This is a genomic window from Streptomyces sp. NPDC104814 (assembly GCF_055583185.1).
In genome coordinates this window covers 351,534-443,998 of record NZ_JBVJOL010000007.1, presented here as the reverse complement: position 1 = coordinate 443,998, position 92,465 = coordinate 351,534, and the positions used below count along the sequence as shown (strand labels likewise).

General features: G+C 73.1%; 92 protein-coding genes. 53 read left to right on the top strand and 39 right to left on the bottom strand.

What is annotated here, in order from left to right:
- Positions 1-226 precede the first annotated feature (226 nt).
- Positions 227-1,201 carry an MASE1 domain-containing protein gene (locus tag ACZ64A_RS24865; protein WP_469813212.1) on the top strand — a complete coding sequence of 325 codons (975 nt, stop codon included), beginning with the start codon at positions 227-229 and terminating at the stop codon, positions 1,199-1,201.
- A 99-nt stretch (positions 1,202-1,300) separates the two neighbouring features.
- Positions 1,301-2,941, top strand: a complete 1,641-nt coding sequence (gene pgm / locus ACZ64A_RS24860; RefSeq protein ID WP_469813210.1) for a phosphoglucomutase (alpha-D-glucose-1,6-bisphosphate-dependent) — start codon at positions 1,301-1,303, stop codon at positions 2,939-2,941.
- Positions 2,942-2,999: 58 nt separating this feature from the next.
- Here pgm and ACZ64A_RS24855 read toward each other — a convergent pair whose 3' ends face one another.
- The 3 genes from ACZ64A_RS24855 to ACZ64A_RS24845 are packed head-to-tail and all read right to left on the bottom strand — an operon-like array spanning position 3,000 to position 6,137.
- The gene (locus tag ACZ64A_RS24855) at positions 3,000-3,698 is read right to left on the bottom strand and encodes an alpha/beta fold hydrolase (RefSeq protein ID WP_469813208.1); all 699 of its coding nucleotides are present in this window, start codon (positions 3,696-3,698) and stop codon (positions 3,000-3,002) included.
- A gap of 59 nt (positions 3,699-3,757) precedes the next feature.
- A complete protein-coding gene (locus ACZ64A_RS24850; RefSeq protein ID WP_469813206.1) occupies positions 3,758-4,840 on the bottom strand; it encodes a 5'/3'-nucleotidase SurE in 1,083 nt (360 codons plus the stop codon).
- A 52-nt stretch (positions 4,841-4,892) separates the two neighbouring features.
- Positions 4,893-6,137, bottom strand: coding sequence for an MFS transporter (locus tag ACZ64A_RS24845; RefSeq protein ID WP_469813204.1), 1,245 nt, complete (start codon positions 6,135-6,137; stop codon positions 4,893-4,895).
- Positions 6,138-6,408: 271 nt separating this feature from the next.
- Between ACZ64A_RS24845 and ACZ64A_RS24840 the strand changes: the two genes are divergently transcribed.
- The 3 genes from ACZ64A_RS24840 to ACZ64A_RS24830 all read left to right on the top strand — a co-directional run bounded on the left by ACZ64A_RS24840 (position 6,409) and on the right by ACZ64A_RS24830 (position 10,413).
- Positions 6,409-7,470 carry a YihY/virulence factor BrkB family protein gene (locus ACZ64A_RS24840; protein ID WP_469813202.1) on the top strand — a complete coding sequence of 354 codons (1,062 nt, stop codon included), beginning with the start codon at positions 6,409-6,411 and terminating at the stop codon, positions 7,468-7,470.
- Positions 7,471-7,715: 245 nt separating this feature from the next.
- Positions 7,716-10,043, top strand: a complete 2,328-nt coding sequence (locus ACZ64A_RS24835) for an ATP-binding protein (protein WP_469813200.1) — start codon at positions 7,716-7,718, stop codon at positions 10,041-10,043.
- Positions 10,044-10,074: 31 nt separating this feature from the next.
- Entirely contained in the window at positions 10,075-10,413 is a 339-nt protein-coding gene (locus tag ACZ64A_RS24830; RefSeq protein WP_469813236.1) for a transglycosylase family protein, read from the top strand.
- Positions 10,414-10,417: 4 nt separating this feature from the next.
- Here the strand turns inward: ACZ64A_RS24830 and ACZ64A_RS24825 are convergent, their stop codons facing one another.
- Both ACZ64A_RS24825 and ACZ64A_RS24820 read right to left on the bottom strand, forming a co-directional pair.
- Entirely contained in the window at positions 10,418-11,053 is a 636-nt protein-coding gene (locus ACZ64A_RS24825; protein ID WP_469813198.1) for a response regulator, read from the bottom strand.
- Complete coding sequence (locus ACZ64A_RS24820; RefSeq protein WP_469813197.1) at positions 11,050-12,273, bottom strand: sensor histidine kinase; 1,224 nt, start codon at positions 12,271-12,273, stop codon at positions 11,050-11,052. Before ACZ64A_RS24820 ends, ACZ64A_RS24825 begins: the two co-directional genes overlap by 4 nt.
- Positions 12,274-12,489: 216 nt before the next feature.
- Between ACZ64A_RS24820 and ACZ64A_RS24815 the strand changes: the two genes are divergently transcribed.
- From ACZ64A_RS24815 to ACZ64A_RS24800, 4 genes are all read left to right on the top strand, one after another.
- Positions 12,490-13,575, top strand: coding sequence for an ABC transporter permease (locus ACZ64A_RS24815; protein ID WP_469813195.1), 1,086 nt, complete (start codon positions 12,490-12,492; stop codon positions 13,573-13,575).
- Positions 13,572-14,252, top strand: a complete 681-nt coding sequence (locus ACZ64A_RS24810; protein ID WP_469813193.1) for an ABC transporter ATP-binding protein — start codon at positions 13,572-13,574, stop codon at positions 14,250-14,252. Before ACZ64A_RS24815 ends, ACZ64A_RS24810 begins: the two co-directional genes overlap by 4 nt.
- Positions 14,253-14,335: 83 nt before the next feature.
- Positions 14,336-14,812, top strand: a complete 477-nt coding sequence (locus ACZ64A_RS24805; protein ID WP_469813192.1) for a MarR family winged helix-turn-helix transcriptional regulator — start codon at positions 14,336-14,338, stop codon at positions 14,810-14,812.
- Between the two features lie 246 nt (positions 14,813-15,058).
- Positions 15,059-16,651 (top strand): MFS transporter, encoded by a 1,593-nt coding sequence (locus tag ACZ64A_RS24800; protein WP_469813190.1) that lies wholly within the window; start codon positions 15,059-15,061, stop codon positions 16,649-16,651.
- Positions 16,652-16,772: 121 nt separating this feature from the next.
- Here the strand turns inward: ACZ64A_RS24800 and ACZ64A_RS24795 are convergent, their stop codons facing one another.
- From ACZ64A_RS24795 to ACZ64A_RS24765, 7 genes are all read right to left on the bottom strand, one after another.
- Positions 16,773-17,228: a tellurite resistance TerB family protein gene (locus tag ACZ64A_RS24795; protein ID WP_469813189.1), complete on the bottom strand. Its 456-nt coding sequence runs from the start codon at positions 17,226-17,228 to the stop codon at positions 16,773-16,775.
- A 149-nt stretch (positions 17,229-17,377) separates the two neighbouring features.
- A complete protein-coding gene (locus tag ACZ64A_RS24790; protein ID WP_469813187.1) occupies positions 17,378-18,355 on the bottom strand; it encodes a sporulation protein in 978 nt (325 codons plus the stop codon).
- A gap of 189 nt (positions 18,356-18,544) precedes the next feature.
- Complete coding sequence (locus ACZ64A_RS24785) at positions 18,545-19,204, bottom strand: hypothetical protein (RefSeq protein WP_469813185.1); 660 nt, start codon at positions 19,202-19,204, stop codon at positions 18,545-18,547.
- Between the two features lie 174 nt (positions 19,205-19,378).
- Entirely contained in the window at positions 19,379-19,903 is a 525-nt protein-coding gene (locus ACZ64A_RS24780; RefSeq protein ID WP_469813184.1) for a DUF6114 domain-containing protein, read from the bottom strand.
- Positions 19,894-20,514 (bottom strand): DUF6230 family protein, encoded by a 621-nt coding sequence (locus ACZ64A_RS24775; protein WP_469813182.1) that lies wholly within the window; start codon positions 20,512-20,514, stop codon positions 19,894-19,896. Before ACZ64A_RS24775 ends, ACZ64A_RS24780 begins: the two co-directional genes overlap by 10 nt.
- Positions 20,515-20,820: 306 nt before the next feature.
- Positions 20,821-22,419 (bottom strand): glycerol-3-phosphate dehydrogenase/oxidase, encoded by a 1,599-nt coding sequence (locus tag ACZ64A_RS24770; protein ID WP_469813180.1) that lies wholly within the window; start codon positions 22,417-22,419, stop codon positions 20,821-20,823.
- Positions 22,416-23,015: a TetR/AcrR family transcriptional regulator gene (locus ACZ64A_RS24765; RefSeq protein ID WP_469813179.1), complete on the bottom strand. Its 600-nt coding sequence runs from the start codon at positions 23,013-23,015 to the stop codon at positions 22,416-22,418. Before ACZ64A_RS24765 ends, ACZ64A_RS24770 begins: the two co-directional genes overlap by 4 nt.
- 162 nt (positions 23,016-23,177) lie before the next feature.
- Here ACZ64A_RS24765 and ACZ64A_RS24760 point away from each other — a divergent pair, with 162 nt between their 5' ends.
- From ACZ64A_RS24760 to ACZ64A_RS24740, 5 genes are all read left to right on the top strand, one after another.
- Positions 23,178-24,776 (top strand): FAD-binding oxidoreductase, encoded by a 1,599-nt coding sequence (locus ACZ64A_RS24760; RefSeq protein WP_469813234.1) that lies wholly within the window; start codon positions 23,178-23,180, stop codon positions 24,774-24,776.
- Positions 24,777-24,845: 69 nt separating this feature from the next.
- On the top strand, positions 24,846-25,727 hold the full coding sequence (locus tag ACZ64A_RS24755) for a YegS/Rv2252/BmrU family lipid kinase (protein ID WP_469813177.1): 882 nt from the start codon (positions 24,846-24,848) through the stop codon (positions 25,725-25,727).
- Positions 25,728-25,805: 78 nt separating this feature from the next.
- Positions 25,806-26,501 (top strand): hypothetical protein, encoded by a 696-nt coding sequence (locus tag ACZ64A_RS24750; protein ID WP_469813176.1) that lies wholly within the window; start codon positions 25,806-25,808, stop codon positions 26,499-26,501.
- A gap of 34 nt (positions 26,502-26,535) precedes the next feature.
- Complete coding sequence (locus ACZ64A_RS24745) at positions 26,536-27,024, top strand: SRPBCC family protein (RefSeq protein ID WP_469813175.1); 489 nt, start codon at positions 26,536-26,538, stop codon at positions 27,022-27,024.
- Between the two features lie 97 nt (positions 27,025-27,121).
- Positions 27,122-27,625 carry a hypothetical protein gene (locus ACZ64A_RS24740; protein ID WP_469813233.1) on the top strand — a complete coding sequence of 168 codons (504 nt, stop codon included), beginning with the start codon at positions 27,122-27,124 and terminating at the stop codon, positions 27,623-27,625.
- Between the two features lie 90 nt (positions 27,626-27,715).
- Here ACZ64A_RS24740 and ACZ64A_RS24735 read toward each other — a convergent pair whose 3' ends face one another.
- Positions 27,716-29,110: an MFS transporter gene (locus tag ACZ64A_RS24735; RefSeq protein ID WP_469813174.1), complete on the bottom strand. Its 1,395-nt coding sequence runs from the start codon at positions 29,108-29,110 to the stop codon at positions 27,716-27,718.
- Between the two features lie 332 nt (positions 29,111-29,442).
- Here ACZ64A_RS24735 and ACZ64A_RS24730 point away from each other — a divergent pair, with 332 nt between their 5' ends.
- From ACZ64A_RS24730 to ACZ64A_RS24680, 11 genes are read left to right on the top strand one after another with little or no spacing between them, the layout of a single operon-like run.
- On the top strand, positions 29,443-30,930 hold the full coding sequence (locus ACZ64A_RS24730) for an aldehyde dehydrogenase (RefSeq protein ID WP_469813172.1): 1,488 nt from the start codon (positions 29,443-29,445) through the stop codon (positions 30,928-30,930).
- A gap of 16 nt (positions 30,931-30,946) precedes the next feature.
- Positions 30,947-31,987, top strand: coding sequence for a VOC family protein (locus ACZ64A_RS24725; protein WP_469813171.1), 1,041 nt, complete (start codon positions 30,947-30,949; stop codon positions 31,985-31,987).
- Entirely contained in the window at positions 31,984-32,787 is an 804-nt protein-coding gene (locus ACZ64A_RS24720; RefSeq protein WP_469813169.1) for an aspartate dehydrogenase domain-containing protein, read from the top strand. Before ACZ64A_RS24725 ends, ACZ64A_RS24720 begins: the two co-directional genes overlap by 4 nt.
- Positions 32,784-33,575: an alpha/beta fold hydrolase gene (locus ACZ64A_RS24715; protein ID WP_469813167.1), complete on the top strand. Its 792-nt coding sequence runs from the start codon at positions 32,784-32,786 to the stop codon at positions 33,573-33,575. The genes ACZ64A_RS24720 and ACZ64A_RS24715 overlap by 4 nt, the downstream gene beginning before the upstream one ends.
- A gap of 6 nt (positions 33,576-33,581) precedes the next feature.
- On the top strand, positions 33,582-34,103 hold the full coding sequence (locus ACZ64A_RS24710; protein ID WP_469813166.1) for a cupin domain-containing protein: 522 nt from the start codon (positions 33,582-33,584) through the stop codon (positions 34,101-34,103).
- Positions 34,096-34,839, top strand: a complete 744-nt coding sequence (locus ACZ64A_RS24705) for an SDR family oxidoreductase (RefSeq protein ID WP_469813164.1) — start codon at positions 34,096-34,098, stop codon at positions 34,837-34,839. Before ACZ64A_RS24710 ends, ACZ64A_RS24705 begins: the two co-directional genes overlap by 8 nt.
- A 24-nt stretch (positions 34,840-34,863) precedes the next feature.
- Positions 34,864-35,649 (top strand): SDR family oxidoreductase, encoded by a 786-nt coding sequence (locus ACZ64A_RS24700; protein WP_469813162.1) that lies wholly within the window; start codon positions 34,864-34,866, stop codon positions 35,647-35,649.
- Positions 35,650-35,677: 28 nt separating this feature from the next.
- Positions 35,678-37,303 carry a thiamine pyrophosphate-binding protein gene (locus ACZ64A_RS24695; RefSeq protein WP_469813161.1) on the top strand — a complete coding sequence of 542 codons (1,626 nt, stop codon included), beginning with the start codon at positions 35,678-35,680 and terminating at the stop codon, positions 37,301-37,303.
- Between the two features lie 12 nt (positions 37,304-37,315).
- The gene (locus tag ACZ64A_RS24690) at positions 37,316-38,263 is read left to right on the top strand and encodes a PDR/VanB family oxidoreductase (protein ID WP_469813159.1); all 948 of its coding nucleotides are present in this window, start codon (positions 37,316-37,318) and stop codon (positions 38,261-38,263) included.
- A 32-nt stretch (positions 38,264-38,295) separates the two neighbouring features.
- On the top strand, positions 38,296-38,523 hold the full coding sequence (locus ACZ64A_RS24685) for a recombinase-like helix-turn-helix domain-containing protein (RefSeq protein ID WP_469813157.1): 228 nt from the start codon (positions 38,296-38,298) through the stop codon (positions 38,521-38,523).
- 1 nt (position 38,524) lies between these two features.
- The gene (locus ACZ64A_RS24680) at positions 38,525-39,535 is read left to right on the top strand and encodes a Rieske 2Fe-2S domain-containing protein (protein ID WP_469813156.1); all 1,011 of its coding nucleotides are present in this window, start codon (positions 38,525-38,527) and stop codon (positions 39,533-39,535) included.
- Positions 39,536-39,553: 18 nt separating this feature from the next.
- Here the strand turns inward: ACZ64A_RS24680 and ACZ64A_RS24675 are convergent, their stop codons facing one another.
- A complete protein-coding gene (locus tag ACZ64A_RS24675; protein ID WP_469813155.1) occupies positions 39,554-40,102 on the bottom strand; it encodes a MarR family winged helix-turn-helix transcriptional regulator in 549 nt (182 codons plus the stop codon).
- Between the two features lie 144 nt (positions 40,103-40,246).
- Between ACZ64A_RS24675 and ACZ64A_RS24670 the strand changes: the two genes are divergently transcribed.
- Positions 40,247-40,876 (top strand): PadR family transcriptional regulator, encoded by a 630-nt coding sequence (locus tag ACZ64A_RS24670; protein WP_469813154.1) that lies wholly within the window; start codon positions 40,247-40,249, stop codon positions 40,874-40,876.
- A gap of 101 nt (positions 40,877-40,977) precedes the next feature.
- On the opposite strand, the gene ACZ64A_RS24665 is transcribed toward ACZ64A_RS24670, so the two are convergent.
- From ACZ64A_RS24665 to ACZ64A_RS24645, 5 genes are all read right to left on the bottom strand, one after another.
- A complete protein-coding gene (locus ACZ64A_RS24665; RefSeq protein WP_469813153.1) occupies positions 40,978-41,514 on the bottom strand; it encodes a flavin reductase family protein in 537 nt (178 codons plus the stop codon).
- 92 nt (positions 41,515-41,606) lie between these two features.
- Positions 41,607-42,674 carry an acyl-CoA dehydrogenase family protein gene (locus tag ACZ64A_RS24660; RefSeq protein WP_469813151.1) on the bottom strand — a complete coding sequence of 356 codons (1,068 nt, stop codon included), beginning with the start codon at positions 42,672-42,674 and terminating at the stop codon, positions 41,607-41,609.
- Complete coding sequence (locus ACZ64A_RS24655; protein WP_469813150.1) at positions 42,671-43,681, bottom strand: acyl-CoA dehydrogenase family protein; 1,011 nt, start codon at positions 43,679-43,681, stop codon at positions 42,671-42,673. The genes ACZ64A_RS24660 and ACZ64A_RS24655 overlap by 4 nt, the downstream gene beginning before the upstream one ends.
- Positions 43,681-44,850, bottom strand: a complete 1,170-nt coding sequence (locus tag ACZ64A_RS24650) for an acyl-CoA dehydrogenase family protein (protein WP_469813148.1) — start codon at positions 44,848-44,850, stop codon at positions 43,681-43,683. The genes ACZ64A_RS24655 and ACZ64A_RS24650 overlap by 1 nt, the downstream gene beginning before the upstream one ends.
- Entirely contained in the window at positions 44,850-45,707 is an 858-nt protein-coding gene (locus ACZ64A_RS24645; protein ID WP_469813146.1) for an enoyl-CoA hydratase, read from the bottom strand. The genes ACZ64A_RS24650 and ACZ64A_RS24645 overlap by 1 nt, the downstream gene beginning before the upstream one ends.
- A gap of 79 nt (positions 45,708-45,786) precedes the next feature.
- On the opposite strand from ACZ64A_RS24645, the gene ACZ64A_RS24640 reads away from it, so the two are divergent.
- From ACZ64A_RS24640 to ACZ64A_RS24625, 4 genes are read left to right on the top strand one after another with little or no spacing between them, the layout of a single operon-like run.
- Entirely contained in the window at positions 45,787-46,953 is a 1,167-nt protein-coding gene (locus ACZ64A_RS24640; protein ID WP_469813145.1) for an acyl-CoA dehydrogenase family protein, read from the top strand.
- The gene (locus tag ACZ64A_RS24635) at positions 46,950-47,732 is read left to right on the top strand and encodes an SDR family oxidoreductase (RefSeq protein WP_469813144.1); all 783 of its coding nucleotides are present in this window, start codon (positions 46,950-46,952) and stop codon (positions 47,730-47,732) included. Before ACZ64A_RS24640 ends, ACZ64A_RS24635 begins: the two co-directional genes overlap by 4 nt.
- 39 nt (positions 47,733-47,771) lie before the next feature.
- Positions 47,772-48,398, top strand: a complete 627-nt coding sequence (locus ACZ64A_RS24630; protein WP_469813142.1) for a TetR/AcrR family transcriptional regulator — start codon at positions 47,772-47,774, stop codon at positions 48,396-48,398.
- A gap of 2 nt (positions 48,399-48,400) precedes the next feature.
- A complete protein-coding gene (locus ACZ64A_RS24625; RefSeq protein ID WP_469813141.1) occupies positions 48,401-49,558 on the top strand; it encodes an acetyl-CoA C-acetyltransferase in 1,158 nt (385 codons plus the stop codon).
- A 62-nt stretch (positions 49,559-49,620) separates the two neighbouring features.
- On the opposite strand, the gene ACZ64A_RS24620 is transcribed toward ACZ64A_RS24625, so the two are convergent.
- Genes ACZ64A_RS24620 through ACZ64A_RS24585 form a run of 8 tightly spaced genes read right to left on the bottom strand, consistent with a single transcriptional unit; the run spans position 49,621 to position 55,926 of the window.
- Positions 49,621-50,217 (bottom strand): Dabb family protein, encoded by a 597-nt coding sequence (locus ACZ64A_RS24620; protein ID WP_469813140.1) that lies wholly within the window; start codon positions 50,215-50,217, stop codon positions 49,621-49,623.
- Entirely contained in the window at positions 50,214-50,546 is a 333-nt protein-coding gene (locus tag ACZ64A_RS24615; protein WP_469813139.1) for an NIPSNAP family protein, read from the bottom strand. The genes ACZ64A_RS24620 and ACZ64A_RS24615 overlap by 4 nt, the downstream gene beginning before the upstream one ends.
- Positions 50,543-51,460 (bottom strand): LLM class F420-dependent oxidoreductase, encoded by a 918-nt coding sequence (locus ACZ64A_RS24610; protein WP_469813137.1) that lies wholly within the window; start codon positions 51,458-51,460, stop codon positions 50,543-50,545. Before ACZ64A_RS24610 ends, ACZ64A_RS24615 begins: the two co-directional genes overlap by 4 nt.
- Positions 51,461-51,470: 10 nt before the next feature.
- Positions 51,471-52,385: a tyrosine-protein phosphatase gene (locus ACZ64A_RS24605; RefSeq protein WP_469813136.1), complete on the bottom strand. Its 915-nt coding sequence runs from the start codon at positions 52,383-52,385 to the stop codon at positions 51,471-51,473.
- A gap of 45 nt (positions 52,386-52,430) precedes the next feature.
- Positions 52,431-53,537 (bottom strand): NAD(P)H-dependent flavin oxidoreductase, encoded by a 1,107-nt coding sequence (locus ACZ64A_RS24600; protein WP_469813135.1) that lies wholly within the window; start codon positions 53,535-53,537, stop codon positions 52,431-52,433.
- A complete protein-coding gene (locus ACZ64A_RS24595) occupies positions 53,534-54,289 on the bottom strand; it encodes a CoA-transferase subunit beta (protein ID WP_469813134.1) in 756 nt (251 codons plus the stop codon). Before ACZ64A_RS24595 ends, ACZ64A_RS24600 begins: the two co-directional genes overlap by 4 nt.
- Positions 54,286-55,137 carry a CoA transferase subunit A gene (locus tag ACZ64A_RS24590; RefSeq protein WP_469813232.1) on the bottom strand — a complete coding sequence of 284 codons (852 nt, stop codon included), beginning with the start codon at positions 55,135-55,137 and terminating at the stop codon, positions 54,286-54,288. Before ACZ64A_RS24590 ends, ACZ64A_RS24595 begins: the two co-directional genes overlap by 4 nt.
- 18 nt (positions 55,138-55,155) lie before the next feature.
- Positions 55,156-55,926 (bottom strand): enoyl-CoA hydratase family protein, encoded by a 771-nt coding sequence (locus tag ACZ64A_RS24585; RefSeq protein ID WP_469813133.1) that lies wholly within the window; start codon positions 55,924-55,926, stop codon positions 55,156-55,158.
- A gap of 80 nt (positions 55,927-56,006) precedes the next feature.
- On the opposite strand from ACZ64A_RS24585, the gene ACZ64A_RS24580 reads away from it, so the two are divergent.
- From ACZ64A_RS24580 to ACZ64A_RS24540, 9 genes are all read left to right on the top strand, one after another.
- Positions 56,007-56,789, top strand: a complete 783-nt coding sequence (locus ACZ64A_RS24580; protein ID WP_469813132.1) for an SDR family oxidoreductase — start codon at positions 56,007-56,009, stop codon at positions 56,787-56,789.
- 13 nt (positions 56,790-56,802) lie between these two features.
- Positions 56,803-57,717 (top strand): SDR family oxidoreductase, encoded by a 915-nt coding sequence (locus tag ACZ64A_RS24575; protein WP_469813131.1) that lies wholly within the window; start codon positions 56,803-56,805, stop codon positions 57,715-57,717.
- A gap of 236 nt (positions 57,718-57,953) precedes the next feature.
- Entirely contained in the window at positions 57,954-58,754 is an 801-nt protein-coding gene (locus ACZ64A_RS24570; RefSeq protein WP_469813130.1) for a 2-keto-4-pentenoate hydratase, read from the top strand.
- Positions 58,751-59,656 (top strand): acetaldehyde dehydrogenase (acetylating), encoded by a 906-nt coding sequence (locus tag ACZ64A_RS24565; protein WP_469813128.1) that lies wholly within the window; start codon positions 58,751-58,753, stop codon positions 59,654-59,656. Before ACZ64A_RS24570 ends, ACZ64A_RS24565 begins: the two co-directional genes overlap by 4 nt.
- The gene (dmpG, locus tag ACZ64A_RS24560) at positions 59,653-60,678 is read left to right on the top strand and encodes a 4-hydroxy-2-oxovalerate aldolase (protein WP_469813126.1); all 1,026 of its coding nucleotides are present in this window, start codon (positions 59,653-59,655) and stop codon (positions 60,676-60,678) included. The genes ACZ64A_RS24565 and dmpG overlap by 4 nt, the downstream gene beginning before the upstream one ends.
- Before the next feature lie 32 nt (positions 60,679-60,710).
- Entirely contained in the window at positions 60,711-61,868 is a 1,158-nt protein-coding gene (locus ACZ64A_RS24555) for a Rieske 2Fe-2S domain-containing protein (protein WP_469813124.1), read from the top strand.
- Position 61,869: 1 nt separating this feature from the next.
- A complete protein-coding gene (locus ACZ64A_RS24550) occupies positions 61,870-62,097 on the top strand; it encodes a hypothetical protein (protein WP_469813122.1) in 228 nt (75 codons plus the stop codon).
- Positions 62,090-63,151 carry a 2Fe-2S iron-sulfur cluster-binding protein gene (locus ACZ64A_RS24545; RefSeq protein WP_469813121.1) on the top strand — a complete coding sequence of 354 codons (1,062 nt, stop codon included), beginning with the start codon at positions 62,090-62,092 and terminating at the stop codon, positions 63,149-63,151. The genes ACZ64A_RS24550 and ACZ64A_RS24545 overlap by 8 nt, the downstream gene beginning before the upstream one ends.
- 30 nt (positions 63,152-63,181) lie before the next feature.
- Positions 63,182-63,973 (top strand): SDR family oxidoreductase, encoded by a 792-nt coding sequence (locus tag ACZ64A_RS24540; protein ID WP_469813120.1) that lies wholly within the window; start codon positions 63,182-63,184, stop codon positions 63,971-63,973.
- 270 nt (positions 63,974-64,243) lie between these two features.
- On the opposite strand, the gene ACZ64A_RS24535 is transcribed toward ACZ64A_RS24540, so the two are convergent.
- Positions 64,244-65,104, bottom strand: coding sequence for an IclR family transcriptional regulator (locus ACZ64A_RS24535; protein ID WP_469813119.1), 861 nt, complete (start codon positions 65,102-65,104; stop codon positions 64,244-64,246).
- 176 nt (positions 65,105-65,280) lie between these two features.
- Between ACZ64A_RS24535 and hsaA (ACZ64A_RS24530) the strand changes: the two genes are divergently transcribed.
- The 3 genes from hsaA (ACZ64A_RS24530) to ACZ64A_RS24520 all read left to right on the top strand — a co-directional run bounded on the left by hsaA (ACZ64A_RS24530) (position 65,281) and on the right by ACZ64A_RS24520 (position 70,007).
- Entirely contained in the window at positions 65,281-66,447 is a 1,167-nt protein-coding gene (hsaA, locus tag ACZ64A_RS24530) for a 3-hydroxy-9,10-secoandrosta-1,3,5(10)-triene-9,17-dione monooxygenase oxygenase subunit (protein WP_469813118.1), read from the top strand.
- Positions 66,448-66,600: 153 nt separating this feature from the next.
- A complete protein-coding gene (locus ACZ64A_RS24525; RefSeq protein WP_469813116.1) occupies positions 66,601-68,220 on the top strand; it encodes a FadD3 family acyl-CoA ligase in 1,620 nt (539 codons plus the stop codon).
- A gap of 227 nt (positions 68,221-68,447) precedes the next feature.
- A complete protein-coding gene (locus ACZ64A_RS24520; protein ID WP_469813115.1) occupies positions 68,448-70,007 on the top strand; it encodes an FAD-dependent oxidoreductase in 1,560 nt (519 codons plus the stop codon).
- Positions 70,008-70,148: 141 nt separating this feature from the next.
- Here the strand turns inward: ACZ64A_RS24520 and ACZ64A_RS24515 are convergent, their stop codons facing one another.
- Entirely contained in the window at positions 70,149-71,603 is a 1,455-nt protein-coding gene (locus tag ACZ64A_RS24515) for an FAD-dependent oxidoreductase (RefSeq protein ID WP_469813114.1), read from the bottom strand.
- A 227-nt stretch (positions 71,604-71,830) separates the two neighbouring features.
- Between ACZ64A_RS24515 and hsaA (ACZ64A_RS24510) the strand changes: the two genes are divergently transcribed.
- The 6 genes from hsaA (ACZ64A_RS24510) to ACZ64A_RS24485 all read left to right on the top strand — a co-directional run bounded on the left by hsaA (ACZ64A_RS24510) (position 71,831) and on the right by ACZ64A_RS24485 (position 77,918).
- Positions 71,831-72,997, top strand: a complete 1,167-nt coding sequence (hsaA, locus tag ACZ64A_RS24510; RefSeq protein WP_469813112.1) for a 3-hydroxy-9,10-secoandrosta-1,3,5(10)-triene-9,17-dione monooxygenase oxygenase subunit — start codon at positions 71,831-71,833, stop codon at positions 72,995-72,997.
- A gap of 14 nt (positions 72,998-73,011) precedes the next feature.
- Positions 73,012-73,872, top strand: coding sequence for a 4,5:9,10-diseco-3-hydroxy-5,9,17-trioxoandrosta-1(10),2-diene-4-oate hydrolase (gene hsaD, locus ACZ64A_RS24505; RefSeq protein WP_469813110.1), 861 nt, complete (start codon positions 73,012-73,014; stop codon positions 73,870-73,872).
- A gap of 30 nt (positions 73,873-73,902) precedes the next feature.
- The gene (locus ACZ64A_RS24500) at positions 73,903-74,796 is read left to right on the top strand and encodes a VOC family protein (RefSeq protein ID WP_469813108.1); all 894 of its coding nucleotides are present in this window, start codon (positions 73,903-73,905) and stop codon (positions 74,794-74,796) included.
- Positions 74,784-75,284 carry a flavin reductase family protein gene (locus ACZ64A_RS24495; RefSeq protein ID WP_469813106.1) on the top strand — a complete coding sequence of 167 codons (501 nt, stop codon included), beginning with the start codon at positions 74,784-74,786 and terminating at the stop codon, positions 75,282-75,284. Before ACZ64A_RS24500 ends, ACZ64A_RS24495 begins: the two co-directional genes overlap by 13 nt.
- Before the next feature lie 62 nt (positions 75,285-75,346).
- On the top strand, positions 75,347-76,216 hold the full coding sequence (locus ACZ64A_RS24490) for a MaoC/PaaZ C-terminal domain-containing protein (RefSeq protein WP_469813104.1): 870 nt from the start codon (positions 75,347-75,349) through the stop codon (positions 76,214-76,216).
- A 25-nt stretch (positions 76,217-76,241) separates the two neighbouring features.
- On the top strand, positions 76,242-77,918 hold the full coding sequence (locus tag ACZ64A_RS24485) for an FAD-dependent oxidoreductase (RefSeq protein WP_469813102.1): 1,677 nt from the start codon (positions 76,242-76,244) through the stop codon (positions 77,916-77,918).
- Here ACZ64A_RS24485 and ACZ64A_RS24480 read toward each other — a convergent pair.
- The 4 genes from ACZ64A_RS24480 to ACZ64A_RS24465 all read right to left on the bottom strand — a co-directional run bounded on the left by ACZ64A_RS24480 (position 77,866) and on the right by ACZ64A_RS24465 (position 81,715).
- Positions 77,866-78,858 (bottom strand): alpha/beta hydrolase, encoded by a 993-nt coding sequence (locus ACZ64A_RS24480; protein WP_469813100.1) that lies wholly within the window; start codon positions 78,856-78,858, stop codon positions 77,866-77,868. The genes ACZ64A_RS24485 and ACZ64A_RS24480 overlap by 53 nt on opposite strands.
- Complete coding sequence (locus ACZ64A_RS24475) at positions 78,855-79,601, bottom strand: glucose 1-dehydrogenase (protein ID WP_469813098.1); 747 nt, start codon at positions 79,599-79,601, stop codon at positions 78,855-78,857. Before ACZ64A_RS24475 ends, ACZ64A_RS24480 begins: the two co-directional genes overlap by 4 nt.
- Entirely contained in the window at positions 79,601-80,731 is a 1,131-nt protein-coding gene (locus ACZ64A_RS24470; RefSeq protein WP_469813096.1) for an LLM class flavin-dependent oxidoreductase, read from the bottom strand. Before ACZ64A_RS24470 ends, ACZ64A_RS24475 begins: the two co-directional genes overlap by 1 nt.
- Before the next feature lie 222 nt (positions 80,732-80,953).
- Positions 80,954-81,715: a glucose 1-dehydrogenase gene (locus ACZ64A_RS24465; protein WP_469813094.1), complete on the bottom strand. Its 762-nt coding sequence runs from the start codon at positions 81,713-81,715 to the stop codon at positions 80,954-80,956.
- A gap of 252 nt (positions 81,716-81,967) precedes the next feature.
- On the opposite strand from ACZ64A_RS24465, the gene ACZ64A_RS24460 reads away from it, so the two are divergent.
- Positions 81,968-82,675, top strand: a complete 708-nt coding sequence (locus tag ACZ64A_RS24460) for a TetR family transcriptional regulator (protein WP_469813092.1) — start codon at positions 81,968-81,970, stop codon at positions 82,673-82,675.
- A 182-nt stretch (positions 82,676-82,857) separates the two neighbouring features.
- Here the strand turns inward: ACZ64A_RS24460 and ACZ64A_RS24455 are convergent, their stop codons facing one another.
- The 4 genes from ACZ64A_RS24455 to ACZ64A_RS24440 all read right to left on the bottom strand — a co-directional run bounded on the left by ACZ64A_RS24455 (position 82,858) and on the right by ACZ64A_RS24440 (position 85,426).
- Positions 82,858-83,529 carry a hypothetical protein gene (locus ACZ64A_RS24455; protein ID WP_469813090.1) on the bottom strand — a complete coding sequence of 224 codons (672 nt, stop codon included), beginning with the start codon at positions 83,527-83,529 and terminating at the stop codon, positions 82,858-82,860.
- 209 nt (positions 83,530-83,738) lie between these two features.
- Positions 83,739-84,290 carry a hypothetical protein gene (locus tag ACZ64A_RS24450; protein ID WP_469813088.1) on the bottom strand — a complete coding sequence of 184 codons (552 nt, stop codon included), beginning with the start codon at positions 84,288-84,290 and terminating at the stop codon, positions 83,739-83,741.
- A gap of 206 nt (positions 84,291-84,496) precedes the next feature.
- Positions 84,497-84,868: a thioesterase family protein gene (locus ACZ64A_RS24445; protein WP_469813087.1), complete on the bottom strand. Its 372-nt coding sequence runs from the start codon at positions 84,866-84,868 to the stop codon at positions 84,497-84,499.
- A 168-nt stretch (positions 84,869-85,036) separates the two neighbouring features.
- On the bottom strand, positions 85,037-85,426 hold the full coding sequence (locus tag ACZ64A_RS24440; protein ID WP_469813086.1) for a winged helix-turn-helix transcriptional regulator: 390 nt from the start codon (positions 85,424-85,426) through the stop codon (positions 85,037-85,039).
- Between the two features lie 81 nt (positions 85,427-85,507).
- Here ACZ64A_RS24440 and ACZ64A_RS24435 point away from each other — a divergent pair, with 81 nt between their 5' ends.
- The 3 genes from ACZ64A_RS24435 (at position 85,508) to fdhD (ending at position 90,319) form a co-directional block, all read left to right on the top strand.
- The gene (locus tag ACZ64A_RS24435; protein WP_469813084.1) at positions 85,508-86,974 is read left to right on the top strand and encodes an MFS transporter; all 1,467 of its coding nucleotides are present in this window, start codon (positions 85,508-85,510) and stop codon (positions 86,972-86,974) included.
- 196 nt (positions 86,975-87,170) lie between these two features.
- Positions 87,171-89,498 carry an FdhF/YdeP family oxidoreductase gene (locus ACZ64A_RS24430; RefSeq protein WP_469813082.1) on the top strand — a complete coding sequence of 776 codons (2,328 nt, stop codon included), beginning with the start codon at positions 87,171-87,173 and terminating at the stop codon, positions 89,496-89,498.
- Entirely contained in the window at positions 89,486-90,319 is an 834-nt protein-coding gene (gene fdhD, locus ACZ64A_RS24425; RefSeq protein WP_469813081.1) for a formate dehydrogenase accessory sulfurtransferase FdhD, read from the top strand. The genes ACZ64A_RS24430 and fdhD overlap by 13 nt, the downstream gene beginning before the upstream one ends.
- On the opposite strand, the gene ACZ64A_RS24420 is transcribed toward fdhD, so the two are convergent.
- Entirely contained in the window at positions 90,314-91,243 is a 930-nt protein-coding gene (locus tag ACZ64A_RS24420) for a LysR family transcriptional regulator (RefSeq protein ID WP_469813079.1), read from the bottom strand. The genes fdhD and ACZ64A_RS24420 overlap by 6 nt on opposite strands.
- A gap of 182 nt (positions 91,244-91,425) precedes the next feature.
- Between ACZ64A_RS24420 and ACZ64A_RS24415 the strand changes: the two genes are divergently transcribed.
- On the top strand, positions 91,426-91,521 hold the full coding sequence (locus ACZ64A_RS24415) for a hypothetical protein (protein ID WP_469813077.1): 96 nt from the start codon (positions 91,426-91,428) through the stop codon (positions 91,519-91,521).
- A 7-nt stretch (positions 91,522-91,528) separates the two neighbouring features.
- Here the strand turns inward: ACZ64A_RS24415 and ACZ64A_RS24410 are convergent, their stop codons facing one another.
- Positions 91,529-92,281, bottom strand: a complete 753-nt coding sequence (locus ACZ64A_RS24410; RefSeq protein WP_469813076.1) for a hypothetical protein — start codon at positions 92,279-92,281, stop codon at positions 91,529-91,531.
- Positions 92,282-92,465 lie beyond the last annotated feature (184 nt).

The window sequence follows — 92,465 nt, the reverse complement described above, 5'->3', positions numbered from 1 at the left end:
CGTCCTCGGTCCGGCCCGCCGTTTCCGACGAGGGCGCCGTTGGTCGGTGCCGGACGCTGCGGGCGGACACCCCCCACCCCGGCCCCTCACCGCCGTGCGCGGCTGCACCTGCGCCGTGGCGAGCTGTGGGTGCGGCGGCGGGGTGTGTGGGGCTGCGCTCCGCCATAGGGCGGGGTTTCGGCGCGTCTGGTCTTGTCCGGTCGGGGTGGCGGTGTCTCATGGCGGTGTGGTGGCTTCCCGGGACCTGCGGCGACCGGCCGTGATCGTGCTTCAGTCGCTGGCCGTCGCCGCTTGTTACTACGCGGCCGGCCGGCTCGGTCTGATGCGCCAGCTCGTGGTCGAGAGCGCGGTCGTCACCCCTATCTTTCCCGCCTCCGGCGTCGCCGTGGCCGCGCTGCTGATCCTCGGTCTGCGGGTCTGGCCCGGGGTCGCCGTGGGCACGCTGCTGCTCATCGCGTCCATCGCCCCCGTCCAGATGGACGTGCTCGGCACCGTCGCCGGGAACACGCTCGCCCCTGTCTGCGCCTGCCTGCTGCTGCGCCGTGCCGGTTTCCGGCTCAGTCTGAGCCGGTTACGTGACGGGCTCCAGCTGGTCTTCCTCGGGGCCCTGACCGCCATGCTGGTCAGTTCCTTCGCGGGCGTCGGGCTGCTCGTCGCCACCGGCAAGCTGCCAGCCGGGGACTTCTGGCCGGTGTGGCTGGCCTGGTGGGTCGGCGACGCCATGGGCGTCCTGATCGTCACCCCGCTGCTGCTGATGCTGTACACGCTGCGGGAGCGGCCTCCCCTCACCCGGTGGAAGGAGGCCCTCCTTCTCGCCGTCATCGCGTGTGCCCTGATCCCGCTGGCCACGCACTCCACCCTGAGCGTGCTCTTCCTGGTGTATCCGCTGCTGATCTGGGCCGCCCTGCGTTTCCGCCTCGCCGGCAGCATGCTGTGCGCGCTGCTCACGTCGGTTCTGGCCACCGTCGCCGCCACCGATCGCGTCGGTCCCTTCGAACAGCTCAGCCGTATCGAGGTGATGGTCAAACTCCAGGCGTTCAACGGCTCCATGGCCCTGACCGCCCTCCTGCTGTCGGCGCTGATCACCGAGCAGCTCAACACCCGGCGTTCGGTCGAGAAGGCCTGCCAGGAACTCGTCGAGGTCCTCGAACACCTGACCGCCGGTGAGCCACCGCCGCCACGCGACCACGCCGACGGCTGACGCGTGCCCACCCTCGCGGGATCCGCGTACGACCTGGAAAGATGAGCAGGGCAGGAACGATCTACCAGGGACCGAACCCAACCGGAGGAGCGGGCACACATGCAGCACGAGCGAGCGGGCAAGCAGGCCGGACCCGAGGACCTCGTCGACGTCGCCCGGCTGGTCACCGCCTACTACACACTGCACCCGGACCCGGCCGACCCGGGCCAGCGCGTGGCGTTCGGCACGTCCGGCCACCGCGGCTCGTCCCTGGCGACGGCCTTCAACGAGGACCACATCGCCGCCACCAGCCAGGCCATCTGCGAGTACCGCCAGGCCCAGGGCATCGACGGGCCGCTCTTCCTCGGCGCCGACACCCACGCGCTGTCCGAGCCCGCCAAGGCCACCGCGCTGGAGGTGTTCGCCGCCAACGACGTCACCGTGCTCATCGACAGCGCGGACGGCTACACCCCCACCCCGGCGCTGTCGCACGCCATCCTCGCCCACAACCGCGGCCGCACGTCCGGCCTCGCCGACGGCGTCGTCGTCACCCCGTCGCACAACCCGCCCGCCGACGGCGGCTTCAAGTACAACCCGCCCAGCGGCGGCCCCGCCGGTTCGGAGGCCACCTCCTGGATCCAGGACCGTGCCAACGACCTCATCCGCGACGGCCTGAAGGACGTCCGCCGCATCCCGTACACGCGGGCCCTGGCCGCCGCGACCACGGGGCGCTACGACTACCTGGGCACCTATGTCGCCGACCTGCCCAGCGTCCTCGACCTGGACGCCGTCCGCTCGGCCGGGGTCCGTATCGGCGCCGACCCGCTCGGCGGGGCGTCCGTGGCGTACTGGGGACGCATCGCCGAACAGCACGGCATCGACCTGACCGTGGTCAACCCGCTCACCGACCCCACCTGGCGGTTCATGACGCTGGACTGGGACGGCAAGATCCGCATGGACTGCTCCTCGCCCAACGCCATGGCCTCGCTCATCGCCCAGCGCGACCGCTTCCAGATCGCCACCGGCAACGACGCGGACGCCGACCGGCACGGCATCGTCACCCCGGACGCCGGGCTGATGAACCCCAACCACTACCTCGCCGTCGCCATCGACTACCTCTACCGGCACCGCGAGCAGTGGCCCGCCGACGCCGGTGTCGGCAAGACCCTGGTGTCCTCGGCGATGATCGACCGGGTCGCCGAGGGCCTCGGCCGCCGGCTGGTCGAAGTACCCGTCGGCTTCAAGTGGTTCGTCGACGGGCTGCTCGACGGCTCGCTCGGCTTCGGTGGCGAGGAGTCGGCCGGCGCGTCCTTCCTGCGCCGCGACGGCTCGGTGTGGACCACCGACAAGGACGGCATCCTGCTCGCCCTGCTGGCCTCGGAGATCACCGCCGTCACCGGACGGACCCCCTCGCAGCACTACGCCGACCTGACCGCCCGTCACGGCGAGCCCGCCTACGCGCGGACCGACGCGCCCGCGACCCGCGAGGAGAAGGCGCTGCTCGGCAAGTTGTCACCGGCGCAGGTCGGCGCCGACACCCTGGCAGGCGAGGCCGTCACCGGAGTCCTCACGGAGGCCCCGGGCAACGGCGCTGCCATCGGCGGCATCAAGGTGAGCACCGCCAACGCCTGGTTCGCGGCCCGCCCCTCCGGCACCGAGGACGTGTACAAGATCTACGCCGAGTCCTTCCTCGGCGCCGACCACCTCGGCCGGGTCCAGGAGGAGGCCAAGGGCGTGGTGCTGGCGGCCCTCGGCGGCTGACGCGGCGGGTCCGGCCGGCCGGCGTGGGTGATGCCCGCCGGCCGGCCGGACGCTGCGATCAGATCCAGCCGTCGAGCGCCTTGAGGAACCCCTCCAGATCGTCACGGTGGAGCGTGTGCCCGGCGCCCGGCACGGTCCGCACCTCGAAACCCCGGCCGCGCAGCAGCTCCGCGTCGGCCGGGCCGACCAGGAAACTCGGTTCGGCGAGCGCCACCAGCGACGGGACCTCCGCGTGCCGCGGCAGGAACCCCCGCAGGAGCGCGCCGCCGAGGAAGTGCGCGGTCCGCGGGTCCCAGTCGGCGAGAGTGGCCAGCTCGACGTCCACGTCCTCGTCGGCCCAGGCCGGGTTGAGCGCGGTGATCTGCTCGCGGCCGGCGTTCTTGAAGCCGGCGAACACCGTCGGGTCCACGGCCGCCTGCGGGTCGGCGGTGGACCAGGCGGGGTCGGCGTACACCGCGCGGCCGGGCCGCAGCCGGTCCACGGCGAGCAGGAGCGACAGGCCGCCGAGCGAGTGCCCGATGGCGAGGTCGGCGCCCGCCGGGAGGGTGTCGACCAGGTCGTCGGCGAACAACTCGGGGGAGTACTCGGGGGCATGCGGCGAGCCGCCGTGCCCCCGCAGATCGACGGCGATCACGCGGTAACCGCGGTCGGCGAGCAGCGGGCCGACCCGGTGCCAGGTGCGCGCGTCGGACATGATGCCGTGGACCAGCAGAGCGGTCCGCTCGCCGGTACCCCATTCACGGGTGTTGAGCAGCACGGTCGTGTTTCTTCCCTTCGTGTGTGCCCGCTCGCGCGGGCGGCTTGTGGCGCGATGAGTCAGTGGTGGCGTCCGGCGACGTACGCCCGCAGCCGGGTGGTGTCCTCGTCGGTGGGCGCGGTCCGGTCGGGCGTGAGGGCGCTCAGGGAGACGTAACCCGCGGCGACCGCAGCGCTGTCGGCGTCCTCACGCGTCTCGGTACGGCACCCGGGGGCGTCCGGGCACAGCGCGCCGCCCACGGTGAAGGTGCCGTCGGCTGCCCGCCGGTAGGTGTGCACGGCCACCGTGCCGTCCCCGACCCGGGTCCAGCGCTCACCCTTGGGTCTCGAACCCCCTGTCGGGTCCGGGTAGTTGACGTTCAGCACATCGGCGGGGGAGAGCAGGCGGTGCGCGCGCAGCCGGGCCAGCAGAGCGGCGCCGTAGCGGGCCGCCGCCTGGTAGGTCCTGTCGCTCGGCAGTGTCGAGCCGTCCGCGATCCAGGCGCTGAACGCCACCGCCGGTACCCGCTCGTCGACGGCGGCCAGCGCGGCCCCGGCGGTGCCCGAGTCGTTCACCTGTGAGCTGACGTTCGGGCCGGAGTTGACGCCGGTGACCACCGCGTCCGGCGCCGCCGTCCAGCCGGTCAGCGCCCGCAGTCCGCCGCGCAGGGCGAACCGGACGGTGTCCGCGGGCGTCGCGCTCGATGAGGCGGCCGTGCACGACGGTGTGCCGGTGGCGTGGCAGAGGCCGAACACCGCGCCCCCGGTGGGCGCATCGGAGCAGTCTCCGGCGTAGCGGGCGGGCAGCCGCGTACGGCGCTGCGCCGCGAAGGTCCCGCTGTTGGTGACGCTCGTGCCGGCGCCACTCATGTACTGCCACGGCGCGAGGACCACCACGTCGGCCCCGGCCGCGCACAGCGCCTTGCGTATCTCGTACAGGCCGCGCCCGTCGGCGCCGTCGGCCCGGGCGGCCTGCATGGAGTCGTCGTTGCTCAGCAGCACCCGCATGCCGGTGAGCGCAGGCCGCTCGCCGTGCGGGATGGGGGCGGCGGGGACCGTGGCCGCGCCCAGGAGCAGCGCGGAGCCGAGGGCGGCCGTCACGGTGAGGGCGCGTGCGCCGCGACGGCGGCCGGCCGCTGGCCAGGGGCGGTGGTTCGTCTGCATGGGTGAGTGTCCGTTCTTGTTCGTACGGCTGGTTCCGGGACCGCGAGGCCGGTCACCGCACGCTGCGGATCGGGCGCACCGACAGTGCCCCGGCGACGGAGAGGACGGCCGCGGCCACGAAGAGGGTGGTGTAGCCGCCGGTGACGGTGACGATCACCGAGGCGACGAAGGGCGCCATGATCTGCGGGCCCGCGTTGGCGATGTTCAGCACGCCCATGTCCCGGGCGGCGTCCTCGGCGCTCGGCAGGACGAGCGTGACCAGCGCGGTGTCCACCGCCATGAAGCAGCCGAAGCCGAGGCCGACGACACCAGCGAAGACCAGCACGGCCGGCCAGGTGGGGGACAGGGCCGGGACCAGCAGGCCCAGCGCGGACAGCAGTGCCGAGGCGCCGACGAAGAGTTTGCGCCGGTCGAGCCGGTCGGAGAGGTAGCCGCCGAGGACGGTGGAGAGCATCATCGCGACGCTGGTCACCGGCGTCACCACGGCCACCGCCTCGGCCGGTTCCATCCCGGCGGGCAGGTCGATGTGGTCCTGCAGGATGTAGACCAGATAGGTGTTGACCAGGAAGTAGCCCAGGACCAGCAGGGCCCGGCCGATGAACGCCCAGCGGAAGTCGGCCACTTTCAGCGCCCCGGCGAACGCCTTGACCTGCGCCGACACCGGCGTGGACGGCCGCACGGGCAGCCGCTGTTCCCGCGTACAAGCGGTGAACACGACGGCCGTCACCGCCACGAGCGCTCCGAAGAGGAGGTAGCCGGTGCGGTAGCGGTCGGTGAAGGCGGCCGCCACCAGTGCGCCGCCGATGCTGCCCAGCGGCAGGCCGAGACCCACGGCGGCCGACGCCCGGCCGCGGCTCTCCAGCGGTATCCGGTCGGGGACGACCGAGGTCAGGGCGGCCTGGTAGACGTTCATCACGGCCTGCACCAGACACCAGCCGATGGTGATGAGCAGGACGGTGTGCACGCTGCCGAGCAGGAACACCGCGGGCAGCGCGAGCAGCCCGCCGCCCAGGATCCACGGGTTGCGGCGCCGGGTGCGGTCCGACAGGGACCCGGCGAGCGGGTTGAAGACGGTCGCGAAGACCGCCGCGATCCCGGTGACGAGCCCCAGGTCGGCCTCCTTGTGGGCCGGGTCGACGTGCTCCACCTGGAGGGCGAGCAGGACGCCGGCGACGCCGATGTAGAGCGCGTACATCGCGGTGTTGCCGAGCAGCAGCAGCGGCATCAGGCCGCGTGCGGGACGGGCGGGGCCGTCGGGGCTGCCGGCGGTGGTGGCGGCGGGGGACGAAAGGGCCACGGTGCCCTCCTCGATCGTCGTGGGCAGGCGCACCCGGGGCGGTGACGGCAGGCGTGAGGCCGTGACGGACCAGGGAACGGCGGATGAGGGGATTGAACGAGTGACACGTGTCAGTAACTCGTGTGGCTTCATTTCTTAACAGTCGTGGGGTGACCTGAAAAGACCCCCTGCACCGAAAAGATCCGAACGGAATCCAACAGAATCCGAGGTCGCCGGGGGTGCGGGAGCAACATGGCGGCATGAGGGCGCCCGCGGGGGTTACCCGGCGGGCATGGCGAAGCTGCATCTTCCGGGACGGAAGGAACACGGCGACGGCGAGGCGGAACGCGCGCCCGCACCGGAGCCCGAGGACATGGGTCCCGGGCCCGATGTGGAGCGCCGGGCGCCGGACACTCCGACGAAACTTCCGAAGGGGGCGTGGCGGCGGATCCTCAAAGGGAGCCTGCGGGAGTTCAAGGACGACGAACTGACCGACCGTGCGGCCGCCCTGACGTACTACGGCGTGCTGGCCCTCTTCCCGGCGCTGCTGGTGCTGGTGTCCATCCTCGGCCTCACCGGACGCTCGACCACGGACAAGGTGCTGGAGAACATCCGCAAGCTCGCCCCCGGTTCGGCGCGCGACATCCTCACCCGGGCCGTCGAGCAGTTGCAGGGAAGCGCCGGCATCGGCTCCCTGATGGCGGTCGTCGGCGTGGTCGTCGCGCTGTGGTCCGCTTCCGGCTATGTGGCCGCGTTCATGCGGGCGGCGAACGCCGTCTACGACATGCCGGAGGGCCGGCCCGTATGGAAGATCCTCCCGGTGCGACTCGGTGTCACGGCCGTGCTGATGGTGCTGGCCGTGGTGAGTGCGCTCATCGTGGTCTTCACCGGAGGCATCGCGCGCAAGGCCGGTGACGCCCTCGGCCTCGGCGACACCGCCCTGACGGTGTGGTCCATCGCCAAGTGGCCGGTCCTGGTGCTCCTGGTCACGGTGATGATCGCCCTGCTGTACTGGGCGGCGCCCAACGCCAAGGTCAAGGGGTTCCGGTGGATCACCCCCGGCAGCTTCCTCGCCCTGCTGATCTGGCTGATCGCCTCCGGCGGTTTCGCGGTCTACGTCGCCAACTTCGCGTCGTACAACAAGACCTACGGCACCATGGCCGGCGTCATCGTCTTCCTGGTGTGGCTGTGGATCGGCAACCTCGCGGTGCTGCTGGGACTGGAGTTCGACGCGGAGACCGTGCGGCAGCGGGCCATCGCCGGCGGGCTGCCGGCCGACGCCGAACCGTACACGCAGCCCCGGGACACCCGGGCCTGGGACGAGGAGGACCTGCGCCGCCTCGGCGAATCCTGACACCGCGGCGTTCGGGCGCCTCGTGCGACGGGGCCGCCGTCCGGAACCGACGGACGGCGGCCCCGTCGTACGCGCGTCCACCCGCTCACCGTCCGGTGTGGTCCGCCGCGCCCCCGCGCCACCGGTGGTGGCCACGGCCCGTTGGGTAGCCGTGGCGCCGCTGCAGTGACGGTTCTGCACCCGGGGCGGCCGACCCCCGGACCGCGGCGCCGACGCTCGCCCATGCCGTACGACGACGGGGAGTCATGCACGTGTGGACAAGTGCCGGGGCGCCGGAGCCGCCGCCCGCGCCCCTGGTCGGCCGCAGCCGCGACGTCGCCCGGCTCACGGGCCTGCTGACCCGCCACCGTCTGGTGACCGTCACCGGCACCGCCGGCCTGGGCAAGAGCCGGCTGGCCGCCACCGCGGTGGCCCGGATCGCCGACGCCCCCTGGGAACAGACCGTCACCGTGCGCGTCCAGGGCTGCGCACCGGCCGCGCCCGGCACACTGACGGCGGCGGTCATGCAGGCCCTGACCGCCCGAGCCCGCCCGCCCGCTCCGGGCCCGCCCGCGGCCCCCGTGGCCCAGGCAGGGACAGGACGTCGGCCCGCGCCCCCGTCCGCTACGCCCGCGGTCGCGGCAGACCAGGCCACGACCGGCCGTTGCCCTTCATCCGTGTCCGGTGCGCCGACGGTCTCGGCAGACCGGACCGGAACCGGACACCAGCCGGCGCCCGCGTCCGGTGCGCCGGTGGTCTCGGCGGGGCAAGCGACGACCGGACGCCGACCGGTACCCGTGTCCGGTGCGCCGACGGTTCCGGCGGGGCAGGCCACGGCCGGGCGTCGGCCCGCGCCCCGTGCCGGGAAGCCGGAGGCCGGGGGAGCTCCGGAGGGCTCGGGCGGACACGCGGCCACACCCCGTGGTCTCGCCGCTTCCCTGCCCGCCTTCCCGCTCCTGCTGCTCCTCGACGACGTCGACCCGGCCCACACCGAGTGCACCGGTCTCGTGCAGCGGCTGCTCATGGCCGCGCCCGCTCTGCGTGTGCTCGTGACCTCGCGCCGGCCCCTGGGGCTCGGGGACGAACGCGTCCTGCGCCTCGCACCCCTGCGCACCGAGACCCGCGACCACGCCCCGGCCCCGGCGGTCCGGCTCTTCCTCGACCGCGCCCGGCGCGCCGCACCGGAGTTCGCCCCCGCGGACGGCGACCTGACCGCCATCGGCGCCATCTGCGGCCACCTGGAAGGCAATCCGCTGGCCATCGAGCTCGCCGCGGCCCAGGTCGCCCACCACCCCCTGCGCCGGCTCGCCGCCCTCACCGCGCGCCGCCAGGGCTGGCTGTCCGACACCGAAGCCACCCTGCGGCGGCACCGCTCGCTGCGCGCGGCCGTCGGCGCCGACTACGTGCTGTGCGACCGGGACCTGCGGATGGTGTGGGGCCGGGCCGGCGTCTTCGCGGGGTCGTTCGCCGAGTCGACGGCGGTGTTCCTGTGCGCGGGCGGCGGCGTCACACCCGACCGGGTCCCCTCCTGCCTCGCCCGGCTGGCCACCGCCGGCATCCTCACCCCGGTCACCGACCCCGGCGGCGTCGTGCCCGTCCGCTACCGGATGACCCGCGCCGCCCGCGAGTTCGGCACCGAACGGCTGCGCGAGGCGGGGGAGTACCCCGTCGCCACGGAACGCCGGGCGATCCACTGCCGCCGCGTCGCCGCCGTCGCCGCGGAGCTGTGGCACAGCGGCAGCCAGCGCCAGGCGGTGGAACTCGCGCGCGACGAGCACGCCGACCTCACCGCCGCCGTCCGGCACGCCCTCACCGAGCCCGGACAGGCCGGGACGGCCCTGGAGACGGTGCTCGACCTGTGGTTCTGGTGGGGCGTGTACGACCACGCCGAGGAAGGCGGCGACCATCTCGCGCGGCTGCTCCCGCTGTACGACCCCGACGGCCCCCTCACGGTCCGGGCCCTGTGGCTGGCGGCCTGGCTGCGGGCCGGCACCCGCCCACGGCAGGCCGGCGAACTGCTCGCCCGGGCCTGGCCGGCGGCCGTGCGGGCCGGTGACGACGCCACCGTGGGCCGGATCGCCCACGCCCAGGGCGTCCTCGCACTGCACCGGCACGATCTGCGGGCAGCCGCCGGGCACTTCGAGGACGCCGCGCGGACCATTCCGCCGGGAGCGCCCGGCGGCCCGTCGGCGACGGTCGCCCTGTCCGCCCTGGCCATCGCCCAGGCGGCCTTCGCACCGGGCGCCGCGCGGCACAGCGCCCGCCGGGCCCTGACCCGGCCCGAGACCCGCGACGACGCCTGGGCGTGCGCGGTCGCCCGCTACGCCCGGGCCTTCGTCGACCAGCACCAGGGCCGCACCGCCCGCGCCTGGCGCCGGGCCGGCCGGGCCCTCGCGGACCTGGACGGTCGGCCCCAGCCGCTCGGCGCCGCCGCACTGCGCCGACTGCTGACCGAGCTCGAGACCGGCGACCGGGACACGCCCCGCGCGCCCGTACCGCGCCCCGCGGGTGCGACGCCCGGGCCTCGCCCGAATGCAGGCGACATGACACGGCGGGCCGCGGAGATACCCGCTTCATATCGTCACATGATGTAACAGTACGGTCATGAAATCGCTGCAGAGAGTGATGCCCCGTGCCGCTGCCCACCCGTCCCGCCGTGCGCGGACGGCACTGGTGCTCGTAACGACCCTGGCCGCGCTGAGCACGGCCGCGACGACCGCCGAGGCCCAGCCGAGGTACGGAACCGACTGGGACGCCATCGCGGCCTGCGAGTCCGGCGGCAACTGGAGGGCCAACACCGGCAACGGCTACTACGGCGGCCTGCAGTTCAGCCGATCCAGTTGGCGGGCGGCCGGCGGGCTCAGATATGCGCCGCGCGCCGACCTCGCCACCCGGCACCAGCAGATCAAGGTCGCCCGGCGGCTGGCCGCCCAGCAGGGCATGTCCGCCTGGGGCTGCGCCTGACCCGTCAGCGGCGGATCAGGCCGAGGTCCGTGGCGACCGCCACCGCCGCGGTGCGCGAGTCCACGCCGAGCTTGGCGTACACCCGCGCCAGATGCGACTTCACGGTCCCCTCGGTGAGGTGCAGCCGCCCGGCCACGGCCTGGTTCGACAACCCGTCGGCCACCAGGCCAAGCACCTCCGTCTCGCGCCGCGTCAACGACGTCCCTGGCGTGCGCAGCCGGTGCAGCAGCCGGTCCGCGACCGCCGGGGCCAGCGCCGTACGGCCGGCCGCGGCGGTGCGCACGGCCGCCGCGAGCTCCTCCGGTCGCGCGTCCTTCAGCAGGTAGCCGGTGGCCCCGGCCTCGATGGCGGGCAGGGTGTCCGCGTCGGAGTCGTAGGTGGTGACGATGACGACCCGCGGCGCGCCCGGTCGCGCGGTGATCGCGGCCGTGGCCTCGGCGCCGTTCATACCGCCCCTGAACTGCAGATCCATGAGCACCACGTCGATGTCCCCGCCGGCCGCCCGGACGACGGCCTCCTCGGCGGTGGCGGCTTCGGCCACCACCGCCAGACCGGGTTCCGTCTCCAGGACGGCGCGCAGTCCGGCCCGCACCACGGGGTGGTCGTCGGCCAGCAGCAGGCGGATGGGGACGTCGGTCACGGGCGGGCCTCGGGCTCGGAGTCGGTGGACGGGGGCAGCGGCAGCCGCACGCTCAGGGCGGTGCCCCGCCCCGGCGCGGACGTGAGGGCGAAGGTGCCGCCGAGGTCCTGCACGCGCGCCCGCACGGCCGCGAGACCGAACCCGCCGCCCTCGGGGCCGGGGAGCGGCAGCAGCTCGTGGTCGAAACCGCTGCCGTCGTCGACGACGTCCAGGGTCACCTCCGCGCCGAGGTGGCCGAGCGTGATGTCGACACGGGTGGCGCGGGCGTGGCGCACGGTGTTGGACACCGCGGACTGGGCGATCCGCAGCAGCGCCACCTCGTGCCCGGTGGGCAGCGGCACCGGCGTGCCGGTGCGGTGCAGGCGCGCGGTGAGCGGATGGCGCGCGGACGTGGTGACGCACAGCCGTTCCAGGGCGTCGGCGAGCGTGCTGCCGTCCAGCGCGGGCGGGGCGAGCGCGACGACGAAACGCCGGGCCTCGGCGAGGTTGTCCGCCGCGGCCTGCCGTGCCTGCTCGACGTGGCCTGCCGCGGTGTCGGGGGCGCCGGGCAGCGCCCGCCCGGCCGCGGTCAGCAGCAGCTGGATGCTGGACAGCCCCTGGGCGAGCGTGTCGTGGATCTCGCGGGCCAGCCGCTCCCGCTCGGCCAGCACCCCGGCCGTGTGCTCGGCGGCGGCCAGACCGGCCCGCGTCGCGGTCAGCTCCTCGATCAGCCTGCGCCGCTGCTCGCTCTCCCGGTACAGGGCCTGATAGCCCCACACCACGGCCACCGCCACGGCCGCGCCGAGCGCCGGACCGATCGCCATCGCGGGGCCGAACGCGCCCTGGTGTGCGGCGAACCCGGCGATCGCGGCCGCCGCGGTCGCCGCGACGGCGGCCAGACCCGCCCGCCGGGGCAGCAGGTGCAGCTGCAGGAAGTACAGCGGGAACGCCACCCACACCCCGTCGGCGGTCAGCGCCAGCAACCCCAGCCATACGACCCCGACGGCGCCCAGCCAGACCGCGGCCGCCCGGCGCGAGACGCGCACACGGGGCAGCAGCGGACCGGCCGCGTAGACGAGCCCGCAGAGCGCGGCGACGGCGGCGACCGCCGCGGGACGGGGCCCGCCGGAGGCGACGGCCCGGACGGCGGCCAGCGCGAGCAGCCCGACGACCAGCAGATGCAGGCACCAGGTCAGGACCCGGGTCGTCGGAGTGGTCAGGGGTGGGGTGGTGGCGGTCACGGGCCTTGCTGGAATGGTCACGGTGCTCACGGATCAGGGAGGTCTCCGGGCCACCTTACGGTCCGCCCGCCGGCCGCCGCCTCTGTCGAAAGGTGCAAGCCCGCGCCCGACTTTCGGCCCGAGAAGTGCACTCCCCGGCCGGATGCCCGCGCACCGGGCCGGGCGAGAAGGTGGGGCCGTTCCCCTGCATCCTCATGGAAAGGCCTGGCCACAGCCGTGTTCGTCGCCTGGCGGGACCTCCGCTTCGCCAAGGGGCGGTTCGCCCTCATGGGCACCGTCATCGTGCTGATCACCCTGTTGGTCGGCCTGCTGTCCGGACTGACAGCGGGCCTGAGCCGGCAGAGCACCTCAGCGATCACCTCTCTTCCCGTCGACCGGGTCGCCTTCGACGCCCCGGCCGACGGCCGCGACCTGTCGTACACCGACTCCACCGTCACCGCGGACCAGTGGCGGCGCTGGGCCGCCACGCCCGGCGTCACCCGGGCCGAACCGCTCGGCATCACCCCGGCCAAGGCCACCGCCGGGACGCGCAGCGCCGGGGTGTCCGTCTTCGGTGTGCTGCCCGGCTCCGCCCTCGCACCGGCCGGTGACCGCATCGACGACCGCTCAGCGGTGCTGTCGACCGGGGCCGCCGACGACCTCGGTGTCGCGGCCGGTGACACGCTCACCCTCGCCGGGCACCGGCTGACGGTGGCCGCCGTACGAGGAGAGGCGTCGTTCAGTCACACGCCGGTCGTGTGGACCGGCCTCACCACCTGGCGCGGCACCGCACCCCCCAGCGGCGGCGCGGGTGCCACGGCCACGGTGATCGCCCTGACCACGGCCCCCGGCACCGATCTGACGGCCGCCGACGCCCGGGCCCACACCCGGACCGTGTCCAAGGACGACTCCCTGGCCGCGATCGGCTCCTACACCTCCGAGAACGGCTCCCTGCAGTTGATGCGTGCCTTCCTGTTCGGGATCTCCGCCCTGGTCGTCGGCGCCTTCTTCACCGTGTGGACCATCCAGCGCAGCGGTGACATCGCCGTCCTCAAGGCCCTCGGCGCCTCCACCGGCACGCTGCTGAAGGACGCGCTGGGGCAGGCCGTCGCCGTGCTGAGCGGCGGCACCCTCGTCGGCACCGCCCTCGCCGTCGCGGTGGGCGCCCTGGTCGCCGGGCGCGCCGTGCCGTTCGTCCTCACCCCGGCGACGGTCCTCGTGCCCGCCGGTGTCCTCGTCCTGCTCGGTGCGCTCGGCGCCGCGCTGGCCGTCCGCCGTATCACCTCCGTCGACCCGCTGACCGCCCTGGGGAACGCCCGATGAGCCTGCATCTCGCCGACATCACCCTCACCTACCCCGACGGCGAGCGCCGCCTGACCGCTCTGGACCGTGTCACCCTCACCGTGCCGAAGGGCAGCCTGACCGCCGTGGTCGGCCCCTCCGGCTCCGGAAAGTCCAGCCTGCTGGCCGTCGCCGCCACCCTCCTGACCCCGGACCACGGGACGGTCACCGTCGACGGCACCGCCACCACCGGCCTGTCCCGGGCGGAGCTGACCGGGCTGCGCCGGCGGCGGATCGGTCTGGTGTTCCAGCAGCCCAGTCTGCTGCCCTCCCTGACCGCCGCGGAACAGCTCCAGGTCATGGCGCACCTCGCCGGCCGCCGTCCCGGCGCGGCACGTGGGAAGGCCCTGGAACTGCTGGACGCCGTCGGTCTGTCCGGGCAGGCCGCGCGGCGCCCCCACCAGCTCTCCGGCGGTCAGCGCCAACGGGTCGCCATCGCCCGCGCGTTGATGAACGAGCCGACGGTCCTGCTCGTCGACGAGCCGACCAGCGCGCTGGACCGGGCCCGCGGGGCCGCCGTGATCGACCTGCTCACCCGTCTGACGCACGAACGGGGCACGGCCACCGTCCTGGTCACCCACGACCCCACGCATCTGGCCCACGCCGACCAGGTCGTGGAGGTCCGGGACGGGCGGCTGCGGGACACCACGCGCACGTGAGCGTGCGCTGCCGACAACCACGGCCGTCAGCGCCATTCAAGCTATGTTGACATAGGTATCTCATCATACGTACAGTCCTCGCCATGTCCCCGCACAGCGCGTCCGCCCAGGACCTCGACCACGTGGCCGCCGGCCTCGTGGCGTGCCTGCCCGCGCTGTCCCGGGCCATCGAGCGGCACGTCGACCGGGAGTTCCCGCACCCCAAGCCGCCCGAGGCCCAGCTGGCGCTGCTGCGTCATGTCGGGGTCCACGAGGGCGTCACCGTGCGACAGGCCGCCGAGGCGCTGCTGATGAAGCCGAACAACGTCAGCGCACTGGTGACGCAGCTGACCGAGCAGGGGCTGCTCGAACGCCGTCCGGACCCCGCCGACAAGCGCGTCGCGCACCTGCATCTCACGCAGATCGCGCGAGAGCGCATCACCGAGGTCGACGCCCTGATGGGCGCTCACCTCGCTCGCGCGCTGCGCAACCTCACCGACGGGGAGATGGACGCCCTCGGCTCCGCGCTGGGCGCGCTCAACGCGCTGGGCCGGCAGCTGCACGGCGCCACCACCGCCTGACCCGCGCCGCCCGCGTTCCCTGCGGCCGGGCGGGCCGGCCCCGCGCCCGGCGCGCCTCGGGTGACGCCGTGGCTCGCGGACGCCGTGGCTCGTGGCTCCCGGACGGCGTGGCTCGTGACTCGCGGTCGCCGCGCATGGGTGCGCGCCGTACCGCCGTACGCCGTCTCCGTAGTCGGGCCGTCGGCCGTGCGCGACACCCGACGCTTCTCCCTGTCTTCCGGTCTTCCTGAAGGACTTCACCTCGTCATGCCCTCGGACACGCTCCGTTCTGCCGCACCACCGGCACCTGCCACAACCGCCGACGCACCCCGCGGCGTGCGCGCCAACCCCTGGCTGACCCTCGTCGCCGTCGCCTTCGGCCTGTTCATGGTCGGGCTCGACGGCTCGGTCGTCTCGATCGCCAACCCCGAGATCGGCCGCGACCTCAACGCCTCGACCGCCGACCTGCAGTGGGTCACCAACTCCTATCTGCTGGCCCTCGCCGCCGCGCTGATCCTCGGCGGCAAGCTCGGCGACCGCTACGGGCGCCGCACCTTCTACCTCGTCGGCGTGGCCGGATTCACCGCCGCTTCCGTCGCGATCGGTCTGTCCGGCTCCATCGCGGGCGTCGTCGCCTTCCGCGCCTGCCAGGGCTTCTTCGGCGCGCTGCTCATGCCGAACACGCTCGGCATGCTGCGCGCGGTCTTCCCACCGCGGAAGTTCGGCATGGCGGTCGGCATCTGGGCGATGGTCTCCTCGGTCTCCACCGCCCTCGGCCCCATCGTCGGCGGCCTGCTCGTGGAACACGTCGACTGGCAGTCCGTCTTCTACATCAACGCACCGATCGGTGTCCTGGCCCTCGTCTTCAGTGCGCTCGTCCTGCCGCAGAGCAAGAACGCCGACGCCGCACACGAGAAGTTCGACGTCGTGGGTGTCGTCCTGCTGGCCCTCGGCCTGCTCGCCGTGGTGTTCGGCGTGGTCAAGGGCGAGACGTGGGGCTGGACTTCGGGCGGCACCCTGGGTGCCGTCGCGGCCGGGATCGTGCTCCTGCTGGTCTTCGGCCTGGTCGAGACCCGCGTGGCCTCCCCGCTGCTGCCCATGCGGCTGTTCCGCAGCCCCGCGCTGGCCATCGGCACGGTCATCACGGCGCTGAACTTCTTCGTCCTGCTCGGCGTGATCTTCTTCGTCATGCTGTATCTGCAGAACGTCCGTGGCTTCACCCCCGTGGAGGCCGGGGTGCGCACCCTGCCGCTGAGCCTCACCTCGGTCGTGGCCTCGCCGCTCGGCGCGGCGCTCACCGACCGCTTCGGCCCCCGGTTCACGATGCCGCTCGGCATGGCCCTGCAGGCCGTCGCCTGTTTCGCGGTGCTCGGCTGGAGCGCCCATTCCTCCTACGGCGCGCTGTGGCCGCCGTTCGTCGCGCTCGGACTCGGCGTGGGCATGGTGATGTCATCGTCCTCCGACGCGATCGTGGGCAACGCCCCGGTGCGGGACGGCGGAGTGGCGGGCGGGTTGCAGGCCACCGCGCTGCAGATCGGCGGGGCGCTCGGCACGTCCGTGCTGGTGTCGCTCATCGGCAGCCGGGTCGGGGCCACCCTCACCGGGGAGCTGGCCGCGGCCGGCGTGCCCGCGCCGACGGCGGCCGCGCTGAGCGAGGCGAAGGACGCGGTGGCCATGGGCGTGGCCCCGGTCGCCGCGCAGATGCCGGCCGGCCTGAAGGCGGCCGTGGCGGAGGGCAGCCACCAGGCCTTCATGAACGGCGTGCACACCGCCGTCCTGGTCGCCGGCGTGCTCTGCCTCGTCGGCGCCGTACTCGCGGCGGCCGGAGTGCGCCGCAACCCCGAGACGGGCGGGCACTGAGGGACGCCGGGCCCGGCCCCCGCCGCGCGAGCGGCGCCGCGGGGGCCACCGCCGGGCCGGGCGGTACGGACGTCGGGTGCGGGCCGCCCACCGCGAGGCCGGCGATGGCGCCCCAGGGCGGTCAGAGGTCGAACTCGTGCGGCGGCAGGTCCAGCGTGAAGCACGCCTCGCGGACCACGGCCTGCTCGTCCTTGTCGAAGTCCCCGTCGGCGCCACCGATGACGATGCCGATCTGGATGACGGCGCGCGCCTCCGCGGGCTTCTTCTTCGCCTTGGCGACCTCCTGAAGGACGCTGACCTTGCCGAAGGCGAAGTCGGCGGTCAGCTTGTTCAGGTTGTCCTCGAACCGGCGGCGCAGGTCGTCCGCCGGAAAGTTCTGCAGCACCTCGTTGGTGGCGATGAGCTGCGCCACCCGCTGGCGCTCGGAGGGATCGACGGTGCCGTCGGCGGCAGCGACGAGCGCGCACATCGCCATGCTGGCGTCGCGGAACGCGCCGCTCTTCAGGTCGTTCTTCTTCGCCACCAGCTGCGTCTGCATCTGCGACGCCGAGTCCTTGATGCGGTCCCACAGGGCCATGCCGACTCCATACGAGTAGTGAGCTCCGGCCGGGAGCCGACCGGAGCCCGTGAACTTCTACAGCACTGTAGAAACTATCAGGAGGGAAAGGGGCGGGTCGCGCCGCTTCCCCTCCGTCATACGAACGGCGGCCCCGCGTCGTTCCGGCGTCAGTCCTCGCCGTCGTCGCCCTCGTCATCGTCCTCGAAGAAGTCCCCGATCTCGTCGACGACTTCGGCCGCGACCATGCCGCCCACGACACCGACCGCGAGACCGGCGGCCCCCGCGGCGACGGCGGTGCCGATGCCGGGGCCCGAGTGGTGGGTGTCGTGGTGCGCGTCGTACCCGCCCGGGTGGTACCCCGCGGGTGAGCCGTGCGCGGGCCGCTGCTCGACGAGCCGGCGGATCCAGCCGTCGACCTCCGCGTTCCAGTCCCGCACGTCGTGGTGGCCGACGGTGTACCGGACGAGCGCGTCGTGGCCCGAGGAGAACAGCCCGCCGCGCCGGTCGGCCTCCAGGACGACGTCCACCCCGGCCGGACCGGCCAGGAAGGTCACCTCGATCTCGTTCACCGCATGGGCGTACTGCGGCGCCGGTGTCAACTCGATCTCCTGGTAGAAGGGAAGTTGCTGCCCGGTGCCGCCGAGGTGCCCCCGTTCGAGGTCGGCCGAGCGGAAACCGAACCCGAGTCGGCCGAAGGCCTCCAGGATCGCCTCTTGGACGGGCAGCGGGGCGACAGTGAGCGGGTCCAGGTCACCCTTGTCCCGTGCCCCGGCCACCGCCAGCTCGGTGCGGACGCCGAGGACGATCCCCAGCCCCTGACCGTGCAGCTCGGTGACCGGCGTCTCCCACGGCAGCACCAGGGTGAACGGCACGCTGCGCACCTCCTGCGCGCCGAGCCGGAAGCCGCCCCCGACGGTGAAGCGCTCGAAGACGACCATGCCCTCGCTCTCGCCGTCGGCGTGTTCGGTCTCGACCCGGGCCACCAGCTCCAGGGTGATGTGCTCGACGGTGAACTCGGCGCTGCCGCCCCGCAGATGGACCTGCCCGGACAGGGCCGAGCCGGGCCGGACCGGCCCGGGGTCGAGAACGGTGTCGACCGTGGGGCCACCCACCCCGAGCGAACCGAGCAGTCGCTTGAACACCATTGTGGCGTCCACTCCTTCTTGTGCGGCCGTGCGTTTTCCGCCGGCAACTTCTACAGGCGAGTAGAAGAATACGGCGCGTGGGACCGCGTACGGACGCTGCCTGAGGGTGCGTCATGCGAACGGCTGGGAAGCGACCAGAACGCCGAAAGGTGCGCAGGACGGAGCCTGCGCACCCCAGGGCCGGCCGGGTCAGGCGCCGACGGTGATCTGCTGGGCGGGATCGGTCGTGTCGGCCACGGAGTAGGCCAGGTTGACGGTGGAGGTCGTGGCGCTGGTCGGGCAGCCGAACGTGCCGGTCACGGTCACGGGTACGACGGCGTTGGCGAAGGCGAGGCTGGAGGGTGCGCCGTTGGTCCAGCTGCCCGAGATGGGGGCCGGGCCGCTCGGTGCGGAGGTGATCGTGCAGGTGGCCAAACCACTCGTCTTGACGACCAGACCGCCCTGGGGAACGGTCAGGGTCGCGGTGCTCGGCGCGCCGTTCTGCACGGAGATGCCCCACGTGCCGCTGGTGGTGACCGTGGGGGTGACACCCGGCAGGCTGGAGGTGCAGGAGCTGAACGTGGGAGCGGCGAGGGTGGAGGACACCGCTCCGGCGTCGTTGTGGTTGGCGGGTGCGGCGGGGACCTGGCCGGTCGTGGAGGAGACCGAACAGGTGAGGGTCACGGTGCCGGCCTTGAACGTGGCCTTGCCGGACAGCGTTGCCTTGTAGGCGTGCCCGGCCGGGGTGACCGTGGTCGACCCGGCGGCGGTCTGTGCCTGGGCGGCCGGGCCGGCGAGCAGCAGCCCGGCGGTGGCTGCGGCACCGGTGGCGATGGCGAGGAGCGTCCGGACACTGTGGGGACGTGTCATGGTGTGGATCCCTTTCCGTGTGCATCGGCTGACGGGACGGGAACATGCGGTGCGAGGTGGTGCACGGTGGCGCCTGTGGGGGGTGGCGTACCGGGGGGTGCCGAGACGGGACTCGGCGGATCGGGTGGATCTGGTCGGCCAGGCCGATCAGGTGGATCAGGCCGATCAGGTGGATCAGGCGGATCGGCTGGGGCGGGTGGATCGGCCGGACCGGGCGGATACGGCGGGTACGGCTGAGTCGCTGGAGCCGGAGCCGGAGCCGGAGCCGGAGTCGCCGGAGCCGGAGTTACCGGGCTCGGCGGACTCGCCGGAACCTGCGGATGGGTCCGCCTCCGTCGCGGCGTCCGCGTCCCGCACCGGTTGCCAGGCGAAGATCATCGAGCCGCCGATGATGCCCAGGACGGTGCCGAACAGGAAGCCGCCGAGGTTGGACATCACCAGCGCGGCGACGGCCAGCAGCACGGTCAGGACGCCCGCGAGGCCTCGGTAGTGCGGGGCGACCCATGCGGACAGGCCCAGGACGAGCATGACCAGACCGAGCAGGACGGACGGCAGCCCGGCGATGCCCTGTTTGAGCATGACCTCGATCGGGGCGAGGGGGAGGACGCAGATCTCGCTGCCGGCGACGACGGTGGCCAGACCGCCCCAGAAGGGCCGGCTGCGGCGCCACGTGCGCCAGGCGCGCCGGCTCAGAAACATTCCTTCTTCCCCTTGGCGATCTTCATCTTGAGGCCGGACAGCTTGAACGTGCCGGCGTTGGCGGCCCACGCCACCTGCCTGAGGTTGTCGATCTGCAGGTCGTCGGCCTGCTGGGAGAAGGCGTCCTGCATGCCCTGCGCGCCCTCGGGTCCCTTGTCGAGGGTCGAGGCGTCCCGGCCGATCTCGATGGTGTGGAAGGTGGCGTTGCCTTCCAGCTGGGTGGCGTCGAGGAAGAGGTTCTCCGCGTCCACCGGGGTGTCCCCGGCGCCGGCGGTCAGGGTGAGCGAGATGTTGCCGAGCACGGGGAGCTTGGTGACCACCGACTGGCAGAGGTTGTTGATCTTCGCTGTGCGGATGCCGACGGTGGCGACCGGGAGCAGGTCGCCCCGGGCGTTGGTGTCGATGTTGCCGTACTGGGCGAACCCCTGGCCGGTGAGACTGTCGGCGGACACCTTGAACTGCTGGCCCGAAACGGCGAACGAGGCGGCGACGGCGCCCTGCGCCAGCGCGATGCCGAGCGCGGCGGTGGCCGCGCAGCCGGGAACGGCGAGCAGCGCGAACCGCCGCCACCGGATCCGGCCGACCACCTGTCTGCCTTGCTGGTCTTTCATCCTCTGTGTCCTTTCGGTGCAGAAAAGGGCGCCCGGAGGCGAGAGGGGTGAGGGACCGGCGGCGCGATCGGGACGCGCGGGGGTTGTGCGGATGGTCGCGCCGCAGGCAGTGCGGACTTACTGACGAGTCAGGTTAAAGGCGCCAGTGGCCGTTGGCATAGTTGCCGGAGGAATGCGGTTTCGGTCATGTTTCCGCAACGTGAAAACGCGCTGAGCGCCCAACTCGGGCCGCTCAGCGCGTAGTTGTCGTCCAGGGTGACCATGGCCGGTTCGCTGCCGCGCGGACCGGCCCGGTATGCGCTTGCGTCAGCCGAGCGTGGCCAGCGCCTCGCCGACGATCTCCTCCACGGCCGGCAGCGCCGCCTCGCGATCGCCCGGCACCACTCCGATCCGGGTACGGCGGTCGAGGACGTCCGCGGCGTCGAGCGCGCCCTCGTGGCGCACGGCCCACAGCAGTTCGGCGCCGGTGACCGGGTGGCCGGGCAGCACGGGTTCGCCCAGCCGCGGATCCTGCGCGGCGAGGGCCTCGACGGCGGCGGCCTCCGTGCCGTACCGCTGGACGAGGCGGCGCGGTGCGGGCAGGGCGCCGAGACGGGCCGGCGCGGCGGCGCCGACCAGCGGCAGCGTGGCGGTGGGGGAGGGGCCGGCGGTCAGGCGGTGGGTGGCGACGGCGCGGTCGACGGCGTCCTCGGCCATGCGCCGGTAGGTGGTGAGCTTGCCGCCGACGACGGTGACGACCCCGTCGGAGGAGGTCAGCACGGCGTGCCGGCGGGAGATGTCGGAGGTCCTGGCCGACGTGCCGTCACCGGCCGCGTCCAGCAGGGGGCGCAGCCCCGCGAAGGCTCCCACGACATCGGCGCGCTGCAGCCGGGTGTCCAGCGCGGAGCCGAGGATGTCGAGCAGGAAGCCGATGTCCGTCTCCGGGACCTCCGGCACGTCCGGCACCGGTCCCTCGACGGGCTCGTCGGTGAGGCCGACGTAGACCCGGCCGTCGCCCTGGGGCAGGACGAGGACGAAGCGGTTGGTCTCGCCGGGGACGGGGATGTGCAGGCCGGCGGGCAGCGGGCCGAGGCGGTCGGCGCGCAGCACCAGGTGGGTGCCGCGCGAGGGGCGGATCCGGATGCCGTCGACCAGGCCGTCCGCCCACACACCGGTCGCGTTGATCACCGAGCGGGCGCGCAGGAAGCCCTCCTCGCCGGTGAGTTCGTCGCGGACCCGGGCGCCCGCGCCGGACAGCTCCAGGGCTCGTACCCGGGTCAGGATCCGTGCGCCGTGCGCCGCCGCGGTACGGGCGAGGGCGGTGACCAGGCGGGCGTCGTCGGTGAGCTTGCCGTCCCAGGAGAGCAGGCCGCCGCGCAGCCCTCCGGAGCGCAGGCCGGGGGCCAGTGTGCGGGTCTCCACCGCCGACAGGCGGCGCGGCGCGGGCAGCGTGCCGCGTGCCGTGCGCGCGGCCAGCCGCAGCGCGTCACCGGCCCGGAACCCGGCCCAGGCCAACGCCGCCTGGCCACGCGAGACCAGCGGCGTCAGCGGCAGGACGAACGGCTGGGCGCGCACCAGGTGGGGTGCGGTGCGCTCCATCAGCACGCCGCGCTCCACGGCGCTCTCGTGCGCCACGTCGAACTGCGCGGAGGCGAGGTAGCGCAGGCCGCCGTGGATGAGCTTGGAGCTCCAGCGGGAGGTGCCGAAGGCCAGGTCGTGGGCGTCGACGGCGGCGACCGTCAGGCCGCGGGCGGCCGCGTCCAGGGCGACTCCCGCACCGGTGGCCCCGAGTCCGACGACGAGGACGTCCACCGGTTCGGCGCCGACGGTCGCGGCGAGTTCGCGGGTGCGGCGCGCGGCGGACAGGGACGAGCCGGGGTGCGGCGCGCCGGTGCTCGTGGCGCTCATGGGGCTCGTGGCGCTCATGGCGTGAGGGTCCTCTCCAGGATGGTCCGCAACTCCCCGAGCAGGGCGGCGGCGTTGAGGTCCGGGTCGTCCTCGTCGGTCATCGTCCGCAGCGACAGCGTGAACGACTGGACGACGAGCAGCAGGGCGCGGGCCTGGCGTTCGGGGTGGCCGGCGCGGACCGACCCGTCGGCGTGACCGTCGCGCACGCCCTCGGTCAGCAGTTCCAGCAGGGCGTCCTGGCTCGCGCCGCGGCGGTCGAGCACGTACGGCAGAAGCAGTTCCGGGTCGACGTCGACGATCTTGTTGAAGAGCGGATGTGTGCGGAAGGCCTCGACGCCGTGCACCAGTCCCTCGACGACGAGGTCCCGCGCGCTGCGGCCCGGCGCCCGCTCGGGCATGGCCGCGGTCGCCACGCCGACCCACTCGCGCGTCATCAGATCGCCGACCAGTGAGCGCACATCGGGCCAGCGCCGGTACAGCGTCATCCGGGAGACGCCCGCGCGGCGCGCCACGTCGGTCAGGGTCGTGCGGCGGACGCCGACGGCCAGAACGCAGTCGCGCACCGCGTCGAGCACCGGATCGTTGTCCCCATCGTTGTGACGAATAGGCGTCATGTGTCACAGTGTAACGCCCGCGCCGCGGTGACCGCCCCACCGGCGTCCCGCGCCGCGGCGACCGACGCCGACCCGGGCCGACAGATCGATGGATCGACAGATCCGATGGATCGAGAGGTCAATCGACCGACCGATATCGACCGACAGATGAGGACAAGCGCCGTGGACATGCTGTGGAACGGCTGGGGCGACCCGGCCAAGGCGGCACCGCTGCCCGAGCCGGTGATCGGCCTGCTGCGCGAGATGCTGGGCGTCAAGCCCCGCGAGGCCGAGCCGCCGGGCCTGGCCGACATCGCCGTCCCCGACGCGCCGCTCGAACCGGCCGTCCTGCGGGAACTGGCCGACGCCGTCGGCGACGCGGCCCATGTCCGCACGGAAGCCGAGACCCGGCTGCGGCACACCCGCGGCAAGTCCACCCCCGACCTGCTGCGCATCCGCGCCGCCGACGTCAGCGACGTCCCGGCCGCCGTCGTGCTGCCGGCCGGGCACGACGACGTCGTCGCCGTCCTGCGGGTCTGCGCGCGCCACCGGCTCCCCGTCGTCCCGTTCGGCGGCGGCACCTCCGTCGTCGGCGGCCTCGCCCCCGAGCGGCAGGGCCCCTTCGTCGCCCTCGACCTGCGCCGCATGGACCAGCTGCTCGACATCGACACCGTCTCGCGCACGGCCACCCTGCAGCCCGGCCTGCGCGCCCCGCACGCCGAAGCCCTGCTGGCCGAGCACGGCTTCACCCTCGGCCACTTCCCGCAGTCCTACGAGTGGGCCACCATCGGCGGCTTCGCCGCCGCACGCTCCAGCGGACAGGCGTCCGCCGGCTACGGCCGCTTCGACGACATGGTGCTGGGCCTCACCCTCGCCACCCCCGAGGGCACCCTCGACGTGGGCCGTGCCCCGCGCTCGGCCGCCGGACCCGATCTGCGCCAGCTCGTCCTCGGCTCCGAGGGCGCCTTCGGCGTGATCACCTCCGTCACCGTGCGCCTGCGGCCCGTGCCGCGGGTCCGCCGCTACGAGGGCTGGCGTTTCGCCTCCTTCACCGAGGGCGCCGCCGCCCTGCGCCGCCTCGCCCAGGACGGGCCACGCCCCACGGTGCTGCGGCTGTCCGACGAGACGGAGACTCTCATCGGCCTCGCCCAGCCCGACGCGATCGGTGCGAACGGCCTGCCCACCGACGCCGGCTGCCTGGCGATCGTGGGCTTCGAGGGCACCGAGGAGGACACCGCGCACCGCCGCGAGGGCGCCGCAGCCGTCCTCACCGGGCTAGGCGGCACCTGCCTCGGCGCGGAACCGGGCGAGCGCTGGGCGCACGGCCGCTACTCCGCCCCCTACCTGCGCGACTCCCTCCTCGACGCGGGCGCCTTCGCCGAGACGCTGGAGACCGCCGCGTTCTGGTCGCGCATCCCGGGTCTGTACACCGCCGTACGCGACGCGCTCACGGCGACGCTGGCCGAGGCGGGCACCCCGCCGCTGGTGATGTGCCACATCTCCCACGTCTACGACAACGGCGCCTCCCTGTACTTCACCGTCGTGTCCGCGCAGGGCGAGGACGACCCGGTGGCGCACTGGACGCGGGCCAAGCACGCCGCCAACGAGGCGATCCTGGCGGCCGGTGGCACCATCAGCCATCATCACGGCGTGGGCACCGACCACCGCGACTGGTACGTCCGGGAGGCGGGCCCGCTCGGCGTGGCGGCCCTGCAGGCGGTCAAACGGCGGCTGGACCCCGACGGACTGCTCAACCCCGGCGTCCTGCTGCCGACCGACTGACACCCTTTCGCCGGCTTCCCCGGCCACACCCCCTCGGCCCGCCCGCTCGACCGCCCCGGAGGCTCACCCATGCGACAGTTCACCGCCGTCGTCAACCCCACCGCGGGCGGCTCGACCGCCGCGGCCGCGCTGCTGCGGGTCGCCCATGCGCTGCGGGCAGCCGGGGCCGAACTGGACACCGAGTACAGCCGCAGCCTGGCCCACGCCCAGGACATCGCCCGCCGCGCCGGACAAGCCGGCCGGGTCGTGCTCGCCGTCGGCGGCGACGGCATCGCCGGCGGCATCGGCGGCGCCCTCAGCGGCACCGACTCGGTGCTCGGGCTGGTCCCCGCAGGCCGGGGCAACGACTTCGCCCGCGCCCTCGGCCTGCCCGCCGAACCCGACGCCCTGGCACGGCTGTTGCTGGAGGGTGAGCCGCGGCCGGTGGACACCGTCGAGGTCGTCTCGGCCGTCCACCCGAGGACGGTCGTGCTCGGCAGTGTGTACGCGGGTGTCGACGCGCTCGCCAACCGCCACGCCAACCACTCCCGCCTGCTGCGGGGCTCCGCCTCCTACTACGCCGGCGGGCTGCGCGCGGTGACCACCTGGCGGGCGGCGAACTACCGCGTCACCGTGGACGGTACGGAGCACACCCACCGCGGCTACACCGTCGTAGCCGCCAACTCCCCCTACTACGGCTCCGGCCGCATGATCGCCCCCGGCGCCCGCGTCGACGACGGCCTCCTGGACGTCGTCATGATCGAGCACGCCCCGCGCCGGCTGTTCTTCGCCCTGATGAACGAGCTGTCGACCGGCGCCCACGTGACCCGCCCCCAGGTGCGGGTGGTGCGGGGCCGGGAGATCCGCATCGAGGCCGACCGCGCGGTGCCCTACGGCGCCGACGGCGAGGTGGACGCCGTCCTGCCCGTCACGGCACGGGTCCTTCCCGGGGCGCTGCGCGTCCTGTACTGACACGCGAGCGGGGTCCGCGCCGTCGTAGGATCGCCTCCGTCCTTGATCAACAACGGAGTCGGCGGGGGAATGGTGGACATGACGAGGCGGCGCACGACGGCTGCGGTCCTCACGGTGGGAGTGCTGGTGGCCGGATGCGGCTCCGAGGCGCAGCCGGACGCGAAGGCGAAGCCCTCCGGCACGGCCGTGGCGCCGGCGGGGGAGAAACTCGCGGCCGATCCCGGTGTCCGCTTCACGAAGGTCGTCGCGCCGACGATGGAGGGCCTGGTGTGCGACGAGGGGGACGGCGGCTTCCGGTTCGGCAGCGACCTGGACATCGGCGTCTTCGGCGACGACGGACTGAAGGAGATCGAGGACGACAGCGGGGACGTCGCCGACGAGATCTCGTGCTTCGGCAGCCCGCGGATCATCCTGCGCAAAGGCACGCTGACGGCGTCGGCGCCGACCTTCACCGCCAGGACGCGCCTGTACGAGAAGGTCGCGGACCCCATGGCCTCCCTCGACACGGTGTTCGAGCACTCCATGAAGCTCGCCGAGGGCTATGGCCGCAACCGCGTCGGCAAGCCCGAGGTCGTCACCAGCCGCACCCTGGCCGTGAAGTGCCAGCAGAACGTCACCGACACCTTCCCGATGACCACGTGCTTCTGGGCGAACTACGGAGCGCTCGGCGCCGTCGACTTCTTCCCGCCCGACGGTCAGTACGTCCCCGTCGCGTCGGCCGCCGTGCTGACGAAGGACTTCGTCAAGGGCGCGCTTCCCGGCGCCGGTTCCTGACCTCGCGCCCCGGGGATGTCTCTAGGGTGGCCCCATGTACACGACCCGGCTCTCCCGCCATGTCCGCGCTTCCCGTCCGGCCGTCTACCGGGCCCTGCTCGACGCGGAGGCGATCGCCCGATGGCGGGTGCCGGCCGGGATGACCAGCCGGGTGCACGAGTTCGACGCCCGCCCGGGGGGCCGCTTCCGCGTCTCCCTCACCTACGACACTCCCGGAAGCGAGGGCAAGTCCGCCGCGCACACCGACACCTACCACGGCCACTTCGCCGCGCTGGTCCCGGACGAGAAGGTCGTCGAGGTGCTGGAGTTCGAGACCGACGACCCCGCTCTGCGGGGCCGCATGACGATGACGACCACGCTCACCGACGCGGACGGCGGCGGCACGCACGTCCTCGTCGTGCACGAGGGCATCCCCGACGCCGTACGCCCCGAGGACAACGAGACCGGCACCCGCATGGCGCTCGACCAGCTCGCCCGCCTCGTCGAAGAGGGCAGCGAACCGCCCTCTGGCCAACGCGCGTAGACCTCCGGCATCATCTCCCTGCACCACCTGCACAGTCACCTCACAGGACGCATGACTTCTCGCAGGGAGGTTCCACGTGAAACACGTGAAAACGCTCATGGGGCTGCGGATCCGATCGATCCTGACCGCCCTCGCCCTCGTGATCGCCCCCGGCGCCGTCGTCCTCGGCACCGCCGGCGACGCGTTCGCCGTCACCAAGATCAGTCACGCCACCGCCACGTCGATGTTCCGCGAGGTCGGCATCACCTGGTCGTCCTCCGGCAACTGCTCCGACCGCAACAACTCGACCTGTACGTCCTTCGATCAGCTCAACCTCGCCACCGCGCAGGGCGCCCAGACCCTGAAGCGGGCCAGCGGGTGCGCGCTGAACATCACCGGCGGCACCGAGACCGGGCACGCGTCCGGGACGTACTCGCACTGGAACGGCTACAAGCTCGACTACAGCAAGTACACCTGCGTCGGGAACTACATCAAGAACACCTTCACCTACATCGGCCTGCGCGGTGACGGCGCCCCGCAGTGGAAGTCCGGCTCCGGCAACATCTATGCCGATGAGGGCAGCCACTGGGACGTCCTCTACTACAACTGCGGCGGCTGCTGACCCTGACGGCGCTCACACGCGGGCGGCGGGCGGCGGGGAAGTCCCCGCCGCCCGCCGCACCTGCGCCGCAGCCGGGACCACGCACCAGGCTTACGGGGACACCTCTTCCAGCCGCCGCCCCGCCGTCTCCTCCGCCCCGGCACCGGCGACGACGGCACCGGCCAGGGACACGGCGCCCAGCGTCAGGAAGACCGCGCCGATCTGCCCGCCCGCGTAGACGGCGCCGACGACGATCGGCCCGAGGATCACGCCGAGCCGGTTCAGGGCGCCGCCCACGCTGCTGCCGAGGGCCCGCATCCGGGTCGGGAACAGCTCCGGCGTGTACAGGTAGAGGCTGATGTTGGAGCCGAAGAAGAAGACCGCGGCGAGCGACGTCCACACCAGCACCTGCACCGGCGTCTCCGCTCCCAGACAGGCGAGGACGCCCAGCATCACGGCCGAGCCGGCCAGGCAGCCGGTGATCACCCGGCGCCGTCCCAGCAGGTCGACGGTGAGCGCGGCGACCAGGCAGCCGGCCAGGCCCGCCACGGAGGTGACCGTGGAGTACAGCAGGGCGTCGGACAGGGACAGGCCGAAGCGGTTCTTGTAGATGGTCGGCAGCCACGAGGTGATGCCGTAGTTCACGAAGTAGCCGGCGAACCACAGCGCGCCGACGACCAGGGTGCGGCGCCGGTAGCGGCCGGCGAACAGCCCCCGCAGCCCCGACGGCCGCTCGCTGCCGTCGGCGGCGGAGGACGAGGGGAGCGGGGGTTGGCCGGGCACGGGCGGCAGCGGTTCGCCCGTGGCCTTCTCGACGGCGTTCTCGATCCGGCCCATCACCGCGGCGGCCTCCTCGCTGCGGCCGCGGTCGGCGAGCCAGCGCGGCGACTCGGGCACCGTGCGCCGCACGACGACGGCGAGGACGCCGGGCAGGGCGGCGAGGCCGTACATCCACCGCCAGCCCAGCAACGGCACCACCCACGCCGCGACCAGCGCGCCCACCGTCAGGCCCGCCGGGAAGACCAGCTCGTACAGCAGGACGAAACGGCCGCGCCGGTGGCTGCGGGTGATCTCGGCGATGAAGGTCGCGGCCACCGGGACCTCACCACCGATCGCCAGGCCCTGCAGGAACCGCAGCGCCATGAACACATCGGGGGAGGGCGACGCCGCGAGCGCGAGATTGGCGAGGCTGGAGACGGCCACGCACAGGGCGATCACCCGCACCCGGCCGATCCGGTCGGCGATCCGTCCGGAGAGGAGGGCGCCGGCCAGCATGCCGAGCGAGCCCACCGTGAGCAGCAGCGTGGCGGCCGAGGTGGTCAGGTGCCAGTCGGCGCGCAGCTCGGGCAGGGCGTAGGCGATGAGGAGCTGGTCGAAGGCTTCGAAGAAGGTGACCGCGCCGACGACGAGCCGCACGGTGACGTGCCAGCGGGACAGGGGAAGCCGTTCGAAGCGGGCGGCGATGGAGGCTCTGAGCGAACTGTCGGGTACTGCTTCGGTCGTCATGCGGAACTCCGCTGGTCACGGGGGCAGGGGGACGACAAGCACGGGGGACGGGGGCGGGTGGGGAGGGGAGGAGCTGTCCGGCCGGTGAGGCAGGGCGGGTGCCGAGGAGCGCACCGGAGCCGCGCCAGGGCCAACCAGGACATCAGGTAAGCGCCAAGTTTTTAAGTGCTTAAGTTGTATCGCTCGCCTCCCGGACCCCGTCAAGGGCTGAAGCAGCGATTCCGTCGCCGAATCCCTCTGCCTCGCCCTCTTGCGTCGCAGATATTTAAGCCCTTAGATTTCTAGCGCTTACTCAAGCAGCTCCCCCGCTCCTTCCGTTCAGGAGGCCCCGTATGCTCCGAACTCCCCCGGACGAGGCGCTCGTTGCGGGCCGGTGGCGGCGCGGCGGCGGTGCCCCGACCCGGACCCTCGACCCCGCCACCGGCACCCCGCTCGCCACCGTGCACGCCGTCACCGCCGACGAGGTCGCCGAGGCGGCCCGCGCCGGCGGCCAGGCCGCCGCCGAGCCCGGCTGGCGCGATCTGCTGCCGCATCTGCGGGCCCGCTTCCTGCACCGGGTGGCGTCGCTCGTCGAGGACGACGCCGAACACCTCGCCGCCCTGCAGACCGCCGACACCGGCAAGACACTCACCGAGACCCGTGCCCTCGTCGCCAGTGCGGCCGGCACCTTCCGCTACACCGCCGCCGCGCTGGAGACCGCCGAGGAGGCGCTCACCCCCTCCCGCGGCGCCTACGTCACGGTGAGCGTCCACGAACCCCTCGGTGTCGTCGGCGCGATCAACCCGTGGAACTCCCCGGTCGCCTCCGACGCCCAGAAACTCGCCCCCGCGCTCGCCGCCGGCAACGCGGTCCTGCTCAAGCCCGCCGAATGGACCCCGCTGGTCTCCCTCGCCCTCGGCCGCCTGATCACCCGGGCCCTGGAGGAACACGGACTGCCCCCGGCCCTGCTGTCCGTCCTGCCCGGACCCGGCCGCGTCGTCGGCGACGCGATCGTGCGCGACCCCCGTGTCGGCAAGGTCGTCTTCACCGGCGGCACCTCCACCGGGCGGGCACTCGCCCGGGCCGCCGCCGACAAGCTGATGCCCGTCTCGCTGGAACTCGGCGGCAAGTCGCCCACGATCGTGCTGCCGGACGCCGACGTCGAGCAGGCCCTGGCCGGCGTGATGTACGGAGTGTTCTCCTCCAGCGGCCAGTCCTGCATCGCCGGATCACGCCTGTTCGTCGCCCGCTCGCTCTACGACGACTTCCTCACCACCCTCGTCGAACGCGTCCGCAAGCTGCGCGTCGGCCCCGGTACCCGCCCAGGCACCCAGGTCGCCCCGCTGGTGCACCACAAGCACCGCGACAGCGTCGCCGCCTACGTCGACCTCGCCCGCCGGGAAGGCGCCCGCGTGCTGTGCGGCGGTGCCGCCCCCGAAGGCCCCGATTACGACGACGGCGCCTACTACCTGCCCACGGTCCTCGACGGCCTGCCCAACGACGCCCGTACCTGCCAGGAGGAGATCTTCGGCCCGGTCCTCGTCGCCCTGCCCTACGACGACGAGGAGGACCTGGTCCGCCAGGCCAACGACTCCGTCTACGGCCTCGCCTGCGGCATCTGGACCCGCGACCACCGCGCCGCCTGGCGGATCGCCCGCCGGATCGAGGCGGGCACCGTCTGGATCAACACCTACAAGCAGTTCAGCATCTCCACGCCCTTCGGCGGCATGAAGGACAGCGGCCTCGGCCGCGAGAAGGGGCGCGACGGCATCCGCGCCTACCAGCGCCAGAAGTCCCTGTACTGGGACACCTCCACCACGCCGCTGCCCTGGGCCGGCTGACCCCACCGGAGCACCCATGTCCCACCCCACCACCCCGACCGGACCACCCGTCGCCCAGCTGCGCGCCCTGCGCTCCGTCGAACTGCACACCCCGCACTTCGGCGAGGCCACCGACTTCTACGAGGAGGCCTGGGGCCTGGAGATCGTCGAGGCCGGCCACAGCGCCAGCTGGCTGCGCGGCACCGGCGAGGAGCACCACGCCCTGCAACTCACCCGCGCCGACCGCACCGGCCTCGGCAAGCTCTCCTTCGCCGTCGCCACCCCCGCCGAGATCGACGACGCCGCCCGCCGGCTGGAGCGGCGCGGCATCCGCCCCCTCACCGGACCCGGCCCGCTCGACCAGGTCGGCGGCGGCTACGGGCTGCGTTTCCACGACCACGAGGGCCGCCTGATCGAACTCTCCGCCGACACCTGGGCGGTCCCGCCGCGCGGCCGTGACGCCGCCGTCCCCGTCGGCGTCACCCACGTCGTCCTCAACACCCCCGACATCGACGCCTCCGTCGCCTTCTACCGCGACGTGCTCGGCCTGCGCGTCTCGGACTGGTCCGAGCACCAGATGGCGTTCCTGCGCTGCAACAGCGACCACCACTGCGTCGCCTTCAACCAGGCGCCCTGGGTCTCCCTCAACCACGTGGCCTACGAGATGAGTTCGCTCGACCACTTCATGCGCGGCCTGGGCCGCCTGCGCCACCACGGCATCACCCCGCAGTGGGGTCCCGGCCGGCACGGCCCCGGCAACAACACCTTCTCCTACTTCACCGACCCCACCGGCCTGGTCTGCGAGTACACCTCGGAGGTCGCCCAGGTGGTCGAGGACCGCTGGATCTGCAAGGTGTGGCGGCGCGTCCCCGAGCTGTCCGACCTGTGGGGCACCGCCGGACCGCCCTCGAAGCTGATCCGCGCCCACATGGCCGGCACCCCCGACGGCAGCCCGGTGCGGCCGCCCCTCGGCGCCGGCGACGACTCCGCCGGCCCCCGGCCGCCCGTCGACGTCACCGCGCAGGGCCGCGCACCCGCCGGCGCCGAGCCCGCCGCCCCGCAAGGAGCCACCGCATGAACAACGCCACCCCCCTCACGGTCGGCCTGGTCGGCTGGGGCGCCATCGGCCGTGTCGTCGGCACCGCCCTCGCCGCCGGTGACGTACCGGGCGCCGTCCTGGAATGCGTCGTCGACAACCGCCCCCTCGGCGGAGCCGCCCCCGCCGAACAGGTGCCCTTCGAGGACGCCGTCGACCGCTGCGACCTCGTCGTGGAGGCCGCCGGACAGGGCGTCGTCCGCGCCTGGGGCGAGCGGGTCCTCACCTGCGGCACCGATCTGCTGATCGCCTCCACCGGCGCCCTCACCGACGAGGACCTCGCCAAACGGCTCCTCGCCGCCGGACCGGGCCGGGTGTACTTCACCGGCGGCGCCGTCGGCGGACTCGACCTCCTCCAGGCCGTCCGCGCCTTCGGCCCGCTCCACGAGGTCCGGCTCACCACCACCAAACTCCCCGCCACCCTGGAACAGCCCTGGATGGACGAGGAGTTGCTGCACCGGCTGCGCACCGCGACCGGCCCCGTCGAGGTGCTCGCCGGCACCGCGCGGGACATCCCCGTGAAGTTCCCCCGCTCCACGAACGTCGCCGCCTCCGTGGCGCTCGCCGTGGGTGACCTGGACGCCGTGCAGGTCCGTGTCGTCGCCGACCCGGCCGCCGTACGCACCCGGCACGTCATCGAGGCGTCCGGCCCGCACGGCTCCTACCGGTTCGAGGCGGCCCACACGCCCGACGCGGACAACCCCGCCACCAGCAAGGTCGTGCCGTACGCGGTCCTGCGCTCCTTGGGCGCGATCGCCGGACGGCCGGGGCAGATCCTGTGACCGCCGCGAAGGTGCACGTGGAGGAGGCGGGCACCACCGGGCCGCTGCTGCTCTGCCTGCACGGCATCGGTTCCTCGTCGGTCTCCTTCACCCCGCAACTCAAGGCGTTCTCGGGTGGGTTCAGGGTGGCCGCCTGGGACGCCCCCGGCTACGGCCGCTCACCCGACCCGGACGGCCCGCTGGATCTGGACGGCTTCGCGGACGCGGCCGCCGAGGTGATCCGCGCCCGGGGCGGCAGCGCCCATGTGCTCGGCGTCTCCTGGGGCGGTGTCATCGCGCTGCGGCTCGCCCTGCGCCATCCGGAACTCGTCGCCTCCCTGATCGTCGCCGACTCCAGCCCCGGCTCCGGCACCGACCCCGCCAAGGCGGCCGCCATGCGGGGCCGCGCCGAGGAACTCCGGGCCCTCGGGCCACGCGCGTTCGCCCAACAGCGGGGCCCTCGCCTGGTCTCCGCCGACGCACCCGCCGCGCTGGTCCGGCGGGTCGTCGACACCATGGCCGACGCGATCCGGCTGCCCGGCTACGCCCATGCCGCCGAATCCATGGCCTCGACCGACCTGCGCGCCGACCTGCCGCGCATCACCGCACCCACGCTCGTGCTGTGCGGTGACAAGGACCAGGTCACCGGCCCGGACGCCGCCCAGGCCCTGGCCGGTGGCCTGCCCAGATCCGCCGGTGTGGTCGTCAAGGACGCCGGCCACCTGGCCCACCAGGAACAGCCCGAGCGCTTCAACGCCTGGGTCCTGGCCCACCTCCACATCGTCACCAACCCCCGCACGAAAGGCTGACCTCCCATGCCACTGACCACCACCGCGTACGACAACGGCGGCGACCTCGGCACGTACACCGACGCGCTCATCGCGAGCCGCGACTCCCGCGAGCCCGACTGGGGCACCCTGTCCTTCCAGGAGAAGGCCGGCCCGCAGTACCGCCGCGCCCAGATCCGCTACGTCGGCTCCGGCGCCACCGGCAACCACGAGAACGACAACCGGATCATCCCCTCCGGAGGCTTCACCTTCTCCAACATGCTGCTGCCGCCCGGCGCCGAGGGCCCCGCCCACACCCACCACGACGTGGAGGAGGCCTTCTTCGTGCTGGAGGGCCAGGTCCGCGTCGGCATCCACCGCGGCCCCGACGAGGTCGAGTACCGCACCCTCGGCTACCGCGACATGATCGTCGTCCCGGCCGGTGTCACCCGCTCCCTGAAGAACGAGGGCGACACCGACGCCCTGTTCTGCGTGATCATCGGCACGCAGAAGCCGCAGGTGCCGACCTACCCCGAGTACTCGCCGCTGTACGGCGTCACCCGTGACTGACGCGCCGCGCACGGTCGTCGTGACCGGGGCGGGCCGTGGCCTGGGGGAGGCCATGGCCCGCCGGGCCGGCGCGGACGGCCACCGGGTGGTCGTCGCCGAGATCGACGCCGGCCGGGGCGAACGCACCGCGGCCGCGATCCGCGCCGCGGGAGGCACCGCCCACTACGTGCACTGCGACGTGGCGGATGTCGCGTCCGTCGCAGAACTCGCGGCCCGCGTCGGTGAGTTCGGTCCCGTGTGGGGGCTGGTCAACAACGCGGCCCTCGCCAACGGCGTCGGCGGCAAGGAGTTCCAGGACATCGACGTCGAGACCTGGGACCGCCTGATGACCGTCAACGTGCGTGGCCCCTGGCTGGTGGCGAAGGCGCTGCACCCACTGCTCGCCCGCCCCGGACGCATCGTCAACATCGCCTCCGACGCCGCCCTGTACGGCTCGCCGCGCCTCGCCCACTACGTCGCCTCCAAGGGCGCCGTCATCGCCCTCACCCGGGGCATGGCCCGCGAACTCGGCGAGCAGGGCATCACCGTCAACGCGGTCGCCCCCGGCCTCACCGAGTGCGAGGCCACCGAGACCGTCCCCGCGGAACGCCACGCCCTCTACGCCGGTCACCGCGCGATCTCCCGCCCGCAGCAGCCGGACGACCTCCTCGGACTCGTCTCCTTCCTGCTCGGCGAGGAGTCCCGCTACCTCACCGGACAGGTGATCGCCGTCAACGGCGGCTTCACCATGCACTGATCCCCTCAAGAACCGGAGAACCCCATGGATCTGGGTCTCGCCGACCGAACCGTCCTGGTCACCGGCGGCAGCTCGGGCGTCGGCCTGGCCACGGTCCGCGCGCTGCTCGACGAAGGCGCACGCGTCGCCACCTGCGGCCGCGACGCCGACCGCCTCGCCAAGGCCGCCGCCCGCCTGGGCGCCGGCGACCGGCTCCTGACCGGCGTGTGCGACGTACGCGACGCGGACACCGTCGCCGCCTTCGTGGAGCGGACCACCGCGCACTTCGGCCGCCTCGACGCCCTGGTCAACAACGCCGGCCGGTCCCGTATGAAGCGGCTCGACGACACCTGCGCCGAGGACTGGCGGGACGAACTCGAGCTGAAGTTCGCCGGAGTCCTGAACCCGCTGGCCGCCGCCCGCCCCCACCTGCGCACCTCGGACGCGGCGAGCGTCGTCAACGTCAACGCCGTCCTCGCCAAACAGCCCGAGACCCGCCTGATCACCACCAGCGCGGCCCGCGCCGGCATCCTCAACCTCTCCAAGTCCCTCGCCACCGAACTCGCCCCCGAGGGCATCCGGGTCAACTCGGTCTGCCTGGGGCTGATCGACACCGGCCAGTGGATCCGCCGGCACGCCGCCGCGGACACCGGTCTGTCCTACGAGGACTGGCAGGCCGAACTCGCCGCCGACCGGGGCGTCGCCCTGGGCCGCCTCGGCCGCGCCGAGGAGGTCGCCTACGCGATCGTGACCCTGCTGTCGCCGCGCGCCTCCTACATCACCGGAACCGCCGTCGACGTCTGCGGCGGGGTCGGCCGCGGCATCCACTGACGGCACCGACAGGCACTGAGAGGCACCCATGACCCACCGCACCGGAGGCGACCTCCTCGTCGCCGTCCTGAAGGAACTCGGCATCGACACGGTCTTCGGCATCGTGTCCGTGCACAACCTCCCTCTCGTCGAGGCCGTCGACCGCGCACTGCGTTTCGTGCCCGTGCGGCACGAGGCCACCGCGGTGAGCGCCGCCGACGGCTACGGCCGCGTCCGCGGCGGCCTCGGCTGCGCCCTCACCTCCACCGGCACCGGCGCCGGCAACGCGGCCGGCTCTCTCATCGAGGCTCTCGCCGCCGGCACCTCCGTCCTGCACGTCACCGGGCAGATCGAGAGCCGCTACCTGGGCGGCGGACGCGGCTTCATCCACGAGACCAAGGACCAGCTCGGCATGCTCCGCGCGGTCTCGTCGTACGCCGCGACCGTCCCGGACACCGCGAGCGCGGGCCGACTGCTGCGCGAGGCCGCAGCCGCCGCCCTCACCGCACCCGGGGGACCGGCCAGCGTCGAGTGGCCCATCGACCTGCAGTACGCCGCCCAGCGCGACGACGGTGCCCCGGCACCCACCGCCGGCGCCCCGGCTCCCGACGCCGCCGCACTCGCCGCCGCCCGGGACCTGCTGGCGTCCGCCCGCCGCCCGCTGATCTGGGCCGGAGGCGGCGCCACCCGGGCCCGACAAGCGCTGCACGCGCTGCTGACGGCGACCGGCGCGGGTCTCGTCACCTCCAACTCCGGCCGCGGCACGGTCCCCGAGGACCACCCCCAGGTGATCGGCAACTTCGCCACCACCCCTGCCGTCCGCGCCCTGCTCGACGACGCCGACGTCCTGATCACCGTCGGCACCCATTTCCGCTCCAACGAGACCGCCGACTACACGCTCCGCCTTCCCGAGACCCACCTCCAGATCGACATCGACGCCGCGGCCCTCGGCCGGGTCCACCCGGCCACACACGCCCTGCACGGAGACGCCGCCCGCGTGCTGCCCGAGCTGACCCCGGCGGCCGTACCCGCCGAACCCGGCTGGACCGCCCGCGTCACCGCCGTACGCGACGAGGTGCGTGCCGCCCAGCGTGAGGCCGTCGGACCGCAGGCGGCGATCTGCGACGCGCTCGCGGCCGCCCTGCCCCGCGGCGCGGTCGTCGCCCGTGACGTCACCATCCCGTCCTCGACCTGGGGCAACCGGCTGCTGCCGATCCACGACCCGCGATCCAACGTCTTCCCGCGGGGCGGCGGTATCGGACAGGGCCTCGGCATGGGCATCGGCGCCGCCCTCGCCCGCCCCGACCGGCCCACCGTGGTCATCGCGGGCGACGGCGGTCTGGCCGTCCACCTCGGCGAACTGCTCACCGTCGCCCAGGAGCGGCCCCGCCTGCTGTTGCTCGTCTTCAACGACGGCGGCTACGGCGTCCTGCGCAACACCCAGGACCGCTACAGCGAACGCCGCAGCGGAGTCGACCTGTTCACGCCCGACTTCGCCGAACTCGCCGCCGCCTGCGCCCTGCCGTACGCGCGCATCGCCGCCGAGGCAGACGCCGCGCCGGTGATCCGCGACGCGCTCGCCTCGCACGGGCCGGTTCTCGTCGAGGTGGACCTCGCCGCGCTCGGCCCGATGAAGACCCCGTTCACCCCGCCCGTGAAGATCCCCACCGCGTAGGGAGGCCGCCTGATGAGCGTCACCGATGAGCAGCAGCTCGAACTCCTCGTACGCCGCATGACCTGGGAGGCGGACGGCGTCCTGTCCCTCGACCTCGTCGACCCCGCCGGCAAGCCGCTGCCGGCCTGGACCCCGGGCGCCCACATCGACCTCCACGTGGCCGGACACGTGCGCCAGTACTCGCTGTGCGGCGACCCGGAGGACCCCGGCGTCTACCGCGTCGGCGTCCTCGACGCTCCCTCCTCGCGCGGTGGTTCACGTCATGTGCACACCCGGCTGCGCCCCGGCGAGCGGGTCCGTGTCGCCGGGCCCCGCAACCACTTCGCCCTGGAGGCGGCCGCGTCGTACGTCTTCGTCGCGGGTGGCATCGGCATCACCCCGATTCTCGCCATGGCCCGCCGGGCCGACCGTGACGGCATCCCGTACCGGCTGGTGCACGGCGGACGCTCCCGCGCCTCCATGGCCTTCGGCGCTGACCTCGCCGCTCTCACCGGTGGCCAGGTCACCCTCGTGCCGCAGGACGAGCAGGGGCACATCGACCTGGACGCAGCCCTCGCCGGTCTGCCCGCGGACGCGCTCGTGTACGTGTGCGGCCCCGAGCCGCTGCTGACCGCCGTCCAGGAGCGGTGCCCGCGACGACAGCTCAGACTGGAGCGGTTCGCCGCCCCCGTCGTGGAGCGCACCGGCGACGACAGCGCCTTCGAGGTCGAGTGCCGCCGCTCCGGACTGACCGTCACCGTCGGCGCGGACACCTCCGTCCTGGACGCCGTGGAGGCGGCGGGCGTGACCGTGCCCTCCTCCTGCCGTGACGGCATCTGCGGCACCTGCGAGACCCGCGTCCTCGCCGGCACCCCCGAACACCGCGACCTCCTGCTGTCGGAGGCGGAACACTCCGCGAACGCCACCATGATGATCTGCGTCTCGCGCTGCGCCTCCGACCGGCTCGTCCTCGACCTGTGAACCCCCCGACCCCGACTGTCCCGGAGGCCCCGATGCCCGTCACCGACCGGCCGTACCTCGACCCGCATCAGTCCCGCGCCCACGAGCCCACCCCGTACGAGCTGAAGCTCGCCCGCACCCTCGAAGAGATCTTCACCCAGGACGGCCACGAGCTGGCCGACGTGGTCGCCGGCCTCAACGCACGCCAGGTGCGCACACCGGACGGCACGCCCTGGACCGAGGAGACCTTCCGCGCCGAGATGCACCGCCTGGGAGCCTGAGATGACCCTGACCACCGACGTCACCGCCGACCACGTCTACGCCCACGGACTGCGCAACCAGTGGCACCCGGTCGTCCCCTCGCACTTCGTCGAGCCGGGCGGCATGCGCAAGGTGACCGCCCTCGGCGAGGACTGGCTGCTCTTCCGCCGCTCCGACGGCGCCCTGTCCCTGCTCGCCGACCGCTGCCCGCACCGCGGCGCGCCCCTCTCCCTCGGCAGGCACCTCGGTGACCGCGTCGCCTGCTGGTACCACGGCGTGGAGGTGCTCGGCGACGGCACCGTGACCTCGGTGCCCGGACTGCCCGGCTGCAACCTGGAGGGCAAGAAGCTCGTCACCTCGCTGCCCGTGCGCGAGGTGGGCGGCGCGATCCTCGCCTACTTCGGCGACGAGGAGCACCCCGAGCCCGTCGGCCTGACCCTGCCCGAGCCGCTGACCGACCCGCAGACCGCCGCGTTCCTGTGCTACGCCGAGTGGAACGTTCCGTGGCGGTTCGCCATGGAGAACCTCCTCGACCCGATGCACGGCGCGTTCCTGCACCACGACTCGCACACCATGTACGACGGCGACACCCAGGCCCGGTTCCGCATCCGGGAGACCGAGCGTGGTTACTTCTTCGAGAAGACCGACCAGCGGGGCGTCAACTTCGACTGGGTGGAGCTGTGCCGCACCGGTGTCGACTGGGTCGACCTGTCCATCCCGTACCCGCCGTCCGCGGGTCCCGGCGGCGCCTTCGGGATCGTCGGCATGGCCTGTCCGGTGGACGCCGGGCGCACCGGGGTCTTCTTCTGGCGCTACCGCAAGGTGTCCGGCTGGCAGCGCGACACCTGGCGCTTCCTGTACCGCACGCTCATCGAGGAGCGCCACTGGCAGGTGCTGGAGCAGGACCGGGTGATGCTGGAGGCCATGCCGGCCGACGCCGACAGCCGGGAGAACCTCTACCAGCACGACCTGGGCGTGGTCCGGCTGCGCCGGCTGTTCCGGCAGCAGGCGGAGGCCCAGGCGGCGCGCTGAGCGGGCCGGGGGCGGGGCTCACGCCGGTGAGCCGTCCTCGGCATCGCTCTCCGCCGCGTGGACGATGGACCGCTCCAGCTTGGACAGCAACCGGGCCAGCTGCCTGCGCTCCGCCGGGGACAGCTCGGCCAGCATCCGCCGCTCGTTGTCCAGGTGCTCGGCGAAGACCTCGTCCACCTTGGCCAGACCGGCGTCGGTGAGCCGGGAGTACACCACGCGGCGGTCGTGGGCGTCCCGCTCGCGCACGATCAGGCCGTCCTTCTCCAGCCGGTCGATGCGCAGCGTGACACCGGCCGAGGAGATCAGCCCCGAGTCGGCGAGCTGCCCCGCCGTGAGCCGGTACGGCTTCCCCGCCCGCCGCAGCGCGGTCAGGACGTCGAAGCCGGCCACGGCGAGCCCGTGCCGCTCTATGGCCGCGGTCAGCCCGGTCTGATAGCGCAGGAAGGTGCGGTGCAGCCGGGCCAGCACCTCCAGCGGGGAGGTGTCCAGCTCCGGCCGCTCCCGGGCCCAGTCGCCGATGATCGCCGCGACCGCGTCCTGCCGGTCCGCAGCCTTCTTCCCCGCCATGTGGCGCCCCTCCTGACCTCACCGCGCGTACGGACCCGCACCACGGGCCCGCCCAGAAATCTTAGCCCTGAAATATGTGCGGCGGGGCGGAGGAGGCAGCACAGGACCGCCCTCAGGTGATCGCGCGCTCCGTACACTGTCGCTGTGGCTGCACACAGGAAACCCGCGACGCAGAGCGCCGGCACGCCGGACGGCGAGGGCCGGCCCGCGCTGCCCGCGACCAGCTGGGCGGTGCTCGGCCTGCTCTCCTTCGGCGAGGAACTGTCCGGCTACGACGTGAAGAAGTGGGCGGACTGGTCGCTGCGCTTCTTCTACTGGAGCCCGTCCTTCAGCCAGGTCTACGGCGAGCTGAAGCGGCTGGAGAAGGCGGGTTACGTCACCGCCCGCATGGTGGCCCAGGAGACCGGCAACCGGGACAAGAAGGTGTACCGGATCACCGACGAGGGCCTCGACGCGGTGCGCACCTGGGCCCGTGAGGCCCCGGTCGAACCGCCGGTGCTCAAGCACGGCGTGATGCTCCGCCTGTGGCTCGGCCATCTGCTGGACCCCGAGCAGATGCGCGAGGTCCTCGGACGTCACCGGGCGTACGCCGAGACGATGCGCAAGCGGGCCGAGGCGGACGTCGAGGGTTCACGGGACCGCGAGGAGTGGGCCTACCCGGCGCTGACCCTGCGCTGGGCGGAGCGCTACTACGCCGCCGAGCGCGACCTCGCCGACGCCATGCTCGCCGACATCGAGGACCTGGCCGCCCGGGAAGGGGACTCCGCGTCGTAGGAGGGCCCACGCGCGGGACCGGGCCCGCATCAAGAGCGGCGGCCGCCCGAAGCGGCGAGTCCGCACCGTGAGCGCCCCGCCTCCGCCCCCGCCGCGTCCGGTCAGCCGCGCGGCTCCACCCGGCCGTAGGTCCGCCGGAAGTACACCAGCGCCGCCGTGTCCCGCGCGCCCGTGTCCCGCGGCGCCGCCGTCAGCGCGGTGACGCGGCCGAGGACGACCGTGTGGTCGCCGCCGGGCAGCGTGGCGTGCAGATCGCACTCGATCCAGGCGAGCGCCCCCTCGAGCAGGGGCGCCCCGTTGCCGCCCGGCCGCCAGGCGGCCCCGGTGAACTTGTCACCGCCGGTCACCGCGAACCGGCGGCACAGCTCCTCCTGGTCGGCCGCGAGGACGTTGACCGCGAACCGGCCGAAACGGCGGATGAGCGGCCAGGTCGTGGAAGTGCCCGCGGGGCAGAAGCACACCAGCGGCGGCTCCAGCGACACCGAGGAGAACGACTGCACCGCCATGCCCACGGGCCGCTGCCCGTCGAGCGCGGTGACGACAGCGACCCCGGTGCAGAAGCGGCTCAGCACATCCCGCAGCGCACGGTCGTCGACAGCGGGCGAGAGGGCGTTGCGTGAGGTGTCCGTGTACGGCATCCCGGCTCCAGTATGCCTAGTCGAAGTATTTCTAATAGGAATACTGACATTGGACCGCGCCCGCAACGCCCCGTCAAGCACGCACCGCAGGCTCAGGTCGGCGCCAGTTCCGCGACCAGCCGCTCCCGGTGCCAGGCGGGCGGCCCGAACAGCAGGCCGGAGCCGTGCGCGCGCTTGAAGTAGCGGTGGGCGCAGTGCTCCCAGGTGATACCGATACCGCCGTGCAACTGGATCATCTCGCCCGCGACGGCCGAGAACGCCTCCGAGCAGGCCGACTTCGCGGCCGCCGCCCGGCGTGTCAGCTCCGGGGAGCCCTCCGCCGCCGCGAAGGCGGCGCCGAGCGCAGCCGACCGGGCGGACTCCACGAGCACATAGGCGTCCGCCAGTCGGTGCTTGACGGCCTGGAAGGCGCCGATGGGCCGGCCGAACTGCACGCGTTCCTTGGCGTAGGACACGGTGAGTTCCAGGCAGCGTTCCGCCGCCCCGACCTGCTCGGCGGCCAGAGCCGTGCAGGCCAGGTCCAGTACCCGGGCGAGGACGCGTCCGCCGTCACCGTCGGCGCCGATGAGCCGCCCCTCGGCGCCCTCCAGCACCACACGGGCCTGGGCCCGGGTCCCGTCCAAGGCGGCCGTGGCTTCCCGGCGCACCCCGGCGGCCCGCACGGGCACCTCGAACAGCGACAGACCGGCCGCCGTACGGGCCGCGACCAGCAGGACGTCGGCCCGGTCACCGTCCAGGACGTGCTCCTTGGCCCCGCCGATCCGCCAGCCGGAACCGGCCCCGGCCAGGGCCTGCGCCCGCACCGCGGCCGCGTCCCAGCTGCCCTGCTCGGCCCATGCCAGAGCGCCCACCGCACGGCCCTCCGCGAGCTGTGGCAGCAGCCGGGCGCAGGCCGCCGTGTCACCGGAGGCGAGGAGCGCCTGCACGGTCAGCACCGCGGAACCGAGGTAGGGCACCGGGCTCAGCTCCCGGCCCAGCTCCTCCAGCACCACATGCACGTCGACGGGCCCGCAGCCCGCGCCCCCGTACTCCTCGGGCACGGCGAGTCCCGCGACGCCGATCTGCTCGGTGAGCGGGCGCCACGCGGCTGCTCCCTCGTGGCGGCCGAGCAACGACCGTACCGCGGCGCGCAGTTCCCGCTGTTCCTCGGTCCATCTCATGCGCCGGCTCCTTCCTCGGTGGGGGTGGCGAGCACCCGGGCCCGGCAGGCCGCCGGGGTGCCCCAGGCGGTCCGCAGCGCACCGGCCTTGCGGATCCACAGGGACAGGGGCAGTTCGTCGGTGTAGCCGAGCGCGCCGTGCAACTGCAGCGCGGTGCGGGCCGCAGTCTGTGCCGCCGCGCACGCGGTCAGCTTCGCGGCGGCGATGTCGGTGGCCGGGCCGGACGTGTCCGTGAGGGCCAGGGCCGCCGCGTGCAGCAGGGGTTCGGAGAACTCCAGCGCGATCAGGGTGTCCGCCAGCCGGTGCTTGACCGCCTGGAAGGACCCGATCGGCACGCCGAACTGGGTGCGCTGCCTGACGTGTTCGACCGTCCCGGCGAGCAGCGCACGTCCGACGCCGAGCGCCTGTGCGGCCGTCGCCAGCATCGCGATGTCCGTGGCGTACGCGGCCGCGGCCGTCACCTGCGGTCCGCGGGCCAGGACCCTTCCGCCCAGGGGCCGTACCAGCCGCCGTGCCGGGTCGGCGGACCGCTGCACGGGGCCGCACGCCTCGGCGAGTCGCAGCACGTCCCCGTCGGCGACCAGGACCGCGTCGGCCGTATCACCGTCCAGCGCGAACGGGGAGCCGAGCGCGGGCAGGCGCAGGGACACCGCCGTCTTGCCCGAGGCGATGCCGGGCAGCCACGCGGCAGCCGTGCCGGTGTCGCCGAGCCGGTCCAGCAACGCGGCCGCGGCCACCGTCTCCACCACCGGCCCGGGCACCGCGTGTCGCCCCAACTCGACGAAGGAGACGGCCAGTTCCACGGGCAGCGGGCCCACTCCGTCGTAGCGCTCGGGTACGGCCAGGGCGAAGACGCCGGCCTCGCCGAGCCGGGACCACAGCGCGCGTCCCGCCGCCGGTTCGCCGTCCGCCCATGCGCGCACCGCCGAGGGGGTGTCGGCCGCCGTGAGCATCGCGTCGAGGACACGGGCGAACGTGCGCTGTTCGTCGTCGAGAAGGAAACGCATCACCGGCGTCCTTTCGGCAGACCGAGCAGCCGCTCGGCGATGATGTCCCGCTGGATCTCGTTGGTGCCGGCGTAGATCGGCCCGGCCAGCGAGAAGACATGCCCCTCGGCCCACCTCCCGTGCCCGGGCGCCTCCGGGGCGTCGTCGGCGAGTTCACCGAGCGGACCGAGCAGATCCAGGGCGGTGTCGTGCAGCGCGATGTCCAGCTCCGACCAGAACACCTTGTTCAGGCTCGACTCCGCGCCGAGCGCGCCGCCGGCCGCCAGCCGGGAGGCGCTCGCATAGGTGAACAGCTGGTAGGCACGGGCGGCGGCCACCGCGTCGGCGACCCGGTCGCGCAAGGCCGTGTCCGAGGGGTCGGCGGACCCGCGCCACAGCGCGGCGAGCCGGTCGGCGGCGGCCAGGAAGCGGCCGGGGCTGCGCAGGGTCAGGCCGCGCTCGTTGCCGGCCGTGCTCATGGCCACCCGCCAGCCCTGGCCGGGTTCACCGATCACGTCCTCGTCGGGCACGAACACGCCGTCGAGGAACAGCTCGGCGAAGGCGGGCTTGCCGTCGAGCCGTCCGATGGGGCGCACGGTCACCCCGTCGGCGTCGAGCGGGAACATCAGGTAGGTCAGGCCCCGGTGCGGGCGGTCGGCGCCGGGATCGCTGCGGAACAGGCCGAACGCGCGGTCGGCGAAGGCGGCCCGGGACGACCAGGTCTTCTGCCCGTGGAGCAGCCAGCCGCCGTCGGTCCGTACGGCCGTGGAGCGCAGGGACGCGAGATCGGAACCGGCCTCAGGTTCCGACCACGCCTGCGCCCAGACGACCTCTCCGCTCGCCATGGCCGGCAGGATGCGGGCGCGCTGCTCGTCCGTGCCGTGCTCGAACAGGGTCGGCGCGAGCAGGCTGATGCCGTTCTGCGCCACCCGGCCCGGGGCCCCGGCGACGTAGTACTCCTCCTCGAAGACCAGCCACTCGACGAGGGAGGCGTCCCGGCCGCCGTACTGCGTGGGCCAGGTCACCGCCGACCACCCGCCTGCGGACAGCGTGCGCTCCCATGCGCGGTGCGCGGCGAAGCCCTCGGCGGTCTCCAGGGAGGGCAGCGGAGCGGCGGGGACATGGGCGGCGAGCCAGGCGCGGACCTCGGCCCGCCAGGCGTGCTCGGCCGCGCTGAAGGCGAGGTCCATCAGGAGGACGCCTCCTTCATCGCCTTGACGTCCATGCCGCCGAGGGAGTCGTGCGCGGTCTCCGCGTTGTGCGCGTGGGCCAGGTGGTGCAGCCCGAACACCGAGTCCAGGCCGGCGTGCAGGCCCTGGAGATCCTCGGCCTGGTTGACGGCGCGCTTGGCCAGGGTCAGCCCCATGCGCGGCATCTCGGCCACCCGTGACGCCAGCTCCATGGTCTCCTCGGTCAGTTCGTCGCGGGGCACGACCCGGTTCACCATGCCGACCTCGTACGCGCGCCGGGCGGTCATCCGGTCGCCCGTGTAGAGGAACTCCTTGGCCACGCGCGGCGGCATCACCCACGGGTGCGCGAAGTACTCCACGCCGGGGATGCCCATGCGGACCACCGGGTCGGCGAAGAACGCGTCCTCGGAGGCGACGATGAGGTCGCAGACCCAGGCGAGCATCAGACCGCCCGCGACGCAGGCGCCCTGCACCGAGGCGATCAGCGGCTTGGGCAGCTCCCGCCAGCGGCGGCACATGCCCAGGTAGACCTCCGACTCGCGGGCGAAGCGGCTCTCCGCGCCGCTCTTGCCGGAGTGGTCCCACCACAGTCCGGCCCGGCGCTCGAACGGCAGATGGGCGTCGCGCCCCGGGCTGCCGATGTCGTGTCCGGCGGAGAAGTGCGCTCCCGCCCCGGCGAGCACGACGACCTTGACCTCGTCGTCGTCGGCGGCGCGGTAGAAGGCCGCGTCCAGGGCGTACGTCATCGCGGAGTTCTGCGCGTTGCGGTACTCCGGGCGGTTCATCGTGACCACGGCGACAGGGCCGCGGCGCTCGTAGGTCACCGGATCGTCGGGCGACGTGCGGGCGGTCGACATGCGCCCCCTCCTTTTCTAACAAGTGTTTGGTAGGTTAACGTCCTGGACGTCAGCCGTCGAGAGCCGTCCGGAGCCGCCCATGAACAGCGTCGAGGAGTTCCGCACCGAGGTCCGTGCCTGGCTGCGGGCCCACCTCACCGGAGAGTTCGCCGGCCTGCGCGGGCGCGGCGGCCCGGGCCGTGAGCACGAGGCGTTCGCCGAACGGCTCGCCTGGGAACGCCACATGGCCGCCGCGGGCTGGACCTGCGTCGGCTGGCCGAAGGAGTACGGCGGCCGGGGCGCGAGCCTGGAACAACAGGTCGCCTTCCACGAGGAGTACGCCCTCGCCGACGCCCCCGCCCGGGTGAACCACATCGGGGAGCAACTGCTCGGCCCCACCCTCATCGCCTTCGGCACACCGCAGCAACGCGAGCGGTTCCTGCCGCCGATCGTCGCCGTCGAGGAGCTGTGGTGCCAGGGCTACAGCGAACCGGACGCCGGCTCGGACCTGGCGGGCGTGCGCACCCGAGCCGTACGCGACGGCGAGGAGTGGGTGGTCACGGGGCAGAAGGTGTGGACGTCCCTCGCGCACGAGTCCCAGTGGTGCTTCGTCCTCGCCCGCACCGAGCCCGGCTCCACCCGGCACCACGGCCTGTCCTACCTGCTCGTGCCGCTCGACCAGCCCGGTGTGCAGGTCCGGCCCATCACCCAGCTGACCGGCACCAGCGAGTTCAACGAGGTCTTCTTCGACCGGGCGCGCGCCCCCGCCGGGCACATCGTCGGCGCGCCGGGCGACGGCTGGCGCATCGCCATGGCCACGCTCGGCTTCGAACGCGGCGTGTCCACCCTGGGCCAACAGGTCGGATTCCGCCGCGAGCTGGAGGGTGTCATCGCCCTCGCCCGGCGCAACGGCGCCCTCTCGGACCCGCTGATCCGCGACCGGATCGCCCGCGCCTGGACCGGCCTGGAGATCATCCGGTGCAACGCCCTGCGCATGCTCGACGGTGTCGCGGCCGGCGCACCCGGGCCGGAGGCGTCCATCGGCAAGCTGTACTGGGCCACCTGGCACCGCGAACTGGGCGAGCTCGCCATGGACGTGTGCGGCGCCGGCGGCATGCTCACGGCCGGCGGGCCCGACGAACTCACCGACTGGCAGCGGCTGTTCCTCTTCTCCCGCGCCGACACCCTCTACGCCGGGTCCAACGAGATCCAGCGGAACATCATCGCCGAGCGCGTGCTCGGCCTGCCGAAGGAGGCACGTCCGTGACCCCACCGCCGTACGAACCCGGACACGGACTGCTCGACGGGCGTGGCGCCGTCGTCACCGCCGCCGCGGGCGCCGGGATCGGCGGGGCGACCGCGCTGCGGCTGCTGGAGGAAGGCGCCCGCGTCGTCGTCTCCGACACCCACGCACGCCGCCTGAAGGAGTACGCCGCGCAGCTCGCCGACACCTTCGGCGCCGACCGCGTCGCCGCCCTGGCCTGTGACGTCACCGACGAGTCCCAGGTGGCCGCCCTGTTCGACCTCGCCGAGGAACGCCACGGCCGCCTGGACATCGTCGTCAACAACGCCGGACTCGGCGGCACCGCGGACCTCGTCGACATGACCGACGAGCAGTGGGACACCGTCCTCGACGTCACTTTGAACGGCACCTTCCGCTGCACCCGCGCCGCCCTGCGCCGGATGAAGGCGGCAGGACAGGGCGGGGTGCTCGTCAACAACGCCTCCGTGATCGGCTGGCGGGCCCAGGAGGGCCAGGCGCACTACGCCGCCGCCAAGGCGGGCGTCATGGCGCTCACCCGCTGCGCGTCGCTGGAGGCCGCCCGGTTCGGCGTCCGCGTCAACGCCGTCGCGCCGAGCCTCGCCATGCACCCCCACCTGGTGAAGGTCACCAGCCCCGAACTGCTGGACGAACTCACCGCCCGGGAGGCCTTCGGGCGGTACGCCGAACCCTGGGAGGTGGCCAACGTGATCGTCTTCCTGGCCTCCGGCTACTCGTCGTACATGACCGGCGAGGTCGTCTCGGTCAGCAGCCGGCACCCGTGAGGCCACGATGAACCGGCGCCGGACCACCGCCGGCCTGCGATGACCGCCGCGCCCGCACGGCGCGAGGCGCTCCTGGCCACCGCCGCCGAGGTGTTCGCCGCCCAGGGCTACCGCGCCACCACCGTCCGCAGGATCGCGGACGCGGCCGGGATGCTCGCGGGCAGCCTCTACTACCACTTCGACTCCAAGGAGTCGATGCTCGACGAGATCCTCTCCGGCTTCCTCGACGACCTGTGGGCCCGCTACGACACGGTCCTCGCCGCCGGTCTGGCGCCCGCGCCCACCATCGAGGCCCTCGTCACCGAGTCCTTCCGGCAGATCGGCCGGCACCGCGACGCCGTCGCCATCTACCAGAAGGAGGCACGGCAGTTGCAGACGCAGCCGCGCTTCTCCTACCTCGCCGACGCACAGGCCGGGTTCGAGAGGGCGTGGCTGAGCACCCTGGAGCGCGGAGTGGCCGACGGGTCCTTCCGCGCCGACCTCGACGTCCGGCTCACCTACCGCTTCCTGCGCGACACCGTGTGGGTCGCCGCCTCCTGGTACCGGCCGGACGGACAGCACAGCCCCGAGGAGATCGCCCGCCAGTACCTGTCCATGGTGCTCACGGGCATCACCCGGCGCGCAGCACATCCCCGCACATCCCCGGCAGTGAACAGGAGTGATTGATCGTGGCCGAGGCCTACATCGTCGAAGCGGTGCGCACCCCCGTCGGCAGGCGCGGCGGCGGACTGTCCGCCGTCCACCCCGCCGACCTCGGCGCGCACGTCCTCACGGCGCTCATGGAACGCTCCGGCGCCGACCCGGCGGCCGTGGAGGACGTCGTGTTCGGCTGCCTGGACACCGTCGGCCCGCAGGCCGGTGACATCGCCCGCACCTGCTGGCTGGCGGCCGGACTGCCCGAGGAGGTTCCCGGCGTGACCGTCGACCGGCAGTGCGGCTCCTCCCAGCAGGCCGTGCACTTCGCCGCCCAGGCCGTGCTGTCCGGCACCCAGGACCTGGTGGTCGCCGGGGGCGTGCAGAACATGTCGATGATCCCGATCGCCTTCGCCACCCGCCAGGCCGCCGAACCGCTCGGCCTGACCCAGGGCCCGTACGCCGGTTCGCAGGGCTGGCGCGCCCGCTACGGCGACCGGCCGGTCAACCAGTTCGCCGGCGCGGAGATGATCGCCGAGAAGTGGGGCATCTCACGGCGGGACATGGAGGAGTTCGCGCTGCGCTCCCACCGGCGCGCGATCCGCGCCATCGAGGAGGGCCGCTTCGACCGCGAGGTCGTCCCCTACGGCGACGTGACCACCGACGAGGGCCCGCGCCGCGACACCGGCCTGGAGAAGATGGCCGGCCTGAAGCCGGTCCTCGACGGCGGTACCATCACCGCCGCCTGCTCCTCCCAGGTCTCCGACGGCGCCTCGGCGATGCTGCTCGCGAGTGAACGGGCCGTCCGCGAGCACCGGTTGACCCCGCGCGCCCGCATCCACCACCTGTCGGTGCGCGGCGAGGACCCCATCCGCATGCTGTCCGCGCCGATCCCCGCCACCGCGTACGCCCTGAAGAAGGCCGGGATGTCCCTCGACGCCATCGATCTGGTCGAAATCAACGAGGCGTTCGCACCGGTGGTGCTGGCCTGGCTCAAGGAGACCGGCGCCGACCCGGACAAGGTCAACGTCAACGGAGGCGCCATCGCCCTCGGCCACCCGCTAGGCGCCACCGGCACCAAGCTGATGACCACGCTGCTGCACGAACTGGAGCGCACCGGCGGCCGCTACGGGCTGCAGACCATGTGCGAGGGCGGCGGCCAGGCCAACGTCACCATCATCGAACGGCTCTGACCGCACCGCACGCGCGGCGACGCCCGTCCCCAGCCGCGGGGACGGGCGTCGCACGCGCGGTGTCAGCTGCGCGGCAGTACCGGGCCCGCGCTCCACCGGAAGACATGGACGAGGTCCGGTGCCACGATGCCGGCGCCGGGCACCTCGCCGTCGAACCAGCGGTCCACACAGGTCCAGTGGTAGGGGTGCGCCAGATAGCCCCGGGTGAGGCCGTCGAGGTCCGCGTACTCCTGCTCCCACACATGCGTCCACCGCGAGGGCGTGAGCGTCCGGTCCACGCGGCTCAGCGCCCAGGAACGGATCGCGGGTATGTGCGCCGGCATGGCGAGCAGGTCCCGCTCGAGCCGGCCCACGAGGGCGTCGGGAGTGCCGGGACGCACGGCCATCAGGAGCGTCCGTTTCACGCGGGCGCCGGTCAGCGGCACGTACCGGCTGCGTACGGGTGCGAGCGCCACCGCGACGACGGGACGCGGCAGAGCGGCGTCGGCGGCGATCCGGTCCGGCGGCCGGTCCGCGGTCAGGTCCCAGCCGCCGCCGGTGCCGCCGAGGCAGCCGGGCAGGTCGGGCCCCGCCGAGGACACCGACACCCCGGGAAGCCTCACCGCCGCGGGGTACGGGGCGGCCCGGCCGGGCGGGAGCAGCGCCACCCAGCGGGTCACCCCGCGCCGCCTTCCTCGCCGAGGCCGAGCGGTTCGAGCACCTGACGGTCGCGCTCCTGGGCGATGGCGTCGGTCCGCGCCCAGAATTCGGCGACCCGCGGATCGCGTTTGGCCGCCGACCGCGCGGCGAAGTACGCGCCGCTGTCCGGCAGCGACCACAGCACGCGCACGGCCGCCGTGTCCGGGCCGGTCCAGGTGCGCCACACACGCTCGGCGACCATGCCGCGCTCGCGGGCGCCCGGCAGATACTCCGCGCGCCAGCACCGCAGCCATCCCGTCACCCGCTCGCCCGGAAGGACGACGGTGTCGAGGACGTGGACCCCGCTCACGCCAGCTTCTCCAGCACCGTGCAGCGGTAGCGGTCGACCTGCTCGCGCAGAGCCGCGAGCCCGCGCGCGCCGGCCAGCCCGGCCGCGCCCCGGATGCGCGGCGCGATGACCAGACGGCTCGCGCCCGCCTCGGTGAAGCCGCGCACCCAGGACGCGTCGCCCTCCCGGTCCCGGTCACGGGAGCCCGGCCACGCCGTGATCTCCACGGCGTCCTCCGGCCGTCCCGCCGCACGGGCGGCCCCGCGCAGCAACTCGGCCTGGCGGGCGAAGTCCCGGGGGCCGATCGTGTACGGGAACCAGCCGTCGCCGACGCGGCCGGCCCGGCGCACGGCCGGGTCGCTGTTCCCGCCGAGCACGACCGGCACCGCACCACCGCCGGGCCGGGGCAGCGAGTGCAGACCGGTGAAGGACACATGCCGCCCGCTGTAGGCGGCCGGTGCGCCGGCCCACAGCGCGCGCATCGCGCCCACGCACTCCTCCAGCCTGCGCCCGCGGTCCTGGTAGGGGACCCCGACGGCGGCGTACTCCTCCCTCTGCCAGCCGATGCCGAGCCCCAGCATCAGCCGGCCGCCGGAGTGCCGGTCGACGGTCGCGGCCCGCTTGGCGAGCACCACGGGGCTGTGCAGCGGGGCGACCATCATGGCGGTGCCGAAGCGCAGGGTGCGCGAGGCGCCCGCGAGGAACGCGATGGTCTCCAGCGGGTCGGGCAAGGGCACGGAGCCCGAACTGCCGGGGATGCGGCCGTCGTCGGAGTAGGGGTACAGCGGTTCGTAGCCGTCGGCGACGACGACGTGCTCGACCGTCCACAGCGATTCCACGCCGCACTCCTCCAAGGTGCCCGCGAGGTCGCGCAGGAAGCCACCGGAGGTGATCAGGCCGTCCGTGAACGGCGCCATCATTCCCAGTCGGAGCATGATGGTTCCCTCACTTCAGCAGGGCGGCGCGCAGTCTCGCCAGGGTCGGGGTGTCCAGGCCGAGGCCGTCGGTGAGGTAGCCGTGGAGGCTGCCGTAGTCGCGCTCGGCCTGGTCCAGGGCCGCCCGCAGGTAGTCGTCGCGGACCTCCTGGAGCGGGATCAGCAGGTCAGGGTTCTGCATCAGACCGGCCTTCCTGAGCCCCTCGCGGACCGCGCGGTCGGCCTGTGCGCGCACCTGGTTCGACAGCAGGTAGTCCCGCTCGGCCGTCGCGGGCGCCACACCGACCGCGCGCAGCAGCAGGTAGCTCATCCAGCCGGTGCGGTCCTTGCCGGAGGTGCAGTGGTACAGCAGGGGGGAGCGCCGGTGGTCGGCGATGTCCCGTACGGTGGCCGCGAACTGCTGCCGGTCGACGGGGTCGGTGACGAAGGCGCGGTAGACGGCGCGCATGAACTCCTCCGCCTTGCCGTCGCCCAGCGTCTGCTGCTGCGCGACCGGGTCGGCGGAGCCGATGACCTGCTGGAGCCGGGCGGACAGCCCCAGGTCGGACACGGGCCGGTCGGTCACGGTGAGACCGTCCGGCAGACGGTCGTCGCCGTCGTGCCGTACCTCGTCGGGCACCCGGAAGTCGACGACGGTGCGCAGACCCAGCGCGGACACTCTGGTGAGGTCCGCGTCGGTCAGGCGGGCGAGCGCGTCGGCGCGGAACACCCGGCCCGTGCGGAGCTGACGGCCCGTCACCGTCGTGTAGCCGCCGAGGTCACGGACGTTGACGGCGCCGTCGAGCGGGACGACGCCGCCGGGGTGGGCGGGGGCGGTGACCGTCGGCGGTGCCGGGGACGCGGCCGCCGCGGCGGGCAGTGAACCGAGGGTGACGGCGGCGACCACCGCGGCGGTCGTCAGGCGGGGGATGAGCGGAGCACGCATCTGAGCAACTCCCGGAGATGAGGGGTGTCCCTGGTGGTGGGCCGGTCAGGCGCCGGTTGCGGTGCCGCTGGTGGTGGTGGTGGTGGTGGCGGCGGTGGCGGTGAGGGTGTGGAGGGTGGTCCGCGCCTCGGCCATGATCCGGTCGACGAGTTCGGCGCAGGACGGCAGATCGTCGATCAGGCCCGCGACCTGGCCGGCGGCCATGACACCCAGGTCGGTGCGGCCGTCCACCATCGAGGCCTTGAGGAGCATCGGGGTGTTGGCGGCCAGCAGGACCTGGCTCCACGTCAGTTCCCTGCCGTGCTTCATGGCGAGACCGTCGCGGACCATCCGGGCCCAGCTCATACCGGACTCGCGGCGGAAGGCGGCGGCATGGCGGACCGCGCGCAGCAGCGACGCGGCCCGCCCGGAGCGCTCCAGCGCGTCGACCAGGTCGGTGCGCAGCATCCGGTGCGGCAGCCCGTCCACCTCGGTGGTGACCGTGACGTCCTGGACCGTGGCGGCCAGATAGCGGGCCTTGACCGCGTCGGGGACGGTGCTGTCGGAGGTGAGCAGGAACCGGGTGCCCATGGCGACCCCGGCCGCCCCGTAGGCCAGTGCCGCGACCAGTCCGCGGCCGTCGCGGAAGCCACCGGCCGCGATCACCGGGATGCCGACGGCGTCCACCACCTGCGGCAGCAGCACGCTCGTGGCGACGCTCCCGGTGTGGCCGCCGCCCTCGCCGCCCTGCACCACCACGGCGTCGGCGCCCCACGCGGCGACCTTCTCGGCGTGCCGCCGCGCCCCGACGGACGGGATGACGACCACCCCGGCGTCCTTCAGCCGGGCGATCAGCTCCTGGGAGGGCGCCAGCGCGAAGGAGGCGACCTTCACACCCTCCTCGATGATGATCCGCACGCGTTCCGCCGCGTCGGAGGCGTCCGCGCGCAGGTTGACGCCGAACGGCGCGTCCGTACGGGAGCGGACCTCGCGGACGGCCGAGCGGAGCCGGCTCGTGGACATGGTCGCGGAGGCCAGGACGCCGAGCGCCCCGGCGTTCGCGGCGGCCGAGACCAGCCGGGGACCGGCCACCCAGCCCATGCCCGTCTGCACGAGGGGATGCCGCACCCCGACGAGTTCGGTCAGCGCGGTGGAGATCGTCGCGTCGCTCATGGCGCCGGCACCTCGCGCTCCCGCAGCCCCTTCGGATCGACGACGTCGCGGATCAACCGCAGTTCCTCGGCGGTCGGTTCACGGGTGTACGGCACCTCGTCGGGGACGGCGAGGCGGAAACCGGTGGCCTGCGCGACCTGTTCGACGGTGACGCCAGGGTGCAGCGAGCGCAGCCGCATCGTGCGGTCGGGGGTGCCGAAGTCGAAGACACCGAGGTCGCTGACGACCCGCGGGATGCGGTGGTACCGGCTCGCCGACGGACCGGCCGCGGCCGCACGGTCGTGGCCGACGCCCGAGACCATGTCGACCTTCTCGACGAACACCCGCGGGGAGTGCCGCGGCACCCAGTAACTCGTCGGGTTGTTCAGGGTGTTGACCGGCGCGCCGCGCACGCCGAGGAGTTGGCGTGCCGGGCGGGACCAGTCGCCGATGCAGGAGATGTTCTGGTTGCCGTGGCGGTCGAGCTGGCTCGCGCCCATCATCACATGGCGCCGGCCGGTGGCGACCAGGGCCAGATGCTGCCGGTACGGCAGCCAGCCCTCGATCACCTCGGCCCTGGCGCCGACCGCCGCCACGTCGGCGACGAGCAGCGCCTCGCCGTCGGTCAGCAGCAGGTCGGGGGAGAAGGTGAGCTTCGCCAGCCGGGCGCCGATCGCCGGGACCGTGCCCATCGGCGCCGCCAGCACCTCACCGGCGTCCCGCCATGCCTCGGCGCACGCCACGACGCAGTACTCGGCCCGGGTGGCCGTCATCGGATCTCCTCCTCGTGGAAGGCCGCCACCGCGGCCTGGTAGGCGTCCTCGTCGCCGGACAGGAACCGCTCGTTGAAGGCCCACCACGCCTCCGGGTCGCGGGCGGCCTGCGCATAGGCGCGCTGGAAGGCCTCGTCCCGGTCGTGGTCGGGGACGCATGAGGTGAAGTGGGCGCCGCGCGGCGTCTCCACGACGCCGTTCACGAACGCCCGCTTGACCAGCAGCGACTGCGGCCCGGCCTCCTTCAGCAGGTCGGCGGTGTCCACGATCCGCTCGCAGGAGACGTAGGCGGCGTCGGCGGCCTCGCAGAACAGGTCGTCGAAGTACGGGTCGGGACCCAGGTACTGGCCGTTGCCGTGCACATCGGCGCGATTGAGGTGGACGAGCGCCGCGTCCAGCCGCAGGGCGGGCACGGCGACCAGTTCCTCGCCGTCGTCGTACGGGGAGGAGACCGTGCGCAGCTGCGGGTTGACGTGCATCACGTCGGAGCCGAGTCCGGCCCGCACCGGCATGAACGGCAGCCGGTGGGCCGCTGCGGTCAGACCCCACATGAACATGGCCTCGTCCAGCTCCACCATCTCGAACGCGGCGCGCTGCCGGGCCGCGGTGAAGTGGGGCTCCAGCGGTATGGAGTCGAGGGTGGCGAAGGCCGCCACCAGCTTGCGGATCCTCCCGGCGGCGGCGAGCAGGCCCACGTCCGGGCCGCCGTAGGAGACCACGGTCAGGTCGGTGACGTCCGAGCGCAGCAGCGCCCGCACCAGCGCCATCGGCTTGCGGCGCGATCCCCAGCCGCCGATGCCGATCGTCATGCCGCTCTCCAGGCGGCCGACGACCTCCTCGGCGGTCATCGTCTTGTCCTTGCTCACTTACGTCAGCTCCTGTTCCGTGCGGAAGGTGTCGCGGACGCCGAAGGCACCGCGGACACGGTCGGCGACTCCGCTGAGGTTCGCCTCGAAGGTGAAGCCCTGCTCGAAGCGGTAACTGCGGTGGACGTCCACCGGGTCGATGCCGTTGATCGCCGCCTTGGCCAGGCGGATCAGTGAGCCGTCCTTCGCGGCGATCTCACCGGCCAGTTCCAGCGCGGCGTCGTGCAGTCGCTCGCGCGGTACCACCCGCCACACCGAGCCGTGCCGGTGCAGCTCCTCGGCGGTGACGGTGCGGGAGGTGTAGTACAGGGCCCGCATCAGGTGCTGCGGGACCAGCCGGGCCAGGTGCGTGGCCGCGCCGAGCGCGCCCCGGTCGAGCTCGGGCAGGCCGAACGTGGCGTCGTCGGCGGCGACGATCGCGTCGGCGTTGCCGGCCAGGCCGATGCCGCCGCCCAGGCAGAACCCGTGGACCGCGGCGACCACCGGTACCTCGCAGTCGTACACCGCGGCGAACGCCTCGTAGCAGCCGCGGTTGGCGCCGACGAGGGCGTCGTGGCCGGGCGTGCGCTGGATCTCCTTGATGTCGACGCCCGCGTTGAAACCGCGGCCGGCGGCGGTGAGCACCACACAGCGCACCGACGGATCGGCTCCGGCTGCGCGCACCGCGGCGGCCAGCTCGTACCAGCCCTTGACGGGAAGGGCGTTGACGGGAGGGAAGTCCACGGTGACGACGGCGACGCCGTCTTCCCGGACGGAGGTGGAGACACCCATGAGCAGATCAGCTACCTTTCCACCAAACGTTTGTTAGGTGTGCAAGGTAGCAGCGGTCCGCGCGCTGCGGGAGGTGCTCATTGGCGACGATCATTGATCTGACCGGATGTGTGACGGTGGTCACAGGCGGCACGCGGGGGGTCGGAGCGGGGATAGCCCGCGCCTTCCTCGAAGCCGGGGCGCAGGTCGTGACCTGCGCGCGCAACCCCCCGGAACGGCCCGTCGAAGCCGCCGGCCGCACCGCCCGTTTCCTGCCGGCCGACCTGCGCGACCCACGGGCGGTCGACGGCCTCTTCACGCGGATCCGCGAGGAGTACGGGCGACTGGACACCCTGGTCAACAACGCCGGCGGCACCCCGTTCCGGATGCTCGGCGAGGGCGGCGCCGAACGGCACGCCCGGGTCGTCGGGTTGAACCTCCTCGCGCCGCTGACCACCTCGCTCGCCGCGTACGAGGTGATGCGGGAACAGGAGCCGGGCGGGTCGATCGTGATGATCGGCAGTGTGAGCGGCACCCGCCCCTCACCCGGGACCGCCGCCTACGGTGCCGCCAAGGCGGGCCTGGACCATCTCGCCCGGACCATGGCCGTCGAGTGGGCGCCGAAGGTGCGCGTCAACACGCTCGTCCTCGGCATGGTCCGCACCGAACTGTCCCACCTGCACTACGGCGACGAGGACGGCATCACCGCCGTCGGCCGCACCGTCCCGCTCGGCCGGCTCGCCGAACCCGCCGACATCGGCGACGCCTGCGTCTTCCTCGCCTCCGACCGCGCCGCGTACGTCACCGGGGCGAGCCTGCACGTCCACGGCGGCGGCGAACGCCCGGCGTTCCTCGACGCCGCCACCGTCAACCACCTCTCCTGAAGGGAAACCACCCATGACCACCGGAATCTGCACCGGACGCGTCGCCGTCGTCACCGGCGCGGGACGCGGTCTCGGCCGCGCGCACGCCCTCGCCCTCGCCGCCGAGGGAGCCCGCGTCGTCGTCAACGACCTCGGCGTCGGCCTCGACGGCACCGGAGGCACCGCCGGACCCGCCCAGCAGGTCGCCGACGAGATCCACGCGCTCGGCGGGCACGCCGTCGCGCACACCGGCGACATCACCACCACGGACGGCGCCGCCTCCCTCGTCGCGACCGCCCTGGAGAACTACGGCCGCCTCGACACCCTGGTGAACAACGCCGGCTTCCTGCGTGACCGCATGCTCGTCAACCTCGACGAGGACGACTGGGACGCCGTCCTGCGCGTCCACCTCAAGGGCCACTTCCTGCCGCTCAAGCACGCCGCCGCACACTGGCGCGCCGAGGCCAAGGCCGGCCGTACCCCACAGGCCCGGGTCGTCAACACCAGCTCCGGGGCGGGACTGCTCGGCAGCGTCGGGCAGGGCAACTACTCCGCCGCGAAGGCCGGCATCGTCGGCCTCACCCTCGTCGCCGCCGCCGAGATGAGCCGCTACGGCGTCCAGGTCAACGCGATCGCCCCGGCCGCCCGCACCCGGATGACCGAGCAGACCTTCGCCGACACCATGACCGTCCCGCGGGACGGCGGCTTCGACGCGATGGCCCCGGAGAACGTCTCCCCGCTCGTCGTCTGGCTCGGCTCCGACGCCAGCGCCGGGGTGAGCGGGCGGGTCTTCGAGACCGAGGGCGGCCGCATCACCGTCATGGAGGGCTGGCGCCCGGGCCCCACCACCGACAAGGGCGCCCGCTGGACGCCGGCGGAGGCGGGGGACGCGGCCCTGAAACTCCTCGCACAGGCGCAGCCCCCGCAGCCGGTGTACGGGGCACAGTGATCGGTCGCTGACGTACGGGGACGACGGCAACCCCCTGAAGGGGTGCGGGGAACTGCGCGTACAACCCCCGGAAGCGGCGCGCGGAACTGCGGGAAGAACCACAACGCACCCACACCCGGCCATGCCCCCGGACCCCGACGGCGCTCCTTCCCAGTCAGCGGGAAAACGCCCTCCCCGCCCGTCCCGCACCCCCCTTAGCCTCCCCGAACAGCCCGACGCACCCGCGAAGGACCCCCATGCTCACGGACTCCCAAAGGCAGCGCGCGGCGCAGATCCTGCGTACCGCCGAGCACCGCCGAACGCCCGTCGACCCGCTGACCGAGACCTTCCCGGACATCGGCACCCAGGACGCCTACCAGATCCAGCTCGTCAACATCGGTCACCGCCTCGCCGCCGGAGCCCAGGTGCGCGGCCACAAGGTCGGCCTGTCGTCCCCGGTGATGCAGCAGATGATGGGCGTGGACGAACCGGACTACGGCCACTTGCTCGACGACATGGAGCTGAGCACCGGCACCCCCGTGCCCGTCGCCCGCTACTGCTCCCCGCGCGTCGAGGTCGAGGTCGGCTTCGTCCTCGGCGACGACCTGCCGGGCGAGGACTGCACCCCGCAGGACGTGCTCCGCGCCACCGAACGTGTCGTACCCGCCCTGGAGTTGATCGACAGCCGCATCCGGGACTGGCGGATCTCCATCGCCGACACCATCGCGGACAACGCCTCCTCCGCCGGATACGTCATCGGCGAGGGCCGCGACCCGCGCGAGCTGGACCTGAAGGCGATCGACGCGCGGCTGAGCAGCGGCGGCGAACTGCTCGCCGAGGGCCGCAGCGACGCCGTGCTCGGCGACCCGGCCGTCTCCGTCGCCTGGCTCGCCCGCACCGTCGCCCGCTTCGGCGTGCCCCTGAAGAAGGGCCACGTGGTGCTGCCCGGCTCCTGCACCCGGGCCGTCGACGTCACGGCGGGCGCGACGTTCACCGCCGACTTCGCCGGGCTGGGCCAGGTCTCCCTCACATTCACCGAAGGTGATGCACTGTCATGACGACCACCACGACCAAGGCGACCGCCGCGATCGTCGGCTCCGGCAACATCGGCACCGACCTGCTGTACAAGCTGCTCCGCTCCGACCTGGTCGAACCGCGCTGGATGATCGGCGTCGACCCCGACAGCGAGGGCCTCGCCCGCGCCCGCCGGGCCGGCCTGGAGACCACCCACGAGGGCGTCGACCGGCTGCTCGCCCAGGACGAGCTGCCCGACATCGTCTTCGAGGCGACCTCCGCCTACGTCCACCGCGCCAACGCCCCGCGCTACGCCGAACTCGGCATCAAGGCCGTCGACCTGACCCCGGCCGCCCTCGGCCCCGCCGTCGTGCCGCCCGCCAACCTGGGCGCGCACCTCGACAAGGCGAACGTCAACATGATCACCTGCGGCGGGCAGGCCACCATTCCCATGGTGTACGCCGTCTCGCGCGTCGTGCCCGTGCCGTACGCGGAGATCGTCGCCTCGGTGGCCTCGCTCTCCGCCGGGCCCGGCACCCGCGCGAACATCGACGAGTTCACCCGCACCACCTCGCGCGGCATCGAGACCATCGGCGGCGCCGAGCGCGGCAAGGCGATCATCATCCTCAACCCGGCCGAGCCGCCCGTCATCATGCGCGACACCGTCTTCTGCGCGATCCCCGAGGACGCCGACCACGCCGCGATCGCCGCCTCCGTCAAGGAGATCGCCGAGCAGGTCGCCGCCTATGTCCCCGGCTACCGCCTGCGCAGCGAGCCGCAGTTCGACGCCCCCCGCCCCGAGAACGGGGGGATGGCACGGGTGGCGATCTTCCTGGAGGTGGAGGGCGCCGGCGACTACCTGCCGCCGTACGCCGGAAACCTCGACATCATGACCGCCGCCGCCACCAAGGTCGGCGAGGAGTTCGCGAAGGGAATCATCGCGTGAGGACCTACTCCGGCACCCTCGACATCCGTGTCACCGACTCCTCGCTGCGCGACGGCTCGCACGCCAAGCGCCACCAGTTCACCGCCGAGGACGTCCGCTCCGTCGTCACCGCCCTGGACGACGCCGGCGTCCCCGTCATCGAGGTCACCCACGGCGACGGGCTCGGCGGCTCCTCCTTCACCTACGGCTTCTCCAGGACGCCCGAGCAGGAGCTGATCAAGGTCGCCGTGGACACCGCGCGGCAGGCGAAGATCGCCTTCCTGATGCTCCCCGGCCTCGGCGTCAAGGACGACATCCGGGCCGCCCACGGCAACGGCGCGCGCGTGTGCCGGATCGCCACCCACTGCACCGAGGCCGACATCGCGGTCCAGCACTTCGGCCTCGCCCGCGAGATGGGCCTGGAGACCGTCGGCTTTCTGATGATGGCCCACTCCACGACACCCGAGAAGCTCGCACAGCAGGGCCGGATCATGACCGACGCCGGCTGCCAGTGCGTCTACGTCGTCGACTCGGCCGGAGCCATGGTCATGGACGACGTCACGGCCCGCGTCGAGGCCCTGGCCGCCGAACTCGGCGACGACGCCCAGATCGGCTTCCACGGCCACGAGAACCTGGCCCTGGGCACCGGCAACTCCATCGCCGCGATCAGGGCCGGCGCGGTGCAGATCGACGGCTCCACCCGCCGCCTCGGCGCCGGCGCCGGCAACACCGCCGTCGAGGCACTGGTCGCGGTGTGCGCCAAGATGGGCATCCGCACCGGCATCGATGTACTGAAGATCATCGACGCGGCCGAGGACGTGGTCCGCCCGGTGATGGACGACGAGTGCCGACTGGACCGTCTGGCCCTGCTGATGGGACACGCCGGCGTCTACTCCAGCTTCCTCAAGCACGCCTACCGGCAGGCCGAGCGCTACGGCGTCTCCGGTGCCGAGATCCTCCTGCGCGCGGGCGAGCGCCGCCTCGTCGGCGGCCAGGAGGACCAGCTCATCGACATCGCCGTGGAACTGGCCGCGCAGAACTGACCCGTACGACCGACACACCTGGGAGGGACCCCATGACGGCGATCGAAGAACAGGTCCGGGTCATCGACGCGGGCAGGCCGCCGGCGCGGTTCGCGCGCGGCTGGCACTGCCTGGGCCTCGCCGAGACCTTCAGGGACGGCGAACCGCACGAGATCGAGGCGTTCGGCACCAAGCTGGTGGTGTTCCAGGGCGCCGACGACCAACAGCTGCACGTGCTGAACGCCTACTGCCCGCACATGGGCGGCAACCTCGCCCACGGCAGCGTCAAGGGCGACACCGTCGCCTGCCCGTTCCACGACTGGCGCTGGTCCGGCAACGGCCGCTGCGCGGACATCCCCTACGCCCGCCGGGTCCCGCCGCGCGCGAAGACCCGCTCCTGGCTCACCCTGGAGCGCAACAAGCAGCTGTTCGTCTGGCACGACCCCGAGGGCAACCCCCCGCCGCCCGGCGTCACCATCCCCGAGATCGCCGGCATCCACGGCCCCGAGGCCGGCCAGTGGAGCGAGTGGACCTGGAAGACGCTGCGCGTCGAGGGCTCCAACTGCCGGGAGATCGTCGACAACATCGTCGACATGGCCCACTTCTACTACGTCCACTTCTCCTTCCCGACGTATTTCAAGAACGTCTTCGAGGGCCACATCGCCACCCAGTACATGGAGAGCAGCCCCCGCCAGGACGTCGACCTCGGCACGCTGAGCGCCCCCTTGCGCTCCGACGCCTCGTACTACGGCCCGTCGTACATGATCGACTACCTCTGGTCGCCGGTGGCGGAGGGCGTCGAGATGGAGATGGTGCTCATCAACTGCCACTACCCGGTGGACGAGAACAGCTTCGTGCTCCAGTACGGCGCGATCGTGAAGAAGCTGCCCGGGATGACCGACGAACAGGCCGCGCAGGCGGCCGAGGTCACCTCCGTAAGCCTCGCCCAGGGCTTCGAGCAGGACGTGGAGATCTGGAAGAACAAGACCCGCATCGACAACCCGCTGCTCACCGAGGAGGACGGCCCGGTCTACCAACTGCGCCGCTGGTACGAGCAGTTCTACGTCGACACCGCCGACGTCAAGGACGAGATGATCCGGCGCTTCGAGTTCGAACTCGACACCGGCCGGGCCAACGAGACATGGCGTGCGGAGGTCGAGGCGAACCTGGCCCGCCGCACCGCCGAGGCACAGCGGGAGACCGGAGTCTGACATGCAGCCGGTGGAGTGCGCGACCTGCGGCAACCAGGTCCTGTGCGAGAAGTTCAGCATGGCCCACACCTCCGTGCAGTGGACCGCGGATGCGGCCGTCGCCTGCGGGGAGTTCAGCGGCCGGGCGACCGAGGGCGGCAGCACCGCCCGGATCCGGACCTGCCGGGCACTGCGCGAGAGCATCGACCGCGCGGTCGAGAACGGCACCCTGGAGGTCGCCGATGTCTGAGCCGACGTCGGAACCGGTGCCCGGCGGGCCGCGCACCCACCGGCTGCGGGTCACCGAGGTGATCGCCGAAACGGCCGACGCGCGTTCCCTGGTGCTCCAGGCGCCGCCGGAGAGCGCCGGCCGCTTCGCCTACCGCCCGGGCCAGTTCCTCACCCTCAAGCTCCCCGGCCCGGACGGCACATGGGCCGCCCGCTGCTACTCGCTGGCCAGCTCACCGCACACCGGGGAGCCGATGAAGGTCACCGTCAAGCGGGTGGCCGGCGGACACGGCTCCAACTGGGTCTGCGACCACATCACGGCGGGCGACGAACTGGAGGTGCTGCCCCCGGCCGGCACGTTCACCCTGGACTCCTTCGACCGGGACCTGCTGCTCGTCGCCGGGGGCAGCGGCATCACCCCGGTGCTGTCCATCGCCAAGTCGGCCCTCGCCGAGGGCGGTCACCGCATCACCCTGCTCTACGCCAACCGCGACGACTCCTGCGTCATCTTCCGCGACGAGCTGCGCGCCCTGAGCGAGGCCCACCCCGACCGCCTGCTCGTCCTGCACTGGCTGGAGTCCCTCCAGGGCCTGCCGGTCGCCGGCCGGCTGGCCGCCACGCTCGCCCCCTACGCCGGCCGCGCGGCCTACCTGTGCGGCCCGCAGCCGATGATGGACGCCGCCGAACAGGCGCTCCGGACCCTCGGCACACCGGGCGACCGCATCCACCGCGAGCGGTTCTTCTCCCTCGGCGCCGACGTCTTCGACGCACCGGCCGCCGCCCCCACCGGGCCGGCGGAGGGCGCCGGCACGCTGCGGGTGGAACTCGACGGACAGACCCGGACGCTGCCCTGGCCCCCCGGCACGGTCCTGCTCGACGTCCTGCTGGCCGCCGGCGTGGACGCGCCGTACTCCTGCCGGGAGGGCGCGTGCAGCGCCTGCACCTGCCGGCTGGAGAGCGGCGAGGTGAAGATGCTCCGCAACGACGTCCTGGACGACCACGACGTCGCCGAGGGCTACGTCCTGGCCTGCCAGGCGCTGCCCCTGACCGACCGGGTCGACGTCACCTACTCCTGACCCGTCACGACCCGATCGAAGGAGCCGACCATGCAGGAGCCGACCATGCCCCGCACCTGTCTCGTCACCGGAGCGGCCTCCGGACTCGGCAAGGCCACCGCCGACCGGCTGCGCACACAAGGACACACCGTCGTCACGGCGGACCTGAAGGACGGCGACATCCACGCCGACCTGTCCACGGCCGAGGGCCGCACCGCACTCGTGGAGCGGACACGGGAACGGACGCGGGGCCGGCTCGACGCCGTCATCGCCTGCGCAGGCATCGCGGACTTCGCCCCGCTCACCGTCCAGGTCAACCACTTCGGCGCCGTCGCCACCCTGGAAGGACTGCGCCCCCTGCTGGCCGCGGGACGCGAGCCGCGGGCCCTCGTCGTCGGCTCCGTCGACTGCGTGCACCCGACCGATCCCGCCATCGTCGACGCCGCGCTCGCGGGCGACGAGGAAGCGGCGGTGGCGGCCGCCCGGGCGGCCGTCGAGCGCGGCGAGGGACACCTCGTCTACTCCTCCTCCAAGGCCGCCGTCTCCCGCTGGGTGCGCCGCAGCGCGGTCACCGGGGACTGGGCCGGCGCCGGTATCGCGCTCAACGCCGTCGCGCCCGGCGTGATCCTCACCCCGCTGACGCGTCCCCTGCTCGACGACCCCGAGATGCGGGGCCTGGTCGAACAGAGCGTGCCGATGCCGCTGCACGGCCACGCCCGGCCCGAGCAGATCGCCCCGCTCCTCACCTGGCTGACCTCCCCGGAGAACACCCACGTCACCGGCCAGGTGGTCTTCGCCGACGGCGGCGCGGACGCGGTACTGCGCGGCGACAGCACCTGGTGACGGAGGCGGGCAGGCACGCCCGCCCGTCGGGGCGAGTGGCAGGCAGTGCCTGCCCGCCGGCGCGGGTGGAGTGAGTGCCTGCCTGCCCGGGGGCTCAGGACCGAGCGCCTCCGCCCGGGGGTGGCTCGATCCGAGCGCCTGCCCCCAGGGGCGCAGGCCCGAGGGCCTGCCCGCCGGGGGGGCAGGTCCGGGGGTCTCCCGCAGGGGCGTGACGCCTTCGGGCTTCAGACCTGTCGCGGACGCCGCCTCACACCCGTCGTGGCGGCCGCCTCACATCCACTCGCTGAAGCGCAGCCACGCCATCATCGTGTCCATCGCGGGCTGCGGCACACCCGGCTCCGGCGGCGTCCCGGCCGGGTGTGCGTGCCGCCCGGGGCCGAACATGGCCTGCCACACCGCCCGGGCGCAGCCGCGCACGGCGGGGGCGATGCGCTCCAGCTCCCGGTGCGCACCGTTGCCGCACACCGAGATCGCGGCGATGGCCCGGCCCGCGCCGCGCAGCGGTGCCGCCACGCACGACACCCCCCGGAACCCCTCCTCATGGTCGAAGGCCACCCCGCGCTCCCGCGCCAGCGCCAGTTCCCCGCGCAGGGACTCCGGGCGGGTGATGGTGCGCGGCGTCCTCGGCCGCAGCCCCTGCCCGATCACCTGCTCCACCAGCGCGGCGTCGGAGAAGGCCAGGATCGCCTTGCCGGACGCCGTGCAGTACGCCGGCTGCCGGCCGCCCACCCGCGACGGCACACCGGAGTCGTCGGAACCACCGATCCGCTCCAGGTAGACCACCTCGGTACCGTCGAGCACGGTCAGGTGCACCAGATGGCCGGTGGACTCGTGCAGCGCGTGCAGATGGGGCAGCGCCGCGCGCCGCAGCCGGTTGTGATGCGTGGCCAGCGCGCCCAGTTCCAGCATGCCCAGCCCCAGCCGGTAGTCCCGGCCCTCGCGCTCCAGCCAGCGCAGCTGCACCAGCTGGTCGAGGATGCGGTGCGCCGACGACCGGGGCAGGCCGGAGCGGCGTACGACCTCGGTGAGCGTCAGACGGGGTTGCGCGGTCTGGAACGCGCTGAGAACCTTCGCCGCCTTCTCCAGCAGGGAGAGCGGCGGGTGACCGGCCTCGACAGCGTGCGACGTCATCGGCACCTCCCACACGGACGGCCGACGGCCCCGGGGCGGGGCCGTCATGGGCGATCTGCGGGGGAGACTGCCAGCGGATCCCATCTGCTGGGAAGAGGGTATTTCGTTTCGGAACAGTAACGCGTAGGTTCCCCCCATCGCCCCAGGACGACCTGAGGACCCTGAGAGGGATGCGCATGCGCGACGACGACGTGTCCGCGGCGGTTCGCGACCTGGCCCCCGCCGTGCGCGAGCGAGCCGCCGAAGCCGAGGAGCGCCGCCGCCTGCCCGACGCCTCCGTCAAGGAGCTGGAACAGGCCGGCTTCTTCCGGTTGCTGCAACCCCCGGCCCACGGCGGACTCGCCGCCGATCCGGCCGTCTTCTACGACGCCGTGCGCGAACTCGCCAAGGCGTGCGGCTCGACCGGCTGGACCGCCGCCGTCCTGGGGGTGCACCCCTGGCACGTGGCCCTGTTCGACCCGCGCGCCCAGCGGGAGGTGTGGGGCGAGGACGACGCCGCCCGGATCTGCTCCTCGTACACCCCGGCCGGTACCGTCACCGCCGTGCGCGGCGGCTTCCGTCTGCGGGGCCGCTGGCCCTTCTCCTCCGGCTGCGACCACGCCCGGTGGGCGCTGCTCGGCGGACTCGTCACGGACGCTCAGGGCCGGCCGGTCGACATGCGCACCTTCCTGCTGCCCCGCGACGCCTACCGCGTCGAGGACGTGTGGGACACCGTCGGCCTGCGAGGAACCGGCAGCAACGACATCGTCGTCGACGACGCCTTCGTCCCCGAACACCGCACGCTCGGCTACGGCCCCATGAGCGCCCTGCACTGCCCCGGACAGGAGGTCAACACCCAGCCGCTGTACCGGCTGCCGTACGCCGCCGTCTTCACCACCGCGATCTCGACGGCGATGGTCGGCATCGCCGAGGGCGCGTACGACGACCATGTGGCGACCGCCCGCGCGCGCGTCAGCGTCTCCTACGGGCAGCGGGCCGCCGAGGACCCCTTCGTGCAGGTCCGCATCGCCCGCGCCGCCGGCGACATCGACGCCGCCTGGCTCCAGCTCACCCGCAACATCGCCGACCTGTACGCCTGCGCCCGCAGCGGCGACGAACCACCGACGTCCCTGCGCGCCCGCACCCGCCGGGACCAGGTGCTCGCCACCGAACGCGCCGTCGGGGCACTGGACCTGCTGCTCGGCGACGCCGGCGCACGCGCCCTGAGCACCGGGGGCGTCCTGCAGCGCGCCTGGCGCGACGTGCACACCGGTCGCGGCCAGGCCGCCAACGACGTGGAACGCGCCCTCGTCCTGTACGGCAAGGACGCGCTCGGCATCGCGGTCCAGGACCCCATGCTCTGATCCCCACCCCCGTCACAACCCGACGCCCGACGCCGAACGTCCAACGCCCAGCGCCCCCCGCCCGGCTCCGCCCGCGCGGCCCCGCGTCGATCCGGGCGGGGGTTCCGCCCTGTCCGCTTCCCCCAGCCACCCCTTCCTCGAACGGAAAGAGTCATGACGAGCGTGTTCACCGACCGGCCGGGGACGCGTCCCCACGCCCCCGCCACCCTCGCGCAGCTCGCCGACCACGCCGCCCACGTCCACGGCGAGCAGGAGGCCCTCGTCGACGGTGAGGTCCGCTGGAGCTTCACCCGCCTGCGGGACGAGGTGCACGCGGCCGCCCGGGCCGCCCTCGCCCACGGCATCGCCCCCGGCGACCGGGTGGCCGTCTGGGCGCCCAACACCCGGCAGTGGATAGCAGCCGCGCTCGGCGCGGTGTCCGTGGGCGGCGTCCTCGTGCCCCTCAACACCCGCTACAAGGCCGCCGAGGCCGCCGACATCATCCGGCGCAGCGGCGCCCGGCTGCTGTTCACCGAGCGGGGCTTCCTCGGCAACGACTACGTGGCCATGCTGCGCGACTCGGGCGAGGACCTCGGCCGGCTGAGCGGTACGGTGGTGCTGCGCGGAGAGCCGGGGGAACAAGCCCTGGGCTGGGCCGACTACCTGGCCGCGGGCGAGCGGGTGCCGGACGCCGAACGCGCCGCCCGCACCGCGGCCGTCCGCCCCGACGACCTCGCCGACATCCTCTTCACCTCGGGCACCACGGGACGCTCCAAAGGCGTGATGACCACCCACCGTCACACACTCCGCGTCTTCGAGGAGTGGTCCCGGGTGGTCACCCTGCGCGCGGGCGACCGCTATCTGCTGGTCAACCCGTTCTTCCACGTCTTCGGCTACAAGGCGGGCGTCGTCGCCTGCCTGCTGAACGGCGCCACCATGCTGCCCGAGGAGGTCTTCGACCTCGACCGGATCCTGCCCCTGCTGGAACGGGAGCGGGTCAGCGTGCTGATGGCCACGCCCACCGTCTTCACCTGCCTGCTCGGCCATCCGCGGCGCGCCGCACACGACCTGACGGCGCTGCGCCTGGCCGGCGCCGGCGGGACCGGCGTCCATCCCGAGCTGATCGAGCAGATCCGCGCGCAGCTGGGCATCCAGGCCGTGTTCAGCGCCTACGGTCTCACCGAGTCCACCGGGGTCGTCTCCATCTGCCCGCCCGACGCCGACGCCACCACCGTGGCGACCACCGCGGGCCCGCCGCTGCCGGGCACCGAGATCCGCGTCGTGGACGCCGACGGCGTCCCCCGCGGGCCGGGGCAGCCCGGGGAGGTGGTGGTGCGCGGCTACCACGTCATGCGCGGCTATCTCGACGATCCCGACGCGACCGCGGCCACGATCGACGCCGACGGCTGGCTGCACACCGGTGACGTCGGTGTGCTCGACGAGCGGGGCTACCTGTCGATCACCGACCGGCTGAAGGACATGTACATCGTCGGCGGCTTCAACGCCTACCCGGCGGAAGTGGAGAACGTGCTGCGCGGCCACGACCGGATCGCCGACGTCGCGGTCGTCGGCGCCCCCGACGAGCGCCTCGGCGAGGTCGGCGTCGCCTTCTACGTCCCGGCGCCGGGCGCCGAGCCCGATCCCGCGCAGCTGACCGCCTGGGCCCGGGAGCGCCTGGCCAACTTCAAGGTCCCGCGCCGCTTCCACGCCGTACCGGAGCTGCCCCGCAACGCCGGAGGCAAGGTCCTCAAGGAGGAACTGCGGCGCGCCGCCCGGCGGTTGCCGCACTCCTGACGTACGGAGATCAGCGTCGCTGTCGGCCGCCACCCGGACCTGCCCGGGTCTCCGAGGGCCCCTCACCGCCCCCACCAGGGCCTGCCCCGCGGCCCCCTACCGACCCCGCCGGGGGTCTCCCGCTCACCGGGAAACCACCGTGGCCGACGCCTCGCCGTCCCCGAATACTCGACGTGCGCCGCCCGGGCGTGATCCACCCACCGACACCCACCGACGCGAGGGATGCGATGGCCGACACACACAACACGTGGGACCAGGAGTGCGACGTCCTGGTCGTGGGCTCCGGCGGCGGTGCCCTCACCGGCGCCTACGGGGCGGCCGCCCGCGGGCTGGACACCCTGGTCCTGGAGAAGACGCAGTACTTCGGCGGCACCACCGCCTACTCCGGCGCGGGCCTGTGGCTGCCCGGCAACCAGGCCCAGGAACGCGCCGGCGTGACGGACTCCGCCGACCTGGCGCGCGCCTACTTCCGCGCGGTGGTCGGTGACGCCACCGAGCACGCCCTGCAGGACGCCTACCTCGACCGCGCCGCGGAAACCGTCGCTCACCTCGAGGACAACCCGCACCTGCGCTTCGAGTTCCGGCCGTTCCCCGACTACTTCGCGGCACCCGGCCGCTTCGACGCCGGACGGGCCGTCTTCCCCGTCGACCTGCCCCAGCCGGACGCGCCGCACCCGCTGCTGGCCGCGGTGCGCCCGCCGGCCTGGGCCGAGCGGCTCGGTCTGCCGGTGCCGGACGGGCCGCTCACCGACGGCCGCGCACTGATCGGCCGGCTGCTGCTGGCTCTGGAGTCGACCGGGAACGGCCGCACGCTGCTGCGCACCGCGCTGACCCGGCTGCTCACCGAGGACGGCCGCGTGATCGGCGCCGAGGCCGAGAACGAAGGCCGCACCCTTCGTATCCGCGCCCGTCGCGGTGTCCTGCTCGCCGCCGGTGGCTTCGAGGCGAACGCGCGGCTGCGCCGGGACTGGCAGGGGCTGCCCGGCGCCGACTGGACGATGGGTGCGCCCGGCGGCAACACCGGCCAGGCGCTGCTCGCCGCCGTCGAGGCCGGAGCCGCCACCGGGCTGCTGGACCAGGCGTGGTGGTGTCCGTCGCTGTGCTTCCCCGACGGCTCCGCCGCCTTCACCCTCGGCCTGCACGGCGGCATCTTCGTCGACGGCTCTGGACGCAGGTTCGCCAACGAGTCACTGCCGTACGACCGGATGGGCCGTCAGATGCTCGCCGCCGGTGTGGGTACCGGGCCGGACAACCCGGTCTGGTGGGTGTTCGACGGACGGTTCGGTGACACGCTGCCCGGGATCACCGTCGTCCCCGCCGACCGCCCCGCCTTCACCGCGGCCGGGCTGTGGCACACCGCGGACACCGTGGACGCCCTCGCCGAGCGGATCGGCGTCGACGCGGGCGCGCTGGGCGAGACGGTGACCACCTTCAACGGCCACGCGGCGAACGGCGTGGACGCCGACTTCCACCGCGGCGAGGATCCCTACGACCGTTTCTTCGCCCAGGGCGAGGGCGCCAACCCCGCTCTGGTGCCCCTCGACAAGGGCCCGTTCCACGCGGTGCGGATCGTCCTGGGCGACCTGGGCACCAAGGGCGGCGTACGCACCGACGTCCGGGCGCGGGTGCTGCGCGAGGACGGCACCCCGATCCCCGGCCTGTATGCGGCGGGCAACACCGCCGCCTCGGTGTCCGGGCCCTGCTATCCCGGCCCCGGCGTGCCGATCGGCTCCGCCATGGTCTTCGGCCACATCGCCGCGCACGACCTGGCCCGGCAGGCGCGGTGACCTAGGGCCTGTCGTTTGGATCATCCCGGCGTCCAAAGGACAGACCCTAGGGCTCGGGGGCGGGCTCCATACGGCCTGCCCCCGCCCCCGACGGCACACGAGGGCGGGCCGCGGCATGACGCGGCCCACCCCCCGTGCGCGCTACCGGGCCAGCGCGGCGCTGCGTCCCGCCCTGCGCCCGAAGAAGCTGCCGTCACCCAGGGAGGCACCGCTGGCGTAGCCCCAGGCGGCGATGCCCGCCGTGGCGCGTCCTGCCGCGTACAGCCCCGGGATCGGCTCGCCGCTGACGTGCAGCACCGCCGCGTCCGTACCGGTGGTCAGCCCGCCCAGCGCGAAGCCGGAGGTCATGCCCCGCAGATCCACCGCGCCCAGCGGGCCGCGCAGCGGCCGGACCCAGCGCGCCGCCTTGTGCAGCAGCGGGTCCCGGCCCTGTCCGGCGTGCCGGTTGTAGACCTCCAGCGTCGCCTCCAGCGCGCCGGGCGGCAGCCCCATCTCGGCGCCCAGCTCCGCCGCGGAGGCGCACACCCACGCCGGCCGCAGCTGCAGCACCTCCGGTGCGGCGGAGACCCGCCGGGCCTCCTCGAAGCCCTCCTCGTCGAGTACCAGGAACGTCTCGTCGCCCTGGTGGAAGAGCGCGGCCTGACCGATCCGGCCCGGATAGGTGTCCTCGTTGACGAACCGCTGCCCGAGGCCGTTCACCACGATCCCGCGGATCAGGTACTGCGGATCCATGTGGACGGCGACCTCGCAGGCGTCCATGTGCGCCACACCGGCGCCCAGCCCCTGCGCCAGCCGGACGGCGACGCCGTCGTGCTCCTCGACCGCGGAACCCGGCCGGCCCACCAGCAGCGGGGCGTGCGCGGCCAGCATCTCCTCGTTGTAGGTGAAGCTGCCGGTGGCGAGCACCACACCGCGCCGGGCCCGCACGGCGACCCGCTCGCCGTAGCTGCGGGCGATCACCCCGCACACCCTGCCGTCACGCTCCACCACCACGTGCTCGATGCGCGTGCCGTAATGGGCCTTCACGCCGAGCCGTTCGGCGGTCTCCACCAGCGGTTTCATGAGCATGTACCCGCCGCCGCGCTCACCGGTGCGCTTGTTGCGCATCTGCGGCAGATGGCCGCGCGGCGCCGGCCGCACCAACTCGCTGAACGGGTGGGCGTTCTCACCACCCGAGTACATCAGGCCCTCGTCGCCGGCCGGCTCCCAGGCGGGTTCGCCGTAGAAGACCGGCCGGAACGGCACACCGCACCCGACCAGCCAGTCGAAGTGCGCGACGCTTCCCTCGCTGTACGCGGAGATCTTCGCCGCGTCCGCGCCGGGACCCATCGCCGCCGTCAGGAACGCGGCCATCTCCTCCGGTGAGTCGTCGAACCCGCAGGCCCGCTGCAGGGCGGTGCCGCCGCCCAGGTAGATGAAGCCACCGGCCAGCGCGGCGGCCCCGCCCCAGCCTCCGGCGCGCTCCAGCACCAGCACCTCGGCGCCGGCCCGCGCGGCCTCCACGGCGGCCGCGGCCCCGGCCACCCCGTACCCGGCGACCACCACATCGGCGGTGAGGTCCCAGGTGCCGACATCCGCTGCTGCGTACGGTCTCACGCCGTCGTCTCCTCTCCTCGCGGAATGCGGCCAGGAGCGTAGAGCGGCGGTGCTGCGGCTCACATGCCCCGGCTCCCGGTGACCGGGAAACCGCCCCGCCCGGGGCGGTGTTCGCACGCCGCCGGGGGCCCTTCCCGCTCAGTGGGAGCCGCCGGTGTCGCTCCGCCGCCGGCGCGCCGTACGGTCCTGCCACTTCCGCCGCCACGCCCACCCGAGAGGGGATGTCCATGGCCGAAGACGTACTGGCCGCGATCCGAGCCCTGGCCCCGACGCTGCGCGAACGCGCGGCCGAGGCCGAGACGCAGCGCCGTGTGCCCGACACCTCCGTCAAGGAACTGGAGGCCACCGGCTTCTTCCAGCTGCTGCAGCCCAAGGCCTTCGGCGGCCGGGCCGCCGACCCCGTGGTCTTCTACACCGCCGTCAAGGAGATCGCGAAGGCGTGCGGCTCCACCGGCTGGGTCGCCTCCGTCGTCGGCGTACACCCCTGGCACGTCGCCCTGTTCGACCCGCGGGCCCAGCAGGAGGTGTGGGGCCAGGACCCCAAGACCCGCATCGCCTCCTCCTACGCCCCCACCGGCAAGGCCACCGCGGTCGACGGCGGCTTCCGGCTCACCGGCCGCTGGCACTTCTCCTCCGGCTGCGACCACGCCCAGTGGGCGCTGCTCGGCTGCCTCGTGCCGGACGCCGAGGGCAACGTCGTCGACATGCGCACCTTCCTGATCCCCCGCACCGAGTACCGCGTGGACGACGTGTGGGACACCGTCGGCCTGCGCGGCACCGGCAGCAACGACGTCGTCGTCGAGGACGTCTTCGTGCCCGAGCACCGCGCGCTGAGCTTCGGCCCGGTCACCGCGCTGAAGGTCCCCGGTCACGAACTCAACCCCGAGCCGCTGTACCGCCTTCCGTACGCCGGCGTGTTCACCACGACCATCTCCACCCCCATCGTCGGCATCGCCGAAGGCGCCTACGAGGCCTACCTGGAGGCGACGAGGCAGCGCTTCCGCGTCTCCTACGGCCAGAAGGTCGCCGAGGACCCCTTCGCGCAGGTCCGCATCGCACGCGCCGGAAGCGACATCGACGCCTCCTGGCTCCAGCTGAGCCGCAACATCGCCGACATGTACGCCCTCGCCCGGCGCGGCGAGGAGATCCCGATGTCCCTGCGCACCCGCACCCGCCGGGACCAGGTCCTCGCCACCGAGCGCTCGGTCGCCGCCCTGGACCTGCTGATGGAGAACGCCGGCGGCAACGCCATGCGCACCGGCGCGCACCCCGTCCAGCGTGCCTGGCGCGACGCGCACACCGGCCGCGGCCACGCCGCCAACGACCCCGAGCGTGCCCTGGTGATGTTCGGGCAGAGCGCGCTCGGCCTGGACATCCACGACTCGATGGCCTGAGAAGGGGCGCCCCCATGACAGAGCTCACCTACGCGTCGACCTCCCGCACCGGCAAGGCCGGCCGGCTCACCCTGCACTACCACGAGGCCGGGCCGCAGGACGCTCCTGTGGTGATCATGCTGCACGGCGGCGGCCCCGGCGCGTCCGGCTGGAGCAACTTCGGCCGCAACCTGCCGGTGTTCGCCGGGCACTTCCGCACCCTGCTGGTCGACCAGCCCTGCTTCGGCCGCTCGGACAAGCCGGAACTCGACAAGGACTACTTCAGCTACAGCGCCGACGCGGTCGCCGCCCTGATGGACGAACTGGGCATCGCCCAGGCGCACTTCGTCGGCAACTCGCTCGGCGGCGGCACCGCCGTCCGCATGGCCCTGAACCACCCCGGCAAGGCCGGCAAGCTGATCCTCATGGGCCCCGGCGGTGTCTCCGTCAACCTCTTCGCCCCCGACCCGACCGAGGGCATCAAGCGGCTGTTCGAGTTCAACGCCGCGCCCGAGCCGACCAAGGACCAGTTGCGCGCCTTCCTCGGTGTCATGGCGTACGACCAGTCGGTCGTCACCGACGAGTTCGTCGAGGAACGCTGGGCGTCGGCCACCGACCCCGACAACCGGCTGGGCAGCGCCCGGATGGGGGCCGCCTTCGCCAACCCGGCCTGGGCCGAGGACTGGATGCTGTGGCGCGACGCCCACCGCATGACCCAGCCGGTGCTGCTGACCTGGGGCCGCGAGGACCGGGTCAACCCGCTCGACGGCGCGCTCGTCGCCCTCAAGACCATCCCCGACGCCCGCCTGCACGTCTTCCCGCACTGCGGCCACTGGGCCCAGACCGAACGGGCCGACGAGTTCAACCGCCTCGCGCTCGACTTCCTCTCCCACTGACCCACCCCCGCTGCGACCGAAAGGCCGACCATGGACATCCGAGCTCTCGGCTACCTGCGCCTGGAGACCACCAAGCTCGCCGAGTGGCGTACGTACACGCTCGACGTCCTCGGCATGGTGGAGGCCGCCGGCACCACCGAGGACACCCTGTACCTGCGCATGGACGACCGAGCCCACCGCATCGCCGTCCAGGCCGGCGAGAGCGACCGGCTGCTCGCGGCCGGCTGGGAGGTGGCGAACGCCGCCGCCCTCGCCCGGGCCGGCGAGGAACTGGAGGCCGCGGGCCACGCCGTCAAGCCGGCCGACGCCGGGGAACTCGCCGAGCGCCGCGTCCGCGGCATGATCCACGTGAGCGACCCCTGCGGCAACCCGCTGGAGATCTACTGGGGCCAGGCGCAGGACCACACCCCGCTCGGCACCCCCTACGGCAACCGCTTCGTCACCGGCGACCTCGGCCTCGGCCACGTCGTGCTGCCCGTGCCGGACGTCGAGGCCGCGCTGGACTTCTACGAGAACCTGCTCGGCTTCCAGCTGCGCGACTCGATGAAGCTGCCGCCGCAGGCCGTCCCGACCGCCGCCGAGCAGCGGGACTTCCACTGGATGCACTTCCTCAGCCCCAACCGCCGCCACCACAGCCTCGGCCTCTACCCGGCCGCGCTGCCCCCGGGCATCGTCCACTTCATGGTGGAACTGGAGACCCTGGACGACGTCGGCCGCGGCCTGGACCGGATGAACGCCGCCGGCATCCCCATCGCCTCCAGCCTCGGCCGCCACACCAACGACCACATGGTGTCCTTCTACGCCCAGGCCCCCGGCGGATTCCAGGTCGAGTACGGCTGGGACGGACTGATCGTCGACCCCGCCGCCTGGGTCGCCAAGGAGATCACCGCCGACAGCTTCTGGGGCCACCAGTGGAACGGCTGAACGACCACCCGATCGACCCGGCCGCCTTCCGGGACGTCCTCGGCCGCTTCGCCAGCGGCATCACCGTGGTGGCCGGCCTCGACGAGGGCGAGCCGGTCGGATTCGCCTGCCAGTCCTTCGCCTCTCTCTCCCTCGACCCCCCGCTGGTCATGCTGGCCGTCGCGAAGACCTCCACGAGCTGGCCGAGGATCCAGCGGGCGGGCCGCTTCTGCGTCAACATCCTGGCCGAGGACCAGAAGGACACCTGCGCCGCGCTCGGCCGCAGCGGCCCCGGCAAGTTCGCGGGCATCCCCTGGCAGGCGGGCGACCACGGGACCGTGCGCATCGACGGCGCCCTGGCCACCGTCGACTGCCGGCTCGCGGACGTCCACGAGGCAGGCGACCACTACCTCGTCACCGGCGAGGTGATCGACCTCGCCGCCCAGGAGGGCGGACGGCCGCTGCTGTACTTCCGCAGCCGCTACGCCACCGGCACCTTTGCGAACTGACCGTCACAGCCGCTACGCCACCGGCACCTTCGCGAACCGACCGTCAAAGGAAACCACCTGCCATGCCGATCGACGTCGAGAAGGCCACCTCCGCCCCGCCCGTGCGCGCCACGGCCGTCTGGGACGACCGCGACGTGCGGCTGTACCATCTGGCGCTCGGCGCGGGCGTCCCCGAGACCGACCCGGCCCAACTGCGGTACGTCTACGAGGGACACGAGCAGGGCCTGCAGGTGCTGCCCACCTTCGGCGTGGTGGCCGGCGGCACCGGGGGAGTGGGGTTCCAGGTGTTCGAGACGCCGGGTGTCGACATCGACCTGGCCGCCGTGCTGCACGGCGGCCAGGAGATCACCGTGCACCGGCCGCTGCCCGCGGCGGCCCGGGCGACCACCCTCACCCGGGTCCCGGCCGTGTACGACAAGAAGACCGCCGCCGTCGTCGTCCAGGAGTCCACCCTCCTCGACGAGGACGGCACCCCGCTGATCACCCAGCGCAACCACATCTTCGTACGCGGGGAGGGCGGCTTCGGCGGCGACCGCGGCCCCTCGGCCCGCCGTCCCGCACCCGAGGGGGAGCCCGGCCTGGTGCTGGACATCCCGACGCTTCCCCAGCAGGCACTGCTGTACCGGCTCGCCGGGGACTGGAACCCGCTGCACGCCGACCCCGCCACCGCCCGCCGCGCCGGATACGACCGGCCCGTCCTGCACGGGCTGTGCACCTTCGGCATCGCGGTCAAGGCGGTCACCGACCGCCTGCTGGGCGGTGACACCAGCCGCGTCACCGGCTGCGGGACGCGTTTCGCCGGGGTGTTCTTCCCCGGCGAGACCCTGCGCCTGCGCCTGTGGGAGACCGGCGACGGCTACCGGCTGACGGCCACCGCCGCCGACCGCGACGACGCCCCGGTCCTCACCGACGCCCACGTCACCGCCCGCTGAACCCCGCTCACCGAGAGAGGACCGTATGAGCACCGAGTGGGACCACACCTACGACGTCGTGGTGGCCGGCTCCGGCGCCGCCGGCCTGGCCGCGGCCATCACCGCCCGGCTGCGCGGACTGACCGTCCTGGTGGTGGAGAAGACCGACCGCTACGGCGGTACGACCGCCCTGTCCGGCGGCGCGATCTGGGTACCGAACAACTTCCACCTGGACGCCGCCGGCCTCGGCGACACCCCCGAGAAGGCCCGCGCCTACCTCGACGCCACCGTCGGCGACCGGGTCCCCGCCGCCCGCAAGGACGCCTACATCGAGCACGGACCGCGCATGGTGCGCGAGTTCCACGACCGCACCGCGGTGAGGTTCGTCCACACCCCCGGATACTCCGACTACTACCCGGAGCGCCTCGGCGGCTACCCGCAGGGCCGCTCCGTCGAACCGGAGATCTTCGACCTCAACCGGCTCGCGCCGCAGCAGCGCGCCACCCTGCGCCGGGCCGGGCTGCCCACCTACGGACTCACCATCACCTCCCGGGACTTCCGGCACCTCAACATGGTCGCCCGCACCTGGGAAGGACGGCGCACCTCGCTCAAGGTGGGCATGCGCGCGGCCGGGGCCCTGCTCACCCGCCGGAAACTGCTCTCCCTCGGCGAGGCGCTCGTCGCCCGCATGCGGCACTCACTGCACACCCTCGGCGGTGACCTGTGGCTGTCGGCCCCGGTGACCGCACTGGTCGAGGAGAACGGCCGGATCACCGGCGTCCGCGTCACCCGCGACGGCCGGGACCTCACCGTCCGCGCCACCGGAGGCGTGGTCCTCGCCTCCGGCGGCTTCTCGCAGAACCAGCAACTGCGCGAGAAACACCTGCCGTCGCCGACCTCCACCGAGTGGAGCTCGGCACCCGAGGGCCAGACCGGGGACGCCCTGGAGATGGGCATGGCCGTCGGCGCCGCCGTCGACCTCATGGACAAGGTGTGGGGTGCCCCGTCCGCGGTGCCGCCCGGCGGTCGGCCGTTCTTCCTGGTCGCCGACCGCGGCATCCCCGGCATGGTGATCGTGGACTCCGCGGGCGAGCGCTACGCCAACGAGGCCGCGCCGTACCACGAGTTCGTCGACGCCATGTACGCCAACGACAGGCCCGGCGCGACCACCGTGCCGTCCTGGATGATCCTCGACGCCACCGCCAAGGCCCGCTACCTGTTCCTCGGCCTCTTCCCGGGCCAGCCGTTCCCCAAGGCGTGGCTGGAGAGCGGCTTCGTCACGAAGGCGGCCACCGTCGAGGAACTGGCCGGACGGATCGGCGCGGATCCCGGCCGGCTGCGCGCCACCGTGGACCGCTTCAACGGCTTCGCCCGGGCCGGCCGCGACGAGGACTTCCACCGCGGCGACAGCGTCTACGACCGCTACTACGGCGACCCGACGCTGCCCAACCCCAACCTCGCGCCGCTGGAGAAGGGCCCGTTCTACGCCGTCCCCGTGCACCCCGGCGACATCGGCACCAAGGGCGGCCTGGTCACCGACGCCACCGCCCGCGTGCTGCGGGAGGACGGCACGGCCGTCGAGGGCCTGTACGCCTCCGGCAACGTCTCGTCCGCCGTCATGGGCGAGACCTATCCCGGTCCGGGTGCGACCATCGGCCCCGCCATGACGTTCAGCTGGCTGGCGGTCGACGACATCGCACGCCGGGTGCGCCCGACGGCGTGAGCACGGCCCGCAGGGCGCTCGCCGCCTCGGTGAGCGCCCGGTCGGCCTCCGGGAGCACCCCGCCGAGGCCCAGGAACCCGTGGAACACACCGGGCCACACCCGCACCTGGGCCGTGGCGCCGGCCGCTACGAGCCGGTGGGCGTAGGCGAGCCCGTCGTCACGCAGCGGATCGCATTCGGGCAGCACCACGACCGCCGGCGGCAGCCCGGACAGATCGGGCGCGAGACCGGGGGAGGCGTACGGATGCGCGCCGTCGCCGTCCGTGCCGAGATACTGCTGCCAGTACCAGCGCATGTGCGCCGTGGTGTGGAAGAAGCCGGTCGCGTACGTGCGGTACGAGGCGGCCGCCATGCGGTGGTCCAGCACCGGGTACGCCAGCAGCTGGGCCGCGAGAGCGGGTCCGCCGCGGTCCCGTGCCATCAGCGTCACGGCCGCCGCGAGGTTGCCTCCGCTGCTGTCGCCCGCCACGGCCAGCCGGCCCGCATCCCACCCCAGCCGGTCCGCATGGGCGGACACCCACGCGGTGACCGCGTAGGCGTCCTCGGCGGCGGACGGGAAGCGGTGCTCGGGGGCACGGCGGTAGTCGGCCGAGACCACCACCGCGCCCGTGCGGAAGGCGAGTTCACGGCAGAGGCCGTCGTGGGTGTCGAGATCGCACAGGACCCAGCCGCCGCCGTGGAAGAACACCACGACCGGCGGCGCGGCCTCACCGGCGGCCGACGGCTCGTAGATCCGCACCGGGACGTCCGGCGCCCCGGCGGGCCCGGGCACGGACCGGTCCGTGACCCGGGACAGCGGCCGCACCGGCCGCGCCCCTACGCCGGCCCGGGAGGCCTGCCGCAGCGCGGCCGGAGCGACCGGGCCGAGGCCCGGGTCCGGGAAGCCCGCCGACATGGCGTCGGCGAGCTTGCGGGCACGAGGTGTGAGCGGATCGTTCACTTCGCCGTCAGCCCGCCGTCGATGGCGAACTCCGCGCCGGTGACGTACGCCGACGCGTCGGACACCAGGTACAGCACCAGCTCCGCGACCTCCTCGGGGCGGCCCATCCGGCGCAGCGGCACGTTGGGCCACTCCTGGTGCCCGGCGTCCGCGCCGAGCGCGCCCGCGACCATCGGCGTGTCGACCATCCCGGGGTGCACGGAGTTCACCCGGATGCGGTGCCGGGCCAGGTCCAGGGCGGCGGACTTGGTCAGCCCGCGCAGACCGAACTTCGTCGCGCCGTACGAGGCGTGGCCCTCGATGCCGACCAGCCCGGCGGTGGAGGAGATGTTGACGATCGATCCGCCGTCGCCGCCGGCGCGCATCGCCGGGACGACGGCCTGCACCCCCAGGAACGGCCCGACGAGGTTGACCTCCAGCAACCGCCGCAGATTCTCCTCGGTGTCCTCCTCGACGGGCGCGGTGCGCCACAGCGCCGCGTTGTTGACCAGGGCGTCGATCCGGCCGTACGCGTCGAGCCCGCGTTCCACGACCCGCTGCCAGCCGGCCAGGTCCGTGACGTCGTGCGCGACGAACGTCCCGTGGTCGCCGAGGTCGTCGGCGACGGCGAGCCCCTCCTCCTCACGGACGTCGGTGAGCACCACACGCGCCCCTTGCTCGACGAACAGCCGCGCCTCCGCGGCGCCCTGACCCCGGCCCGCCCCGGTGACGACGACGACCTTGCCGTCCAGCCGCCCCGCCATCACTCGGCCCCCGCCTGAAGGGCACGGAAGTACGGGATGACCTTCTCGCCCCACTGCCGGATGGTCTCCATGCACACCTCCTGCGGCACCGTGCCCATCTGGATCAGGCACATGACCTCGTCGACGCCGATCTCGCGCAGCTGCTCGACGTAGGCGATGGCGGTCTCGGCGGTGCCGTACGCGTGCTTGGCGTTGAACTGGCCGGTGTCGACCGGGCGGACGGGGATCTGCGCCTCGTGCAGCTTGGCGACCAGGACCTCGCGGTCCTTCTCCATCGCGGCGACATGGTCCTCGTCGTCGGCGTACCCGGTCGGCGCGGGCCCGTTGCCGTACCAGTGCGCGATGGACTCGGCGAAGAACCGCTGCCCCCGGGTGCCGATGCGGTGCGCCTTCTCGGCGTCGTCCAGCACCACGGTCGGGCACAGTGCGGAGAAATGGTTGTTGACCTCGGTCGACACGAACCGCTCGCCGCTGCGGGTGGCGATCGCCTCGTCGTAGACCTTGCGCATGGTCCGTACGTCGTCCGCCCCGGCGAAACCCATCACCAGGGCGCCGATGCCGAGTTCGGCGGCGAGCTTGAGGGTGTCGTGCTTGCTGCACGCCATGAACAGCGGCGGGTGCGGGTCCTGCACCGGCCGGGGGAGGACGGCACCGGGGCCGATGTCGAGCGAGCCGTGCCACTCGAACGTCTCCTCCCGCCAGGCGCTGCTGAAGATCCGCAGCGCCTCCTCCATCTGCGGGTAGGTGTCCTCGGCGCGCACCCCGTACATGGACATCTCCTGGCGGGTGGCCCCGCGCCCGGCGCCGATGTCGACGCGGCCGCCGGAGAGCACGTCGAGCATGGCGGCGCGCTCGGCGACCCGGACCGGGTGCTGGTAGCCGAACGGCATCGTCACCACGCCGTGGCCGATGCGGATCCGGGAGGTACGGGCGGCGACCCAGGTGAGGAACACCTCGGACGCGCTCATGTGCGCGTACTGGGTCAGCGAGTGGTGCTCGACCGCCCAGATCCGGTCGAAGCCCATCTCCTCGGCGTGCACGGCCTGTTCGACGCAGTCATGGATGACCCGGCGCTCCGCCGCGGGGGACGGGTCGGCGGTCTGCGCCTCGAAGATCATCGAGAACTTCACGGCGGGCTCCTCTTCTGAAGTGGTGCTGTATTACGGCTCGAAGTATTTCGATTAGTCATACAGAGTCATACAAGGAGGAGAGCGTGCCGCGCGAGGAAAGCTCCCGCTGAGCGGGAAAGGCGGAGGGGCAGGGCGGTGTGAAGACATGACAAAGCGCCGGACCGGGGGTGGTCCGGCGCTCCTGTGCGGGCGGGGTCGTCCCCGGGGCGCCTCCCGGTGCCCCTACTGCCCCATGACGTAGGCGACGGTGGGCCCGGCGGTCCAGCCGCCGTCGACGGCCAGCTCGGCACCGGTGACGTAGGACGCGGCGTCGGACAGCAGGAACACCACGGCCCCGGCGATCTCGGCGGCCTCACCGACCCGGCCCATCGGCGTGTTGGGGTAGTTGCCCTCACCGCGCTGGATCCCGGTCCGGGCGGTCATGGGCGTGTACGTCATGCCGGGATGCACGGAGTTGACGCGGATGCGCTCGGTGCCCAGCTCCACGGCCGCCAGCTTGCTCAGTCCCCGCACACCCCACTTCGAGGCGCCGTACCCGGCCGTGAGCGCCAGACCCATCAGGCCGGCCGCGGAGGAGATGTTGACGATGGACCCCGCGCCGCGCGCCCGCAGCGCCGGTACGACGGTCTTCATGCCGATGAACACGCCGGTGAGGTTGACGTCGACCACCTTGCGGAAGCGTTCGACCGACTCTTCGGCGAAGAGCGAGCCCGTCGCTATGCCGGCGTTGTTCACCAGACCGTCCAGGCCGCCGAACTCGGCCGTCGCGAAGTCGACAGCTGCCTGCCAGTCCTGCTCGGAGGTGACGTCGTGGTGCAGGTAGCGGGCCCGCTCGCCGAGCTCCTTGGCGGTGCGGGCGCCGTCGTCGAGCACGTCGGTGACGAGGACGTTGGCCCCGGCGGCGACGGCCTGCCGCGCGGCCTCGGCACCGAGCCCTCGGGCCGCGCCGGTGATCAGAACGGTCTTCCCGTCGAGCGTGTGCATGGTGAGTCCTTCCCTCGGGCGAGTGGTGGGGTCTTCTGCACTCTATGCCTGCATGGCACGTCATGCCATATGACACGATGTGCCGTGTGGCACGGTGTGCGCTGTGGCATGCGGGTGCCGTGCGGCGCGGTGTGCGACGCGGCACTGTCCGCCGCCGTGCCGAGCGGCACGGCATGCCACACGGCGCAGTCCGCCGCCCTGGCATCCGACGTAATCTGAGGGCGTGATGGTCAAGATCAGGAGGGTGGACAGGTGACCCCGCTGCCCGTGCACGACGGGGCGGCCACGCGCTCGCCCCTGACCCGGCGCCGTATGGCCGGAACCCGGCGGGAGATCGCCCGCGTGGCCTGCCGCCTCTTCGCCGAGCGGGGTGCCGACGGCACGACGGCCGAGGAGATCGCCGCCGAGGCGGGCGTGGGCCTGCGCACCTTCTACCGGTACTTCCGCAGCAAGGAGGACGCCGTCGAGCCGATGCTCGCCGACGGCGCCCGGCGCTGGCTGGCCATGATCCCGGACACCCCGGGGACGCTTCCGGACGCGGACACGCTCCGCGAGGTCGCCGTGGCCGCGCTCACCCCCGAGGACGAGCAGGCCGTTGAGGCGATGCGGCTGACCGGCGGTCTGCTGCGCGCCGCCGAGCAGGACCCCGCGCTGCGGACGGTGTGGGCGCGCATCAATCTGGAGGCGGAGCAGACGCTGGCGGCGCTGCTCGCGGAGCGCGCGGGGAAGGCGGCCGACCCGTTCACGGTGCGCCTGCTGGCGGCCGCCGCGGCGGGCGCCATCCGCGTGGCGGTGGAGCAGTGGGCGGCCACCCCGGACGCTCCCACGACCGGCCGTGGCTCACCCTCGGTCCTGGTGGCCCGCTCCATGCTCGCCTTGACGGCCGGTTTCGCGGTACGGCGGCCCCCAGGTGACCCGGCGCCCGCCGCGCCGGTGCGGAAGCGGACCGGCACGCGCTGAACCTGCTGCTCCCTGACGTCGGTCGTCCTCGAAAGGCACCGTGTACCTGCGCTACGGCCTGGCCGAGGGCACGGCCACGGGAGACAGAGCGCCCCGAATCGCGGCACCGTGCACGGGTGCAGCCAGTGGTCGACCACAAGGCGCCCCGGCCCGCCGCCGCATCGGCGCTCCGCCGCACGCGCTCACCGCGCGGCCGGTGCGCCGATCACGATGGCGCGGGCGAAATCGGTAAGCGTGAAGGTGTTCTCGACGTCCGGGCCGGACGTCACGTGGATGGTCTGCCGCACCCGGACGACCCGGCCCGCCTTGTCGATCCACGCATCGGTGTCGATCGCGGTGGCGGAGCGCAGATTGCGCCCGACGGCCACGTCGACCGACTCGACGTCCGCGGGCGTGAGGCGCGCCGACACCCGGACGGGTTCGTCGCCGCGATGGACCGAGCCGCCGCGCCCGAGCATGAGCCGCACATACTGCGGAAGCCGGTCCGCGGGAATGCCGCCCTTGGCCGCCGACGCGGGGAACTCCTGCCACCTGCCGTGCGCACCGGCGGCACGCCGGTACACCTTCTGCCGGGTGATCACGACGTCCTCGGTGTATTGCTCGGTCGTCTCTGTCGCGCGCCCCGTCAAGGGCGCGTTGAGGTTGATCCGGCCGGTCATGAGCTGCAGTCGTCTGGACCCCGACTGCGTGACGGCTCTCATCGCGGCCGAGTAAGGGGCGTCGTCGGCTGCGGCGAGCCGGTCGAGGACCTTCTGCCGACCGGTGTCGGCCGGTGCGTCCGAACTCGCGGCGCAAGCAGGCAGCGTCAGTCCTGCGAGCGCCAGAACCAGCGCTGCGGTCCGGTGGTGCTTCACGCGTGAATCCTCTGCGTACGGGGCCCGGCAGGAGAGCGTCAGGGCCGCAAGGTGAGTGCTGGGCCGATCATTCCCTGCTGCCGGGAAGCAGGTCGCGTGCGGGGGAGGGGCCGTGATCGCCCGTGTGCGAGACGGTTACCAAAGCGATCCCTCCCGCCCGTACGACCTACGAAAGCGATCCATCCCGCCCGTACGACCAGCCAGAGGTGTCACTTGTGGACGACGGTGCGGCCCCCTATGACCCACAGGCCGGCCGGGACCGGGGTGCACTTCGTCGCCCGGGCGGGTTTGCTCGGGTCCAGCAGGTCGGCGCCGGCCCAGCCGACCCGGTGCTCGCCGTGCTGGTCGGCCGGGTAGAAGGTGAGCCCCGTCTCGGGGTGCCAGCCGGCCGGCCCGGTGGTCGGCGGCTTGTCGACCGGGGTGGCGGTGGCCGTGGCGACCGGCCCGGTGACGGTGACGGCGCCACCGTCGAGGGTCAGGCAGTCGACGTCGAACTCGACCCGGACCGTGCCCTTCCCGATGAACTCGTGCACGACGACGGCGTGCCCGCGGGTGCGGTCGCCGACGGTCCGGGCGTCCACCCGGGCGGTGAGCCGCTCGCCGGGGTTGGCGCCGGGGCCGTGCTCGTTCAGCAGGGTCCAGCTGTGCACGGCCAGGTGCTCCGCGGGCACCCGGGGCGTTGCCGCAGCGGTGGTGGCGGTGCCGGTCAGGAGGGCGGCGGCCGCGGTGCCGAGTGCCACGGCGACGGTGAGCTTACGCATGGTCAGTTCTCCACGGGAGCAAGGAGGTCGGGCGTTCACCCGCTGCCTCGAAACTCCCACCTCACCCGGGTCCGATGCCTCAACCGCACGGACGGACCGGCTCCTCCGGGCGGCGGAGGCCGCCGTCATCCGCCCGTCCCAGGCGCCTGCCGGCGCATGCCGGGCCGCCGGTGTCACTCGTGGAGCCCTCGCGTCAGCGCCCCGCCTCAGCGCCCTGCGACCGGCGCCGACACGGCCGCCAGGAACCGCTCCCGGTCGACGACCGCCCGGTCGATCTCGCCGGTCGCGATCACGTTGCCCGAGCCGTCGACCGCCTGCACCGTGAAGGTCAGCCGCCGGCCGTCCGCGGTGGACGGTGCCTCGGCGGTGACCTCGACCAGTTCGCCCACCCGGGACGCGCGCAGGTGCTCGATGCGTACCGCCGTGCCCACGGTGGTGCGGCCCGCCCCGGCGAAGGGCGCGGCGGCCTCCATCGTCGCCGCCTCCATCCACGCGATCAGTCGCGGCGTGGCGAGGACGGGCACATCACCGCTGCCGACGGTGGTCGCGGTGTCGGAGTCGGTGACCTCATGGCGCATACCGCCACGCTATCGCGAACACAGCTTCGAGCTGCACCGCACCCTGGCGCGCCGTACCCGCACGATGCCGAGCCACACCGTGCCCTGCCGCGCCGTACCAAGCCGCGCCGCACCGCACCCCGCGGCGCCGCAAGACACCGAGCAGTCGACAGCGTCCACCGGCACACGTCAGGGCGCCGACGCCGTGGCCGCGTCGTAGGCGGCGCGGGCGTCGGCGATGTCGGCTCGGTGACGCTCTGCCCACCCGACCAGTCCGGTCAGGGTCGCATGCAGTTCACGGGCCATCGGCGTGAGGCTGTACTCCACCTTGGGCGGCACGGTGGGGTACACGGTCCGGATCAGGAGGCCGTCGCGCTCGAGCTTGCGCAGGTTCAGGGTGAGCATGCGTCGGCTGATGCCGGCGATCGAGCGTTCCAGCTCGGTGAACCGGACCGGTCCGTGCGCGGCGGCGACCAGGATCCCGATGCTCCACTTGCCCGCCACACGGTCGAGGACTTCGGTGAGCGGACACGCCTCGTTGCTGACCTGCTCGGACACATCGGTGTGACTGCGTGACATGAATGTGCCTCCTTCCGCCGGGCGCCATGGTTACAGAAGATGACTGCTGTAACAAGTCGTGCACCATTGGAGGTCATCGCCATGCGGAGAACCGACTCATCGGCACAGTCAGCACGTTGGGCGGCACTGGCCGTGCTCTGCGCCGGGCAGTTGATGGTCATCCTCGACGGGACCGTCGTGAGCGTGGCGCTGCCGACCATCCAGCAGGACCTCGGCTTCTCCGCATCGGGTCTGGCCTGGGTGGTCAACGCCTATCTGATCCCCTTCGGCGGCCTGCTGCTGCTCGCCGGGCGGCTCGGTGACCTCATAGGGCGCAAGCGCGTCTTCGTCGCCGGGCTGATCCTCTTCACGGTCGCCTCGGCGCTGTGCGGTGTGTCCCAGAGCCCGCAGACGCTGCTTGCCTCCCGGTTCGTCCAGGGCATCGGCGGCGCCGTGACCTCCGCCGTCACCCTCGGCATGGTCGTCACCCTGTTCCCGCAGCCGAAGGAACGGGCCAGGGCCATCGGCATCTACAGCTTCGTCCAGTCCGCCGGCGGCTCGCTGGGTCTGCTCGCCGGCGGTGCCCTGACGCAGACCATCAGCTGGCACTGGGTCTTCTTCGTCAACCTCCCGATCGGCATCGCGGCCGCGCTGACGGCCGGACGCGTGCTCACGTACGAACGCGGTGTCGGCCTCGGCAAGGGGACCGATGTCCTGGGCGCCCTGCTGATCACCTCCGCACTGATGCTCGGCGTCTACACGATCGTCGAGACCACGGACCACGGCTGGACCGGCGCACACACGCTGGGCTTCGGCGCCGCGGCACTCGCCCTGCTCCTCGCCTTCGTCGTCCGTCAGGCGAAGGCCGCCCATCCACTGCTGCCCCTGCGTGTCTTCCGCTCGCGCAACGTCTCCGGTGCGATGGGCATCCAGGCCCTCATGGTGGCCGGGATGTTCAGCTTCCAGTTCCTGGCCGTCCTCTATCTGCAGAAGGTGCTCGGCTTCGGCGACATACACACCGGCCTCGGCATCTTCCCGGTCTCGGTCGCGATCGGTGCGCTGTCCCTCGGCCTCTCGCCCCGACTGATCGCGCGCTTCGGGCCCCGTGCCGTGGGCCTTCCAGGACTCTCGCTGATCGCGGCAGGTCTGGCCGCACTCGGGCAGGTCCCGGCGGACGGGAGCTACCTCGTGGACGTGCTGCCCGCGCTGCTCGCCCTCGGCGTCGGCTTCGGCCTCGCGATGCCGTCACTGGCGACGCTCGCGATGTCGGCGGCCACACCCCGGGACTCGGGGATCGCCTCGGGCATGTTCAACACCATGCAGCAGATCGGCAGCGCCTTCGGCCTCGCGGTCCTCAGCACGCTCGCCACCTCGCGCACTCAGGCCCTGCTGGGCGACGGGGCAAGCACCGCATCGGCCCTCACGGGTGGGTACCGGCTCGCCTTCCGTCTCGGCGCGGCCCTCGTCTGCGTCGCTCTCCTCCTCGGTGCCACCGTCCTGCGCTCCTCCACCAGGGCGCAGCGTTCAGCGGCCGGGAAGAAGCCGGTCCCCGAGCGCATCACTCGCTGACCCGGCCGGCGACACTCGCCCCCTCACGGAGGACGCGGTCCTCCATGGGCCTGTCACGACGGCGTCACGCCAGCTCAGAGTCCAGATAAGCGGCGCCTATCAGCTGATCGAAAACACCTCTTTGACACCGCCCGGGCGACGGGATGAAGCTGCCGGTCGGTCATCGCGCAGCCGGCAGAAAGAGGCGGACGACACCATGAGCGGTATCGAGGACCCGAGCGACGATCTGTCGGTCACGCCGCCCAAGCGCTGGGCGACGGGCATGCCCGCGGTGACCCACGCACTGGAGTACTCCCTGGAGCAGACCTCGGTACGGCGCACCGCGCTGACCCTGCTGAACATCAACCAGGCCAAGGGGTTCGACTGCCCGGGATGCGCCTGGCCGGAGCCCGCGCCGGGCAAGCGCCACCGCAACGAGTACTGCGAGAACGGCGCCAAGCACATCGCCGACGAGGCCACCACACGCCGGGTCACCGCCGACTTCTTCCGTCGCCACCCGATCGCCGAGCTGGGCACGAAGTCCGACTACTGGCTCAACCAGCAGGGCCGGCTGACCGAGCCCATGGTCAAGCGGCCCGGCGCGCAGCACTACGATCCGATCGGCTGGGACGAGGCGCTCGACCTGCTCGCGCGGGAACTGCGGGCCCTGGACTCACCGGACGAGGCCCTCTTCTACACCTCGGGACGGCTGAACAACGAAGCCGCGTTCCTGCTGCAGCTGTTCGCCCGAGCCTTCGGCACGAACAACCTGCCCGACTGCTCGAACATGTGCCACGAGTCCAGCGGCTCGGCCCTCCAGGAAACCCTCGGTATCGGCAAGGGCAGCGTCTCACTGGACGACATCCACCAGGCCGACCTGGTCTTCGTCGTCGGGCAGAACCCCGGGACCAACCACCCGAGGATGCTCACCGCACTGGAGGAGACCAAGCGGCGCGGCGGCCGCGTCGTCGCGGTCAACCCGCTGCCCGAGGCCGGCCTGATCCGCTTCAAGCACCCGCAGAAGGCCCGCGGCATCATCGGCCGCGGCACCGCGATCGCCGACCGGTTCCTGCAGATCCGCCCCGGTGGCGACCTCGCCCTCTTCCAGATGCTGGGCCGGCTGCTTCTGGAGGCGGAGGACGCCGCCCCGGGCTCGGTGCTCGACCACGCCTTCATCGACACCCACACCACCGGCTTCGCCGACTTCGCCGAGCACGCGCGCAAGACCGCCTGGGACGACGTCCTCGCCGCGACCGGGCTCACCCGCGAGGAGGTCGAGGACGTCCACGACCTCGTCCTGCGCAGCGAGAAGATCATCGTGTGCTGGGCGATGGGACTGACCCAGCACAAGCACGGCGTCCCCACCATCCGCGAAGTCGTCAACTTCCTTCTGCTGCGCGGCAACCTGGGCCGGCCGGGCGCGGGCGTGTGCCCGGTGCGCGGGCACAGCAACGTCCAGGGCGACCGGACGATGGGCATCTGGGAGCGGATGCCGCAGTCCTTCCTCGACGCCCTGGGCCGCGAGTTCGGCTTCACCCCGCCGAGCCGGCACGGCCTGGACTCCGTGGACGCGATCAGGGCCATGCGCGACGGCCGGGCGAAGCTCTTCCTCGGCGTGGCCGGCAACTTCGTACGGGCCACGCCGGACAGCCGGGTCACCGAGGAGGCGATGCGCAGGTGCCGCCTCACCGCGCACATCTCCACCAAGCTCAACCGGTCGCACACGGTCTGCGGTGACACCGCGCTCATCCTGCCCACCCTCGGCCGCAGCGACCGGGACATCCAGGCGACCGGCGAGCAGTTCATCACCGTCGAGGACTCCATGAGCGAGGTCCACGCCTCCCGCGGGCGCCTGGACCCGGCCTCACCACACCTGCTCAGCGAGGTCGCGATCATCAGCCGGCTGGCCCGCCGCACCCTCGGCGGCATCCCGGACATCCCGTGGGAGGAGTTCGAGGCGGACTACGGCACCGTCCGCGACCGGATCGCCCGTGTCGTCCCCGGCTTCGAGGACTTCAACGCCCGGGTGGCCAGGCCCGGCGGGTTCCGCCTGCCCAACCCGGTCAACCACGGCGAGTTCCGCACCCCGAGCGGCAAGGCCGTCTTCACCTGCAACGAGTTCACGATGCCGCACGTGCCGCAGGGGCATCTGCTGCTGCAGACGCTGCGCTCCCACGACCAGTGGAACACCGTCCCGTACGCGATGAACGACCGCTACCGCGGCATCCACAACGCCCGCCGCGTCGTCCTCGTCAACCCCGACGACCTGACCGCTCTCGGCCTCGCGGACCGCGACCTGGTGGACCTGGTGGCCGTCTGGCACGACGGGGTGGAGCGCCGGGCGGAGGACTTCCGTGTCGTCGCCTACCCCACCCCCCGCGGCTCCGCGGCCTCCTACTACCCCGAGACCAACGTCCTCGTCCCGCTGGACAGCGTCGCCGACATCAGCAACACCCCCACCTCCAAGGCCGTACTGATCCGCCTGGAACCCGCCGGGGTGCCCGCCCGCACCGCGGCCGGAACGGAGCCCGCGTGGGACGCGTGACCGCTCGGCGCAGGGTGCTGCGTATCCGCGACGGCGTGGCCTCGCACCGCCCGGACACCCTCGCCGCCGAGGAGCCCATGGAGATCCGGGTGGGCGGGCGACCGCTCGCCGTCACCATGCGCACACCGGGCGACGACTTCGATCTCGCCGCCGGATTCCTGGTCGGCGAAGGCGTCCTGCACGCCGCCGCCGACGTCACGGCGATCCGCTACTGCGCCGGTGCCTCCGCGGACGGCGGCAACACCTACAACATCGTGGACGTGTCCCTGTCGCCGGGCGTGCCGGCCCCGGACGCGTCACTGGAGCGCACCTTCTACACGACGTCGTCCTGCGGACTGTGCGGCAAGGCCGGGCTGGACGCGGTCCGCACGTCGGCCGCCTGGACCGTGTCCGGTGACCCGCTGCACATCGGCCCCGACGTCCTGGCGTCGCTGCCCGGCAAGCTGCGGGCGGCACAGAAGGTGTTCGACAGCACCGGCGGCCTGCACGCCGCGGGACTGTTCACCCCCGACGGCGAACTGCTGTGCCTGCGCGAGGACGTGGGCCGGCACAACGCCGTGGACAAGGTCGTCGGACACGCCCTGCGCAGCGGACTGCTGCCCCTGCGCGGGCATGTGCTGATGGTCAGCGGCCGCGCCTCCTTCGAACTGGTGCAGAAGGCGGTGATGGCCGGCATCCCGATGCTCGCTGCCGTCTCCGCGCCGTCCTCGCTCGCCGTGGACCTGGCCGAGGAGAGCGGGCTGACCCTGGTCGGCTTCCTGCGCGGCGAGTCCATGAACGTCTACGCCGGAGCGGAGCGCTTGGCGCAGCTGTGCTCATGAACGTCCCGGATCGGCGGGCAGGAGTTCCAGCGCGGCGGCGACATCGGTGCGCCGGGCGATGTCGAGGAGGGCCCGCGCCATCACCGAGCCGGGCTCCCGGGCCATGACGACCAGCCCGACCGGCACCGTCCGTGCCGGTTCGACCAGCGGCACCGCCCGCATCCCGTACGGCACGCCGAAGACGTGCAGCCAGGCATGCGCCACGATGCTGGCCCACCGGCCCGTCCTGACGTGGGCGAACAGCGCCGCCACCGAGTCGGTCTCGACCCGGGGCGAGGGCCGGGTCCCGGCCTCGGCGAACTGTTCGTCGAGCACCCGGCGGCCCTGCATCGACGGGTTCAGCAGGCACAGCGGCAGCCGGGACGCCTCCGCCCAGGTCGCGGTCGAGTGATGTGCCAGGGCGTCGGCCGCCGTGAGCAGCAGGACGTACCGCTCCTCGTAGAGCGGAACGGAGTGGAAGTGCTCCGGCAGTTCGTCGCGGACATAGGTGAGACCGGCATCGATCTCGAAGTTCTGCAGCTGCCGCAGGATGTCCACCGACTGCATGTCCGCGATCACCTCCACCGTGGTCAGCGGATGCGCCGCGCAGAACGGGTCCGTCAGCAGCGAGGCGGCCCCCGACGCGGTCGGCACGGAGCCGATCCGCATCCGCCCGCTCAGCCCGCTGCGCAGGGCGCCGGCCTCGTCCTTGAGGGCGTCGCGGTCGGCGAGGACGCGCTGCGCCCGTACGACGATGCGCTCACCCTCCGGGGTGAGGCCCTCGAACTTGCGGCCGCGCCGCACGAGCGGCACGTCGAGTTCCTCCTCCAGCTTGCGGATCGCCTCCGACAGTGCGGGCTGGGAGACGTAGCAGGCCTGGGCGGCACGGGCGAAATGACGTTCCCGGGAGAGGGCCACCAGGTACTCGAGTTGACGAAACAGCACGTCCTCGGTCTACCCGACACCTCCCCGGAACGCCAATCAGCCCCTCGGCACCGCCACCGCGCCCGCCCTCCGTGCTGCCCCCGCCGACGGCACCGGCCGGGGCCGGCGTGAGCGGTGGAGGGGTGACAAGCCCCGGAGTATGGTGAGTACGGGTACGCCAGTGACCTGTGTGTTCTCCGTTTATGCGCTGGGAGGTCACCATGTCGTCCAAGCGACGCCGCAAGAAGAAGGCCCGCCGCGGTCACGCCGCCAACCACGGGAAACGGCCGCAGTGCTGACGGTGCGTCAGCTCTCCTGCTGTGCCTCCTGCCCGGCCGCCTTCGTGTCCGCCCCGGTCGTCTCGGAAGCGGCCTCGGTGGCGGTGTAGAACACCGACGTGCCCTGCTTGGAACGCTGGGCCTGGTTGCGGGCGACAAGGCTTTCGAGCGTGGTGCGCACGACCGTCGTCTTGACGCCGCGCTCCGGGTGCGCCTTGCCGAGCGCCTCGGCGATCTCCGCGGCCGACCGCGGCTCGTTCTGCTCGCCGAGGTGCTGACGGACGAGGTCGACCAGCTTCGGCGCGCCGGCCGCCGGTGTCCTGGCGGCCGACTTCTTCGCCGCCTGCTTCTTCGCCGTGCCGCGCGACGCGGCCGGCGCCTCGGCCGTCGTGGCCGCCTTGGCCGACTTGGCGGCCTTGGCCGTCTTGGTGGTCTTCGCGGCGGTGGTCTTCGCGGCGGTGGTACGCGTCCGCTTGGCCGCGGCGGGCTTGCGGCCGGCCGCCTTGCGCGGCGCGGGCACGACGACCGCCTCGGAGGTGTTCTCCGGCGTCACCGGCTCGGCCGCCGTCCGCGCCTCGTCGGCGGCCGAAGCGCCCTGGAGCGCCTGGTGCATGTTCTGCAGGACCGCGAAGTCGTGCTGGAGCGACGCGAGCTGCTCCTGCAGGGCGGTGATCTCCCCGCTGATCCGCTCGCGTTCCTTCGTGTTGTGCTCCAGGTCGCTCGTCACCTGCGCGAGGTACTGGGAGGTGAGTTCGGTGGCGGACACACTGCTGTCGGACATGGTGTCGGTTCTCCCTAGGTTTCCTGCGGTGTCACAGCAGGTCTCCCGCCGTGTCACAGCGCGATCAGTTGGGACACAGCATGGAGGGGCGGCTCCCCACCCTGCAAGGCCCTCGCCCAACTCATGGTCGCCGTGGTAACGACGTACGACACGACAGGGGCGACTCACCATGACCACCACACCC

What these genes read in the sequence shown, in the direction of transcription:
- pgm (WP_469813210.1), top strand. Translation starts at nt 1,301, where the DNA reads ATGCAGCACGAGCGAGCGGGCAAGCAGGCCGGACCCGAGGACCTCGTC.
- ACZ64A_RS24850 (WP_469813206.1), bottom strand. Translation starts at nt 4,840, where the DNA reads ATGCAGACGAACCACCGCCCCTGGCCAGCGGCCGGCCGCCGTCGCGGC.
- ACZ64A_RS24840 (WP_469813202.1), top strand. Translation starts at nt 6,409, where the DNA reads ATGGCGAAGCTGCATCTTCCGGGACGGAAGGAACACGGCGACGGCGAG.
- ACZ64A_RS24835 (WP_469813200.1), top strand. Translation starts at nt 7,716, where the DNA reads ATGCACGTGTGGACAAGTGCCGGGGCGCCGGAGCCGCCGCCCGCGCCC.
- ACZ64A_RS24830 (WP_469813236.1), top strand. Translation starts at nt 10,075, where the DNA reads ATGCCCCGTGCCGCTGCCCACCCGTCCCGCCGTGCGCGGACGGCACTG.
- ACZ64A_RS24810 (WP_469813193.1), top strand. Translation starts at nt 13,572, where the DNA reads ATGAGCCTGCATCTCGCCGACATCACCCTCACCTACCCCGACGGCGAG.
- ACZ64A_RS24805 (WP_469813192.1), top strand. Translation starts at nt 14,336, where the DNA reads ATGTCCCCGCACAGCGCGTCCGCCCAGGACCTCGACCACGTGGCCGCC.
- ACZ64A_RS24800 (WP_469813190.1), top strand. Translation starts at nt 15,059, where the DNA reads ATGCCCTCGGACACGCTCCGTTCTGCCGCACCACCGGCACCTGCCACA.
- ACZ64A_RS24795 (WP_469813189.1), bottom strand. Translation starts at nt 17,228, where the DNA reads ATGGCCCTGTGGGACCGCATCAAGGACTCGGCGTCGCAGATGCAGACG.
- ACZ64A_RS24790 (WP_469813187.1), bottom strand. Translation starts at nt 18,355, where the DNA reads ATGGTGTTCAAGCGACTGCTCGGTTCGCTCGGGGTGGGTGGCCCCACG.
- ACZ64A_RS24785 (WP_469813185.1), bottom strand. Translation starts at nt 19,204, where the DNA reads ATGACACGTCCCCACAGTGTCCGGACGCTCCTCGCCATCGCCACCGGT.
- ACZ64A_RS24780 (WP_469813184.1), bottom strand. Translation starts at nt 19,903, where the DNA reads ATGTTTCTGAGCCGGCGCGCCTGGCGCACGTGGCGCCGCAGCCGGCCC.
- ACZ64A_RS24775 (WP_469813182.1), bottom strand. Translation starts at nt 20,514, where the DNA reads ATGAAAGACCAGCAAGGCAGACAGGTGGTCGGCCGGATCCGGTGGCGG.
- ACZ64A_RS24770 (WP_469813180.1), bottom strand. Translation starts at nt 22,419, where the DNA reads ATGAGCGCCACGAGCCCCATGAGCGCCACGAGCACCGGCGCGCCGCAC.
- ACZ64A_RS24765 (WP_469813179.1), bottom strand. Translation starts at nt 23,015, where the DNA reads ATGACGCCTATTCGTCACAACGATGGGGACAACGATCCGGTGCTCGAC.
- ACZ64A_RS24755 (WP_469813177.1), top strand. Translation starts at nt 24,846, where the DNA reads ATGCGACAGTTCACCGCCGTCGTCAACCCCACCGCGGGCGGCTCGACC.
- ACZ64A_RS24750 (WP_469813176.1), top strand. Translation starts at nt 25,806, where the DNA reads ATGACGAGGCGGCGCACGACGGCTGCGGTCCTCACGGTGGGAGTGCTG.
- ACZ64A_RS24745 (WP_469813175.1), top strand. Translation starts at nt 26,536, where the DNA reads ATGTACACGACCCGGCTCTCCCGCCATGTCCGCGCTTCCCGTCCGGCC.
- ACZ64A_RS24740 (WP_469813233.1), top strand. Translation starts at nt 27,122, where the DNA reads ATGGGGCTGCGGATCCGATCGATCCTGACCGCCCTCGCCCTCGTGATC.
- ACZ64A_RS24735 (WP_469813174.1), bottom strand. Translation starts at nt 29,110, where the DNA reads ATGACGACCGAAGCAGTACCCGACAGTTCGCTCAGAGCCTCCATCGCC.
- ACZ64A_RS24730 (WP_469813172.1), top strand. Translation starts at nt 29,443, where the DNA reads ATGCTCCGAACTCCCCCGGACGAGGCGCTCGTTGCGGGCCGGTGGCGG.
- ACZ64A_RS24725 (WP_469813171.1), top strand. Translation starts at nt 30,947, where the DNA reads ATGTCCCACCCCACCACCCCGACCGGACCACCCGTCGCCCAGCTGCGC.
- ACZ64A_RS24720 (WP_469813169.1), top strand. Translation starts at nt 31,984, where the DNA reads ATGAACAACGCCACCCCCCTCACGGTCGGCCTGGTCGGCTGGGGCGCC.
- ACZ64A_RS24710 (WP_469813166.1), top strand. Translation starts at nt 33,582, where the DNA reads ATGCCACTGACCACCACCGCGTACGACAACGGCGGCGACCTCGGCACG.
- ACZ64A_RS24700 (WP_469813162.1), top strand. Translation starts at nt 34,864, where the DNA reads ATGGATCTGGGTCTCGCCGACCGAACCGTCCTGGTCACCGGCGGCAGC.
- ACZ64A_RS24695 (WP_469813161.1), top strand. Translation starts at nt 35,678, where the DNA reads ATGACCCACCGCACCGGAGGCGACCTCCTCGTCGCCGTCCTGAAGGAA.
- ACZ64A_RS24690 (WP_469813159.1), top strand. Translation starts at nt 37,316, where the DNA reads ATGAGCGTCACCGATGAGCAGCAGCTCGAACTCCTCGTACGCCGCATG.
- ACZ64A_RS24685 (WP_469813157.1), top strand. Translation starts at nt 38,296, where the DNA reads ATGCCCGTCACCGACCGGCCGTACCTCGACCCGCATCAGTCCCGCGCC.
- ACZ64A_RS24680 (WP_469813156.1), top strand. Translation starts at nt 38,525, where the DNA reads ATGACCCTGACCACCGACGTCACCGCCGACCACGTCTACGCCCACGGA.
- ACZ64A_RS24675 (WP_469813155.1), bottom strand. Translation starts at nt 40,102, where the DNA reads ATGGCGGGGAAGAAGGCTGCGGACCGGCAGGACGCGGTCGCGGCGATC.
- ACZ64A_RS24665 (WP_469813153.1), bottom strand. Translation starts at nt 41,514, where the DNA reads ATGCCGTACACGGACACCTCACGCAACGCCCTCTCGCCCGCTGTCGAC.
- ACZ64A_RS24660 (WP_469813151.1), bottom strand. Translation starts at nt 42,674, where the DNA reads ATGAGATGGACCGAGGAACAGCGGGAACTGCGCGCCGCGGTACGGTCG.
- ACZ64A_RS24655 (WP_469813150.1), bottom strand. Translation starts at nt 43,681, where the DNA reads ATGCGTTTCCTTCTCGACGACGAACAGCGCACGTTCGCCCGTGTCCTC.
- ACZ64A_RS24650 (WP_469813148.1), bottom strand. Translation starts at nt 44,850, where the DNA reads ATGGACCTCGCCTTCAGCGCGGCCGAGCACGCCTGGCGGGCCGAGGTC.
- ACZ64A_RS24645 (WP_469813146.1), bottom strand. Translation starts at nt 45,707, where the DNA reads ATGTCGACCGCCCGCACGTCGCCCGACGATCCGGTGACCTACGAGCGC.
- ACZ64A_RS24640 (WP_469813145.1), top strand. Translation starts at nt 45,787, where the DNA reads ATGAACAGCGTCGAGGAGTTCCGCACCGAGGTCCGTGCCTGGCTGCGG.
- ACZ64A_RS24630 (WP_469813142.1), top strand. Translation starts at nt 47,772, where the DNA reads ATGACCGCCGCGCCCGCACGGCGCGAGGCGCTCCTGGCCACCGCCGCC.
- ACZ64A_RS24610 (WP_469813137.1), bottom strand. Translation starts at nt 51,460, where the DNA reads ATGCTCCGACTGGGAATGATGGCGCCGTTCACGGACGGCCTGATCACC.
- ACZ64A_RS24605 (WP_469813136.1), bottom strand. Translation starts at nt 52,385, where the DNA reads ATGCGTGCTCCGCTCATCCCCCGCCTGACGACCGCCGCGGTGGTCGCC.
- ACZ64A_RS24600 (WP_469813135.1), bottom strand. Translation starts at nt 53,537, where the DNA reads ATGAGCGACGCGACGATCTCCACCGCGCTGACCGAACTCGTCGGGGTG.
- ACZ64A_RS24595 (WP_469813134.1), bottom strand. Translation starts at nt 54,289, where the DNA reads ATGACGGCCACCCGGGCCGAGTACTGCGTCGTGGCGTGCGCCGAGGCA.
- ACZ64A_RS24590 (WP_469813232.1), bottom strand. Translation starts at nt 55,137, where the DNA reads ATGACCGCCGAGGAGGTCGTCGGCCGCCTGGAGAGCGGCATGACGATC.
- ACZ64A_RS24585 (WP_469813133.1), bottom strand. Translation starts at nt 55,926, where the DNA reads ATGGGTGTCTCCACCTCCGTCCGGGAAGACGGCGTCGCCGTCGTCACC.
- ACZ64A_RS24575 (WP_469813131.1), top strand. Translation starts at nt 56,803, where the DNA reads ATGACCACCGGAATCTGCACCGGACGCGTCGCCGTCGTCACCGGCGCG.
- ACZ64A_RS24570 (WP_469813130.1), top strand. Translation starts at nt 57,954, where the DNA reads ATGCTCACGGACTCCCAAAGGCAGCGCGCGGCGCAGATCCTGCGTACC.
- ACZ64A_RS24565 (WP_469813128.1), top strand. Translation starts at nt 58,751, where the DNA reads ATGACGACCACCACGACCAAGGCGACCGCCGCGATCGTCGGCTCCGGC.
- ACZ64A_RS24555 (WP_469813124.1), top strand. Translation starts at nt 60,711, where the DNA reads ATGACGGCGATCGAAGAACAGGTCCGGGTCATCGACGCGGGCAGGCCG.
- ACZ64A_RS24550 (WP_469813122.1), top strand. Translation starts at nt 61,870, where the DNA reads ATGCAGCCGGTGGAGTGCGCGACCTGCGGCAACCAGGTCCTGTGCGAG.
- ACZ64A_RS24545 (WP_469813121.1), top strand. Translation starts at nt 62,090, where the DNA reads ATGTCTGAGCCGACGTCGGAACCGGTGCCCGGCGGGCCGCGCACCCAC.
- ACZ64A_RS24540 (WP_469813120.1), top strand. Translation starts at nt 63,182, where the DNA reads ATGCAGGAGCCGACCATGCCCCGCACCTGTCTCGTCACCGGAGCGGCC.
- ACZ64A_RS24535 (WP_469813119.1), bottom strand. Translation starts at nt 65,104, where the DNA reads ATGACGTCGCACGCTGTCGAGGCCGGTCACCCGCCGCTCTCCCTGCTG.
- hsaA (WP_469813118.1), top strand. Translation starts at nt 65,281, where the DNA reads ATGCGCGACGACGACGTGTCCGCGGCGGTTCGCGACCTGGCCCCCGCC.
- ACZ64A_RS24525 (WP_469813116.1), top strand. Translation starts at nt 66,601, where the DNA reads ATGACGAGCGTGTTCACCGACCGGCCGGGGACGCGTCCCCACGCCCCC.
- ACZ64A_RS24520 (WP_469813115.1), top strand. Translation starts at nt 68,448, where the DNA reads ATGGCCGACACACACAACACGTGGGACCAGGAGTGCGACGTCCTGGTC.
- hsaA (WP_469813112.1), top strand. Translation starts at nt 71,831, where the DNA reads ATGGCCGAAGACGTACTGGCCGCGATCCGAGCCCTGGCCCCGACGCTG.
- hsaD (WP_469813110.1), top strand. Translation starts at nt 73,012, where the DNA reads ATGACAGAGCTCACCTACGCGTCGACCTCCCGCACCGGCAAGGCCGGC.
- ACZ64A_RS24500 (WP_469813108.1), top strand. Translation starts at nt 73,903, where the DNA reads ATGGACATCCGAGCTCTCGGCTACCTGCGCCTGGAGACCACCAAGCTC.
- ACZ64A_RS24490 (WP_469813104.1), top strand. Translation starts at nt 75,347, where the DNA reads ATGCCGATCGACGTCGAGAAGGCCACCTCCGCCCCGCCCGTGCGCGCC.
- ACZ64A_RS24485 (WP_469813102.1), top strand. Translation starts at nt 76,242, where the DNA reads ATGAGCACCGAGTGGGACCACACCTACGACGTCGTGGTGGCCGGCTCC.
- ACZ64A_RS24475 (WP_469813098.1), bottom strand. Translation starts at nt 79,601, where the DNA reads ATGGCGGGGCGGCTGGACGGCAAGGTCGTCGTCGTCACCGGGGCGGGC.
- ACZ64A_RS24465 (WP_469813094.1), bottom strand. Translation starts at nt 81,715, where the DNA reads ATGCACACGCTCGACGGGAAGACCGTTCTGATCACCGGCGCGGCCCGA.
- ACZ64A_RS24450 (WP_469813088.1), bottom strand. Translation starts at nt 84,290, where the DNA reads ATGCGTAAGCTCACCGTCGCCGTGGCACTCGGCACCGCGGCCGCCGCC.
- ACZ64A_RS24445 (WP_469813087.1), bottom strand. Translation starts at nt 84,868, where the DNA reads ATGCGCCATGAGGTCACCGACTCCGACACCGCGACCACCGTCGGCAGC.
- ACZ64A_RS24440 (WP_469813086.1), bottom strand. Translation starts at nt 85,426, where the DNA reads ATGTCACGCAGTCACACCGATGTGTCCGAGCAGGTCAGCAACGAGGCG.
- ACZ64A_RS24435 (WP_469813084.1), top strand. Translation starts at nt 85,508, where the DNA reads ATGCGGAGAACCGACTCATCGGCACAGTCAGCACGTTGGGCGGCACTG.
- ACZ64A_RS24430 (WP_469813082.1), top strand. Translation starts at nt 87,171, where the DNA reads ATGAGCGGTATCGAGGACCCGAGCGACGATCTGTCGGTCACGCCGCCC.
- ACZ64A_RS24415 (WP_469813077.1), top strand. Translation starts at nt 91,426, where the DNA reads ATGCGCTGGGAGGTCACCATGTCGTCCAAGCGACGCCGCAAGAAGAAG.
- ACZ64A_RS24410 (WP_469813076.1), bottom strand. Translation starts at nt 92,281, where the DNA reads ATGTCCGACAGCAGTGTGTCCGCCACCGAACTCACCTCCCAGTACCTC.